97 protein-coding genes, 7 tRNA genes, 3 rRNA genes, 8 pseudogenes and 1 riboswitch (1 of these 116 cut by a window edge) are annotated in these 99,657 nt (G+C 52.4%); of the genes and pseudogenes, 98 read left to right on the forward strand and 17 right to left on the reverse strand.

What is annotated here, in order from left to right:
• The 46 genes and pseudogenes from rpoB to QSJ10_RS00840 all read left to right on the forward strand — a co-directional run.
• Nucleotides 1-3,253, forward strand: the 3' portion of a protein-coding gene (gene rpoB, locus QSJ10_RS00615; RefSeq protein ID WP_053532697.1) for a DNA-directed RNA polymerase subunit beta. 320 nt of this gene lie to the left of the window's left edge; only the last 3,253 of its 3,573 coding nucleotides appear in the window; its start codon lies beyond the left edge, outside the window; it ends in the stop codon at nt 3,251-3,253.
• A 112-nt stretch (nt 3,254-3,365) separates the two neighbouring features.
• The gene (gene rpoC, locus QSJ10_RS00620; RefSeq protein WP_033017247.1) at nt 3,366-6,965 is read left to right on the forward strand and encodes a DNA-directed RNA polymerase subunit beta'; all 3,600 of its coding nucleotides are present in this window, start codon (nt 3,366-3,368) and stop codon (nt 6,963-6,965) included.
• A 137-nt stretch (nt 6,966-7,102) separates the two neighbouring features.
• Nucleotides 7,103-7,351 (forward strand): 50S ribosomal protein L7ae-like protein, encoded by a 249-nt coding sequence (locus tag QSJ10_RS00625; RefSeq protein ID WP_033017245.1) that lies wholly within the window; start codon nt 7,103-7,105, stop codon nt 7,349-7,351.
• A gap of 90 nt (nt 7,352-7,441) precedes the next feature.
• A complete protein-coding gene (rpsL, locus tag QSJ10_RS00630; RefSeq protein WP_033008650.1) occupies nt 7,442-7,864 on the forward strand; it encodes a 30S ribosomal protein S12 in 423 nt (140 codons plus the stop codon).
• Between the two features lie 39 nt (nt 7,865-7,903).
• On the forward strand, nt 7,904-8,374 hold the full coding sequence (gene rpsG / locus QSJ10_RS00635; RefSeq protein ID WP_033008652.1) for a 30S ribosomal protein S7: 471 nt from the start codon (nt 7,904-7,906) through the stop codon (nt 8,372-8,374).
• A 169-nt stretch (nt 8,375-8,543) separates the two neighbouring features.
• On the forward strand, nt 8,544-10,622 hold the full coding sequence (gene fusA / locus QSJ10_RS00640; protein WP_049624208.1) for an elongation factor G: 2,079 nt from the start codon (nt 8,544-8,546) through the stop codon (nt 10,620-10,622).
• Nucleotides 10,623-10,750: 128 nt separating this feature from the next.
• Nucleotides 10,751-11,938, forward strand: a complete 1,188-nt coding sequence (gene tuf, locus QSJ10_RS00645; RefSeq protein ID WP_033017243.1) for an elongation factor Tu — start codon at nt 10,751-10,753, stop codon at nt 11,936-11,938.
• A gap of 349 nt (nt 11,939-12,287) precedes the next feature.
• Nucleotides 12,288-12,596 carry a 30S ribosomal protein S10 gene (gene rpsJ, locus QSJ10_RS00650; RefSeq protein ID WP_008881945.1) on the forward strand — a complete coding sequence of 103 codons (309 nt, stop codon included), beginning with the start codon at nt 12,288-12,290 and terminating at the stop codon, nt 12,594-12,596.
• 20 nt (nt 12,597-12,616) lie between these two features.
• Nucleotides 12,617-13,258: a 50S ribosomal protein L3 gene (gene rplC / locus QSJ10_RS00655; protein ID WP_033008659.1), complete on the forward strand. Its 642-nt coding sequence runs from the start codon at nt 12,617-12,619 to the stop codon at nt 13,256-13,258.
• A 29-nt stretch (nt 13,259-13,287) separates the two neighbouring features.
• The gene (gene rplD, locus QSJ10_RS00660; protein WP_033008661.1) at nt 13,288-13,911 is read left to right on the forward strand and encodes a 50S ribosomal protein L4; all 624 of its coding nucleotides are present in this window, start codon (nt 13,288-13,290) and stop codon (nt 13,909-13,911) included.
• Complete coding sequence (gene rplW / locus QSJ10_RS00665) at nt 13,911-14,198, forward strand: 50S ribosomal protein L23 (protein WP_033008663.1); 288 nt, start codon at nt 13,911-13,913, stop codon at nt 14,196-14,198. The genes rplD and rplW overlap by 1 nt, the downstream gene beginning before the upstream one ends.
• 27 nt (nt 14,199-14,225) lie before the next feature.
• Nucleotides 14,226-15,056, forward strand: coding sequence for a 50S ribosomal protein L2 (gene rplB, locus QSJ10_RS00670; protein ID WP_011229623.1), 831 nt, complete (start codon nt 14,226-14,228; stop codon nt 15,054-15,056).
• A gap of 33 nt (nt 15,057-15,089) precedes the next feature.
• Nucleotides 15,090-15,368, forward strand: a complete 279-nt coding sequence (gene rpsS / locus QSJ10_RS00675; RefSeq protein WP_003247570.1) for a 30S ribosomal protein S19 — start codon at nt 15,090-15,092, stop codon at nt 15,366-15,368.
• Between the two features lie 18 nt (nt 15,369-15,386).
• Nucleotides 15,387-15,728 carry a 50S ribosomal protein L22 gene (gene rplV, locus QSJ10_RS00680; RefSeq protein ID WP_033008668.1) on the forward strand — a complete coding sequence of 114 codons (342 nt, stop codon included), beginning with the start codon at nt 15,387-15,389 and terminating at the stop codon, nt 15,726-15,728.
• 3 nt (nt 15,729-15,731) lie between these two features.
• Nucleotides 15,732-16,388, forward strand: a complete 657-nt coding sequence (gene rpsC / locus QSJ10_RS00685) for a 30S ribosomal protein S3 (protein ID WP_033008670.1) — start codon at nt 15,732-15,734, stop codon at nt 16,386-16,388.
• A gap of 2 nt (nt 16,389-16,390) precedes the next feature.
• A complete protein-coding gene (gene rplP, locus QSJ10_RS00690) occupies nt 16,391-16,816 on the forward strand; it encodes a 50S ribosomal protein L16 (RefSeq protein ID WP_011229627.1) in 426 nt (141 codons plus the stop codon).
• Complete coding sequence (gene rpmC, locus QSJ10_RS00695; RefSeq protein ID WP_011229628.1) at nt 16,816-17,016, forward strand: 50S ribosomal protein L29; 201 nt, start codon at nt 16,816-16,818, stop codon at nt 17,014-17,016. The genes rplP and rpmC overlap by 1 nt, the downstream gene beginning before the upstream one ends.
• Nucleotides 17,017-17,038: 22 nt before the next feature.
• Complete coding sequence (gene rpsQ / locus QSJ10_RS00700; RefSeq protein ID WP_033008672.1) at nt 17,039-17,302, forward strand: 30S ribosomal protein S17; 264 nt, start codon at nt 17,039-17,041, stop codon at nt 17,300-17,302.
• Between the two features lie 48 nt (nt 17,303-17,350).
• The gene (gene rplN / locus QSJ10_RS00705) at nt 17,351-17,719 is read left to right on the forward strand and encodes a 50S ribosomal protein L14 (RefSeq protein ID WP_011229630.1); all 369 of its coding nucleotides are present in this window, start codon (nt 17,351-17,353) and stop codon (nt 17,717-17,719) included.
• Nucleotides 17,720-17,755: 36 nt separating this feature from the next.
• Nucleotides 17,756-18,067, forward strand: a complete 312-nt coding sequence (rplX, locus tag QSJ10_RS00710; RefSeq protein ID WP_011229631.1) for a 50S ribosomal protein L24 — start codon at nt 17,756-17,758, stop codon at nt 18,065-18,067.
• A 27-nt stretch (nt 18,068-18,094) separates the two neighbouring features.
• The gene (gene rplE / locus QSJ10_RS00715; RefSeq protein WP_033008675.1) at nt 18,095-18,634 is read left to right on the forward strand and encodes a 50S ribosomal protein L5; all 540 of its coding nucleotides are present in this window, start codon (nt 18,095-18,097) and stop codon (nt 18,632-18,634) included.
• A 29-nt stretch (nt 18,635-18,663) separates the two neighbouring features.
• A complete protein-coding gene (locus tag QSJ10_RS00720) occupies nt 18,664-18,849 on the forward strand; it encodes a type Z 30S ribosomal protein S14 (protein WP_003247599.1) in 186 nt (61 codons plus the stop codon).
• Between the two features lie 33 nt (nt 18,850-18,882).
• Nucleotides 18,883-19,281 (forward strand): 30S ribosomal protein S8, encoded by a 399-nt coding sequence (rpsH, locus tag QSJ10_RS00725; RefSeq protein WP_033008676.1) that lies wholly within the window; start codon nt 18,883-18,885, stop codon nt 19,279-19,281.
• A 32-nt stretch (nt 19,282-19,313) separates the two neighbouring features.
• On the forward strand, nt 19,314-19,850 hold the full coding sequence (gene rplF / locus QSJ10_RS00730; protein WP_011229634.1) for a 50S ribosomal protein L6: 537 nt from the start codon (nt 19,314-19,316) through the stop codon (nt 19,848-19,850).
• Between the two features lie 33 nt (nt 19,851-19,883).
• Nucleotides 19,884-20,246 carry a 50S ribosomal protein L18 gene (gene rplR, locus QSJ10_RS00735; protein ID WP_033008681.1) on the forward strand — a complete coding sequence of 121 codons (363 nt, stop codon included), beginning with the start codon at nt 19,884-19,886 and terminating at the stop codon, nt 20,244-20,246.
• Between the two features lie 19 nt (nt 20,247-20,265).
• Nucleotides 20,266-20,766 carry a 30S ribosomal protein S5 gene (gene rpsE, locus QSJ10_RS00740; protein WP_033017242.1) on the forward strand — a complete coding sequence of 167 codons (501 nt, stop codon included), beginning with the start codon at nt 20,266-20,268 and terminating at the stop codon, nt 20,764-20,766.
• Between the two features lie 13 nt (nt 20,767-20,779).
• Complete coding sequence (gene rpmD / locus QSJ10_RS00745; RefSeq protein ID WP_033008683.1) at nt 20,780-20,968, forward strand: 50S ribosomal protein L30; 189 nt, start codon at nt 20,780-20,782, stop codon at nt 20,966-20,968.
• A gap of 20 nt (nt 20,969-20,988) precedes the next feature.
• A complete protein-coding gene (rplO, locus tag QSJ10_RS00750; RefSeq protein ID WP_011229638.1) occupies nt 20,989-21,429 on the forward strand; it encodes a 50S ribosomal protein L15 in 441 nt (146 codons plus the stop codon).
• Nucleotides 21,429-22,721 (forward strand): preprotein translocase subunit SecY, encoded by a 1,293-nt coding sequence (gene secY / locus QSJ10_RS00755; RefSeq protein WP_049624207.1) that lies wholly within the window; start codon nt 21,429-21,431, stop codon nt 22,719-22,721. The genes rplO and secY overlap by 1 nt, the downstream gene beginning before the upstream one ends.
• Nucleotides 22,722-22,764: 43 nt before the next feature.
• Nucleotides 22,765-23,418 carry an adenylate kinase gene (locus QSJ10_RS00760; RefSeq protein ID WP_049624206.1) on the forward strand — a complete coding sequence of 218 codons (654 nt, stop codon included), beginning with the start codon at nt 22,765-22,767 and terminating at the stop codon, nt 23,416-23,418.
• A complete protein-coding gene (gene map, locus QSJ10_RS00765; RefSeq protein WP_053532696.1) occupies nt 23,415-24,155 on the forward strand; it encodes a type I methionyl aminopeptidase in 741 nt (246 codons plus the stop codon). Before QSJ10_RS00760 ends, map begins: the two co-directional genes overlap by 4 nt.
• Before the next feature lie 209 nt (nt 24,156-24,364).
• Nucleotides 24,365-24,583: a translation initiation factor IF-1 gene (gene infA, locus QSJ10_RS00770; RefSeq protein WP_011229642.1), complete on the forward strand. Its 219-nt coding sequence runs from the start codon at nt 24,365-24,367 to the stop codon at nt 24,581-24,583.
• 35 nt (nt 24,584-24,618) lie between these two features.
• Nucleotides 24,619-24,732 carry a 50S ribosomal protein L36 gene (gene rpmJ / locus QSJ10_RS00775; RefSeq protein WP_003247619.1) on the forward strand — a complete coding sequence of 38 codons (114 nt, stop codon included), beginning with the start codon at nt 24,619-24,621 and terminating at the stop codon, nt 24,730-24,732.
• 21 nt (nt 24,733-24,753) lie between these two features.
• Nucleotides 24,754-25,119: a 30S ribosomal protein S13 gene (gene rpsM, locus QSJ10_RS00780; protein ID WP_008881920.1), complete on the forward strand. Its 366-nt coding sequence runs from the start codon at nt 24,754-24,756 to the stop codon at nt 25,117-25,119.
• Nucleotides 25,120-25,144: 25 nt separating this feature from the next.
• Nucleotides 25,145-25,534 carry a 30S ribosomal protein S11 gene (gene rpsK, locus QSJ10_RS00785; protein ID WP_011229644.1) on the forward strand — a complete coding sequence of 130 codons (390 nt, stop codon included), beginning with the start codon at nt 25,145-25,147 and terminating at the stop codon, nt 25,532-25,534.
• 150 nt (nt 25,535-25,684) lie between these two features.
• Nucleotides 25,685-26,629: a DNA-directed RNA polymerase subunit alpha gene (locus tag QSJ10_RS00790; RefSeq protein WP_033017238.1), complete on the forward strand. Its 945-nt coding sequence runs from the start codon at nt 25,685-25,687 to the stop codon at nt 26,627-26,629.
• A gap of 115 nt (nt 26,630-26,744) precedes the next feature.
• Nucleotides 26,745-27,107, forward strand: a complete 363-nt coding sequence (rplQ, locus tag QSJ10_RS00795) for a 50S ribosomal protein L17 (protein ID WP_033017237.1) — start codon at nt 26,745-26,747, stop codon at nt 27,105-27,107.
• A 118-nt stretch (nt 27,108-27,225) separates the two neighbouring features.
• On the forward strand, nt 27,226-28,065 hold the full coding sequence (locus QSJ10_RS00800) for an energy-coupling factor ABC transporter ATP-binding protein (RefSeq protein ID WP_033017236.1): 840 nt from the start codon (nt 27,226-27,228) through the stop codon (nt 28,063-28,065).
• Entirely contained in the window at nt 28,041-28,913 is an 873-nt protein-coding gene (locus tag QSJ10_RS00805) for an energy-coupling factor ABC transporter ATP-binding protein (protein ID WP_033008692.1), read from the forward strand. Before QSJ10_RS00800 ends, QSJ10_RS00805 begins: the two co-directional genes overlap by 25 nt.
• Nucleotides 28,906-29,703, forward strand: a complete 798-nt coding sequence (locus QSJ10_RS00810; RefSeq protein ID WP_033017235.1) for an energy-coupling factor transporter transmembrane component T family protein — start codon at nt 28,906-28,908, stop codon at nt 29,701-29,703. The genes QSJ10_RS00805 and QSJ10_RS00810 overlap by 8 nt, the downstream gene beginning before the upstream one ends.
• 12 nt (nt 29,704-29,715) lie before the next feature.
• On the forward strand, nt 29,716-30,480 hold the full coding sequence (truA, locus tag QSJ10_RS00815; protein ID WP_033008695.1) for a tRNA pseudouridine(38-40) synthase TruA: 765 nt from the start codon (nt 29,716-29,718) through the stop codon (nt 30,478-30,480).
• A gap of 227 nt (nt 30,481-30,707) precedes the next feature.
• The gene (rplM, locus tag QSJ10_RS00820; RefSeq protein WP_033017233.1) at nt 30,708-31,145 is read left to right on the forward strand and encodes a 50S ribosomal protein L13; all 438 of its coding nucleotides are present in this window, start codon (nt 30,708-30,710) and stop codon (nt 31,143-31,145) included.
• 22 nt (nt 31,146-31,167) lie between these two features.
• A complete protein-coding gene (gene rpsI, locus QSJ10_RS00825; protein WP_033008697.1) occupies nt 31,168-31,560 on the forward strand; it encodes a 30S ribosomal protein S9 in 393 nt (130 codons plus the stop codon).
• A 116-nt stretch (nt 31,561-31,676) separates the two neighbouring features.
• Complete coding sequence (locus QSJ10_RS00830; protein ID WP_033008700.1) at nt 31,677-32,117, forward strand: YbaK family protein; 441 nt, start codon at nt 31,677-31,679, stop codon at nt 32,115-32,117.
• Nucleotides 32,118-32,183: 66 nt separating this feature from the next.
• Nucleotides 32,184-32,900, forward strand: coding sequence for an N-acetylmuramoyl-L-alanine amidase CwlD (gene cwlD / locus QSJ10_RS00835; RefSeq protein ID WP_033017232.1), 717 nt, complete (start codon nt 32,184-32,186; stop codon nt 32,898-32,900).
• A gap of 250 nt (nt 32,901-33,150) precedes the next feature.
• Nucleotides 33,151-34,177 (forward strand): annotated as a pseudogene (locus QSJ10_RS00840) (Mrp/NBP35 family ATP-binding protein).
• Nucleotides 34,178-34,300: 123 nt separating this feature from the next.
• On the opposite strand, the gene gerD reads toward QSJ10_RS00840, so the two are convergent.
• Nucleotides 34,301-34,888, reverse strand: a complete 588-nt coding sequence (gene gerD, locus QSJ10_RS00845; RefSeq protein ID WP_033017230.1) for a spore germination lipoprotein GerD — start codon at nt 34,886-34,888, stop codon at nt 34,301-34,303.
• Nucleotides 34,889-35,037: 149 nt separating this feature from the next.
• Between gerD and QSJ10_RS00850 the strand changes: the two genes are divergently transcribed.
• The gene (locus QSJ10_RS00850; RefSeq protein WP_033017271.1) at nt 35,038-35,643 is read left to right on the forward strand and encodes a KinB-signaling pathway activation protein; all 606 of its coding nucleotides are present in this window, start codon (nt 35,038-35,040) and stop codon (nt 35,641-35,643) included.
• 138 nt (nt 35,644-35,781) lie between these two features.
• On the opposite strand, the gene pdaB is transcribed toward QSJ10_RS00850, so the two are convergent.
• The gene (gene pdaB, locus QSJ10_RS00855) at nt 35,782-36,537 is read right to left on the reverse strand and encodes a polysaccharide deacetylase family sporulation protein PdaB (RefSeq protein WP_033017270.1); all 756 of its coding nucleotides are present in this window, start codon (nt 36,535-36,537) and stop codon (nt 35,782-35,784) included.
• Between the two features lie 502 nt (nt 36,538-37,039).
• On the opposite strand from pdaB, the gene QSJ10_RS00860 reads away from it, so the two are divergent.
• From QSJ10_RS00860 to QSJ10_RS00950, 19 genes and pseudogenes are all read left to right on the forward strand, one after another.
• Nucleotides 37,040-38,598 (forward strand): 16S ribosomal RNA (locus QSJ10_RS00860).
• Nucleotides 38,599-38,991: 393 nt separating this feature from the next.
• Nucleotides 38,992-41,919, forward strand: a 23S ribosomal RNA gene (locus QSJ10_RS00865).
• Nucleotides 41,920-42,285: 366 nt separating this feature from the next.
• A 5S ribosomal RNA gene (gene rrf / locus QSJ10_RS00870) occupies nt 42,286-42,402 on the forward strand.
• The 16S, 23S and 5S rRNA genes sit together here with 7 tRNA genes alongside, the layout of an rRNA operon.
• Nucleotides 42,403-42,560: 158 nt before the next feature.
• Nucleotides 42,561-42,635 (forward strand) — tRNA-Asn (locus QSJ10_RS00875).
• Between the two features lie 7 nt (nt 42,636-42,642).
• Nucleotides 42,643-42,718, forward strand: a tRNA-Thr gene (locus QSJ10_RS00880).
• Nucleotides 42,719-42,727: 9 nt separating this feature from the next.
• Nucleotides 42,728-42,799, forward strand: a tRNA-Glu gene (locus QSJ10_RS00885).
• A 107-nt stretch (nt 42,800-42,906) separates the two neighbouring features.
• Nucleotides 42,907-42,981: transfer RNA gene (locus QSJ10_RS00890), tRNA-Gln, on the forward strand.
• A gap of 441 nt (nt 42,982-43,422) precedes the next feature.
• Nucleotides 43,423-43,498: transfer RNA gene (locus QSJ10_RS00895), tRNA-Lys, on the forward strand.
• A 4-nt stretch (nt 43,499-43,502) separates the two neighbouring features.
• Nucleotides 43,503-43,574, forward strand: a tRNA-Gly gene (locus QSJ10_RS00900).
• A 5-nt stretch (nt 43,575-43,579) separates the two neighbouring features.
• Nucleotides 43,580-43,652, forward strand: a tRNA-Ala gene (locus QSJ10_RS00905).
• 139 nt (nt 43,653-43,791) lie between these two features.
• Nucleotides 43,792-44,691 carry an arginase gene (gene rocF / locus QSJ10_RS00910; RefSeq protein WP_033016928.1) on the forward strand — a complete coding sequence of 300 codons (900 nt, stop codon included), beginning with the start codon at nt 43,792-43,794 and terminating at the stop codon, nt 44,689-44,691.
• Nucleotides 44,692-44,891: 200 nt separating this feature from the next.
• Nucleotides 44,892-45,455, forward strand: coding sequence for an RNA polymerase sigma factor SigW (gene sigW / locus QSJ10_RS00915; protein ID WP_020279758.1), 564 nt, complete (start codon nt 44,892-44,894; stop codon nt 45,453-45,455).
• A 14-nt stretch (nt 45,456-45,469) separates the two neighbouring features.
• Nucleotides 45,470-46,081 (forward strand): anti-sigma-W factor RsiW, encoded by a 612-nt coding sequence (rsiW, locus tag QSJ10_RS00920; RefSeq protein WP_033016927.1) that lies wholly within the window; start codon nt 45,470-45,472, stop codon nt 46,079-46,081.
• A 72-nt stretch (nt 46,082-46,153) separates the two neighbouring features.
• The gene (gene cdaA / locus QSJ10_RS00925; protein WP_033016924.1) at nt 46,154-46,975 is read left to right on the forward strand and encodes a diadenylate cyclase CdaA; all 822 of its coding nucleotides are present in this window, start codon (nt 46,154-46,156) and stop codon (nt 46,973-46,975) included.
• Nucleotides 46,968-48,206 carry a CdaR family protein gene (locus QSJ10_RS00930; protein WP_033016923.1) on the forward strand — a complete coding sequence of 413 codons (1,239 nt, stop codon included), beginning with the start codon at nt 46,968-46,970 and terminating at the stop codon, nt 48,204-48,206. Before cdaA ends, QSJ10_RS00930 begins: the two co-directional genes overlap by 8 nt.
• A gap of 27 nt (nt 48,207-48,233) precedes the next feature.
• Nucleotides 48,234-49,583 carry a phosphoglucosamine mutase gene (gene glmM / locus QSJ10_RS00935; RefSeq protein WP_033016922.1) on the forward strand — a complete coding sequence of 450 codons (1,350 nt, stop codon included), beginning with the start codon at nt 48,234-48,236 and terminating at the stop codon, nt 49,581-49,583.
• Between the two features lie 537 nt (nt 49,584-50,120).
• On the forward strand, nt 50,121-51,923 hold the full coding sequence (gene glmS, locus QSJ10_RS00940; protein WP_049625214.1) for a glutamine--fructose-6-phosphate transaminase (isomerizing): 1,803 nt from the start codon (nt 50,121-50,123) through the stop codon (nt 51,921-51,923).
• A 300-nt stretch (nt 51,924-52,223) separates the two neighbouring features.
• Nucleotides 52,224-53,097 (forward strand): annotated as a pseudogene (locus QSJ10_RS00945) (IS982 family transposase).
• Nucleotides 53,098-53,183: 86 nt separating this feature from the next.
• Nucleotides 53,184-53,618 (forward strand): hypothetical protein, encoded by a 435-nt coding sequence (locus tag QSJ10_RS00950; protein ID WP_033017437.1) that lies wholly within the window; start codon nt 53,184-53,186, stop codon nt 53,616-53,618.
• Nucleotides 53,619-53,645: 27 nt separating this feature from the next.
• Here the strand turns inward: QSJ10_RS00950 and QSJ10_RS00955 are convergent, their stop codons facing one another.
• A complete protein-coding gene (locus QSJ10_RS00955; protein ID WP_287136245.1) occupies nt 53,646-54,152 on the reverse strand; it encodes an IS630 family transposase in 507 nt (168 codons plus the stop codon).
• Nucleotides 54,153-54,172: 20 nt separating this feature from the next.
• Nucleotides 54,173-54,703: a helix-turn-helix domain-containing protein gene (locus tag QSJ10_RS00960; RefSeq protein WP_289493443.1), complete on the reverse strand. Its 531-nt coding sequence runs from the start codon at nt 54,701-54,703 to the stop codon at nt 54,173-54,175.
• A 301-nt stretch (nt 54,704-55,004) separates the two neighbouring features.
• On the opposite strand from QSJ10_RS00960, the gene QSJ10_RS00965 reads away from it, so the two are divergent.
• Together QSJ10_RS00965 and QSJ10_RS00970 are read left to right on the forward strand one after the other, a co-directional pair.
• A complete protein-coding gene (locus tag QSJ10_RS00965; RefSeq protein WP_033016520.1) occupies nt 55,005-55,562 on the forward strand; it encodes a cupin domain-containing protein in 558 nt (185 codons plus the stop codon).
• 167 nt (nt 55,563-55,729) lie between these two features.
• Entirely contained in the window at nt 55,730-56,539 is an 810-nt protein-coding gene (locus QSJ10_RS00970) for a DUF817 domain-containing protein (protein WP_033016521.1), read from the forward strand.
• A 64-nt stretch (nt 56,540-56,603) separates the two neighbouring features.
• Here QSJ10_RS00970 and QSJ10_RS00975 read toward each other — a convergent pair whose 3' ends face one another.
• From QSJ10_RS00975 to QSJ10_RS00985, 3 genes and pseudogenes are all read right to left on the reverse strand, one after another.
• A complete protein-coding gene (locus tag QSJ10_RS00975; RefSeq protein ID WP_230847162.1) occupies nt 56,604-56,981 on the reverse strand; it encodes a DinB family protein in 378 nt (125 codons plus the stop codon).
• Between the two features lie 5 nt (nt 56,982-56,986).
• Nucleotides 56,987-57,352: pseudogene (locus tag QSJ10_RS00980) on the reverse strand (TatD family hydrolase); the annotation flags it as partial.
• A 49-nt stretch (nt 57,353-57,401) separates the two neighbouring features.
• Nucleotides 57,402-58,775 (reverse strand): sigma-54 interaction domain-containing protein, encoded by a 1,374-nt coding sequence (locus QSJ10_RS00985; RefSeq protein WP_033016499.1) that lies wholly within the window; start codon nt 58,773-58,775, stop codon nt 57,402-57,404.
• A 285-nt stretch (nt 58,776-59,060) separates the two neighbouring features.
• Between QSJ10_RS00985 and QSJ10_RS00990 the strand changes: the two are divergent.
• From QSJ10_RS00990 to QSJ10_RS01005, 4 genes and pseudogenes are all read left to right on the forward strand, one after another.
• Nucleotides 59,061-59,898, forward strand: a pseudogene (locus QSJ10_RS00990) (amino acid permease); the annotation flags it as partial.
• 452 nt (nt 59,899-60,350) lie between these two features.
• Nucleotides 60,351-61,898, forward strand: a complete 1,548-nt coding sequence (gene pruA / locus QSJ10_RS00995) for an L-glutamate gamma-semialdehyde dehydrogenase (protein ID WP_033016502.1) — start codon at nt 60,351-60,353, stop codon at nt 61,896-61,898.
• A gap of 70 nt (nt 61,899-61,968) precedes the next feature.
• Nucleotides 61,969-63,177 carry an ornithine--oxo-acid transaminase gene (locus QSJ10_RS01000; RefSeq protein ID WP_033016504.1) on the forward strand — a complete coding sequence of 403 codons (1,209 nt, stop codon included), beginning with the start codon at nt 61,969-61,971 and terminating at the stop codon, nt 63,175-63,177.
• Nucleotides 63,178-63,328: 151 nt separating this feature from the next.
• On the forward strand, nt 63,329-63,937 hold the full coding sequence (locus QSJ10_RS01005; RefSeq protein ID WP_033016526.1) for a DedA family protein: 609 nt from the start codon (nt 63,329-63,331) through the stop codon (nt 63,935-63,937).
• A gap of 62 nt (nt 63,938-63,999) precedes the next feature.
• Here the strand turns inward: QSJ10_RS01005 and QSJ10_RS01010 are convergent, their stop codons facing one another.
• The 4 genes from QSJ10_RS01010 to QSJ10_RS01025 form a co-directional block, all read right to left on the reverse strand.
• Nucleotides 64,000-64,989 carry a FecCD family ABC transporter permease gene (locus tag QSJ10_RS01010; protein WP_033016505.1) on the reverse strand — a complete coding sequence of 330 codons (990 nt, stop codon included), beginning with the start codon at nt 64,987-64,989 and terminating at the stop codon, nt 64,000-64,002.
• Nucleotides 64,986-65,993, reverse strand: coding sequence for a FecCD family ABC transporter permease (locus QSJ10_RS01015; RefSeq protein ID WP_033016506.1), 1,008 nt, complete (start codon nt 65,991-65,993; stop codon nt 64,986-64,988). The genes QSJ10_RS01010 and QSJ10_RS01015 overlap by 4 nt, the downstream gene beginning before the upstream one ends.
• Nucleotides 65,994-66,060: 67 nt before the next feature.
• Nucleotides 66,061-66,987 (reverse strand): iron-hydroxamate ABC transporter substrate-binding protein, encoded by a 927-nt coding sequence (locus QSJ10_RS01020; RefSeq protein ID WP_033016508.1) that lies wholly within the window; start codon nt 66,985-66,987, stop codon nt 66,061-66,063.
• On the reverse strand, nt 66,984-67,784 hold the full coding sequence (locus QSJ10_RS01025) for an ABC transporter ATP-binding protein (RefSeq protein WP_033016509.1): 801 nt from the start codon (nt 67,782-67,784) through the stop codon (nt 66,984-66,986). The genes QSJ10_RS01020 and QSJ10_RS01025 overlap by 4 nt, the downstream gene beginning before the upstream one ends.
• A 97-nt stretch (nt 67,785-67,881) precedes the next feature.
• On the opposite strand from QSJ10_RS01025, the pseudogene QSJ10_RS01030 reads away from it, so the two are divergent.
• Nucleotides 67,882-68,874 (forward strand): annotated as a pseudogene (locus QSJ10_RS01030) (sigma-54 interaction domain-containing protein); the annotation flags it as partial.
• Nucleotides 68,846-69,256 (forward strand): annotated as a pseudogene (locus QSJ10_RS01035) (acyl-CoA dehydrogenase family protein); the annotation flags it as partial. The pseudogenes QSJ10_RS01030 and QSJ10_RS01035, both read left to right, overlap by 29 nt.
• Here the strand turns inward: QSJ10_RS01035 and QSJ10_RS01040 are convergent.
• Nucleotides 69,172-69,465 (reverse strand): DoxX family protein, encoded by a 294-nt coding sequence (locus QSJ10_RS01040; RefSeq protein WP_230847172.1) that lies wholly within the window; start codon nt 69,463-69,465, stop codon nt 69,172-69,174. The pseudogene QSJ10_RS01035 and the gene QSJ10_RS01040 sit on opposite strands and share 85 nt — an antisense overlap.
• A gap of 138 nt (nt 69,466-69,603) precedes the next feature.
• Between QSJ10_RS01040 and QSJ10_RS01045 the strand changes: the two genes are divergently transcribed.
• Nucleotides 69,604-70,308 (forward strand): DsbA family oxidoreductase, encoded by a 705-nt coding sequence (locus QSJ10_RS01045; RefSeq protein ID WP_015373773.1) that lies wholly within the window; start codon nt 69,604-69,606, stop codon nt 70,306-70,308.
• Nucleotides 70,309-70,393: 85 nt separating this feature from the next.
• On the opposite strand, the gene QSJ10_RS01050 is transcribed toward QSJ10_RS01045, so the two are convergent.
• Nucleotides 70,394-70,858, reverse strand: a complete 465-nt coding sequence (locus QSJ10_RS01050) for a DinB family protein (protein WP_053532851.1) — start codon at nt 70,856-70,858, stop codon at nt 70,394-70,396.
• Between the two features lie 217 nt (nt 70,859-71,075).
• On the opposite strand from QSJ10_RS01050, the pseudogene QSJ10_RS01055 reads away from it, so the two are divergent.
• Nucleotides 71,076-71,624 (forward strand): annotated as a pseudogene (locus QSJ10_RS01055) (N-acetylmuramoyl-L-alanine amidase family protein); the annotation flags it as partial.
• 235 nt (nt 71,625-71,859) lie between these two features.
• Nucleotides 71,860-71,997 carry a hypothetical protein gene (locus QSJ10_RS01060; RefSeq protein ID WP_230581373.1) on the forward strand — a complete coding sequence of 46 codons (138 nt, stop codon included), beginning with the start codon at nt 71,860-71,862 and terminating at the stop codon, nt 71,995-71,997.
• A 208-nt stretch (nt 71,998-72,205) separates the two neighbouring features.
• Here the strand turns inward: QSJ10_RS01060 and ltaS are convergent, their stop codons facing one another.
• Nucleotides 72,206-74,167, reverse strand: coding sequence for a lipoteichoic acid synthase (ltaS, locus tag QSJ10_RS01065; protein WP_033016512.1), 1,962 nt, complete (start codon nt 74,165-74,167; stop codon nt 72,206-72,208).
• Between the two features lie 460 nt (nt 74,168-74,627).
• Here ltaS and QSJ10_RS01070 point away from each other — a divergent pair, with 460 nt between their 5' ends.
• From QSJ10_RS01070 to QSJ10_RS01100, 7 genes and pseudogenes are all read left to right on the forward strand, one after another.
• Nucleotides 74,628-75,965: a TrkH family potassium uptake protein gene (locus tag QSJ10_RS01070; protein ID WP_033016513.1), complete on the forward strand. Its 1,338-nt coding sequence runs from the start codon at nt 74,628-74,630 to the stop codon at nt 75,963-75,965.
• 150 nt (nt 75,966-76,115) lie between these two features.
• Nucleotides 76,116-76,255, forward strand: a riboswitch (cyclic di-AMP (ydaO/yuaA leader).
• A 94-nt stretch (nt 76,256-76,349) separates the two neighbouring features.
• Entirely contained in the window at nt 76,350-78,185 is a 1,836-nt protein-coding gene (locus tag QSJ10_RS01075) for an APC family permease (protein ID WP_033016514.1), read from the forward strand.
• 107 nt (nt 78,186-78,292) lie between these two features.
• Nucleotides 78,293-78,931, forward strand: a complete 639-nt coding sequence (gene ytaF, locus QSJ10_RS01080) for a sporulation membrane protein YtaF (RefSeq protein ID WP_049624469.1) — start codon at nt 78,293-78,295, stop codon at nt 78,929-78,931.
• 64 nt (nt 78,932-78,995) lie between these two features.
• Nucleotides 78,996-79,979, forward strand: coding sequence for a sporulation protein (locus tag QSJ10_RS01085; RefSeq protein WP_049626555.1), 984 nt, complete (start codon nt 78,996-78,998; stop codon nt 79,977-79,979).
• Between the two features lie 151 nt (nt 79,980-80,130).
• Nucleotides 80,131-80,637, forward strand: a complete 507-nt coding sequence (locus QSJ10_RS01090) for a spore coat protein (protein ID WP_080706550.1) — start codon at nt 80,131-80,133, stop codon at nt 80,635-80,637.
• Between the two features lie 133 nt (nt 80,638-80,770).
• Nucleotides 80,771-81,109, forward strand: a pseudogene (locus QSJ10_RS01095) (ROK family protein); the annotation flags it as partial.
• Nucleotides 81,110-81,335: 226 nt separating this feature from the next.
• A complete protein-coding gene (locus QSJ10_RS01100; protein ID WP_033016517.1) occupies nt 81,336-82,157 on the forward strand; it encodes an undecaprenyl-diphosphate phosphatase in 822 nt (273 codons plus the stop codon).
• Between the two features lie 408 nt (nt 82,158-82,565).
• On the opposite strand, the gene murG is transcribed toward QSJ10_RS01100, so the two are convergent.
• Nucleotides 82,566-83,639, reverse strand: a complete 1,074-nt coding sequence (gene murG / locus QSJ10_RS01105) for an undecaprenyldiphospho-muramoylpentapeptide beta-N-acetylglucosaminyltransferase (protein WP_033016518.1) — start codon at nt 83,637-83,639, stop codon at nt 82,566-82,568.
• Between the two features lie 361 nt (nt 83,640-84,000).
• On the opposite strand from murG, the gene QSJ10_RS01110 reads away from it, so the two are divergent.
• From QSJ10_RS01110 to cshA, 7 genes are all read left to right on the forward strand, one after another.
• A complete protein-coding gene (locus QSJ10_RS01110) occupies nt 84,001-84,729 on the forward strand; it encodes a polysaccharide deacetylase family protein (protein WP_049624467.1) in 729 nt (242 codons plus the stop codon).
• A 10-nt stretch (nt 84,730-84,739) separates the two neighbouring features.
• Nucleotides 84,740-85,351: a DedA family protein gene (locus tag QSJ10_RS01115; RefSeq protein WP_049624466.1), complete on the forward strand. Its 612-nt coding sequence runs from the start codon at nt 84,740-84,742 to the stop codon at nt 85,349-85,351.
• The gene (locus QSJ10_RS01120; protein WP_049624465.1) at nt 85,348-86,490 is read left to right on the forward strand and encodes an MGDG synthase family glycosyltransferase; all 1,143 of its coding nucleotides are present in this window, start codon (nt 85,348-85,350) and stop codon (nt 86,488-86,490) included. The genes QSJ10_RS01115 and QSJ10_RS01120 overlap by 4 nt, the downstream gene beginning before the upstream one ends.
• A gap of 158 nt (nt 86,491-86,648) precedes the next feature.
• Complete coding sequence (locus QSJ10_RS01125) at nt 86,649-87,743, forward strand: D-alanine--D-alanine ligase (RefSeq protein WP_033016543.1); 1,095 nt, start codon at nt 86,649-86,651, stop codon at nt 87,741-87,743.
• Nucleotides 87,744-87,758: 15 nt separating this feature from the next.
• Nucleotides 87,759-89,135, forward strand: coding sequence for a UDP-N-acetylmuramoyl-tripeptide--D-alanyl-D-alanine ligase (locus tag QSJ10_RS01130; protein ID WP_053532152.1), 1,377 nt, complete (start codon nt 87,759-87,761; stop codon nt 89,133-89,135).
• Between the two features lie 72 nt (nt 89,136-89,207).
• The gene (locus tag QSJ10_RS01135) at nt 89,208-89,930 is read left to right on the forward strand and encodes an alpha/beta hydrolase (protein ID WP_053532151.1); all 723 of its coding nucleotides are present in this window, start codon (nt 89,208-89,210) and stop codon (nt 89,928-89,930) included.
• Nucleotides 89,931-89,991: 61 nt separating this feature from the next.
• The gene (gene cshA / locus QSJ10_RS01140) at nt 89,992-91,395 is read left to right on the forward strand and encodes a degradosome RNA helicase CshA (protein WP_033016549.1); all 1,404 of its coding nucleotides are present in this window, start codon (nt 89,992-89,994) and stop codon (nt 91,393-91,395) included.
• An 11-nt stretch (nt 91,396-91,406) separates the two neighbouring features.
• Here the strand turns inward: cshA and QSJ10_RS01145 are convergent, their stop codons facing one another.
• Nucleotides 91,407-92,024, reverse strand: coding sequence for a rhomboid family intramembrane serine protease (locus QSJ10_RS01145; RefSeq protein ID WP_053532150.1), 618 nt, complete (start codon nt 92,022-92,024; stop codon nt 91,407-91,409).
• Nucleotides 92,025-92,142: 118 nt separating this feature from the next.
• Here QSJ10_RS01145 and acpS point away from each other — a divergent pair, with 118 nt between their 5' ends.
• The 6 genes from acpS to QSJ10_RS01175 all read left to right on the forward strand — a co-directional run bounded on the left by acpS (nt 92,143) and on the right by QSJ10_RS01175 (nt 98,498).
• Nucleotides 92,143-92,532, forward strand: a complete 390-nt coding sequence (acpS, locus tag QSJ10_RS01150; protein WP_033010299.1) for a holo-ACP synthase — start codon at nt 92,143-92,145, stop codon at nt 92,530-92,532.
• Nucleotides 92,533-92,612: 80 nt separating this feature from the next.
• Entirely contained in the window at nt 92,613-93,632 is a 1,020-nt protein-coding gene (locus QSJ10_RS01155; RefSeq protein ID WP_033016553.1) for a LolA family protein, read from the forward strand.
• Between the two features lie 243 nt (nt 93,633-93,875).
• A complete protein-coding gene (gene alr / locus QSJ10_RS01160) occupies nt 93,876-95,042 on the forward strand; it encodes an alanine racemase (protein WP_053532153.1) in 1,167 nt (388 codons plus the stop codon).
• A gap of 114 nt (nt 95,043-95,156) precedes the next feature.
• A complete protein-coding gene (locus QSJ10_RS01165; protein WP_033010302.1) occupies nt 95,157-95,438 on the forward strand; it encodes a CopG family ribbon-helix-helix protein in 282 nt (93 codons plus the stop codon).
• Between the two features lie 4 nt (nt 95,439-95,442).
• Nucleotides 95,443-95,793 (forward strand): type II toxin-antitoxin system endoribonuclease NdoA, encoded by a 351-nt coding sequence (ndoA, locus tag QSJ10_RS01170; RefSeq protein WP_003253417.1) that lies wholly within the window; start codon nt 95,443-95,445, stop codon nt 95,791-95,793.
• A gap of 542 nt (nt 95,794-96,335) precedes the next feature.
• Nucleotides 96,336-98,498, forward strand: a complete 2,163-nt coding sequence (locus tag QSJ10_RS01175; RefSeq protein ID WP_049624463.1) for a Tex family protein — start codon at nt 96,336-96,338, stop codon at nt 98,496-98,498.
• 57 nt (nt 98,499-98,555) lie between these two features.
• On the opposite strand, the gene cmpA is transcribed toward QSJ10_RS01175, so the two are convergent.
• On the reverse strand, nt 98,556-98,669 hold the full coding sequence (gene cmpA, locus QSJ10_RS01180; protein ID WP_121625977.1) for a cortex morphogenetic protein CmpA: 114 nt from the start codon (nt 98,667-98,669) through the stop codon (nt 98,556-98,558).
• A 93-nt stretch (nt 98,670-98,762) separates the two neighbouring features.
• Between cmpA and QSJ10_RS01185 the strand changes: the two genes are divergently transcribed.
• On the forward strand, nt 98,763-99,224 hold the full coding sequence (locus tag QSJ10_RS01185; RefSeq protein ID WP_033016555.1) for a SprT family protein: 462 nt from the start codon (nt 98,763-98,765) through the stop codon (nt 99,222-99,224).
• Nucleotides 99,225-99,657: the final 433 nt, after the last annotated feature.

A 99,657-nucleotide genomic window follows, 5' to 3' on the forward strand; every position in this document is an offset into this window, starting at 1 on the left:
AGAGCAAGACGTGTTTATGGGCGATTTTCCGCTCATGACGGAAACCGGAACGTTTATTATCAATGGGGCGGAACGCGTCATTGTTTCCCAGCTCGTCCGTTCACCAAGCGTCTATTACAGCGACAAAGTTGATAAAAACGGCAAACGCGGCTACTCGGCGACAGTGATTCCGAACCGCGGCGCATGGCTTGAATATGAAACCGATGCGAAAGACGTCGTTTACGTTCGCATCGACCGCACCCGTAAACTGCCCGTTACGGTGCTTCTCCGTGCGCTTGGGTTCAGCTCCGACCAAGAAATCATCGATCTGCTCGGCGACAACGAATACTTGCGCAATACGCTTGAAAAAGATAATACCGACAGCACGGAAAAAGCGTTGATTGAAATTTACGAGCGTCTTCGTCCGGGAGAGCCGCCGACGCTTGAGAATGCGAAAAATTTGCTGGCGTCGCGCTTTTTTGATCCGAAGCGCTATGACTTGGCGAGCGTAGGCCGTTATAAAATCAATAAAAAACTTCATATTAAAAACCGCTTGTTCAATCAGCGGCTCGCGGAAACGATCATTGATCCCGAAACCAAGGAAGTCATCGCTGAAGCTGGAGCGATGATCGACCGCCGGACGCTGAACCGCCTGCTGCCGTATTTGGAAAAAGGAGTCGGGCTGCGGACGTACCGTCCGGCTGAGGGAGTGGCGGATGGTCCGATTGAGGTGCAGACCGTGAAAATTTATGCACCGAATGATCCGGACAACGAAAAGGTAATCAACATCATCGGCAACGGCTTTATTGCGGAAGATGTCAAACATATTACGCCGGCGGACATCATTGCATCGATCAGCTATTTCTTCAACTTGCTCCACGGCGTCGGCGATACGGATGACATCGACCATTTGGGCAACCGCCGCCTCCGTTCGGTCGGCGAACTGCTGCAAAACCAATTCCGCATCGGCTTGTCGCGCATGGAACGCGTCGTGCGCGAGCGCATGTCGATTCAAGATACGAACACGATCACGCCGCAGCAGCTGATCAACATCCGCCCGGTGATCGCAGCGATTAAAGAGTTTTTCGGCAGCTCGCAGCTGTCGCAGTTTATGGATCAGACGAACCCGCTCGCTGAACTGACGCATAAGCGCCGCCTTTCTGCGCTTGGCCCCGGCGGATTGACGCGCGAGCGCGCCGGGTTTGAAGTGCGCGACGTTCACTATTCGCACTACGGGCGGATGTGTCCGATCGAGACGCCGGAAGGGCCGAACATCGGGCTCATCAACTCGCTGTCCACTTACGCGAAAGTGAACAAGTTTGGTTTTATTGAAACGCCATACCGGCGCGTCGATCCGGAAACAGGTCGGGTAACGGACCAAATCGATTATTTGACAGCCGATGAAGAGGACAATTACGTTGTAGCGCAGGCGAACGTACCGCTTGCGGAGGACGGCACGTTCCTTGAAGAAAACGTCATCGTCCGTTTCCGCGGCGAGAACATCGTCGTCAAGCGCGATCGCGTCGACTATATGGACGTGTCGCCGAAGCAAGTTGTCTCGGCGGCGACGGCGTGCATCCCGTTTTTGGAAAATGACGACTCGAACCGCGCCTTGATGGGGGCGAACATGCAGCGGCAAGCCGTGCCGCTGTTGGAACCCGAAGCGCCGATCGTCGGCACAGGCATGGAGTATGTTTCGGCGAAAGACTCGGGCGCGGCGGTGATTTGCAAGCATCGCGGCATCGTCGAGCGCGTCGAAGCAAAGGAAATTTGGGTGCGTCGGCTGATTGAAGTGGACGGCAAAGAAGTCAAGGGTGATCTAGATAAATATCGGTTGCTGAAATTCGTCCGGTCGAACCAAGGCACGTGCTACAACCAGCGGCCGATCGTGAAAAAAGGCGATATCGTGGAGAAGGGCGAAATTTTGGCCGATGGCCCGTCGATGGATAAAGGCGAATTGGCGCTTGGCCGCAACGTGCTTGTTGCCTTTATGACATGGGACGGCTACAACTACGAAGATGCGATCATCATGAGCGAACGGCTCGTCAAAGAAGACGTGTATACGTCAATCCATATTGAAGAGTATGAAGCCGAATCGCGCGACACGAAGCTCGGTCCGGAAGAAATTACACGCGACATCCCGAACGTCGGTGAAGATGCGTTGAAAAACTTGGATGAGCGCGGCATCGTCCGCATCGGTGCAGAAGTGAAAGACGGCGATTTGCTCGTCGGCAAAGTGACACCGAAAGGAATGACCGAGCTGACGGCTGAGGAGCGGCTGTTGCATGCGATCTTCGGCGAAAAAGCGCGCGAGGTGCGCGATACGTCGCTGCGCGTCCCGCACGGCGGCGGCGGCATTGTCCTTGACGTCAAAGTTTTCAACCGCGAAGACGGCGACGAACTCCCGCCGGGCGTAAACCAGTTGGTGCGCGTCTATATCGTGCAAAAGCGGAAAATTTCCGAAGGCGATAAAATGGCAGGCCGCCACGGAAACAAAGGGGTTATCTCCCGCATTCTTCCGGAAGAAGATATGCCGTTCTTGCCGGATGGCACGCCGATTGACATCATGTTGAACCCGCTCGGCGTTCCGTCGCGGATGAACATCGGGCAAGTGTTTGAGCTGCATCTTGGCATGGCGGCGAAAAAACTTGGCTTGCATATCGCTTCCCCAGTCTTTGACGGAGCGACGGAGGAAGATGTTTGGAACATTCTTGAAGAAGCCGGCATGGCGCGCGATGCCAAAACGGTGCTGTATGACGGGCGGACGGGCGAACCGTTTGACAACCGCGTGTCGGTCGGGATCATGTACATGATCAAGCTTGCCCACATGGTCGACGACAAACTCCACGCTCGCTCGACCGGCCCGTACTCGCTTGTCACCCAGCAGCCGCTCGGCGGTAAGGCGCAGTTCGGCGGCCAGCGCTTTGGCGAGATGGAAGTATGGGCGCTTGAAGCGTACGGTGCGGCGTATACGCTGCAGGAAATTTTGACCGTCAAGTCTGACGATGTGGTTGGCCGCGTCAAAACGTACGAAGCGATCGTCAAAGGGGAAAACATTCCGGAACCGGGCGTGCCGGAGTCGTTTAAAGTGTTGATCAAAGAGCTGCAAAGTCTAGGGATGGACGTCACGATTTTGACGAGCGACGAACAGGAAATCAACATGGAAAACTTTGACGACGATGATGATCATGCGCCGGATGCGATCATGGTCGATGTGAAACCGGCTGAACCGGAAGAAGCCAGCGAAGAAAAAGATGCGGTAACGAAAGAGTAACCGGCAATGGCGAAAAGGCGGGGAGCGTTTCCCCGCCCGCGGCCATTGAGGCGAACGGATGACGAACAAGCCATGGAGCAAAACCGACGGATCAAAGAGGGAGGTATACCCCTTGCTAGATGTCAATAAATTCGAGTACATGAAAATCGGGCTCGCTTCCCCGGAGAAAATTCGTTCTTGGTCGTACGGTGAAGTCAAAAAGCCGGAAACGATCAACTACCGGACGCTAAAGCCGGAAAAAGACGGCTTGTTTTGCGAACGCATTTTCGGCCCGACAAAAGACTGGGAATGCCATTGCGGCAAGTATAAGCGCGTCCGCTACAAAGGGGTTGTCTGCGACCGCTGCGGCGTTGAAGTGACGCGGTCAAAAGTCCGCCGCGAACGGATGGGTCATATTGAGCTCGCTGCTCCGGTTTCCCACATCTGGTATTTCAAAGGCATCCCGAGCCGGATGGGGCTTGTGCTTGATATGTCGCCGCGGGCGCTCGAAGAAGTGATTTATTTTGCCTCTTACGTCGTCACCGATCCCGGCGATACGCCGCTGGAGAAAAAACAACTGCTGTCGGAAAAGGAATACCGCGCCTATCGCGAGAAATACGGCCAGTCGTTCCAAGCGTCGATGGGGGCGGAAGCGATCAAAAAGCTGCTTCAGGACATTGATTTGGATAAAGAAGTGGCGGCGTTGAAAGAAGAACTGAAGACGGCGCAAGGACAGCGGCGCGCCCGTATCATTAAACGGCTTGAAGTGCTTGAGGCGTTCCGCAGCTCCGGAAACGACCCAGCGTGGATGGTGCTAGATGTATTGCCGGTCATTCCGCCGGAATTGCGCCCGATGGTCCAGCTCGATGGGGGCCGGTTTGCGACATCGGACTTAAACGATTTGTACCGCCGCGTCATTAACCGCAACAACCGGCTGAAGCGCCTGCTTGACCTTGGCGCGCCGAATATTATCGTCCAAAACGAGAAACGGATGCTCCAGGAAGCGGTCGACGCCTTGATTGACAACGGCCGCCGCGGCCGTCCGGTGACCGGGCCGGGGAACCGCCCGTTAAAATCGCTTTCCCACATGCTGAAAGGGAAGCAAGGGCGCTTCCGGCAAAACCTGCTCGGCAAACGCGTTGACTACTCCGGCCGTTCCGTCATTGTCGTCGGTCCGAACTTGAAAATGTATCAATGCGGCCTGCCGAAAGAAATGGCGCTCGAGCTGTTTAAGCCGTTCGTCATGAAGGAGCTTGTGGAGCGGGGGTTGGCGCACAACATTAAAAGCGCGAAACGGAAAATTGAGCGCGTCCACCCTGAGGTATGGGATGTGCTTGAAGACGTCATTAAAGAGCATCCGGTGCTGCTCAACCGCGCCCCGACGCTTCACCGTCTCGGCATTCAAGCCTTTGAGCCGACGCTCGTCGAAGGCCGGGCCATCCGCCTTCATCCGCTCGTTTGTACGGCATACAACGCCGACTTCGACGGCGACCAAATGGCGGTGCACGTGCCGCTGTCGGCCGAGGCACAAGCGGAAGCTCGCCTGTTGATGCTGGCGGCGCAAAACATTTTGAACCCGAAAGACGGAAAGCCGGTCGTGACACCTTCCCAAGACATGGTGTTAGGAAACTATTACTTGACGATGGAACGCGAAGGGGCGATCGGCGAAGGCATGGTGTTCAAAGATACGGACGAAGCGCTGCTCGCTTACCATAACGGTTATGTCCATCTCCACTCGCGCATCGCCGTCCATGCCGGCTCGCTGAAAAATGAAACGTTTACCGAGGAGCAAAACAACAAACTGCTCTTAACGACGGTCGGAAAACTGATTTTCAACGAAATTTTGCCCAACTCGTTCCCGTACATTAACGAGCCGACGACGGAAAACATCGAAGGGCGGACGCCGGACAAGTATTTCCTTGACAAAGGGGTCGACGTGCGCGAGGAGATTCGCAAGCGCGAGCCTGTGCCGCCGTTTAAGAAAAAAGTGCTCGGGCAAATTATTGCTGAAGTGTTCAAGCGGTTCAAAATCACCGAGACGTCAAAAATGCTGGACCGCATGAAAGACCTCGGTTTCCAATATTCGACGAAAGCCGGGATTACGATCGGCGTCGCTGACATTGTCGTCTTGCCGGAAAAACAAGAAATTTTGGATGAGGCGCAAGCGAAGGTCGATACCGTCTTAAAGCAGTTCCGCCGCGGGTTGATCACCGACGAAGAGCGGTATGAGCGTGTCATCTCCATCTGGAGCGCGGCGAAAGATAAAATCCAAGACCGCTTGATGAAATCGCTCGATAAGCGCAACCCGATCTTTATGATGAGCGATTCCGGAGCGCGGGGGAACGCGTCGAACTTTACGCAGCTCGCCGGGATGCGCGGCTTAATGGCCAACCCGGCCGGCCGGATCATCGAACTGCCGATCAAATCGTCGTTCCGCGAAGGGCTGACAGTATTGGAGTACTTTATCTCGACGCACGGCGCCCGAAAAGGGTTGGCGGATACGGCGCTCAAAACGGCCGACTCGGGATATTTGACGAGACGTCTCGTCGATGTGGCGCAGGATGTCATCGTCCGCGAAGAGGATTGCGGCACCGACCGCGGCATTTTGGCACGCGCATTGACGGATGGCACCGAGGTCGTCGTCAAGCTGGAAGAACGGCTTGTCGGCCGCTATGCGCACAAAACGGTGCGCCATCCGGAAACCGGTGAAGTGATCGTCCGCAAAGATGAAATGATCACTGAAGACATTGCAAACGAAATTATTAAGGCGGGCATTACGGAAGTGTGGATCCGCTCCGTCTTTGCCTGCAACACGCGCCATGGCGTATGCAAAAAATGCTACGGCCGCAATATGGCGACGGGCATGGATGTGGAAGTTGGCGAGGCGGTCGGCATTATCGCCGCTCAATCGATCGGTGAGCCGGGCACGCAGCTGACGATGCGGACGTTCCATACGGGCGGCGTCGCCGGGGACGACATTACCCAAGGTTTGCCGCGGGTGCAGGAGCTGTTTGAGGCGCGCAATCCGAAAGGGCAAGCGGTCATTTCCGAAATCGACGGCACGGTCATTTCCGTGAACGAAACGCGCGACAACCAATATGAGATCGTTGTTCAAGGCGAGGTCGAAACGCGCACGTACGTTGCTCCATACAACGCGCGGATCAAAGTGGAAGAAGGACAGCGCGTCGAGCGCGGTCAGGAGCTGACAGAAGGCTCGGTCGACCCGAAACAGTTGTTGCGCGTGCGCGACATTACTTCTGTGCAAGAATACTTGCTCCGCGAAGTGCAAAAAGTATACCGGATGCAAGGGGTTGAAATCAGCGATAAGCATATTGAAGTGATGGTGCGGCAAATGCTGCGCAAAGTGCGCGTTGTCGATGCCGGCGATACGGATGTGCTGCCGGGCACGCTTTTGGACGTCCACCAGTTTACCGATGTCAACGCCCAAGCCATCCGCGAAGGAAAGCGACCGGCGACAGCCCGCCCGGTGCTGCTGGGTATTACGAAAGCGTCGCTTGAAACGGATTCGTTCTTGTCCGCGGCTTCGTTCCAAGAAACGACGCGCGTCCTGACCGACGCCGCCATCAAAGGGAAGCGGGATGAGCTGCTCGGCTTGAAAGAAAACGTCATTATCGGCAAACTTGTCCCAGCCGGAACGGGCATGGCCCGCTATCGAAAAGTAAAACCTGCCGTCAAGAAGGAAACGGCTGGCGATACGGTTCCATCGAAGTAAAAAGTAGAGATCGGTCGGTTCAAGGCAACCTTTGACCGGCCGGTCCTTGATGAAAAAAATCCAGTTGACAATGAACAAAGAAAATGGTAGTCTAATAAAGGTGTTCCAACAACCTGGTACTTTGGAGGATATGTTACATGTCTTATGAAAAAGTATTGCAGGCTGGGAAAATCGTCATTGGAACCAAACAAACGATAAGGGCTTTAAAGGAAGGGAAAGTAACGGAAGTGATCGTAGCGGAAGATGCCGATTTGCCGATTATCGAAAAAGTGACCGCTGCTGCCAATGAAGCGAACGTGCCGGTCACGAAAGTCGACTCGATGAAAAAGCTCGGCAAAGCATGCAAAATCCAAGTCGGCGCGGCTGCGGTGGCGATTCTCCGTTGACCAGTTTGCCTTTAAACCTTTGTTTGCATACATGATGAACCACCTGGATATGTGGGCTTAAACGATACATGTGAAAGGAGGAACTTTTTCATGCCTACAATCAACCAATTAGTCCGCAAAGGACGCGAGAAAAAAGTATTTAAATCGAAATCCCCTGCGTTGAACAAAGGGTACAACAGCTTCAAAAAAGAACAAACAAACGTGGCGTCTCCGCAAAAACGTGGCGTCTGCACGCGTGTCGGCACGATGACGCCGAAAAAACCGAACTCGGCGCTTCGGAAATATGCCCGTGTCCGTCTGACGAACGGGATCGAGGTAACGGCTTACATCCCGGGGATCGGCCATAACTTGCAAGAACACAGCGTTGTGCTGATCCGCGGCGGACGTGTTAAAGACTTGCCAGGGGTGCGCTACCATATCATCCGCGGTGCGCTTGATACGGCTGGCGTTGCCAACCGGATGCAAGGTCGTTCGAAATACGGTGCGAAAAAACCAAAAGCAGCGAAAAAGTAATGAAGTGAAGAGAATGTTTTCCTGAAGGGAGGAAAAACTATGCCACGTAGAGGCCCTGTTGCTAAACGTGACGTATTGCCAGACCCAATTTACAATTCAAAACTTGTTACCCGTTTGATCAATAAAATTATGATCGACGGAAAAAAATCAAAAGCGCAAAAAATTCTTTACACTGCCTTTGATATTATTCGTGAACGAACGGGTAAAGATCCAATGGAAGTGTTTGAGCAAGCGCTGAAAAACGTGATGCCGGTGTTGGAAGTGCGCGCTCGCCGCGTCGGCGGAGCGAACTACCAAGTTCCGGTCGAAGTCCGTCCAGATCGCCGCGTCTCCCTCGGATTGCGCTGGCTTGTGCAATACGCCCGCCTTCGCGGAGAGAAAACGATGGAAGAACGCTTGGCGAACGAAATTATGGATGCTGCCAACAACACGGGCGCAGCGGTGAAAAAACGCGAAGATACGCACAAAATGGCCGAAGCGAACAAAGCGTTTGCCCACTACCGCTGGTAAGAATAGCTGCTTGAAAGGAATAGGTGAAAAGGCACAATCGACGGCCTATTCACCTATCTTCCTACATATTTCGGCTTTTTGGCCGCGTGCGCGATCATTTCTTTGCAGAACAAGAGGATGGCGGCGCCATCTATCTATTTTATTTTGAAGGAAGGAGAAAATAACCACTATGGCAAGACAGTTCTCCTTGGAAAATACTCGCAACATCGGGATCATGGCGCACATTGACGCCGGGAAGACGACGACGACCGAACGGATCTTGTTCTATACCGGCCGTGTTCATAAAATCGGGGAAGTGCATGAAGGCGCAGCCACGATGGACTGGATGGAGCAAGAGCAAGAGCGCGGGATCACGATCACGTCGGCGGCGACAACGGCACAATGGAAAGGCCACCGCATCAACATCATCGATACGCCGGGGCACGTCGACTTCACGGTTGAGGTTGAACGTTCGTTGCGCGTATTGGATGGAGCTATCACGGTTTTAGACGCGCAGTCAGGTGTAGAGCCGCAAACGGAAACGGTTTGGCGCCAAGCGACGACGTATGGCGTTCCGCGGATCGTGTTCGTCAACAAAATGGACAAGATTGGTGCGGACTTCTTGTATGCGGTGAAAACGCTCCATGACCGCTTGCAAGCAAACGCTCACCCGGTGCAGCTGCCGATCGGCGCTGAAGACCAGTTCTCTGGCATTATCGACTTGGTTGAAATGTGTGCATACCATTACCACGATGAGCTCGGCAAAAACATTGAGCGCATTGAGATTCCGGAAGAATATCGCGATATGGCAGAAGAGTACCATAACAAGTTGGTTGAGGCGGTCGCTGAGCTGGATGAAGAATTAATGATGAAATATTTGGAAGGCGAAGAGATCACGAAAGAAGAGCTGAAAGCCGCCATCCGCAAGGCGACGATCAGCGTTGAATTCTTCCCGGTCTTCTGCGGCTCGGCTTTTAAAAACAAAGGTGTTCAGCTGCTTCTTGACGGCGTTGTCGACTACTTGCCGTCTCCGGTAGACATTCCGCCCATCCGCGGGGTGATTCCGGATACGGAAGAAGAAGTAACGCGTGAAGCGCGCGACGACGCTCCGTTTGCGGCGCTGGCATTCAAAATTATGACCGACCCGTATGTCGGGAAATTGACGTTCTTCCGCGTATACTCGGGAACGCTCGATTCCGGTTCGTACGTCATGAACTCGACGAAACGCAAACGCGAACGGATCGGCCGCTTGCTGCAAATGCACGCCAACCATCGGGAGGAAATCTCGAAAGTATACGCCGGCGACATTGCGGCAGCAGTAGGTTTAAAAGATACGACAACCGGCGATACTCTATGTGATGAGAAAAACCTCGTCATCCTAGAATCGATGCAGTTCCCAGAGCCGGTTATTTCGGTCGCGATCGAACCGAAATCGAAAGCAGACCAAGACAAAATGGGTCAAGCGCTGCAAAAATTGCAAGAAGAAGACCCGACGTTCCGCGCTCACACCGACCCGGAAACAGGGCAAACGATCATTTCCGGGATGGGCGAGCTGCATCTTGACATCATCGTTGACCGGATGCGCCGTGAGTTCAAAGTTGAGGCGAACGTCGGCGCGCCGCAAGTTGCTTACCGCGAAACGTTCCGCAAATCGGCCCAAGTCGAAGGCAAATTCGTTCGCCAGTCCGGCGGCCGCGGTCAATACGGTCACGTTTGGATCGAATTCTCGCCGAACGAACGCGGCAAAGGCTTCGAATTCGAAAACGCCATTGTCGGCGGTGTCGTTCCGAAAGAGTATGTGCCGGCCGTCCAAGCTGGTTTGGAAGAAGCGATGCAAAATGGCGTCTTAGCTGGCTATCCGATCGTCGACATTAAAGCGAAACTGTTCGACGGATCGTACCACGACGTCGACTCGAGTGAAATGGCGTTCAAAATCGCCGCTTCATTGGCGCTGAAAAACGCCGCGACGAAGTGTGATCCGGTTCTCCTTGAGCCGATCATGAAAGTCGAAGTTGTCATCCCTGAGGAATACCTCGGCGACATTATGGGTGACATCACGTCTCGCCGCGGTCGCGTTGAAGGGATGGAAGCGCGCGGGAATGCCCAAGTCGTGCGCGCGATGGTACCGCTGGCCGAAATGTTCGGTTATGCGACATCGCTCCGTTCGAACACGCAAGGGCGCGGAACATTCTCGATGGTATTTGATCACTACGAAGAAGTTCCGAAAAACATCGCCGATGAAATTATCAAAAAAAATAAAGGCGAATAATTGATTTCTCTTGCTAGTTCCGCTATAAATACTTATGTAAGTAAGACTTGGGAACATTTTGTTCCCAAGCATCCTATACTTACCTAACTATACAAATTCATATTTTACTTTTAAGGAGGATCTTTCTCATGGCTAAAGCGAAATTTGAGCGCACGAAACCGCACGTCAACATTGGCACGATCGGCCACGTTGACCATGGGAAAACGACGCTGACAGCTGCGATCACGACGGTTCTTGCGAAACAAGGGAAAGCCGAAGCAAAAGCGTACGACCAAATCGACGCAGCTCCGGAAGAGCGTGAACGCGGGATCACGATTTCGACGGCCCACGTCGAGTATGAAACAGAGGCTCGTCACTACGCGCACGTTGACTGCCCGGGCCACGCTGACTACGTCAAAAACATGATCACGGGCGCAGCGCAAATGGACGGTGCAATCCTTGTTGTATCGGCAGCTGACGGTCCGATGCCGCAAACGCGCGAACACATTCTTCTCTCCCGCCAAGTCGGCGTTCCGTACATCGTTGTTTTCTTGAACAAATGCGACATGGTGGACGACGAAGAATTGCTTGAACTCGTTGAAATGGAAGTTCGCGACCTTCTCTCTGAATACGACTTCCCGGGCGATGAAGTGCCGGTTATCAAAGGTTCGGCATTAAAAGCGCTCGAAGGCGATCCGAAATGGGAAGAAAAAATCATTGAATTGATGAACGCGGTTGATGAGTACATCCCGACTCCGCAACGTGAAGTTGACAAACCGTTCATGATGCCGATTGAGGACGTTTTCTCGATCACAGGCCGTGGTACGGTTGCGACGGGCCGTGTTGAGCGTGGTACGCTCAAAGTCGGTGACCCGGTTGAAATCATCGGTCTTTCTGACGAGCCGAAAGCCACGACGGTTACGGGTGTTGAAATGTTCCGTAAACTTCTTGACCAAGCAGAAGCTGGAGACAACATCGGTGCGCTTCTCCGCGGTGTATCGCGCGACGAAGTTGAGCGTGGCCAAGTATTGGCAAAACCGGGCTCAATCACGCCGCATACGAAATTTAAAGCACAAGTTTACGTTCTGACGAAAGAGGAAGGCGGACGCCATACTCCGTTCTTCTCGAACTATCGTCCGCAATTCTACTTCCGCACAACGGACGTAACAGGCATCATCACGCTTCCGGAAGGCGTTGAAATGGTTATGCCTGGCGACAACGTTGAGATGACGGTTGAGCTGATCGCGCCGATCGCGATCGAGGAAGGAACGAAATTCTCGATCCGTGAAGGCGGCCGTACAGTTGGCGCTGGTTCCGTATCGGAAATCATCGAGTAATCAAGAAAAAAGGATGTCCAATCGTTGGACATCCTTTTTCTTTATCCTGGCTGCCAGAGAATCCTATTCATCACCGTTCTTTCAATCTTTGACGCGGCTTTGCCAAACTTCACCGTTTGGGTGTCTTGTTGAAAATGAGGCGGCCGCTATGTATAATGAGGAAGTGTGGGAAAAGCGAAGAAATCACTTGCAATCTCGCTTACATACGAGTATAATATCAAATGTTGGTCTTTGACTGCGATGAAGTGGAAGGTTGCTGACACACCCGGCCGCTTTGCCACGGCGGTGTGCAGGAAATTTCCATGGAGAAGTCTATTTTCAAAATAGGCGAAGAAGGAGGGAAACCAAAATGGCAAAAGAAAAAATCCGTATTCGTTTAAAGGCTTATGATCATCGAATTTTAGATCAATCGGCAGAGAAAATCGTCGAAACGGCAAAACGTTCTGGGGCGAAAGTGTCGGGGCCGATCCCGCTGCCGACGGAAAGAACGGTCTATACGATTTTGCGTGCCGTTCACAAGTACAAAGACTCTCGTGAACAATTCGAAATGCGGACACACAAACGTTTAATTGACATTATCAATCCGACTCCGCAAACGGTTGATTCGTTGATGCGGCTGGATTTGCCGTCGGGCGTTGATATTGAAATTAAACTTTAATCGATTAGGAGGTGTGACGAATGACGAAGGGAATCTTAGGCAGAAAAATCGGTATGACGCAAATATTTGCGGAAAATGGCGATTTGATTCCGGTTACTGTCATCCATGCAACGCCAAACGTCGTGTTGCAAAAGAAAACGATCGAAAACGACGGTTATGAAGCGATCCAATTAGGGTTTGAAGATATTAGCGAAAAACGCGCCAACAAACCGCAAATTGGCCATGCTGCCAAAGCAAACACGGCACCTAAGCGCTTCATTCGTGAAATTCGCGGCGCCAACATCAATGAGTATGAAGTTGGCCAAGAAGTAAAAGTGGACATTTTCAGCGAAGGCGACATCGTCGATGTCACAGGCATTTCCAAGGGGAAAGGGTTCCAAGGGGCCATTAAGCGCCATGGCCAGTCGCGCGGGCCAATGGCTCACGGCTCTCGCTATCATCGTCGCCCGGGTTCGATGGGTGCCATCGCGCCAAACCGCGTATTCAAAACGAAAAACTTGCCGGGACGCATGGGCGGCGAGCGTGTGACGATTCAAAACTTGAAAATTGTCAAGGTCGATCCGGAACGTAACTTGTTGCTCATCAAAGGGAACGTACCGGGCCCGAGAAAAGGATTAGTGATCGTAAAAAGCGCCGTTAAAGCGAAAGCGAAGGCGAAATAACATTTGGCCGAGAAAGGAGGAACTACGTAATGCCAAAAGTAGCATTATATAACCAAAACGGGCAGACAGTCGGAGAAATCGAGCTGAACGATGCCGTTTTTGGGATTGAACCGAATAAACACGTATTGTTCGAAGCTGTCATTATGCAGCGCGCCTCGATGCGCCAAGGAACGCACAAAACGAAAAACCGCGCGGAAGTGAGCGGCGGCGGCCGCAAACCGTGGCGTCAAAAAGGGACAGGACGCGCCCGCCAAGGTTCGATTCGCGCTCCGCAATGGCGCGGCGGCGGCACGGTCTTTGGTCCGGTTCCGCGCAGCTACAGCTACAAATTGCCGAAAAAAGTCCGTCGTTTAGCGATCAAATCGGCATTGTCTTCAAAAGTGCTCGAAAACGACATCGTGGTACTGGACCAATTGTCGCTTGAAGCACCGAAGACGAAGGAAATGGTCAAAATTTTAAACAATCTCTCGGTGGATCGGAAAGCACTCATTGTGACCGACGAACTCAATGAGAATGTATATTTGTCGGCGCGCAACATCCCGGGCGTCAAAGTCGTTCCAGCCAACGGCATCAACGTGCTTGACGTGTTAAACCACGATAAGCTCGTCATTACGAAGGCGGCCGTGGAGAAAGTAGAGGAGGTGCTTGCATAATGAAAGACCCTCGCGACATTATTAAGCGCCCCATCATCACGGAAAACACAATGAATTTGATCGGGCAAAAGAAATATACGTTTGAGGTCGACGTCAAAGCGAACAAAACGGAAGTGAAAGACGCGGTCGAGAAAATTTTTGGCGTCAAAGTCGAGAAAGTCAACATCATGAACTATAAAGGGAAATTTAAACGCGTCGGCCGCTACAGCGGCTATACGAACCGCCGCCGCAAAGCGATCGTTACGCTGACGCCAGACAGCAAAGAAATCGAACTGTTTGAAGTGTAAGACTAAAAGCGAAGGAGGGACATTCCGATGGCGATTAAAAAATACAAACCGACATCGAACGGCCGTCGCGGCATGACGGTGCTTGATTTCTCGGAGATCACGACAGACCAGCCGGAAAAATCGCTGCTTGCTCCATTAAAGAAAAAAGCAGGCCGCAACAACCAAGGGAAAATTACCGTTCGCCATCAAGGCGGGGGTCATAAGCGTCAATACCGGATCATCGACTTTAAGCGTGACAAAGATGGAATTCCAGGACGCGTTGCTACGATTGAGTACGATCCGAACCGCTCGGCGAACATCGCGCTCATCAACTATGCAGACGGTGAAAAACGGTACATCATCGCGCCGAAAAACTTAAAAGTCGGCATGGAAATCATGTCGGGTCCGGATGCGGACATTAAAATCGGGAATGCATTGCCGCTTGAAAACATCCCGGTCGGTACGCTTGTCCACAACATCGAATTGAAGCCGGGCCGCGGCGGGCAATTGGTGCGTGCAGCCGGAACGTCGGCGCAAGTGCTCGGGAAAGAAGGCAAATATGTCATCGTTCGCCTCGCTTCGGGCGAAGTGCGCATGATTTTGGGCAAATGCCGCGCTACTGTCGGTGAAGTCGGCAACGAGCAACATGAACTTGTCAACATCGGGAAAGCAGGGCGCGCTCGCTGGTTAGGCATCCGTCCGACTGTTCGAGGTTCGGTTATGAACCCAGTTGATCATCCGCACGGCGGTGGTGAAGGGAAAGCACCGATCGGACGCAAGTCGCCGATGACGCCGTGGGGCAAACCGACGCTCGGATACAAAACGCGCAAAAAGAAAAACAAATCGGATAAATTCATCATTCGCCGCCGTAAGAAATAATGAACGAGCGCAATTCAGAAGGGAGGTTCACTTATGGGTCGCAGCTTGAAAAAAGGTCCGTTTTGCGATGAACATTTGATGAAAAAAATCGAAAAGCTCAATGAAACTGGGCAAAAACAAGTGATCAAAACATGGTCTCGCCGTTCGACGATCTTCCCGCAGTTTGTCGGCCATACGATCGCCGTATATGACGGCCGCAAACATGTACCGGTATACATCACAGAAGACATGGTCGGGCACAAATTGGGTGAATTTGCGCCGACGCGCACGTTCCGCGGCCATGCTGGCGATGACAAGAAAACAAAACGGTAATGAGAGGAGGTTCTGGATATGCAAGCTAAAGCTGTTGCGAGAACCGTTCGCATCGCTCCTCGTAAAGCGCGCTTAGTCATTGACTTGATCCGTGGGAAGGAAGTGGGCGAAGCATTCGCGATTTTGCGCCACACGCCAAAAGCGGCTTCCCCGATCATTGAAAAAGTGTTGAAATCGGCTGTTGCCAACGCTGAACACAACTATGACATGGACGTCAACAACTTGGTCATTTCCCAAGCGTACGTTGATGAAGGTCCAACGTTGAAACGTTTCCGTCCGCGTGCGATGGGCCGGGCAAGCGCCATTAATAAACGCACAAGCCATATTACAATCGTCGTGTCAGAAAAGAAGGAGGGATAATCCGTGGGTCAAAAGGTCAATCCGATCGGTCTGCGCATCGGCATCATTCGTGACTGGGAATCGAGATGGTATGCGGAAAAAGACTATGCAGACCTCGTGCATGAGGACTTAAAAATCCGTGAATACATCAACAAACGTTTGCAGGACGCAGCCGTTTCCCGCGTAGAGATTGAACGCGCCGCCAACCGCGTCAACGTGACGATCCATACGGCGAAACCGGGCATGGTCATCGGGAAAGGCGGTTCGGAAGTGGAAGCGCTCCGCAAAGCGCTCACGCAATTGACCGGCAAACGCGTTCACATCAACATCGTTGAAATCAAAAAACCGGATTTGGATGCGAAACTTGTTGCGGAAAATATTGCCCGCCAGCTTGAAAACCGCGTATCGTTCCGCCGGGCGCAAAAACAAGCGATTCAACGGGCGATGCGCGCCGGGGCGAAAGGGATCAAAACGATGGTGTCCGGCCGCTTAGGCGGTGCAGAGATTGCACGTTCGGAACATTACAGCGAAGGGACGGTTCCACTCCATACGCTGCGCGCTGACATTGACTATGCGACGGCAGAAGCCGATACGACGTACGGAAAAATCGGCGTGAAAGTATGGATTTACCGTGGGGAAGTCCTTCCGACAAAGAAAAAAGCTGAGGAAGGAGGAAAATAATCATGTTAATGCCAAAACGCGTCAAATATCGCCGTGAACATCGCGGACGGATGAAAGGCCGCGCCAAAGGCGGTACGGAAGTTCATTTTGGTGAATTCGGCCTGCAAGCGCTGGAATCGGCTTGGATTACGAACCGGCAAATTGAGGCCGCCCGTCGGGCAATGACCCGCTACATGAGACGGGGCGGAAAAGTATGGATTCGCATTTTCCCTTCGAAGCCATACACAGCGAAACCGCTTGAAGTGCGGATGGGTTCCGGTAAAGGGGCTCCGGAAGGCTGGGTTGCCGTTGTCAAACCAGGCAAAGTGATGTTTGAAGTGGGCGGTGTTTCCGAGGAAGTGGCACGTGAAGCGTTGCGTTTGGCTTCTCACAAACTTCCGATCAAATGCAAATTCGTAAAACGTGAAGAAACTGGTGGTGAGGCGTAATGAAAGCGAAAGAAATCCGTGAGTTAACCACTGCCGAAATCGAACAAAAAATTAAAGCGTTGAAGGAAGAGTTGTTCAACCTTCGCTTCCAGCTGGCGACGGGCCAACTCGAAAACACGGCGCGCATCCGCCAAGTGCGCAAAGACATCGCCCGTATGAAAACGATCATTCGTGAACGTGAGCTCGCTGCCAATAAATAATGTTTGAGAGGAGGTTTGCGGAATGAGCGAACGCAATCAACGAAAAGTGTACGTCGGACGGGTCGTATCAGACAAAATGGACAAAACGATTACCGTTTTGGTTGAAACGTACAAAAAACATCCGTTATACGGCAAGCGCGTGAAATATTCGAAAAAATATAAAGCGCATGACGAACATAACGAAGCGAAAGTGGGCGACATCGTCAAAATCATGGAAACCCGCCCGCTGTCGGCAACGAAACGATTCCGCCTCGTCGAGATCGTTGAAAAAGCAGTTGTTCTGTAATCATTTCATTCCAGTTCGGGGAGATAAGTCCGAAAGGAGGTTTCGTCGATGATTCAACAAGAATCTCGCTTAAAAGTAGCTGATAACTCTGGCGCACGCGAAGTGCTTGTCATTAAAGTGCTCGGAGGCTCGGGCCGCCGCTATGCGAACATCGGCGATGTTGTTGTCGCTACGGTTAAAGATGCGACGCCAGGTGGCGTTGTTAAAAAAGGTCAAGTCGTAAAAGCGGTGGTCGTCCGCACAAAACGCGGGGTGCGCCGTCCGGACGGTTCATATATCCGTTTTGACGAGAACGCCTGCGTCATCATCCGTGATGACAAAAGCCCGCGCGGCACGCGTATTTTTGGGCCGGTTGCCCGCGAACTGCGCGACAAAGATTTCATGAAAATCATTTCGTTAGCCCCGGAAGTTATCTAATGGGACGGAAGCACGTTTCAAGGAGGTGCGAATGCGATGCATGTAAAAAAAGGTGACAAAGTGCAAGTAATCTCCGGTAAAGACAAAGGCAAACAAGGCGTCATCCTGGCGGCGTTTCCGAAGAAAAACCGCGTCATCGTTGAGGGCGTCAACATTGTGAAAAAGCATGCGAAACCGTCGCAAGCGAATCCGCAAGGCGGCATCATCGAAAAAGAGGCGCCGATCCATGTGTCGAAAGTGATGCCGTTAGATCCGAAAACAGGCGAACCGACGCGCATCGGCTACAAAATTGTCGACGGTAAAAAAGTGCGCTACGCGAAAAAATCCGGAGAGATTTTAGATAAATAATCGTGACGCAGGAAAGGAGGTACCTTTATGAACCGCCTAAAAGAGAAGTATGTAAAAGAAGTCGTTCCTGCTCTGATGAGCAAGTTCAACTATAAATCGATCATGCAAGTGCCGAAAATCGAAAAAATCGTCATCAACATGGGTGTCGGCGACGCGGTGCAAAACCCGAAAGCATTAGACAGCGCCGTTGAAGAGCTGACGTTGATCGCCGGCCAGCGTCCGGTTGTGACGCGCGCGAAAAAATCGATTGCGGGCTTCCGTCTCCGCCAAGGGATGCCGATCGGTGCAAAAGTAACGTTGCGCGGTGAACGGATGTATGAATTTCTTGATAAGTTGATCTCGGTCTCGCTCCCGCGCGTGCGCGACTTCCGCGGGGTATCGAAAAAAGCGTTCGATGGCCGCGGCAACTATACGCTCGGCATTAAAGAGCAGCTCATTTTCCCGGAGATTGACTACGATAAAGTGAACAAAGTGCGCGGCATGGATATCGTGATCGTCACAACGGCCAACACGGACGAAGAAGCGCGTGAACTGCTGGCGTTGCTGGGCATGCCATTCCAAAAATAATGATCCCATAAGGAAAGGGAGGCGAAATCGTGGCTAAAAAATCGATGATCGCGAAACAAAAACGGACGCCGAAGTTTAAAGTAAGAGCGTATACCCGCTGCGAGCGCTGCGGCCGCCCGCATTCGGTTTACCGCAAGTTTAAACTTTGCCGTATTTGTTTCCGTGAACTCGCATATAAAGGTCAACTTCCTGGCATCAAAAAAGCCAGCTGGTAATCAACCCATTGATTGGGAAGGAGGTAAAACAAAATGGTGATGACAGATCCAATTGCTGATATGCTGACCCGCATTCGGAATGCGAATATGGTTCGTCACGAAAAACTCGAAGTCCCGGCTTCGAAAATCAAGCGGGAAATCGCCGAAATTTTAAAGCGCGAAGGGTTTATTCGTGATTATGAATATATCGAAGACAACAAACAAGGCATTCTCCGCATCTTCTTGAAGTACGGCCCGAACAATGAACGCGTCATTACAGGGCTGAAACGCATCAGCAAACCCGGTTTGCGCGTATACGTCAAGGCTCATGAAGTGCCGCGCGTCTTAAACGGCTTAGGCATCGCGATTCTTTCGACATCGCAAGGCGTCTTAACGGACAAAGAAGCACGGCAAAAAGGCACGGGCGGCGAAGTAATCGCCTACGTTTGGTAATTTATTTGCTCAAGAATGGAGGTGTGTTTGACATGTCACGTGTCGGCAAAAAACCAATTGAAATTCCTGCCGGTGTCACCGTTACTGTGAACGGCAATACCGTTACGGTCAAAGGGCCGAAGGGGGAATTAACCCGCACGTTCCATCCGGATATGACGATCACCGTTGAGGGCAATGTGATCACCGTTACGCGCCCAAGCGATGAAAAACATCACCGCGCGCTCCACGGCACGACGCGCAGCTTGCTCGCCAACATGGTCGAAGGCGTTTCGAAAGGGTATGAAAAAGCGCTCGAACTCGTTGGTGTCGGGTACCGGGCGTCCAAACAAGGGAAAAAGCTTGTGTTGAGCGTCGGTTACTCCCATCCGGTAGAAATTGAGCCAGAGGAAGGGCTCGAAATCGAAGTGCCGTCCCAAACGAAAATTATCGTCAAAGGGGCAGACAAACAACGCGTCGGCGAATTGGCAGCCAACATTCGTGCTGTACGCCCGCCGGAGCCGTATAAAGGCAAAGGCATTCGCTACGAAGGCGAATTGGTGCGCCTGAAGGAAGGCAAAACTGGTAAATAACGCGGCATAGCGAAGCGAAAGGAGTGACACTCGATGATTACAAAAGTTGACCGAAACGCGGTCCGCAAAAAAAGACACGCGCGCATCCGGAAAAAAATCTTCGGCACGACTGAACGTCCGCGGTTGAGCGTGTTCCGTTCAAACAAACATATTTATGCACAAATTATTGATGATACAAAATCAGCAACGATTGTCAGCGCGTCGACATTGGATAAAGAGTTCGGCTTAGATTCGACGAACAACATTGAGGCGGCGAAAAAAGTCGGCGAACTTGTCGCCAAACGGGCGTTGGAAAAAGGCATCAAACAAGTCGTCTTCGATCGTGGCGGATATTTGTACCATGGCCGGGTGAAAGCACTAGCGGATGCCGCCCGCGAAGCTGGTCTGGAATTCTAATCACAAAGGAGGGACAACGATGCGTCGTATCAATCCAAATAAACTCGAACTCGAAGAGCGTGTAGTCGCGGTCAACCGTGTAGCAAAAGTCGTGAAAGGCGGACGTCGCCTGCGCTTTTCAGCTCTCGTCGTCGTCGGCGATAAAAACGGCCACGTCGGATTTGGCACCGGGAAAGCGCAAGAAGTTCCGGAAGCGATCCGCAAAGCCATTGAAGATGCGAAGAAAAACTTAATTGAAGTGCCGATCGTCGGCACAACGATTCCACATGAAGTCATCGGCCACTTCGGCGCTGGGGAAATCATTTTAAAACCGGCCTCTGAAGGTACCGGGGTTATCGCCGGCGGTCCGGCCCGTGCCGTATTAGAGCTGGCGGGCATCAGCGACATTTTGTCAAAATCAATCGGCTCGAACACGCCAATCAACATGGTGCGCGCCACGTTCGATGGGTTGAAACAATTAAAACGCGCCGAAGACGTAGCAAAATTGCGCGGCAAAACAGTCGAGGAACTGTTAGGATAAGGAGGGAACGATCATGGCAAAAAAACTGGCGATTACCCTCACGCGCAGCGTGATTGGCCGTCCGGAAGATCAGCGCATTACCGTCAGAACGCTCGGCTTGCGGAAAATGCATCAAACGGTCGTCCATAACGACAATCCTGCCATCCGCGGGATGATCAACAAAGTCGCTCATCTGGTCAAAGTGAAAGAAATTGAGGAATAATCGTAAGGAGGTGCTTCGCCATGAAACTTCATGAATTGCAACCAGCGCCGGGTTCCCGGAAGAAAGCGGTTCGTGTCGGCCGCGGGATCGGGTCAGGCAACGGCAAAACGTCCGGACGTGGTCAAAAAGGTCAAAATGCCCGCTCGGGTGGGGGGGTTCGCCTCGGTTTTGAGGGCGGTCAAACACCGTTGTTCCGCCGTTTGCCGAAGCGCGGCTTCACGAACATCAACCGGAAAGAATATGCAGTCGTGAACTTGGAAAAACTGAACCGTTTTGAAGACGGAACGGAAGTAACGCCGGAATTGCTCCTTGAAACGGGCGTTATTAGCAAGTTGAAATCGGGTGTGAAAATTTTAGGCAAAGGCCAAATCGAGAAAAAACTGACGGTCAAAGCACATAAATTCTCAGCATCGGCGAAAGAGGCCATTGAAGCGGCTGGCGGTAAAACTGAGGTGATTTAATGTTTCGGACAATCTCCAACTTTATGCGCGTCAGTGATATTCGAAACAAAATCATTTTCACTCTTCTTATGCTGATCGTGTTCCGCATCGGAACGTTCATCCCGGTTCCGAGCGTGAACACCGATGTGCTCAAGCTGCAAGATGAATTAAATTCGTTCGGCGTCCTGAACATTTTTGGCGGCGGGGCGCTGCAAAATTTTTCAATTTTTGCCATGGGGGTTATGCCCTACATCACCGCGTCGATTATCGTCCAGCTGCTGCAAATGGACGTTGTTCCCAAATTTACGGAGTGGTCGAAGCAAGGCGAGGTTGGCCGGCGTAAATTAGCTCAGTTTACCCGCTATTTCACGGTCGTGCTCGGGTTTATCCAAGCGCTTGGCATGTCGTACGGCTTCAACAATTTAGCCGGCGGGATGCTCATTCGAAATCCGGGCATCGGCACGTATTTGTTGATCGCGGTTGTCTTGACCGCCGGCACCGCATTTTTAATGTGGCTCGGCGAACAGATCACCGCGAAAGGCGTGGGCAATGGCATTTCGATCATTATTTTCGCCGGGATTGTCTCAGGCATTCCGACGGTCTTGAACCAAATTTACGCCCAACAGTTTGAGAATGTCGGGGAAGATGTGTTTTTGCGCATCGTCCGGCTCCTGCTTGTGGCGTTGGCGATCGTTGCCGTCATTGTTGGTGTCATTTACATCCAGCAGGCGTTCCGGAAAATTCCGATTCAATACGCAAAGCGGCTTGAGGGCCGAAGCTCGGTGGGCGGCCACTCGACTCATTTGCCGCTCAAAGTGAACCCAGCGGGAGTCATTCCGGTCATTTTTGCTGTATCGTTTTTGATTGCACCACCGACCATTGCATCGTTTTTTGGCACGAATGATGTAACATTGTGGATTCGCCGAACGTTTGATTATACCCATCCGATTGGCATGACGATTTACGTCGTGCTTATTATCGCGTTTACGTACTTTTATGCGTTCGTCCAAGTCAACCCGGAGCAAATGGCGGAGAATTTGAAGAAGCAAGGCGGCTACATTCCAGGCATCCGTCCTGGAAAGAATACACAAGAGTATGTAACGAGAATTTTGTACCGGCTGACGCTCGTCGGCTCTGTCTTTTTAGCGGTCATTGCCGTGCTGCCGGTGTTCTTCGTGAACGTTGCGAACTTGCCACCTTCTGCGAAAATTGGCGGTACGAGCTTGCTCATTGTCGTCGGCGTGGCGCTGGAGACAATGAAACAGCTTGAGAGCCAGCTGGTGAAACGCCATTACCGTGGATTCATCAAATAAAGAAGGCAAGAGCGGGCGTCCCTTGCCGATAGGGGGAGTTAGGATGAATTTAGTGCTGATGGGGCTGCCGGGTGCCGGCAAAGGCACGCAGGCCGAGAAAATCGTAGCGGCTTACGGTATTCCGCACATTTCAACGGGCGATATGTTTCGGGCGGCGATGAAGGAAGGAACGCCGCTAGGGCTTCAAGCGAAGCAATATATGGACCGCGGCGACCTTGTTCCGGATGAAGTGACGATCGGCATTGTCCGTGAACGGCTGAGCAAAGACGATTGCCAAAACGGTTTTTTGCTCGATGGATTCCCGCGCACGGTCGCTCAAGCGGAGGCGCTGGAAACGATGTTGGCCGACATTGGCCGCAAACTTGACTATGTCATCCATATCGATGTCCGCCAAGACGTTTTAATGGAGCGCTTGACCGGCAGACGGATTTGCCGCAACTGCGGAGCGACGTACCATCTTGTTTTTCATCCGCCGGCGAAACCGGGTGTTTGCGATAAGTGCGGGGGGGAATTGTACCAGCGCGCCGATGATAACGAAGCGACAGTGGCGAACCGGCTCGAAGTGAATATGAAACAAATGAAGCCGCTCGTTGACTTTTACGAACAAAAAGGCTATTTGCGCAACATTAACGGCGAACAGGACATGGAAAAGGTGTTTGCCGATATTCGTGAATTGCTCGGGGGACTTGCTCGATGATCATTTGCAAAACCGCGCACGAAATCAACCTCATGCGCGAGGCTGGAAAAATTGTTTCCGCTACGTTGGAAGAGTTGAAAAACCATATTCGCCCCGGGGTCACGACAAAGGAACTGGATGCCATCGCGGAGGAAGTGATTCGTTCCCATGGCGCCGTTCCATCGTTTAAAGGATACCAAGGGTTCCCGGGAAGCATTTGCGCTTCAGTCAATGAGGAGCTTGTGCACGGCATTCCCGGCGACCGTGTGTTATGCGAGGGCGACATTATTACGATCGATGTGGGCGCCCAGTATGAAGGGTATCACGCCGACTCCGCCTGGACGTATCCCGTTGGGGAGATCGATGCGGAGACAAAGCGGCTGCTCGACGTAACAGAACAATCGTTGTATGTCGGACTCGCCGAGGCGAAGCCAGGCGCTCGTTTGACGAACATTTCTCATGCGATTCAAACGTATGTTGAAGCGCACCATTTTTCCGTCGTTCGCGAGTATGTGGGGCATGGAATTGGTCAACACTTACATGAAGACCCGCAAGTCCCACATTATGGGCCGCCGAATAAAGGGCCGATTTTGCGTCCGGGGATGACGCTATGCATCGAACCGATGGTCAATGCGGGCAGCCGCCATGTCAAAACGTTGGCTGATGACTGGACCGTCGTGACGGCGGACGGAAAACGGTGTGCCCATTTCGAACATACGATTGTGATTACGGAAAATGGCTATGAAATTTTAACGTGAACGGATCGAGGCAGAGCCGCCTCAAGGCGCTCGGGCAGATCGGCGAACCGTTTTCAACGTTTGCAGTTGTCTAAAGCTGTTTCGCCGATTCCGCGATCAAGGCGTCCGCTTACCGACCTTCCCGTTCACCGTGGACAATTGCGCCGCCTTATGTCCGTCCGGTTTTGCGTAACACAATGTTACTCATTCGAAGGAGGGGGAGCCGCTCGATGGCAAAAGACGATGTCATTGAAGTAGAAGGCACCGTCATTGAAACATTGCCAAATGCGATGTTTCGTGTAGAATTAGAAAATGGGCATACGGTATTGGCCCATGTGTCCGGCAAAATCCGCATGCACTTCATCCGCATTTTGCCCGGCGACCGAGTGACGGTGGAATTGTCGCCCTATGATTTGACGCGTGGACGAATCACGTATCGGTATAAATAAAAGATTGCACTCCGTTTAATAAGGAGGTAAACAACATGAAAGTGAGACCATCTGTCAAACCGATTTGCGAAAAATGCAAAGTTATTCGCAGACGCGGAAAAGTCATGGTCATTTGTGAAAACCCAAAACACAAACAACGTCAAGGGTAATTTCCAAGGAGGTGTACTACGATGGCACGTATTGCAGGTGTTGACATTCCGCGCGACAAGCGCGTAGTCATTTCGTTAACATACATTTACGGGATCGGCAAACCAACGGCGCAAAAAATCTTAAAAGAAGCAGGAGTATCGGAAGACACGCGCGTCCGTGACTTAACGGAAGAAGAGCTTGGCCGCATTCGCGAAATCGTTGGCCGCTTAAAAGTGGAAGGGGATTTGCGCCGCGAAGTATCGTTAAACATTAAACGGCTGATGGAAATCGGTTGCTATCGCGGACTCCGCCATCGCCGCGGATTGCCGGTTCGCGGCCAAAACACGAAAAACAATGCCCGCACGCGCAAAGGTCCGCGCCGTACGGTAGCGAATAAGAAAAAATAATCACGCAAAGGAGGTCATTTGACGAATGGCACGCAGAACAAACACTCGCAAACGCCGGGTGAGAAAAAATATTGACACTGGCATCGCTCATATCCGTTCGACTTTCAACAACACGATCGTGACGATTACGGACGTTCATGGCAACGCCATCGCCTGGGCGAGCGCTGGTTCGCTCGGATTCAAAGGCTCGCGTAAATCGACGCCGTTTGCGGCGCAAATGGCAGCCGAAGCGGCAGCGAAAGCGTCGATGGAACACGGCATGAAAACGGTCGAAGTGAACGTCAAAGGTCCGGGGGCTGGCCGTGAGGCAGCGATCCGGGCGTTGCAGGCAGCCGGATTGGAAATTACGGCGATCAAAGACGTCACTCCAATCCCGCACAATGGATGCCGTCCGCCAAAACGTCGCCGCGTGTAACGCCCCTGTATAGAATTTGAACCATTGTCAATAATGGGATATGATAAAGACCATGGCAGGCAAGCGTAAAGAGAGATTCATGGGGGAATGTTGTTAGGCGTGTACCGTTTGGTCGGGGTCTCGACGTTTTGAAGGAGGGTATAATAATCGATGATTGAAATTGAAAAGCCGAAAATTGAAACGGTCGAACTGAGCGAAGATGCCAAATACGGCAAATTCGTCGTCGAACCGCTTGAGCGTGGATATGGTACAACTTTAGGGAACTCCTTACGTCGTATCCTATTGTCTTCACTCCCTGGTGCGGCTGTGACATCGGTGCAAATCGACGGTGTACTGCACGAGTTTTCAACGATTGACGGCGTCGTCGAGGATGTGACAGCCATCATCTTGAATATCAAAAAATTGGCGTTGAAGATTTATTCAGATGAAGAGAAAACGTTGGAAATTGATGTGCAGGGTGAAGGAGTTGTCACGGCTGCCGATATTACTCACGACAGCGATGTAGAAATTTTAAACCCGGACCTTCATATTGCTACGCTGGCGGAAGGTGGTCGCCTGCGCATGCGCATGACCGCCAGACGGGGACGTGGGTATGTCCCGGCCGAGGAGAACAAGCGCGAGGACCAGCCCATCGGCGTGATTCCGATCGACTCCATCTATACGCCGGTCTCCCGTGTTTCCTATCAGGTCGAAAATACACGGGTCGGCCAAGTGACCGACTATGACAAATTGACGATCGACGTTTGGACCGATGGGAGCATCGGGCCGAAAGAAGCCATTTCCCTTGGGGCGAAAATTTTAACCGAGCACTTGAACATTTTTGTCGGCTTGACGGATGAAGCGCAAAATGCTGAAATCATGGTAGAGAAAGAGGACGATCAAAAAGAAAAAGTGCTGGAAATGACGATCGAGGAGCTCGATCTGTCTGTCCGTTCCTACAACTGCTTGAAGCGTGCCGGCATTAACACCGTTCAGGAGCTGACGCAAAAAACGGAAGAGGATATGATGAAAGTGCGCAACCTCGGCCGCAAATCGCTCGAAGAAGTGAAAGCGAAGTTAGCGGAACTGGGGCTTAGCCTCCGTAAAGACGATTAAGCGCCAGCCCCGCCCGGTGGGGCGGACATGCGCGTTGGCCATAGATTTGGCGTTAAGCGCCGATCGACTACGACAGCAATGAGGAACACATCATTTTAAAAGGGAGGGACATTTGATGTCGTACAGAAAACTAGGACGCACGACTTCTCAACGGAAAGCATTGCTTCGCGATTTAGCGACAGATTTAATCATCAATGAACGCATCGAAACGACGGAAGCGCGAGCAAAAGAATTGCGCGCGGTTATCGAAAAAATGATCACGCTCGGTAAACGCGGCGATTTGCATGCCCGTCGTCAAGCAGCGGCATTTATCCGCAAGGAAGTCGCCAACAGTGAAACCGGCCAAGATGCACTGCAAAAGCTGTTCAGTGACATTGCGCCGCGCTACCAAGACCGCCAAGGCGGCTATACGCGCATTATGAAACTTGGTCCTCGCCGCGGAGACGGGGCGCCGATGGTCATTATTGAGCTCGTGTAACGGTTTCATTTCAACAAGGGCGAGACAGTTTCGTTTGAACTGGATCTATGCCCTTTTTTTGTTTACCATCATTTAGCAAGGCACGGCTGGAAACGTGCCAAGGCGAGGAGAAACAATCATGGCCGAACCGATCCTTTCGATCGAAGGAGTGTATTTCCGTTATCCGAACCAATCGGAGTATGCAGTGCAAAACGTGAGCTTCCAGGCCGGACGCGGGGAGTGGCTGGCGATTGTCGGCCATAACGGATCCGGCAAGTCGACCATTGCCCGGCTGTTAATCGGTTTGCTTCGGCCGGAGCGGGGCGTCATTCGCCTGTTTGGGCGCCCTCTCGATGAAACGACTGTCTGGGAGGTGCGCCGGCGCGTCGGCATGGTGTTTCAAAATCCAGATAACCAATTTGTCGGGACAACTGTCGAGGATGATATCGCCTTTGCCCTTGAAAATAATGGTGTTCCGCGCGATGAAATGATTGAGCGCATCCGTGAAGCCATCCGCCTGGTGCATATGGAGGCGTTCCTCGAACACGAGCCGCACCGGCTTTCCGGCGGGCAAAAGCAGCGTGTCGCTATCGCCGGCATTTTGGCGCTTCACCCTGATATGATCATTTTGGATGAAGCGACATCGATGCTCGACCCGCGGGGAAGGGAAGAGGTGCTCGAGACGGTTCGCCGCTTGAACCGGCAACAGCGCATTACAGTATTGTCGATCACGCACGATTTGGAGGAAGCGGCGAAAGCCGACCGCATCATCGTGATGAACAAAGGTGAGGTCATGGCGGAAGGAACGCCGGAGCAAATCTTTCGGCTTGGGGGCAAGCTCGAGCGCATCGGCCTTGATTTGCCGTTTGCCGTGAAAATGGGCAGCCGTTTGCGGGAACAAGGCATTCCGCTTCGTTCCGCACACTTGACGACGGAGGAGTTGGTCGAAGAGCTATGGACATTGTATTCGAAAAAGTAGAACATGTATACAATGCCCGTTCGCCGCTCGCCCGCCGGGCGCTGTATAATGTGAATGTGTCGATTCCCAGCGGGGCATACGTCGCCATCGTTGGCCACACCGGTTCGGGCAAATCGACGCTCCTTCAACACTTAAACGGCTTGCTGCAACCGACAAGCGGCACGATAAAAATCGGCGATGAGATCATCACCGGCGACAAGCGGCCGAAGCAGCTCAAACCGCTGCGCAAAAAGGTTGGGATTGTGTTCCAATTTCCGGAACACCAGTTGTTTGAGGAAACGGTCGAGAAGGATATTTGTTTTGGCCCGCTTAATTTCGGCGTTTCCGAAGAAGAGGCGAAACGGAAAGCGCGAGAGCTTATCAAACTAGTCGGGCTCAGCGAGGATGTGTTGGCCAAATCGCCGTTCGATTTAAGCGGCGGGCAAATGCGGCGCGTCGCCATTGCCGGCGTGCTGGCGCTTGAACCGGAAGTGCTGGTGCTTGATGAACCGACCGCTGGGCTGGACCCACGCGGGCGGAAAGAGATTATGGAGATGTTTTACCGTCTTCATTGCGAAAAACGGTTAACAACGGTGCTCGTGACTCATAGTATGGAAGATGCCGCCCGTTATGCCGACCAAATCATCGTCATGCATGAAGGGACGGTGTGGGGGCAGGGAGCGCCGGAAGAGGTGTTCCGCGATGCCGATCGGCTTGCCGCCATTGGCCTTAGCGTACCGGAGACGGTCAAGTTGAAGCGGGAGCTGGAAGCGCGGTTTGGGGTCGCCATTCCCTCTCCGTGTTTGACGATCGAACAGACGGTGGAGGCCATCCAGCAACTGTTTTCTAGGGTGAGCATTCATGACTAATCATTTCATTATCGGCCAATACGTGCCCGGCCATTCGCTCATTCACCGCTTAGATCCGCGGGCGAAGCTGCTGATCGTATTCGCCTATGTTTTCATCGTTTTTTTGGCGAATAATGCAGTGACGTATGCGGTGCTGTCGTTGTTTACGTTTGCTTTTGCAGCCCTGTCGCGCATCCCGTTTTCTTTCATTTTGCGCGGTTTAAAGCCGATTTTATGGGTCGTGTTGTTTACGTTGTTATTGCATGTATTGATGACGAAAGAAGGGGATGTCCTCTACCGGATTGGCGCGCTGTCCGTTTACGAAGGCGGCATTCGGCAAGGAATTTTTATTTCCATGCGATTTTTGCTCCTTGTGCTCATAACGACGATGCTGACGCTGACGACAACGCCGATTGAAGTGACCGATGGCGTCGAAAGCTTGCTTAGTCCATTGAAAAAATGGCGCGTGCCGGTTCATGAGCTCGCCTTAATGATGGCGATTTCGCTCCGCTTCATTCCAACTTTAATGGAAGAAACAGAAAAAATTATGAAAGCGCAAGCCGCCCGCGGCGTCGACTTTTCCGGCGGCCGGTTCTCTGAGCGGATGAAGGCGATCGTCTCGCTTCTTGTGCCGCTGTTTATCAGTTCGTTCAAGCGGGCGGATGAGCTGGCGACGGCGATGGAAGCGCGCGGCTACCGCGGCGGCGAAGGGCGGACGAAACTCCGCCAGCTTGCTTGGAAGCCGGCAGACACCGTGTTGTTAGCCGCTACGGCCCTGCTGGCGCTGTTGCTCTTTTTATTACGCTCATAGCGGAGGAAGACCATGACGAGACGGATCAAATGCGTGGTAGCGTATGACGGCACCCATTTTTCCGGTTATCAAATTCAGCCGGGAAAACGGACGGTGCAAGGCGAGATTGAGGAAGTGCTCAAACGGATGCATAAAGGGAAAGCCGTGCGTGTAACGGCTTCCGGGAGGACGGATGCCGGGGTTCACGCCTATGGGCAAGTCATCCACTTCGATACGGCGCTTGTGCTTTCTCCTGAACAGTGGAAAAGAGCGTTAAACGCCCAGCTTCCGGACGATATCGCCGTTCGTTCGGCAGAGGAGGCAGACAGCACCTTTCATGCCCGCTTTTCGGCCAAGGCAAAAGAGTACCGCTACAAAGTGTGGACTGCCGCCGACCGCGACGTCTTTCGCCGCCATTACTGCGCTTGGCATCCATACCCGCTGCATATCGGCGCCATGGATGAAGCGCTTCGCCAACTGATCGGGACGCATGACTTTACGAGCTTCTGCTCCGCCAAAACGGAAATGGAGGATCGCATACGCACCATTTACCAGGCAGAGGTGGAAACCGACGGTTCGATGATGGAATTCCGGTTCATCGGCAGCGGCTTTTTGTACAACATGGTGCGCATCATCGTCGGCACAGTGCTTGAAATTGGCCAAGGGAGGCGGTCCCCGGCAGACATTGCAGCATTGCTTGCAGCCAAAGACCGGAGACTCGCTGGCCCGACGGCGCCGGCTGAAGGATTGTATTTATGGCGGGTGTACTATGATGATGAGTTTTTCGCCGTCAGTTGACCGGTGGTGAACACCGTGTTCGAAAGTCGTCTCACGCTTTTAGATGACAAAAAACCGGGGCGCCATAAGTGAAGACAACGAGTCCCCGTGTAACATCTTCTTGACATTGGCGTTCCGGCAAGCTATTATATCATATGGCATGTATTTTCCACGATTAGCCCCGGACAGCAATCGTGTTGAAATAAACAACTTTACTTGTTCATTTTTCTTTTTAGGAGGGAACTACATTGCGTACGACTTATATGGCGAAACCGAATGAAGTAGAGCGTAAATGGTACGTTGTCGACGCAGCCGGCAAAACGTTGGGTCGTCTGGCCAGCGAAGTCGCAGCGCTGTTGCGCGGCAAACATAAACCGACATTCACTCCGCACGTTGACTGCGGGGATCATGTGATCGTCATCAATGCTGACAAAGTGGAACTGACAGGGAAAAAGTTAACGAAAAAATTGTACTATCGCCACAGCTTATATCCAGGCGGTTTGAAAGTGAGAACGGCGCTCGAAATGCGCACGAATTATCCGGAAAAAATGATTGAACGGGCGGTGCGCGGCATGCTTCCAAAAGGCAGCCTTGGCCGTCAAATGTTCAAAAAACTGCATGTTTACCGCGGAAGCGAACACCCGCATCAAGCGCAAAAACCGGAAGTATACGAACTTCGCGGATAATTGACAAGGGAGGGTATTTATTTTGGCACAAGTACAATATTACGGTACAGGTCGTCGCAAAAGCTCGGTTGCTCGCGTCCGCCTCGTCCCGGGCGATGGACGCATCATCGTCAACAAACAAGACATTCGTGAATATATTCCGACAGAAGCGCTTATCGAAATGGTAAAGCAACCGCTTGTACTGACAGAAACGCTCGGCAGCTACGACGTGTTGGTGAACGTTCACGGCGGCGGATTTGCCGGCCAAGCGGGCGCCATTCGCCACGGCATCGCCCGCGCGTTGCTTCAAGTCGATCCGGAATTCCGAACCGTATTGAAGCGCGCTGGCTTGCTGACGCGCGATGCCCGCGTCAAAGAGCGGAAAAAATACGGGCTCAAAGGCGCCCGCCGCGCTCCGCAGTTCTCGAAACGTTAACCGTGTTGTCCAACCCAGCCAGTTTGGCTGGGTTTTTTGCTTATTTCTGCCTTTGGCCCGCGCGCATGTTTGCGTTTGATCGTTAAACACTACATCGTAAAGGAGCGTGAAACACGATGACAGTCATCACTTCATTCGCGGAAAAAAGGCAGGAAAAGCAGCTCCGCTATGAGCGGAAAATGCTGCGGGAGTTGTCGCTGGAGAAATTGCGGGCCAAAGTGTTGGAACATTTTGCCCCTTTCTATCAAATGTACCGGATTTTCCCATCTACTGTTGAGGAAGGCTGCATTGACCTGGCCATTGAAGCGTATTTGCTCGGCGCCCATTACAGCCGGTTCGGCTATTATGGGGAGTCTGTGGACAGCGTGCGCCGACGTTGCGCGCAAGAGGAGAAATATTTAATTGACACACTTTTTGATTTTCTCTGCTTTTGGGGCAACATCGACGACGATCTGCTCGGCCAGTCGCTCTATTACGCCTGCGAGCAATATATCGTCGGCTGGTGGACCGAAGGGTTTGAACGGGGAAAAAAACGGCGCCGCCTAAAACTTCACTGAATAAGTTCTATTCCCGCCCCTTGTCCCATATAAGATAGAGAAGGGAAACGTGCGGGAGGAGAAACGATGAAAGAAAAATGGAAGTGGCTTGTCGCCTTTACCGCGGCTGCCATTGCGGGAATTTTGTTATTTCCGTCTTTATTTTCTGATCTGACCTCAACAAAACCGTGGAATCTCCCATTGTCCGGGCGAATTATCGTCCTAGACCCCGGCCATGGCGGGCCGGATGGCGGGGCGGTCGGCGGCGAGGTGCTGGAAAAAGAAATCGCGCTCAACGTCGCGAAAAAATTGCGGGACTACTTGCAGCAACAAGGAGCGCTCGTTCTGATGACGCGGGAGACAGACCGCGATTTGGCCAGCCCGTCCACGCGCGGCTACAGCCGGCGGAAAACGGAAGATTTGCACGAACGAACATCATTCATTAACCATTCCGATGCGGATTTGTTTATCAGCATTCACCTCAATGCCATTCCATCCCCGCACTGGCGGGGGGCACAGACGTTTTATTACGGCTCGCTCATCGAAAACGAGCGGCTCGCCAAATTCATCCAAGCCGAGTTGCGGCGCAACTTGGAAAACACCCACCGGGTAGCGAAAATGATTGATACCGTTTATTTGCTAAAGCATGCCAAAAAGCCCGGAGCGCTCGTTGAAGTTGGATTTTTATCGAATCCGGACGAGCGGGAGCTGCTCGCCTCTGACCATTACCAGACGAAACTCGCCGCCTCGATTTACAAAGGAGTGCTGCGTTACTTTTCGAACGAACCTACCCCTCGCGAATAGCGAGGTTTTTTATCGTCCCGAAGCGGGAAAGGCCCTGCTTCCAAGCGGGGAAGAACGGCCAAGGCGAGAGAACCGTTCTCCCCCGTCCAAAAGCGCGCCATCGCCATTCATACATCTGAAAAGAACACTCAATGTAACGAATGTCGAAAAGCCGGGACAGGCAGGGGGCCGAAATGGAAGCCATCTGGCGGTTTATGGTATAGTAAATATATAAGGGAACTATTGATTTGAAAAAGGGTTGGTGAATACGATGCTGACGGAAAACGAAGTGCGAGCCGTTCTTGAAAACATGAAAGACCCGTTTTTAAACAAGACCTTTAAGGAAACAAACGCCATTCAAGAAGTTAAAATTAAGGAAGAGAAAAACCATGTCAGCGTAAAGATCGCGCTTGCCAAAACCGGCACGCCTGACCAACTGCGCGTGCAAACGGCGATCGTCCAGCAGCTGAAAGAGGCTGGCGCTGCATCCGTCGGCTTGCGGTTTGCCGAACTGCCGCGCGAAGTGGTTGAGAAATACAGCGACAATCCACAAAAAACGACGTATATCGCCATCGCCAGCGGCAAGGGCGGCGTCGGAAAATCAACGGTTTCCGTCAACTTAGCGGTCGCGCTCGCCCGGCTTGGCAAAAAAGTCGGGTTGATCGACGCCGATATTTATGGGTTTAGCGTTCCAGACATGATGGGAATTACTCAGCGTCCGACAGTGCGGGGCGATAAAATCATCCCCGTCGAGCGGTTTGGGGTGAAAGTCATTTCGATGGCCTTTTTCGTCGAGGGCAACGCTCCGGTCATTTGGCGCGGCCCGATGCTTGGAAAAATGCTGAACAACTTCTTCAAAGAAGTTGAGTGGGGCGACTTGGATTACTTGCTGCTCGACTTGCCTCCAGGCACCGGCGATGTCGCGTTAGACGTGCACACGCTTTTGCCGTCATGCAAAGAAATTATCGTCACCACTCCGCACCCGACCGCCGCGTTTGTCGCTGCCCGCGCTGGGGCAATGGCGCTGCGCACCGAACATGAAATTATCGGCGTGATCGAAAATATGTCGTACTACGAGAGCCGGAAAACAGGAGAGCGGGAGTATGTCTTCGGCAAGGGTGGCGGAGAAAAGCTGGCCAAAGCTGGCCAAAGAGCTGCAAACCGAGCTGTTAGGGCAGCTGCCGCTTCAGCAGCCGGATTGGAACGACGACGACTTCGCTCCGTCCGTTTACGCAGAAGATCATCCGATCGGGAAAATTTATATGGATATCGCCCGCAAAATCGTTGCAAAATATTAATCGGTTTCACAAAAAGCGTCCGATGCCGAGAAACCGCCGATTAGAGTGTTGGCGGTTTTCAGCGCACGGACGCTTTTTGCTTGATTAATCTCCTCCGCCTTGTTGGTTGCCGGTGCTTTCTTCTCACTCTCCCCCTTCCCCTTCGCCTTCTTCTTGTTTTTCTCCGCCTTGCTGAACCTTTTCAGCTGCTTTCATCAACATATCTTGAATTTTCGCCTGATACAGCGGGCTGTTCAACGTTTCCGTGATCACCTTTTGCAAATGCTGGCGGAACTCTTTGCTTTTTAAGACATCGACCATGGCTTTTTCCATTTCTGGATCTTTTAAAATATCGATCATCAGCGCCTGGTAATCGGGATCTTTCATGAGCGCCTTCATCATTTTTTCATGTTCTGCTTGCAGCCCTTTGGCAAAACTTTCAGCGAATTTCGGGTCTTTTAACGCACTTTCCCAGAACTTTTTTCCTTGATCGGATGTCAGCATTTGTTGCAGCGTTTCTTTTACAGCTTTTTGATCTATGACTAGTTGCTGCTTCATCTGATCTTCCGACATAATATCTTGAATCGCCTTTTTCCCCTCGTCGGTTTTTAAAATGTCAACAACCATCTTTTTCGTTTCGTCATAATCCGGGGGAGGGGGGCTGGTTTCTTGAGGGGCACAGGAACCAAGAACGAGAAAACTGAGCAAGAGGAGCGGTAGGCATTTGTTCATGAAAGTGAGCTCCTTTCTGCAAAAATCCCTCACCCTTAATATGAATGTTGGCGAAAAAAATATACATGGGGAAGATCGGAGCTGGCTTTTTCACAAGGGCGCTGGTAAAATGGTAAGCGGGTTATGCTGGAACGATGGAGGATGAAGCTGTGAACAGCCGCAAATGGGTGCGTTTATTTTTGACCACGCTGCTGATCGGCGGAATCGCGACAGCAGCCGTCGGGATAGTTTTGAATTGGAAAGAGTTTGGACATCTCCTTGTACGTTTCGAGGTCATTGAATTTCTTGCCGTATTGCTTTGGCATGTCGGCGTCGGCTTTATTTTCAGCGTCATCAGCCAGGCGGGCTTTTTTGCCTATTTGACCGTCCATCGGTTCGGACTTGGCATGTTCCGTTCCCTCTGGAACGCTGTCCAGCTTGTTTTGATCATATTCGTGCTGTTCGATCTAGTCTATTTCCGCTACATGGTGTTTGCGGATAAAGGCGATTCGATCATCCCGTATGTATTGACCGCCTTGTTTATTTTGGCGGTTGGCTTAGCCGTTGCCTACATAAAAAGCGCGCAGACGAACAAAGGGGCATTCGTCCCGGCGCTGTTCTTTATGGTCGTGGTAACGGTGATTGAATGGTTTCCCGTTTTGCGCATCAATGACCGAGACTGGTTATATTTGATGCTGATTCCGTTATTAGTATGCAATGCATATCAACTTCTTATACTGCATAAATTGACAGGCGGCGCAGGATCGTCCGCGTAAAGCGCCGCCTGTTCTTTTTTGTCGGGCCGCTCATTCTAAAAGGAAACATGATCAGGATATCATCCAACTGCAACGGCCATGCTAAAGTCTTGAGGGAAGGCTGGCGGCTTTTAGGCGAAAACCCGCCTCCCGCCCTTTTTAGTCGATCCCTTTGCTTTCTGCTTCACCGTTGGCCAGCAGCTCAGAGAGGCTGGCGTTTTTATAGCCGTTTTCTTTCATGGCTGCAATAATTTTCGGCAGCGCCTTTGCCGTTTGTTTGGCCGAGTCGGACGCGTGAAGGAGCACAATATCGCCCGGCTCCAAATCGCTTGTAACGTTGGCGACAATTTGCTCTGTGCCGGGATTCAGCCAGTCCTTCGAGTCAACGCTCCAATGCACAACCGTATAGCCGAGAGACTCCGCAAGTTTTAGCACCTTTTTGTTAAAATTCCCTCCCGGGGGGCGCAGCAACTCGACGTTTTTCACACCTAACATGTCGAACACTTTCGCCGCCATCATTAAATCTTGGCGGATTTTAGCGTTCTCGAGTTCTGCATAATTGACAAAATTATACCCCATGCTGCCGATTTCATGCCCTTCCTCTTTGATCCGCTTTACGACGGACGGATGGCGTTCAGCCCATGAGGCTGATAAAAAAAAGGTTGCGTTTTTAATCCCGTGTTGCTTCAATACGTCCAAAATTTTTTCCGCGTTCTCATCCCCCCAGCTAATGTCAAACGTCAATGCCACCTCATCGCGGTCATTGTCCACCTTGTACACGGCCTTAGGCCCAGAGGAAAGCGAAAACACGGGTCGGTTCATTTCATAAGCGTATAGGATGAACGCAGTGAAAAAAGCAGAACAAATAATAATGAGAGCTTTTTTCAATGTCCGCCCATTTAGTGCGTAAAACATGGCTTCCATCCCTCCCTAAACAGTTGTCCTATGTACATCTTATGCGGCGGTCTATGGCGGTTATGAAACATAATTGCCACTCCTTGGCGCCAGAGTAGGCAAAAGCGGGGGTGGGGATAAACATGGATTGGGATCCGCAAACTTCCTAAAAATATTATCTTGCATTTTTGGAGGTAAAGTGGTATATTTTTAAACGTCGCTGTTCGGAAAAGCAGCTTGGCAACAGCGAAGCAAAAAAGTGGTTGACATCAAAAAAGTGTTATGATAATATAAAAGAGCTGTTTACAAAGGACAATTTACAGCGTTCCTTGAAAACTGAACGAAACGAAGCGCGACGAAAAGCGGAGGTTCGCGGGTCGCCGCGACGGGTAAATGTTCTTCGCCTGCAAGGGTGCTTGCACCCGGAAGGTGAAGGTTATTTGACCCCGAGCGGCGGCGGACCGAAGCTGGACAATACGAAAAGCAGAGGTCCGCATGGGCCGAAGCAAAAGCCAATCAACTTTCTTTGGAGAGTTTGATCCTGGCTCAGGACGAACGCTGGCGGCGTGCCTAATACATGCAAGTCGAGCGGACCGGATTGGGGCTTGCCTTGATTCGGTCAGCGGCGGACGGGTGAGTAACACGTGGGCAACCTGCCCGCAAGACCGGGATAACTCCGGGAAACCGGAGCTAATACCGGATAACACCGAAGACCGCATGGTCTTCGGTTGAAAGGCGGCCTTTGGGCTGTCACTTGCGGATGGGCCCGCGGCGCATTAGCTAGTTGGTGAGGTAACGGCTCACCAAGGCGACGATGCGTAGCCGGCCTGAGAGGGTGACCGGCCACACTGGGACTGAGACACGGCCCAGACTCCTACGGGAGGCAGCAGTAGGGAATCTTCCGCAATGGGCGAAAGCCTGACGGAGCGACGCCGCGTGAGCGAAGAAGGCCTTCGGGTCGTAAAGCTCTGTTGTGAGGGACGAAGGAGCGCCGTTCGAAGAGGGCGGCGCGGTGACGGTACCTCACGAGAAAGCCCCGGCTAACTACGTGCCAGCAGCCGCGGTAATACGTAGGGGGCGAGCGTTGTCCGGAATTATTGGGCGTAAAGCGCGCGCAGGCGGTCTCTTAAGTCTGATGTGAAAGCCCACGGCTCAACCGTGGAGGGTCATTGGAAACTGGGGGACTTGAGGGCAGGAGAGGAGAGCGGAATTCCACGTGTAGCGGTGAAATGCGTAGAGATGTGGAGGAACACCAGTGGCGAAGGCGGCTCTCTGGCCTGCACCTGACGCTGAGGCGCGAAAGCGTGGGGAGCAAACAGGATTAGATACCCTGGTAGTCCACGCCGTAAACGATGAGTGCTAAGTGTTAGAGGGGTCACACCCTTTAGTGCTGCAGCTAACGCGATAAGCACTCCGCCTGGGGAGTACGGCCGCAAGGCTGAAACTCAAAGGAATTGACGGGGGCCCGCACAAGCGGTGGAGCATGTGGTTTAATTCGAAGCAACGCGAAGAACCTTACCAGGTCTTGACATCCCCTGACAACCCAAGAGATTGGGCGTTCCCCCTTCGGGGGGACAGGGTGACAGGTGGTGCATGGTTGTCGTCAGCTCGTGTCGTGAGATGTTGGGTTAAGTCCCGCAACGAGCGCAACCCTCGCCTCTAGTTGCCAGCATTCGGTTGGGCACTCTAGAGGGACTGCCGGCGACAAGTCGGAGGAAGGTGGGGATGACGTCAAATCATCATGCCCCTTATGACCTGGGCTACACACGTGCTACAATGGGCGGTACAAAGGGCTGCGAACCCGCGAGGGGGAGCGAATCCCAAAAAGCCGCTCTCAGTTCGGATTGCAGGCTGCAACTCGCCTGCATGAAGCCGGAATCGCTAGTAATCGCGGATCAGCATGCCGCGGTGAATACGTTCCCGGGCCTTGTACACACCGCCCGTCACACCACGAGAGCTTGCAACACCCGAAGTCGGTGAGGTAACCCTTACGGGAGCCAGCCGCCGAAGGTGGGGCAAGTGATTGGGGTGAAGTCGTAACAAGGTAGCCGTACCGGAAGGTGCGGCTGGATCACCTCCTTTCTAAGGACGAAAAGCGGAAGCGCCGCGTTCGGCTCTCGAAGCCAAATGTTCTTCACCCGGAGGGGTGCTGGCACCCCGAAGGGGAAGGTTATTTGGCAGAAGAGAGCCAGGCGCTGGAGCTAGACAAGACGAAAAGTGGAGGCCGCAATGGCCAACTGTCGATACACAGCGCTTCTGTTTCGTTCAGTTTTGAGGGAGCGAGTCATGTTCTCTCAATGACAAAAATCGTTCCTTGAAAACTAGATAACCGGAAAAGCGGAGGCTCGCGGGTCGCCGCGATGGGCAAATGTTCTTCGCCTGCAAGGGTGCTTGCACCCGGAAGGCGAAGGTTATTTGACCCCGAGCGGCGGCGAGCCGACGCTAGACAATAAGGAAGAAGCCGAGAGCGCTGTAGGTTAAGCTAGAAAGGGCGCACGGTGGATGCCTTGGCACTAGGAGCCGATGAAGGACGGGGCAAACGCCGAAACGCTCCGGGGAGCTGTAAGCAAGCGTTGATCCGGAGATGTCCGAATGGGGGAACCCACTGTCCGTAATGGGGCAGTATCCATGCCTGAATCCATAGGGCATGGAGGGCACACCCGGGGAACTGAAACATCTTAGTACCCGGAGGAGAAGAAAGCAAACGCGATTCCCTGAGTAGCGGCGAGCGAAACGGGAACAGCCCAAACCAAGAGGCGTGCCTCTTGGGGTTGTAGGACCGCTCATTGTGGGAGTGAGAAAGGAACGGGGTAGACGAACCGGTCTGGAACGGCCGGCCAGAGAAGGTGACAGCCCTGTAGTCGAAACTTCGTTCCCTCCCGAGCGGATCCTGAGTACGGCGGGACACGGGAAATCCCGTCGGAAGCAGGGAGGACCATCTCCCAAGGCTAAATACTCCCTAGTGACCGATAGTGCACCAGTACCGTGAGGGAAAGGTGAAAAGCACCCCGGAAGGGGAGTGAAAGAGAACCTGAAACCGTGTGCCTACAAGTAGTCAGAGCGCGTTCATGCGTGATGGCGTGCCTTTTGTAGAATGAACCGGCGAGTGACGATGGCGTGCGAGGTTAAGCCGAAGAGGCGGAGCCGCAGCGAAAGCGAGTCTGAATAGGGCGAAAAGTACGTCGTCGTCGACCCGAAACCAGGTGATCTACCCATGTCCAGGGTGAAGGCCGGGTAACACCGGCTGGAGGCCCGAACCCACGCACGTTGAAAAGTGCGGGGATGAGGTGTGGGTAGGGGTGAAATGCCAATCGAACTTGGAGATAGCTGGTTCTCCCCGAAATAGCTTTAGGGCTAGCCTCGGGATGGAGAGTGTTGGAGGTAGAGCACTGATTGGGCTAGGGGCCCTCATCGGGTTACCGAACCCAGTCAAACTCCGAATGCCAACGACTTATGCCCGGGAGTCAGACTACGAGTGATAAGATCCGTGGTCGAGAGGGAAACAGCCCAGATCGCCAGCTAAGGCCCCAAAGTGCACGTTCAGTGGAAAAGGATGTGGAGTTGCAAAGACAACCAGGATGTTGGCTTAGAAGCAGCCACCATTTAAAGAGTGCGTAATAGCTCACTGGTCGAGTGACTCTGCGCCGAAAATGTACCGGGGCTAAACGTGCCGCCGAAGCTGCGGGATGACCGTTGGTCATCGGTAGGGGAGCGTTCTAAGGGCGTTGAAGCCAGACCGGAAGGACTGGTGGAGCGCTTAGAAGTGAGAATGCCGGTATGAGTAGCGAAAACAGAGGTGAGAATCCTCTGCGCCGAAAGCCTAAGGGTTCCTGAGGAAGGTTCGTCCGCTCAGGGTTAGTCGGGACCTAAGCCGAGGCCGAAAGGCGTAGGTGATGGACAACAGGTTGAGATTCCTGTACCACCTCCTTCCCGTTTGAGCGATGGGGGGACGCAGGAGGATAGGGCGAGCAGGCGGCTGGAAGAGCCTGTCCAAGCCGCAAGGCTGATCCGTAGGCAAATCCGCGGATTGTAAGGCCAAGCGGTGATGGCGACGGAGTCATCCGGAAGTCCCCGATTTCACACTGCCAAGAAAAGCCTCTAGCGAGGGAAGAGGTGCCCGTACCGCAAACCGACACAGGTAGGCGAGGAGAGAATCCTAAGGCGCGCGGGAGAACTCTCGTTAAGGAACTCGGCAAAATGACCCCGTAACTTCGGGAGAAGGGGTGCTCGTTTGGGTGAAGAGCCCGAACGAGCCGCAGTGAAAAGGCCCAAGCGACTGTTTATCAAAAACACAGGTCTCTGCGAAGCCGAAAGGCGACGTATAGGGGCTGACACCTGCCCGGTGCTGGAAGGTTAAGGGGAGCGCTTAGCGGAAGCGAAGGTGCGAACCGAAGCCCCAGTAAACGGCGGCCGTAACTATAACGGTCCTAAGGTAGCGAAATTCCTTGTCGGGTAAGTTCCGACCCGCACGAAAGGTGTAACGACTTGGGCGCTGTCTCAACGAGAGACCCGGTGAAATTATACTACCTGTGAAGATGCAGGTTACCCGCGACAGGACGGAAAGACCCCGTGGAGCTTTACTGCAGCCTGATATGGAATTTTGGTATCGCTTGTACAGGATAGGTGGGAGCCTGGGAAGCCGGAGCGCCAGCTTCGGTGGAGGCGGCGGTGGGATACCACCCTGGCGATATTGAAATTCTAACCCGCACCCCTTAGCGGGGTGGGAGACAGTGTCAGGCGGGCAGTTTGACTGGGGCGGTCGCCTCCCAAAAGGTAACGGAGGCGCCCAAAGGTTCCCTCAGAATGGTTGGAAATCATTCGGAGAGTGCAAAGGCACAAGGGAGCTTGACTGCGAGACGGACAGGTCGAGCAGGGACGAAAGTCGGGCTTAGTGATCCGGTGGTTCCGCATGGAAGGGCCATCGCTCAACGGATAAAAGCTACCCCGGGGATAACAGGCTGATCTCCCCCAAGAGTCCACATCGACGGGGAGGTTTGGCACCTCGATGTCGGCTCATCGCATCCTGGGGCTGTAGTCGGTCCCAAGGGTTGGGCTGTTCGCCCATTAAAGCGGTACGCGAGCTGGGTTCAGAACGTCGTGAGACAGTTCGGTCCCTATCCGTCGCGGGCGCAGGAAATTTGAGAGGAGCTGTCCTTAGTACGAGAGGACCGGGATGGACGCACCGCTGGTGTACCAGTTGTCCCGCCAGGGGCACCGCTGGGTAGCTATGTGCGGACGGGATAAGCGCTGAAAGCATCTAAGCGTGAAGCCCCCCTCAAGATGAGATTTCCCACCGCGTCAGGCGGGTAAGATCCCTCGAAGATGACGAGGTCGATAGGTCCGAGGTGGAAGCGTGGCGACACGTGGAGCTGACGGATACTAATCGATCGAGGGCTTAACCTAACAAGAAAAGTGGAGGCCGCCTGCTTATCGGCGAGGCGCGCTGGAGGGCCTGCGAGCGGGCTTAGCCCGCCGCAGCAGGACCGAAGCGTCGCGAGCCGATGGCGGCCGGAACTAGACAGCGAAAAGCGCAGGCGAGCGGTTCGCCGCGACGGGCAAATGTTCTTCACCCGCAGGGGTGCTAGCACCCCGAGGGGGAAGGTTATTTGACCCCGAGCGGCGGCGAGCCGGAGCTAGACAATGAAAAGTGAAAGCGCCCCGGCTTCTTCCTGAAACGGTTATCTAGTTTTGAAGGAATGAACTTCCTGTTGACAAATAAAGCAGGGTGGATATAATAATTATTGTCTAAAGCAAATCGATCATCCATTGCCTAGTGGTGATAGCGGAGGGGAAACACCCGTTCCCATCCCGAACACGGAAGTTAAGCCCTCCAGCGCCGATGGTAGTTGGGGCCAGCGCCCCTGCAAGAGTAGGTCGCTGCTAGGCAATGTTATTCACTTCGCAATAGCTCAGCGACGAGCTTTAGCATCGTTGAATTTACTTTGAGTTGTCCCGACGTATCCGACTCCTTATGAATTGGCTGGCAGAGGAAGAGGCAACAAGCACATTGAGAAGATGCGCATGACATATAGTTTATTCATCATTCCGCAATAGCTCAGCGGTAGAGCAACCGGCTGTTAACCGGTAGGTCGTAGGTTCGAATCCTACTTGCGGAGCCATTTTTATGCTTCCATAGCTCAGTAGGTAGAGCACTTCCATGGTAAGGAAGAGGTCACCGGTTCGAGCCCGGTTGGAAGCTCCATTTCTCACTGGCCCGTTGGTCAAGTGGTTAAGACACCGCCCTTTCACGGCGGTAACACGGGTTCGAATCCCGTACGGGTCACTTTCGTTCAAATCAACCGTCCTTCGAAGGGCGGTTGATTTGAAAATGTATAGCCACATTGCAACAGTGACATAATAATTACCGGATATCGAATCGTTTCACAGCGTTGGGCTATAGCCAAGCGGTAAGGCAACGGACTTTGACTCCGTGATGCGCTGGTTCGAATCCAGCTAGCCCAGCCATTATTTTTTGTACATAAAATTTACATGCTATGGGTCATTCGTTCAGCAACGAGCGTTGCATCTTCGAATTTGCTTCGAGTTGTCCCGACGCATCTGACATCTTCGAATATGCTAGTAGAGGAAGGGACATCGTTGTCTCGGGAGTGTTATTGAACCCATGAGCCATTAGCTCAGTAGGTAGAGCAACGAGCGTTGCATCATCGAGTTGGCTTCGAGTTGCCCCGACGCACTTGACTTCTTCGAATAAGCTTGTAGAGGAAGGGGCAGGTAGAGTGAAATGAAGCTTAGAGTGTTATCCTAACCATGAGCCATTAGCTCAGTAGGTAGAGCAACGAGCGAAGCATCTTCGAATTTGCTTCGAGTTGTCCCGACGCATCGTGCATCTTCGAATATGCTAGCAGAGGAAGGGACATCGTTCACTGTGAGTGTATACTTCACTATGAGCCATTAGCTCAGTAGGTAGAGCATCTGACTTTTAATCAGAGGGTCGGAGGTTCGAGTCCTCCATGGCTCACCATAGCGCGGAAGTAGTTCAGTGGTAGAACATCACCTTGCCAAGGTGGGGGTCGCGGGTTCGAGTCCCGTCTTCCGCTTGGGCGGGGCCTTAGCTCAGCTGGGAGAGCGCCTGCTTTGCACGCAGGAGGTCATCGGTTCGATCCCGATAGGCTCCATCAAGAGCAGACTGCTTGTGGTTGTCAAGCAGTCTGCTTTTTTTGTTATATCGGTATAAATATTCAAAATTTTGTCAAGTTGAGTCATCCCCTTTCTTTCCTCTACAATAAAGACGTAACGAAAGGAGTGGGAGACAGCATGAAGCCAATTTCAATTATCGGGGTTCCGATGGATTTAGGGCAGACACGCCGCGGCGTTGATATGGGGCCGAGCGCAATGCGTTATGCAGGCATCATCGAACGTCTGGAACGTCTTCATTACGATATTGAAGATTTGGGAGATATTCCAATTGGGAAAGCAGATCGGTTGCACGAGCAAGGAGATTCATGGTTGCGCAATTTGAAAGCGGTTGCGGAGGCGAATGAGAAACTCGCGGCGGCGGTTGACCAAGTCGTTCAGCGGGGGCGCTTCCCACTTGTGCTGGGCGGCGACCATAGCATCGCCATTGGCACGCTTGCCGGGGTGGCGAAACATTATGAGCGGCTTGGAGTGATCTGGTATGACGCGCACGGCGACGTCAACACCGAGGAAACGTCGCCGTCTGGAAACATTCATGGCATGCCGCTGGCGGCGAGCCTCGGGTTTGGCCATCCGGCGCTGACGCAAATCGGCGGATACAGCCCCAAAATCAAGCCGGAACATGCCGTGTTGATCGGCGTCCGTTCCCTTGATGAAGGGGAGAAGAAGTTTATTCGCGAAAAAGGAATCAAAATTTACACGATGCATGAGGTTGATCGGCTCGGAATGACAAGGGTGATGGAAGAAACGATCACCTATTTAAAAGAACGAACGGATGGCGTTCATTTGTCGCTTGACTTGGATGGCCTTGACCCAAGCGACGCACCGGGAGTCGGAACGCCTGTCATTGGAGGATTGACATACCGCGAAAGCCATTTGGCGATGGAGATGCTGGCCGAAGCACAAATCATCACTTCAGCGGAATTTGTCGAAGTGAACCCGATCTTGGATGAGCGGAACAAAACAGCATCAGTGGCTGTAGCGCTGATGGGGTCGTTGTTTGGTGAAAAACTCATTTAATGCATGTGAGCAAAGAGGGTTGGTTGCGGGATTCACGGATATGATGATGATTTGTTCCCGCTGTTTGTGAAAGAGGGGCTTCCATTTGTTTGGTGTCTCCTCTTTTTCAGTTGTATGATACAATAAATATGTTGCATGAAACTTTTCTTGATCGAGCGCCGTAATATACAGTAAGCCGTGAGGCGGGGGTATTGTATTTTATGGATCTATTTATTAAAAAGAGAATTAAGGCGATCCAAAAAGGGGATCAAAACGCATACGCGGATCTTGTCGATTTGTATAAGGACAAGATTTACCGCCTTTGCTATCGAATGTTGGGCAATCGGCATGAGGCGGAAGATGCGGCGCAGGAGGCGTTCATCCGCGCCTACATCCATATTGATACGTACAATCCTGAAATGAAGTTTTCCACTTGGCTGTACCGGATCGCGACGAACTTGACGATCGATAAATTGCGGAAACGGAAGCCGGACGTGTATTTAGATGAAGAGGTCGGAGGCACGGACGGGTTGACGATGCAGGCTCAGCTTCCTTCCCGCGAAACATCCCCGGAGGAGGCAGTGGAAAGCCTGGAGCTGCAAGAGACGGTGCAGCGAGCGATTGAGCAGTTGCCGGAAAAATACCGGAGCGTGATCGTGTTGAAATATATGGAAGATTTGTCGTTGCAAGAAATCAGCGAGATTTTAGGGTTGCCGGTCGGCACGGTGAAAACGCGGCTGCATCGCGGCCGCGAAGCGTTGCGCAGGCAATTGGGTCATTTATAAGAGGGTGGGAGACTATGGAATGTCCGAAAGAAATCGTGTTGCTCATGCACAGCTATTTTGATGGAGATCTCCAGCCAGAAGGAGAGCAGCAGCTGAAAGAACATTTGCGTTCGTGCGCTGCTTGTGCTGCCCATTTTCACGAGCTGAAAAAGACGGTTGCTTTCCTCCAATATGCCGCCCACGTTGCGGCGCCGCCGTCGTTTGCAGCCAAGGTTATGGAGGCGATGCCGAAAGAGAGAAAGACCGCGCGGCTGCGCCGCTTCCTGCATCGCCACCCGCTGCTTACGGCTGCCTCGTTGTTTTTAGCGCTCACTTTCGGCAGCTTAGCTTCTTCATGGGGGGAAAGAAGCGCGTTTTCCGTCTCAGCTGATGAACATGTCATCATCCGCGATCATACTGTCATCGTGCCGAAAGGAGAAACGGTCAAAGGGGATATTGTCGTCCGCAATGGCTTGATTCGGATTGAAGGAACGGTTGATGGGGACGTGACTGTGATCCATGGAAAGAAATATATGGCGTCCGCCGGGCAAGTGACAGGGGAAGTGGAGGAAATTAATCAAGTGTTTGAATGGATTTGGTATAATATTAAAGAAAGGTTCAATCGTGCGCTCCAATCGATTGAATGATGGCAGCCATCGTTCGATGGCTTTTTCCGTGGCCATCAACAGATTGGAATTAGAGATAAAGGAAGTGTGAAGATGTCCTTCGGAGAGCTCCCCATCGTGTCATATTTGTTAAAAGTGGTTGATATCCTTGTCGTTTGGTATGTGATTTACAAGTTGATCATGATGATTCGCGGGACGAAGGCCATTCAGCTGTTAAAAGGCATTTTTTTAATTATTTTGGTTCGTTTCGTGAGCAATTACCTCGGATTGACGACGTTGCAATGGCTGATGGATCAGGCGATCATTTGGGGATTTCTCGCGATCATCATCATTTTCCAACCAGAATTGCGGCGCGCCCTGGAGCAGCTCGGCCGCGGACGGCTGTTCACCCGCAATACGGTCAATGAAGATGAAGAGCGGATGCGAATGGTGGAAGCCATTGTCAAAGCGACCGAGTATATGGCGAAGCGACGCATCGGCGCGCTGATTTCCATTGAGCGGGAAACCGGAATGAACGATTATATCGAAACCGGCATTATGTTAAACGCTCATGTGTCGTCGGAACTGCTCATTAATATTTTCATTCCGAACACGCCGCTTCATGACGGGGCGGTCATTATTCAAAAAAACCAAATCGCTGCGGCGGCCTGTTATTTACCATTATCGGAAAGTCCGTTTATTTCGAAAGAGCTCGGAACACGCCATCGGGCGGCGCTCGGCATCAGCGAAGTGACTGACAGCGTCACCGTCGTCGTGTCGGAAGAGACGGGAGCAGTATCGTTGACGAAAAACGGCGAGCTGCACCGCGATTTAACGATCGATGAGTTTCGGGAGCTGTTGACCGGCGAACTTGCTCCAGCGACGAAGGCGCCCGCTTCTTCCCGTTGGCAATGGAGGGGGAAGAAACATGGATAAGTTGATGGACCATCCTTGGTTTATTCGCGTTGTCTCCTTATTGCTGGCGATTATGCTGTATATGTCAGCCAATGTCGGGGCGAAAACCGGTGAAACGCGCAACACGTTTGGCCAGGAAGATACGGAAACGTTGATCGATATTCCGGTGGTCGCTTACTATGATGAAGACAACTTGGTTGTATCTGGCGTCCCGAAATACGTGAACGTTACGCTCCAAGGGCCGGCCAGCATTGTCAAGCCGACGGCTCTGCAGCGAAATTTCGAGGTGTATGTCGATTTAACGGAATTGCCGTTAGGGACATACACGGTGCCGATCAAATACAGGGACATCTCTGACAAGTTGAAAGTGACGATTCAGCCTTCCTCGGCCAAAGTGACGATTCGTGAAAAAGTGTCGAAACGGTTTCCTGTCGGTGTTGAATTTTTCAATCGAAACAAAATGCCGGATGGCTATTCCGTTGGAGAACCGACTGTGAAACCAGATGCCGTGACGATTACCGGGGCGAAGGAACTAATCGACGAGATTGCGTTTGTCAAAGCCATCGTCGACTTAGATGGGGCGACGGAAACGTTGACGAGAGAAGCGCGCGTTTGGGTGTACGATCGACGGGGAAATGAGTTAGATATTGAGCCAGAGCCATCGTCGGTGGAAGTAACCGTGCCGGTGAAAAGCCCGAGCAAGACGGTGCCGGTTCAAGTGCGAACAACTGGGGAGTTGCCGGATGGTGTGCATCTTGTCAGCATCACGCCGGAGCCGGATCGAGTGACGATTTATGGACCGAAAGAAGTGTTGAACCATATTGACAAGCTGGAAGGATTGACCGTTGATTTGGACGATATTACGGATGATGCGACGGTAGAACTTGACGCTCCGCTCCCTGATGGCGCAAAAAGCATCAACCCAGACAAAATCAAGGTCCATATTGATGTGGAAAAAGACGTCACGCAAACGTGGAAAGACGTGCCGATCGCTGTCGTCGGCTTGCCGGATTCATACAAAGCTGAATTTGTCAAACCGCTTGAAGGCAAAATTACGGTCCACCTTGTCGGTCCGCCCGATGTCGTCCGCGGGTTGACAAAAGACGATATTCGTTTGTATGTCGATGTCGGTGGACTTGACACCGGCGAACATCAAGTTCCCATTCAATGGAACCACCCTAAACAAGTCCAATGGCAACCGTCGGCGGAAACGGCGATGGTCCATATTCGCGACAAAGCAACTGCACAATAAACTGCATAGTAAGGAGAGAGTGAACGAATGGGCAAATATTTTGGCACTGATGGTGTACGAGGAGTCGCAAATCGTGAATTGACGCCAGAGTTGGCGTTTCAAATCGGCCGCTGCGGCGGATACGTGCTGACCAAAAGCGCTGAGCGCCCGAAAGTACTGATCGGGCGCGACACCCGCATTTCCGGCCATATGTTGGAAGGCGCCCTTGTCGCCGGGCTTTTGTCGATCGGGGCGGAAGTGATGCGCCTTGGCGTCATTTCCACGCCAGGCGTCGCCTATTTGACGAAGGCGCTTGGAGCGCAGGCCGGCATTATGATTTCCGCCTCCCACAACCCGGTGCAAGATAACGGCATTAAATTTTTCGGTCCGGACGGGTTCAAGCTGTCGGATGAGCAGGAAGCGGAAATTGAGGCGCTGATCGACAGCGCGGAGGATATGCTGCCGCGGCCGATCGGGGCTGGGCTTGGGCAAGTAAACGACTATTTCGAAGGCGGGCAAAAGTACTTGCAGTATTTAAAACAAACGATTGATGAAGAAGATTTTTCCGGGATGAAAATCGCCCTCGACTGCGCGCACGGGGCGACGTCATCGCTTGCGACGTACTTATTTGCCGATTTGGATGCGGATGTCGTGACAATGGGGGCTTCGCCCAATGGGCTCAACATTAACGAAGGGGTCGGGTCCACCCATCCGGAAGCGCTCGCCGCATTTGTCAAAGAAAAAGGAGCGGATGTCGGGCTCGCCTTTGACGGCGACGGCGACCGTCTCATTGCCGTCGATGAGAACGGCAACATCGTCGATGGCGACCAAATTATGTACATTTGCGCCAAATATTTAAAAGAAACCGGCCGCCTCAAGCACCAAACCGTCGTCTCAACCGTCATGAGCAACCTTGGGTTTTACAAGGCGCTTGAGGCGCAGGGAATCAAAAGTGTACAAACGGCCGTTGGCGACCGCTATGTCGTCGAGGAAATGAAGAAGAACGGCTATAATCTCGGCGGCGAGCAGTCCGGACACATCATTTTCCTTGACTACAACACGACGGGGGACGGAATGTTGACGGCGCTCCAGCTTGTCAACATCATGAAAATCAAAGGCAAGCCGCTTTCCGAATTGGCGGGGGAAATGAAAAAATACCCGCAGCTGCTTGTGAACGTCCGGGTAAAAGATAAAGAAAAAGCGATGGAAAATGAGCAAGTGAAAAAAGTGATCCAGGAAGTGGAGGCAGAGATGAACGGCAACGGCCGCGTTCTTGTCCGCCCATCGGGGACTGAGCCTCTTGTGCGCATTATGGCGGAGGCCCCGACCGAAGAAGCGTGCCGCGCCTACGTGGAGCGGATCGCGGATGTCGTTCGCCGTGAAATGGGAGTGGAATAACCGACCGCTTGGACAACCACCCTATGCATAGACGGAACGTTCGCTTCCGTTTATGCATAGGTTATTTTATATAAAGGGATGGATAGATGATAGTTGACGCCGCTGGGAATGTCCTGTAATATTAACGTTGTTGCTTTTTTCTTGAAAGGAGGCGATGGCAGGGCGGAACAAGGAGATCAGGAACAGCAGTTGTTCCAGCGGATGGAACGTTTCAAAAAGAAAAACCGGTTGGTTGTTGCAATCGTTTTGACGACAAAAGCGCCTGGACTAAGCGTTGGACGGAAGAACGCTTAGTTGACGAGGAGGAGGTTTATCGAGGTTTTCGGCGGATGCCTCCCGGCTGGAGCGATGACAGCCGCAAGTCCTCTCTTAAAACAAAGGGGTGACCCTTTGCACAAAGGGGAGGATGTCATCGCGCGAAACGAAGAAGGGAGTCTGCCGCCCGTGGATCGGCGAGGCCCCGTTGTTCTTTGACAACTGAACATGGAAGGATCTCATTAGCGGCAGCCTCCAAGATGAAAAGGAGGAACATTTGCCATGTGCGGCATTGTTGGCTATATCGGTAATCAAGATGTGAAGGAAATTTTATTGCGCGGATTGGAAAAACTCGAGTATCGCGGCTACGATTCGGCGGGGATCGCTGTGTTGAACGAAAGCGGCGTGCATGTGTTTAAGGAAAAAGGACGGATTGCTGATTTGCGCCGCATCGTCGACCCGAACGTCAACGCGACGGTCGGCATTGGCCATACACGCTGGGCGACACACGGGGCGCCAAGCCGAGTGAACGCCCACCCGCATCAAAGCGCTTCAGGCCGTTTTACGCTTGTGCATAACGGTGTCATTGAAAACTATGAAATGGTCAAGCGCGATTATTTAGCCGATGTTACGTTTCAAAGCGACACGGACACGGAAGTCATCGTCCAGCTCGTGGAAAAATTCGTCCGTGACGGGCTGACAACGGAAGAGGCGTTCCGAAAAACGCTCTCGCTGCTAAAAGGATCGTACGCCATCGCCATGATCGATGCGCAAGACGAAAACACCATCTATGCGGCGAAAAACAAAAGCCCGCTTCTCGTCGGCTTGGGCGATGGGTTTAACGTCGTGGCGAGCGACGCGATGGCGATGCTTCAAGTGACGAATCAATTCGTCGAACTGATGGATGGGGAGCTCGTTATCGTCACGAGCGAGAACGTCACGATTCAAACGCTCAACGGCGAGACAGTCGAACGGAAGTCGTTTACGGCCGAGCTCGATGCAAGCGACATTGAAAAAGGAACGTATCCGCATTACATGTTGAAAGAAATTGACGAGCAGCCGTTCGTCATCCGCCGCATCATTCAAAAATACCAAGACGAAAACGGCGGATTGACGATTGACCAAGCGATCATCAACGAAGTGCTGAACGCTGACCGCCTGTACATTGTCGCGTGCGGAACGAGCTACCATGCAGGTCTCGTCGGCAAGCAGTTGATCGAATCGTGGGCGAAAATTCCGGTGGAAGTGCATATCGCCAGCGAATTTTCGTACAACATGCCGCTGTTGTCGGAAAAGCCGCTCTTCATCTTTATCTCGCAAAGCGGCGAAACGGCCGACAGCCGCGCCGTGCTCGTGCAAACGAACAAACTCGGCTATAAAGCGATTACGATCACGAACGTCCCAGGTTCGACGCTGTCGCGGGAAGCCGATTATACGCTCCTGTTGCACGCCGGCCCGGAAATCGCCGTTGCCTCGACAAAAGCCTATACGGCGCAAATTGCTGTGCTTGCGATTTTGGCCGCCGCGGCGGCAAAAGCGAAAGGCTTTGAGCTGGACTTTGACTTGACGAAAGAGCTTGCCATCGTCGCCAATGTGATGGAAATGCTGTGCGATGCGAAAGAGGAAATGGAGAAAATCGCGAGCGACTACTTGACCCTGACGCGCAACTGCTTCTTCATCGGCCGCGCCGTTGACTACTATGTCTGCCTAGAAGGCGCGCTGAAACTGAAGGAGATCTCTTACATCCAAGCGGAAGGGTTCGCCGGCGGCGAGCTGAAACACGGCACGATCGCCTTGATTGAGGACGGCACGCCGGTGATTGCGCTTGCCACTCAGGAGCACGTGAATTTAAGCATTCGCGGCAACGTAAAAGAAGTCGTCGCCCGCGGCGCGAACCCGTGCGTCATCTCGATGCGCGGCCTGGAAGGCGACGGCGACCGCTTCATCATCCCGGCTGTCCATCCGGATCTTACGCCGCTTGTGTCCGTCGTGCCGTTGCAGCTGATCGCCTACTATGCCGCCTTGCACCGCGGCTGCGACGTCGACAAACCGCGCAACTTGGCGAAGAGCGTGACGGTGGAGTGAGCGGTTCGTTGGTCGGAAAGATGTTTGTTGAGTTACAAAAAAGTTGTTTAATTTACAAAAAAGTTGTTTAATTTACAAAAAAGTCGTTTAAATTACAAAAAAGTTGTTTAAAAAACACACGGCATCGATTACAATTAATGTAATCGAACGTGTGTTTTTTTAATTTTTTTATCAAAGGGGATTATATTATGGAGTTGAACCCGTGGTGCTAGATAAACTTGAGCAAGCATAAAAATAGCCCTTGCTGGCGGATCTCCTGTAGAATGAAAGTGCGACCTGCCATTCGAAAGGAGAATCCCCATGCAAGAGCACTTTCATTTTACTACAGATCGAGCCAAGATTCAAAAGCAATATGCCGCCATTTTCGTTTTTGTTTCTGCTCAACTTTCATGCATTCAGGTGCATCTTCATCGTCGAAATCGCCATTTGGTCAAGCAAGAGGACGCTGTCATCATCGCCATTCATCTTTTAGGAAAGCTGCTCGGTTTTACTTCACGGGCATGGCATCGTTTTGTCACGGGAAATTTGTTCACAAACGGCTCGTTTCTCGAACGTTCCCGGTATAACCGCCGCTGCCGGGCGCTTGGCTTCGCTATCAAATGGATCGCCGTCGTGAGCAAAACGCGGCCAACATCATGCCTATGCCGTCGTGGACAGCTTGCCGCTCCCATTGTGCCATACGGCAAGAATGCATCGCGTCAAACGGTTTCAAGAGATCGCCGACATCGGGTATTGCGCTTCCAAAAAGCAATGGTACTACGGGTTGAAGCTGCACCTTCAAGTGACCGATCAAGGGCTGCCAATGGGGTATGTGGTGACGGAAGCATCTTGCCACGATCGAATCGCAGCCGAAAGCGTGATGACCCAAATTCCCCGCCCGTATAACTTTGGGGACAAAGGATTCATTAGCCGTGACTTGCAAAAAAGGCTGTACGAAGAATACCAAATGGCGCTTTGGACTCCGTCTCGAAAAAACCAGAAACATTGCTGGTCCGAAGCATAGGAGAAATGGATCCAACAAAAACACAAAGTGATCGAGACGGTGTTCTCGGTTCTGGTTGACCACTATCGCATCACGGGGATCCGAGCCAATTCGATTATCGGATTTGAAGTGGCGCTAGACGGTATATTGTTAGCTTATTCCCTGGTTACACTTGGGCTAGTTGAGCGCTAAAGCTCAACTAGCACCACGGGTATGATAAATTATTGTTTGGATCTCAACAACATTGTTTTATCAAAGAATTGATGGGGGGGAGAAATGTGGGGATTATTAAAAAACATAGGTTAGGACTACTTATTCTCATATTATTTTTGTTAGTGTTTTCTTTGTCTGTATTGTATAGGTTTCAAAGAGATTTTTCGATTGATAATGATCAAATTCAAGTTGGATATGAGACAAATAACGAGACACAAACAATCATTAATCCTCAGGATCATATCAAATGGGGAAAAATTGTGGTAATCTCTGTGCATTATGCAAACATGGTTGAGAAATCTTCCAATGTACCATCAAAGCTGATTTTGGTATCTCGCAAGACTAATAAAACTGTATTTCAGGATGTGAGAGAGGAATATGTTGGTTTTTCGGGATTTGAAATCAAATTAGATACTTCCTCCCTTGATAGAGGTAAGTATATAATTAAGCTTTTTAGAAACAATAAACTTGTAACCACTAAATCAATCGAAGTTATATAGATGCACCTTGAAAAGTTAACTTCTGGATTACACTGCACACCCTAGGCGTTGTAGCACTTCCTTCGGGCGTTCATGGATGTAGTCCACAAACCGGGCAATGGCTTGGGCGATATCGTTTTGATCTTTGTGAAACACATTGGCAATGACAGTGTCTTTCAGCCATTTCCACAAGCGTTCGATCGGGTTCAGTTGCGGAGAATACGGAGGAAGGTAAATGAAGTGAAAACTCCGTCCTTCTTCCCGCAAAAACTCTCTCGCCATTTTGGCATGATGAATTCGGGCGTTATCCAGCACCAAGACGATGAGACGATCCGGGTAACGCTCTTTGAGAACCCGCAGGAAATCCAAAAATGTTGTCGCATTGGCCGCTCCTGCTTGATAAAGAACTGTTTCGCCATCATGGACGTTAACGGCGCCAAACAGCGATACGTGAGCATGATGGCCGAACGTCGGCACTTGCTTTTGACGGCCAACCTCTGACCATGTCGTACGCAACACATGATACGATCGGATATGCGTTTCATCGATGTACAACAGGACGAAATCTGGATCGATTAAGTTTTTTTTATTAGATCCATTTGTTTTTTGAAGTGTTTTTGCCGATCCGGATCTCCTTTCGCCAACGTGTAAGTCGGCCGGGTCCACGAAAGCCCTTTTCGATGCAAGAGTTTTCGCAAGGTTTCGCGGGACATGGAGATGCCATAATGGTGGTGTACATAGGATTGAAGGATCTTCGTATTCCACGCCGAAGCGATGTCCCAGCCCAGCTCCGCGGGTGTCGTGGTCAACACAAGGTGTTTGATCTCTTCCTGCTGTTCTTCGGTGAGAAACGGTTCTCGCCCAGGGGCAAAATCCCGATGAAGCAGGAGTTCCAGGCCCCCTTCGTTAAACAGCGACACATAATGGGAAACGGTTTGGCGGCACACGTTGACCATGGAGGCCACGTCTTTGCCCAAATAGCCTTCCATGACCAGGCGGACGGCCATCACACGTTGGCGGAGATGAGCGTTTTTGATCTTCCGTTCCTGCTTGCGGAGTTTCCGGGGCGTCCATCCATGGTTGTCGGTGATGTTGAGACGTTTCATGCAGAATTCCGCTCCTTTCCCATGCTTTTCCTTAGGAGCAGTATAACCAGAGTGGGCACCGCTTATGCGAAGGTTAACTTTTCAATGAGCATGTATATAGTTTTGTAGGGAATTGTTGAATGCAACATAATATCTATAAGGATCTAACCTGTTCGGGTTTCATGGCGGCGAATGGCCACCGCTTTTTGAGGGTTTCTTTTCCTCGCGATGTTTCCGTTTGCCCGTGTGCTCTTGTCACGCCAGACTGAGCCATTGCATAAGATAGTAGCAGATTCCAAGTGTGAGGAGAGTGAACAGGCAATTGAATCCGAATTACGTCCATCCGTATATTAGCACTCAGTGGCCCTACCCGATGTCCAGTTACTTCCCCCCTCATTATGGCTGGTGGAGCTGGTCACCGTATGCTTGCGGTATGCTACAACATGCAAGGAACGACAGGTTTCCTCCCATCAAATTGAGAGATTACGGCGGAAAACCGTTCGTTGTCAATATTGAGAGAGCCGCCGAGCAAAATCAAAATTTCCGAACTGCATTATGGACAGGAAAACATTTGCAAGTGACGTTGATGAGCATTGAGGTAGGAGGAGATATCGGACTGGAAGTTCATCCGAATGTGGACCAGTTTATTCGTATTGAACAAGGACAGGGTCTTGTGCAGATGGGGGAACGAAAAGACCGTCTGGATTTTGAAAGAATAGTGTCCGAAGATGACGCGATCATGATTCCAGCTGGGACGTGGCATAATGTGACCAATATAGGGCATGTTCCCTTGAAGCTATATTCCATTTATGCTCCGCCCGAGCATCCGTTTGGCACGGTTCACAGGACGAAAGCCGAGGCCATGGCCGATTATCGGTGACTGATTTGGCAGTTTCGTTGGAAACCAGAGTTATGTCAGGTTTTCAATTGATTATAGGAAAAAGTAGCCGCAGAGCCCTTCGTCAGGGGTGTTCTGCGGTTTTTGCTTTCAAACGAGGGGTGCCGCCTGCAACATTTAGGGGTTCGTTTGGCAGAACGTCGCGGCTCATCAAAGCGTTTGTGCAGCTTGTTCGCTTCGGTTGGGCGCAGGCGCAATCTTGCGTGTTTCCGGTTGTCATTTTTGCCTCATTGGCGCTGACGAAGATCGCGCCGCTTCCGCTATTGCCGCGGTATGATTGGCTGCTTGTTATTTGCCTGCTCATGCAATGGTGGATGGTGCGGTCAGGGATGGAAACGCGGGATGAACTCAAAGTGATCACCTTGTTCCACGTCATTGGACTTGCGCTCGAGCTGTTTAAAGTGCGCATGGGTTCGTGGTCGTATCCGGAGGAAGAGGGGTATACGAAAATCTTTGGCGTGCCCTTGTACAGCGGCTTTATGTATGCGAGCGTCGCCAGCTATCTTTGCCAGGCGTGGCGAAGGCTGAAGGTGGAGTTGGTGCAATGGCCGCCGTTTTGGATGGTCGTTCCTCTCGCTTCGGCGATTTACTTGAATTTTTTCACCCACCATTATTGGGTGGACGTTCGTTGGTGGCTCTCAAGCCTCGTCATGCTTGTCTTTTGGCGGTCATGGGTGACGTATGAGGTCGGGGGAATCCGCTACCGGATGCCGCTTGTTTTGTCCTTTTTGCTGATCGGGTTTTTCATCTGGATCGCGGAAAACATCGCCACCTTTTTTGGCGCTTGGCAATATCCAAACCAGGCGAAGGCGTGGAGCCTTGTTCATCTTGGGAAGGTGAGTTCGTGGTGTTTGCTCGTTATTGTCAGTTTTCTCATCGTGGCGACGTTAAAGCAAGTGAAAACAATGGCTGTGACAGAGGCAGTGGAGCGTTCACATGAAGATGGAAAATCGTTGTAAGCCGAGCAGGGCGGGGATTTGGCCGGTCGTTGCTCGGCTTTTTTCTTGATGAGCCGCCCGCTCCTCACGGAAGCTGTGCCTTGATTTCTTCAATTTGCGCGAGGTGGCGCTGTTCATGGTAGCCGACAAATTCCACCCATTGCTTCAAATTCAGTGGCCCAAAAATGGGATGCGGGAACGATTTGGCTTCCAAGTCAGCCGGATTGGCTTGCTCTGTGATTTGGCGCAACCGTTGCCGCGATTGATGCAATTTTTCTTCCAGTTCGTGTCGAGTGAAAAAGCGGTTGTCCGGGCGGGCGAAATCAGGCGCCTCCACTTTTTTGGAACGGTCAACGGTCAAGTGGATCGGTTTTTCCTCAACCGGCTGACTCTCGCCATGCTTTAATGTATGGGCGATCATGGCTGCGATCGATGTTTCGATTAAGTACGGGTGTTCGAGCACTTGGGCGATGGTCCAGCGGCGATGGCCGCGATTTCGGTTAATCGTTCTTGATACGCGGGCAGCTTGGCGCATGCTTCCGCTGAATAGTATGGCAGCCCGACTTCGCCGATGGCGGCGAGCAGCGGCCGCTCTTGCTTGACAAGTTCTGTCCATTCGTTCCAATCGGCTTCGCTTGGCAGCGGTTGCTCGGGATGAAAACCGATGGCGGCGTAGACGAAGGAAGGGAATCGCTGTTTCAACTCGAGCGTTCGGTGGCTTGAGCGCAAATCGGTGGATACGGCGACGACGCCGATGATGCCCGCTTCTTGCCAACGGTTGATTTGTTCCTCGATGTCCGTGTACTGGTCGAGATGAATATGAGCGTCGATCATCCACAGCGACCTCCCCTGTCCTTTTGGCCGTACGATCGCCAACTGCAGCTTATCCCCATTCCTTATCAATCTGGTACTTGCGGATGCGGTATTGCAAGTTTTGTCGGCTCAAACCAAGCGCTTTGGCCGTTTTGGTGATGTTGAAGCCGTGATGCTGCAGCGCCTTGCGGATGTAGTAAATTTCGACTTCTTCCATGTATTTGTCAAGCGGCAACATATCTTCCGTATCGAACAAAAAGTCCGTTTTCGCTTCGTCGGGCGCCAGCTTGGCTCGAAAAGGGGCAGGCAGATGGGCGAGGGTGATGGTTTGTTCTTGTTCCATCGTCGCCATCGTTTCCAACATGACGGCCTCAAGCTCGCGCACGTTGCCGGGCCAGCTGTAAGCAAGAAACGCCTCTTGCACGTCATCGCCGAGTCCTTCGACATGTAGGCCATAGCGCTCGTTGCCTTGACGGATGAAATGGATAGCGAGCGGCAAAATGTCCTCTTTCCGTTCGCGCAACGGCGGCAGGACGATGCAGTGGACGGCAATTTGGTAGTAAAGCGATTTGATCAATTCTCCGTTTTGGACCGCGTCAATCGGGTCGCCGCTTGTCGAGGCGATGAGGCGAACGTCCGCACGAACCGGTTCTTGGCCATGGGCGCGGACAAATTGTTTTTCTTGCAGGAAACGGGCAAGTTTTTGTTGAAGCGGCAGGCTTAACGAGTCGATATCGTCAAGCAGCACAGTGCCGCCGTCCGCTTGTTCAAACAAACCGGGCTGGATCTCGCCGTCTTCTTCGCTGCCAAACAGCATCGTTTCCATCCAATCGTCCGGAAGCGACAAACACGTTTGCGCAAAAAACGGCTTCGCTCGCCGTTCGCTTTCATAGTGAATGCAGGAAGCGAGCAAGTCTTTTCCTGTCCCTTTCTCCCCAATGAGCAGCACGGACGCTTCGGAGCGGGCGGCATGACGAGCAAGGCGGATGGCCTTTTGCATGGCTTCGCTTTGGCCGATGATGTCCGCAAACGTGCGGCCGGCTTCCTTGCGTTGGTGGTGTTCTTGGATCAGTTTGCGGAACTTCGTGATGTCTTTGGCGATTTCCACGGCGCCGATGATGCGCCCGTCTTTTTGCAGCGGGTGTGTTTGATTGACCGTTGTCACGGCTTGCCCTTTGTTATTGAAATAGGTTTGCTGCTTGTTCAGAATGCTTTCACCGGTGCGCAGCGCTTCAAGCAATGTGCTCGGCTGCTCCGGGTTGAAGCGGAAGACGTCCAAAATGTTTTTATCGAGCACGTCCTCGATGTTCATACCCTCGATGTCCCGCATTTTCCGGTTGTAAATGACGGTTTTCCCATGTTGATCGACGGCATGGACGCCAAGGTCGATCATTTCGAGAATTTGCTCATACATTGATAAAAGCGTTTCCATATCCCGGTTCACGATCAGCACCTCTCTTTTTTGTATTATAGCATAAGGTGGACGGGAGACAGGAAGGGAAAGAAAGATGTGAAAAATTTTTTTGCTAAATATATTGAAAATAGACAAAAATAGTTCCATAATAAAGTTATAGTTTATTATAAATTGACAAATAGATTTGCAGTAAGGGAGGTTCTGTTCCCTTTCTCGGAATGTAAGCGGTTGCGAAATCGATCATAGAGAGGGGAGAGTTTTCGGGTGCAACCCGTGCAAGAACTGAAACGAGAGCTAAAAAGCAGGCATTGATTTATGATCGCGCTAGGTGGGGTGATCGGCACCGGTTTGTTTTTAGGATCGGGTTATACGATTCATGAGGCGGGGCCAGGCGGGGCCGTCGTTGCGTATACAGCCCGATCCGTTTTTCCCGAATTTTACTGATCATGGCGGATTGTTTCCAAACGGGTTTTGGGCCATCTTTACGACGATGATCCTCGTGAACTTTTCGTTCCAGGGGACGGAATTGGTCGGCGTGGCGGCAGGGGAAAGCCGCGAGCCGGAAAAAACGGTGCCGGTTGCGTTGCGCAACACCGTATGGCGCATTTTGATCTTCTTTATTTTGGCCATTTTTGTGCTGGCTGGTTAGTTTCCGTGGGAGAAAGCCGGCGTTGTGGAAAGCCCGTTTGTTGAGGTGTTTGACAACATTGGCATTCCGTATGCAGCCGATATCATGAATTTTGTCATCATTACCGCGGTGCTGTCGGTGGCCAACTCAGGGTTATACGCGACGTCGCGCGTCCTCTGGTCGATGTCGCGCCAAGGCATGGTCAGTCCGTTTTTCAGCAAGCTATCGAAACGCGGTGTGCCGATCAACGCACTTATTGCCAGCATTGCCATCGGCTGCTTGTCGCTTTTGTGCAGCATTTACGCTGAAGATACAGTGTACGTTTGGCTGACGGCGATCGCGGGATTTGGCGCCGTCACGGTGTGGGCTTCCATCGCGCTGTCCAGCTATTTTGGACGAAAAGCGTTTTTGCGTGAAGGCGGCGATGTGCGCGATCTGAAATACCGGACGCCGTTGTATCCGTTCGTGCCGCTCGCGGCGTTTGTGTTGAATATGGCGACGATCATCGGGCTGGCGTTTATTCCATATAGATGCAACGAAGAAGTTTAACATATCCTTGACGGAAAAGCGGTTTGTCCATTTTCGACTGTCGAAGGCAAGCCATAGGCTTGCCCCGTCACGCCAAGGCGTGACGGAAGACCGAACAACCACCTGCTTCACAGACCCATATATGGGTCTGTGAAGCGGCGTTGTTCGGTCGCCTGACAGTCGATAAAAGCTGCAAATGGTAAATCTTCAAATTGCATCTATACAGATCAACGGATCGCTCTTTACTGCGGCATTCCGTTTTTGCTCGCTTGCTACGTGTACTACCACCTTGTGGCGAAAAAACGGGTTCAGCCCCTAGCCGCAGAAAAAGGGGAGCTCAAGGCGCCAAGTAAAAATCATTGAAAAAAGCCATAATCATTTGCATAATATAACTATGAAACCGTTTTATAACGAAAAATTTTTTTGCCTTTAAAAAGGAGGATGACGAAATGGTGCAGCCGTACAGACACGAACCGCTCACAGATTTTACCGTGGAAGCAAACCGCGAGGCGTTTTTAGCAGCGCTCAAAAAAGTGGAATCGGAGCTTGGGCGCGATTATCCGCTTGTGATCGGCGGCGAGCGGGTGATGACGGAAGACAAAATCACGTCGATCAATCCAGCGAACAAAGCGGAAGTCATCGGCCGGGTGGCGAAAGCGACCAAAGAGCTGGCGGAGCGGGCGATGAAAACCGCTGATGAGGCGTTTCGCACTTGGAGCCGGACGAGCCCGGAAGCGCGGGCCGATATTTTGTTCCGGGCGGCGGCGATCGTGCGCCGGCGCAAGCACGAGTTTTCCGCTTGGCTGGTGAAAGAAGCGGGCAAACCGTGGCGTGAAGCGGACGCCGATACCGCGGAAGCGATCGACTTTATGGAATATTACGGACGGCAAATGCTGAAGCTGAAAGACGGCATTCCGGTTGAGAGCCGTCCGGGGGAAACGAACCGGTTTTTCTACATTCCGCTTGGCGTCGGGGTTGTCATTTCGCCGTGGAACTTCCCGTTTGCCATTATGGCCGGAACGACGGTCGCTTCGCTTGTCACGGGCAATACGGTGCTGTTGAAACCGGCAAGCGCAACGCCGGTCGTGGCGTATAAATTTGTGGAAGTGTTGGAAGAAGCGGGGCTTCCGGCTGGTGTGTTGAACTATATTCCGGGCAGCGGAGCCGAAGTCGGGGATTATCTCGTCGACCATCCGCGCACACGATTTATCAGCTTCACCGGATCGCGGGATGTCGGCATCCGCATTTATGAGCGGGCGGCGAAAGTGCACCCAGGGCAAATTTGGCTGAAACGCGTCATCGCGGAAATGGGCGGCAAAGACGGCATCATTGTCGATAAAGAAGCGGACCTCGAACTGGCGGCGCAATCGATCGTGGCGTCGGCGTTTGGCTACTCTGGGCAAAAATGTTCGGCGTGCTCGCGCGCCATTATCGTCGAAGATGTGTATGACCAAGTGTTGAATCGCGTTGTCGAGCTGACGAAGCAGCTCAACGTCGGCGATCCGGCGGAGCAAGCGACGTTTATGGGACCTGTCATCGACCAAGGGGCGTACAACAAAATTATGGAGTATATCGAAATCGGCAAGCAGGAAGGCCGTCTCATGACCGGCGGGGAAGGAGACGACTCGAAAGGGTTCTTCATCCAGCCGACCGTGTTTGCGGATGTCGACCCGAACGCGCGCATCATGCAGGAGGAAATTTTCGGACCGGTCGTGGCGTTTGCGAAAGCGCGCGACTTTGACCATGCGCTTGAGATTGCGAACAACACCGAATACGGTCTGACAGGAGCCGTCATCTCGCGCAATCGGGCGAATCTTGAAAAAGCGCGGCACGAGTTCCATGTCGGCAACTTGTACTTCAACCGCGGCTGCACAGGGGCGATCGTCGGGTATCATCCGTTTGGCGGCTTCAACATGTCAGGCACTGACTCGAAAGCGGGCGGCCCGGACTATTTGATCCTCCATATGCAAGCGAAAACCGTATCGGAAATGTTTTAAACCAAAAAAGGGCGGCGGCGTCCGCCCTTTTATAGCGAAGAAACGCAGATAAGGAAAGGAGCGGTTGATGATGGCTACGAAGTCCGAACAGCTCATTGAACAGACGGAGCGATACGGAGCACGAAATTATCATCCATTGCCGATTGTCATTTCGGAAGCGGAAGGGGTATGGGTGAAAGACCCGGAAGGCAACCGCTATATGGACATGTTAAGCGCCTATTCGGCCGTCAACCAAGGACATCGTCATCCGAAAATTGTGGAGGCGTTGAAGCGGCAAGCTGACCGCGTCACGCTCACATCGCGCGCCTTCCATAACGACCAGCTCGGCCCATGGTACGAAAAAGTGTGCCGGCTGACGAAAAAAGAGATGGTGCTGCCGATGAACACCGGCGCCGAGGCGGTAGAAACGGCGCTCAAGGCGGCGCGCCGCTGGGCGTATGACGTGAAAGGCGTCCCTGACAATCAGGCGGAAATCATCGTTTGTGAAGGCAATTTCCATGGCCGGACGCTCGCCGCGGTGTCGTTGTCGTCCGAACCGGCTTATAAACGCGGTTTTGGTCCGCTTTTGCCCGGGGTGAAAATCATCCCGTACGGGGATATCGAAGCGCTCAAGGCAGCGATGACACCGAATACGGCGGCGTTTCTTGTCGAACCAATCCAAGGGGAAGCCGGCATCCGCATCCCGCCGCAAGGCTTTTTAAAAGCGGCCTATGACGTGTGCAAAGAACACAACGTGTTGTTCATCGCCGATGAAATCCAAACCGGGCTAGGACGGACGGGGAAGTTGTTTGCTTGCGACTGGGAAAATGTTGTGCCTGATATGTATATTTTAGGGAAAGCATTGGGCGGCGGGGTGTTCCCGATTTCGTGCGTCGTCGCCAACCGCGACATTTTGTCGGTGTTTGAACCGGGCTCGCACGGGTCGACGTTCGGCGGCAATCCGCTCGCTTGCGCGGTGTCGATCGCGGCGCTTGAGGTGATCGAAGAAGAGCGGCTGGCGGAGCGGTCGCTTGAGCTTGGCGAATATTTTTTGGCAAAGTTAAAGCAAATCGAAAACAAGGACATTAAAGAAATCCGCGGCCGCGGCTTGTTTATCGGCGTCGAGCTGCATGGACCGGCGCGTCCGTATTGCGAAACGCTGAAAGAACAAGGGCTGCTTTGCAAGGAGACGCATGAGACGGTCATCCGTTTTGCGCCGCCGCTCATTATTACGAAAGAAGAGCTCGACTGGGCGATTGAGCGGATTGTAAAGGTGCTGTCCCAACCGGCTGCGGTTTAAAAAAGTGGAAAAAAGGTGTCCCGAAAGTACAGCGGGGCGCCTTTTTGTTTTGCGGGGAATGGCGGTTTTCTGTTAAGATAGGGAAAGGATTGCATTGACGCTGCATAAACATCCTACATAAGCGAAGGACGAGTGAATGGAGGAAGAACGCGTGCAGGCTTGGATCACTGATTTTATGGAGCAATTCGGATATATCGGTATTTTTTTGATGATCGCGCTTGAAAATATTTTCCCGCCGATTCCGTCGGAAGTCATTTTGCCGTTTGGCGGGTTCATGACGACGTACACGTCTTTGACGGTGCCAGGCGTCATTGTGGCAGCGACAGCGGGATCGATCGTTGGGGCGATCGTGCTGTATGGGATCGGCCGGCTGTTGTCCGTTGAGCGGCTTGAGCGGATCGTTGACCGCTGGGGCGGATGGCTGCGGGTGAAGCCGGAAGACATTGCCAAGGCGAACCGGACGTTTCATCGCTACGGGGTGTGGGCCGTTTTTTTCGGACGCATGATTCCGCTTGTACGCAGCTTGATTTCCATTCCAGCGGGCATGGCGAAGATGAATATCGGGCTGTTTGTCTGGCTGTCGGTATTGGGGACGCTCATTTGGAATACGATTTTAATCTCCGTCGGCGCGGCGCTCGGCCAGTCGTGGGGAAAAGTATCCGATGTGATTGGCGCGTACGCTGATGTTGTCTATATCATCATCGCGATTGTCATTGTGGTTGCGGTTGTCCGCTTTTGGAAAAGACGCCGGGTTTTATGAACCGGCGTCTTTGTTTGGCGGGTGTCATCGCTCGAACCCGTTCTCATAACGGGCAGCGGATGTCAACGCTTTAACAACAAGTAAATGAAATACGGCGCGCCGATCAAGGAGACGATGACGCCGGCGGGAAGCGGCTCGGCGAGAACGTTGCGCCCGATCGTGTCAGCTGCAAGCAGCAGCCAGCCGCCAATGAGCATGGAGGCCGGAATGACCCGCTCATGGCGTGGGCCAACGATCGACTTGGCGATATGCGGCGCCATTAAGCCGATAAAGGAGATGCTCCCGGTTACAGAGACGGCGGCGGCCGCGACGGCAATAGCTGTTGTCATAAGCACGAGCCGCTCGCGGCGGACGTGGACGCCGACCCCGATCGAAACAGGGTCGCCTAAGTGCAAAATATTGAGATGCTTCGCCCGATATAGCGCCACCAGTGTGCCCGCAGCCAACCACGGCAGCACGGCCCAAATAAACGGCCAATCATCGCCCCAAATGTTGCCGGAAAGCCAGCGGGCGATAAAATCGACTTTTGTCCGGTCGGCGGCGGAAATGAGGACGATCATCAGCCCAGATAGCGCCATCGACATGCCGACGCCGGTTAAGATAAACGGCACCGGCTGCAGCCCGGTTGTTTTCTTGTAGGAGATGGCATAGATGGCAACTGCTGTCAGAATCGCCCCGGTGAAGGCAACGAGCGGCAAGGCGTAAAGAAATGTTCCGGCCTCAATCGGAAAAAACAAAAAGAACAAGGCGACGCCCGCGCCTGCGCCGGCGTTGATCCCAAGCACGCCCGGGTCGGCGAGGTCATTGCGCGTGAGGCCTTGCAATACGGCCCCGGATAAGGCGAGCGCCATGCCGGCCAACAAGGTGATGAAAAGGCGCGGCAGGCGAAGGGAAAACAAAATGAATTCCTCTTCCATCGAACCGTAGCCCAATAGTGTCGGGACGATGCGGTTATATGAGAGCGGCGCATCGCCGGTGCTTAAGGCGACGGCCGCTGTTGCGGCAATGAGCAACGCAAGCACGGCAAAGAGCGAAAAACTTTTTTTTCTCATGAAAAGCCCCTCCCTTGTTTCCGCACGACGAAGAGGAAAAACGGCAAGCCGATGACGGCGATGATGGCGGCCACCGGCGTTTCAAACGGGGCATTGACCGTGCGCGCCGCCGTGTCGGCCAGCACCATGGCGCTGGCGCCGACAGTCGCTGACAGCGGGATGACAAACCGGTAGTCGGCGCCGGCTATTGCCCTCACGAGGTGAGGAACCATTAAGCCGATAAAGGTGATATTGCCGGCGATGGCGACCGACGCTCCTGTTAATAAAAACACAGCGAAAAACAGCCATGTTTTGACGGTCGTTGTTTTTTGCCCAACGCCAACCGCGACGTCTTCACTCAAACTAAGGATCGTCAGCTGCCGTGAATACCATGCGGCAATAGCGAGCCCGGTCGTGATGAGCGGGATGACGACCGACAATTGTTTCCATGAAGCTCCGGCCACCCCGCCTGACGTCCACATCGAGACGTCTTTGGAAATGTGGAAATACAGTCCGATTCCTTCGGCGATGGCGAATAAAAGCGTCGAAACCGCCGAGCCGGCCAAGACGATGCGAAGCGGTGAAAACCCTCCTTTGCGGGCGGCGCCGATGCCAAAGACGGCCCCTGCCCCGGCGGCCGCACCAAGCAAACAGGCGACCGTGATCAAAAGATAATGGGCGGAAGGGAAAAAGGCCATTGTCATGGCCAACGCTGCGTTTGCGCCGGCGGTGAGGCCAAGGAGACCGGGGTCGGCAAGCGGATTGCGCGTCACCCCCTGCATGATCGCTCCGGCGACGGCAAGGCCGGCGCCGACAAAGGCGGCCGCTGTTTCGCGCGGCAGACGGAGCTCGCGAATGAGATCAAGCTGTTTGCTTTGTTGATCGGAAAACAACGCCCGCCATACGTCGCTCCATGTCGTATCGGCGACGCCGACTCGCATCGAGCCAAACCAAACGGCGACAAGCAGGCCAAGCGACAGAAAAAACATATAACGAAACGGCCAACGCCGGCGGTCTGCGTCCATTGGTGACTCCCCCTTTGACACAAAGAAGGACGGGACATTCACTGCCCATGAACGCCCCGTCTCGTCGTTATTGGCCTAAAAAATGTTTTTTAAAGAAATCGAGTTGGTAGTCTAACGTAATCGGGTCGTTGAAATAAAATGCCTTCGCATCGGCGACAAACATATGGCCGTTTTTGACAGCAGGGATGTTTTTGAACGTGTTCGTTTCCATAAACGATGTGTCGCCGTCGTGGTTTTTGCTTAAGATGAGATAATCGCCGACAAACTGCGGGAGCGCCTCAAGGGAAACGGCATAGTAGCCCGGTTTGAGCGCCTGTTCTTCTACAGCTTTTGGCATTTTCAGCTTCATTTCTTGATACAAAATCTCAGTGCCGCGCGCCCAGTTGTTGCCGAACACATACAGCTGCTTATCAAAGTTTTCGACTACAGTGACGGTCGCGTTTTCGCCAATTTTGGCCCGGATTTCTTCCCCGGCTTGTTGCGCCCGTTGTTTGAAATCGTCGATCCACGCTTTCGCTTCTTTTTCTTTATTCAACAGTTTCCCGATTTCCAAAAACTGTGTCAAATAATCGACTTTGCCGTATGTAAAGGTGACGGTCGGCGCGATTTTGCTTAATTTGTGGACGTTTTTCGTATTGGATAATCCGATGATTAAGTCCGGTTTTAACGCCATAATTTTTTCAATGTCTTCATCGGTCACGACTTCGGCATCTTTCAGTTTTTCTTGAAAAAGCGGGCTCATTTTCGACCACGAATCCACGCCAACAACGGGGACGTCCAAGGCCAGCACATGTCCGGCAAACGTCGATAAGACGACGACGCGCTTCGGATTAGCCGGCACTTCCACCGGTCCGTTTTCCGATTGGTATGTAATCGTTTCTGTCTTTTTTTCTTTTGGTGAAGCGCTGTTGTTCTTTTGATCGTCCGCCGCGTTGCCGCATGCGCTTAGCACAAGCGCGAACATCAGCAACAATGCAAGCCATGTTTTCCTCATGATGAATAAACCTCCCTGAGCAATTGATAAGTGAAGCAAATTGGTTTGTTCGTCCGCGGGTCGCGGCCGATGTCGGCGTCGATGCCGAACACGTCGCGGAGCACTTCGCGGCAGATAACGTCTTCGCTCCGCCCGGACTTGATGATGGCTCCTGCTTTCATAGCGATGATATAGTCGGCAAAGCGGGCCGCCTGGTTGATGTCATGAAGCACCATGACGATCGTCCGCCCTTCTTCTTGGTTCAGCCGCTCAAGCAGCTCGAGCACCTCAAGCTGATGGGCGATGTCCAAATACGTCGTCGGTTCATCCAAAAAGATGATGTCGGTCTCTTGAGCGAGCGCCATGGCGATCCAGACGCGCTGCCGCTGCCCGCCCGAGAGCGCATCGACCGGCCGGTGCTTTAAGTCGGCCGTTTTGGTGACGTCAAGCGCCCAGTCAATCGCTTCATAATCCCGCTTTGTCAGCCGTCCGAATCCTTTTTGATACGGAAAGCGGCCGTACGAGACGAGCTCAGCGACCGTTAATCCGCTTGTCGCTTCCGGCGTCTGCGGCAAAATGGCCATTTTTTTCGCCAGCTCTTTCGTCGGTTGCTGGGAAATGGCTTGACCGTCTAAAATGACCGCGCCCGATTGTGGGGAAATGATGCGCGTCAACGTCTTGAGCAGCGTCGACTTGCCGCACCCGTTCGGCCCGATAATGGCAGTGATTTGCCGATCGGGAATGCGGACGGACAATCGTTCAAAAATCGTCCGGTCGTCATAGCGGACGGTGAGCTCCTCGGCATACAAGCGAACCATGCGGCCACCTCCTTTTGGACTAAGAAAATGAAAATCACTATCATTAACAATCTTTATTATAACGAAATTCTTAAAAAAGACAATGAATTTTCTCATCGAAAAAACAAGTTTTATTTACCGGGCGCCGGCGATGGCGCATGTGATCGCCATTGCCCGCCAGGCGGCGGCCGTGGATGTCACCGTGCTTTTGACCGGAGAGTCGGGCGTCGGAAAGGAAGAGTTAGCGAACTTCATCTGGAAGCAGAGCGCGCGCAGCGGCCGTCCGTTTGTGAAGGTAAACTGCGGGGCGATTCCGGAGACGATGATGGAGTCCGAGCTGTTCGGCTATGAGCCCGGGGCGTTCACCGGTGCGGCGAAAAAAGGAAAAAAGGGTTACTTTGAACAGGCGGATGGCGGGACGATTTTTCTCGATGAAATTAGCGAAATCCCGCTCCACCTGCAAGTAAAACTCCTTCGTGTGCTTCAGTCGATGGAAATTATGCGCTTGGGGGCTGAGGCGCCCAAACGGATCGATGTCCGCATCATCGCCGCAACGAACAAACCGCTTGAAGAGCTGGTCGCCGCCGGGCGGTTCAGAGCTGATTTGTTTTACCGGCTGAACGTCATGCCGATCGCCATTCCGCCGTTGCGCGACCGGAAGGAAGACATCCCGCTGTTGGTCGACCATTATCGAAAGCGGTTTGCTAAAAAGTATCAAAAACAGCTCGTGTTCACCGACAGGGCGCTTGCGATGATGATGGACTACCATTGGCCTGGCAACGTCCGCGAGCTCGTCAACGCCATTGAGCGCATGTTTGTAACGTCTGCCGCGCCCGTCGTCGACGAAGATCACGTGGCGAAATGGCTTCATCTTGAGCCGCCGACGGCTGCCGATCCGGTGTCAGTCAGCGAGGTCGTTCCGCTCAAACAAGCGGTGGCGGACGTCGAGCGCCAGCTCATCATCAAAGCGCTTCATCATGCGCGCACGTATCGGCGGGCGGCGAAGCTGTTGGGTGTCGATGCGTCGACCCTTGTGCGCAAGGCGCAAAAATATGGAATCGAATCACGGGGAGGGGAAGAAGATGGATTTTACGTTGCCAGCCGAGATTGAATTTTTAAAAGAAAACGTCCGTAAATTTGTGAAAGAAGTCGTGGAACCGGTGGCCATGGACATTGAAGAAAACGACCACATTCCAGAAGATATTATTGAAAAATCGAAAGCCATGGGGCTGTTCGGCTTAAGCATCCTGGAAGAATACGGCGGCCTTGGCTTGTCGATGGTCGGCAAATGCGCCATTTATGAAGAACTCGGGAAAACGCATAACGGCTATACGACATTAATCGGCGCTCATACCGGCATCGGTACGGTCGGCATCGTCGAGCTCGGCACCGAGGAACAAAAGCGGCGCTACTTGCCAAAAATGGCGACAGGCGAATGGATCGGCGCCTTTGCCTTAACCGAGCCGAGCGCCGGCTCGAACGCCGCCGCAATCGGCCGTGTGCCAAGGCCAAGCATCATCGCCCAGCCGCCGGCAAGCTCCACCATCGTCACGATGTAGGCGAGCCAGCCGGGAAGCCCCATCGCCGCAAACGAATCGGCCGCCGCCTCAAGCCCCCGCTGCCATTTCACCCAGCCATGGGCGAAAAAGATGAACCCGGTGACAATCCGCAACAGAAAGGCGCCGAATTCCTGGGAATGCATGAGATTCTCCCTCCTTGTCCCAACAGCATGGTAGTACAATGTATGCGGGTGGGTCCGCCCCCATGCCTTTCGTTCGCCATTTGACTAGCGATGGGTTACAATGGAGGGGAAGCGCGTCAAAAGTAGAGGAGGATGGCCATGAAAATTGAAGTATGGTCCGATTTTGTCTGCCCGTTTTGCTATATCGGCAAACGCCGATTGGAACAGGCGCTTGAGCCATTTCCGCACCGGGAAGACGTTGAAATCGTATTCCGCAGCTTTGAACTCGATCCAAACGCACCAAACGAGACCCCATTGACGATTCATGAAATCATCGCCAACAAATACGGCATTTCGCTCGAGGAAGCGAAGCGGGCGAACGCCGATATCGGCCGGCAGGCGGAGGCGGTCGGTTTGACGTTCCGCTTTGACACGATGAAGCCGACGAATACGTTTGACGCCCACCGGTTGGCTCAATATGCGAATGAAAAAGGAAAGCTTCAAGATGTCGTCGAGCGGTTGTTTTACGCCTATTTTACGGAGTCGAAGCGAATCAGCGACCGCAATGTGCTGCTTGCGATCGCCGAAGCAGCCGGGCTTGACCGGACGGAAGCGGAAGAAGTGTTGGCCAGCGGCCGCTACACACAAGAGGTGCGCCGCGATGAGGAAGAAGCGGCGGCGTTGGGCGTCCGCGGCGTGCCGTTTTTCGTTCTGAACCGGAAGTATGCGATTTCCGGCGCCCAGCCGGTTGAGGTGTTCCGGCGGGCGCTGGAGAAGGTATGGGAGGAAGAACAATCGCGGCCGCTGCAGCCGCTGTCGACTGATCAAGGCGGGACGTGCACCGACGAAGGGTGCTCTATTTAAGAAAATAAATCAAAAGGAAAAGCCGGTTAGGGATGCCTAGCCGGCTTTTTTGCGAAGCCCCATAATGAAACAATGGGAGAGAAGATTAACCGCGTTTCACAAACAGCGGCAAGTCCGTATGCCCCATGCCGCGGACGTAGACGAACAGCTGGCCTTTATGATGAATTTCGTGATCCATTGCCATTTGCAACAACTGTTTGGTTGGAATTTGAATGCCGAAAATCGATGTTAAATCGAGCGTTCGGTCGAAGTCGTCATCGCGCATCGATTCGATGAGCTGCTTCGTTTTTTCCGTATACGAATCCACCAGCTTGGCCAAATTCGTCTCCGATTCCTCGATTTTTTGCCGGAACAGCGATGGATCGCCGTGTTTCGCCGTGTTGGCGAAATTGTAGAAGCTGAACAGCATATGTGTCGCCAGCTGCTTTGCTGTCATCGAGGTCGGCGTCGGTTTGTAATCATAATGCGCCTCGTCGATTTTGTGGATCAATTCCATCGTGACATGGCGGTGGGAAAGGAAATATTGCACCCATTGTTGTGCGCGGGACATGCGTATTCCTCCTTTGGAATTCATTTCCTCGTCCTATTATACCACAAATAGAGGAAATGTTGGCGGCTAGTGTTTCTCCTTGTTTTGGTCCTTTGCCTGTCACCTTTTCCTTTCAAATGCTTATTCTATTAATAAAATAAGGAAAAATGTGGAGTGGATGTCCCTATATTGTCTTCGTGAAAAACGCCGGACATGTAAGGAAGGGGAGAAAACGACGATGCCGAAAATTTTTATTGACCCCGGTCATGGGGGAAGAGATACCGGAGCGATCGGCAACGGGTTGTTGGAGAAAGACATTACGTTGTTTATCGCTCTTGAAATCAACCGTCTGCTGCAAAATGAGTATGAAGGAGTGTTGGTGCAGCTGAGTCGGACAAAAGATGAAACGGTGCCGCTTGAGGAGCGGACCGATCGGGCCAATCAATGGGGGGCGGATTTATACGTGTCGATTCATGTGAATGCCGGTGGCGGCACGGGGTATGAAGATTATATTTATAATCGGCTTGATGACGATTCGGTAACAGCCCGCATCCGCGATGCCATTCATGAAGAAGTCGTCAAGGCTACAGGATTTCGCGACCGTGGGAAAAAGAAAGCAAACTTCCATGTGCTGCGCGAAACAGTGATGCCGGCGGTGCTCACGGAGAATGGATTTATTGATCGAAAAGAGGATGCAGAAAAATTGAATGACACCCAGTTTTTGCGAACAGTCGCCCGTGGGCATGTGAATGGAATGGCACGGGCATTGGATCTGACAAAAAATCAAACCTCTTTTTAACTTCCCTCCGAAAGAAGTCTCCTACTTCTAAACGTGAAGGTGCGCCAGCACCAGTGAAAGTGGGAGATGAATTTCGGTTGGCGTTAGCCAACGAATAGGATAGAATATGGCTAGAACGGACACCTTCGGAACGAAGGGAAGCGTAAAGGGTTCTTGTGTGTAGCTTACCGTTCAGCGAACACACACAAGTCGCTTGAAGCCCCCACCTCTAAGCGAAGCGTAGGTGGTGGGTAGTTCACCGCGTGTGACAGTGGATGGAACGCAAGTCGAGGCATTTGCGGAGAAGGAAAATGTGCTGTGTCAAGTGGAGCGTTATTTAGGAAGAGCGAAGCGGATTGTGCTTGAACAAGTCGAGGAATGACGGGAATGCTTGCCTAGTTTCAGCTGGGCGAGCGTTTTTTTGTCCGTTTGTCCTAGAAGGGTAGTGATGGAGTGAAAAAAACACGAAAAACACGGTGTTCTCAAGTTGAGAAGCCTTTTAAAACCAGGCCTTCTCTCGCGCCCCAAAACACTGATTAAGCGAAAGTCACCGTTTTTCACCGGCCTTCTAGAAAAAAAGAGGGAAGCGCTTATTGTGCGCTTCCCTCTTCATTTTCGCGTTTGTTGTAATCGTATTTCGACGGATCGACCGGTTCGAAGCCTTTTGGGGTATAGAACCGGAGCAAATCGCCGTAAACAACCTTATCCGACAGGTCGAGCTTCGTGCGGACGATTTGTTCGAGACGTTGAATCTCCGGCGTTTCTTCAAGCGGCTCGCCCGTTTTCGTATCATAGTACTTGCCGTTGACCGCTGTCACGGTTGGCGTTACGAAGTCACCGTTGCGGAACGGGATGATTTCTTGATGGTCCGGCGACAACAAGTCCGTTCCGAAGTGGACGTAATTTTTCGTGTCGATGCCAAGCAAATGCAACAAAGTCGGCAACAAGTCGATTTGGCCGCCGAATTCATGAATGACGCCGCCTTTTATGCCTGGGACATGGATGAACAGCGGCACTCGTTGTAACTGGGCGTGTTCATACGGCGTGATTTCCTTGCCTAAAATTTGCGACATGGCCTTGTTGTGATTTTCCGAAATGCCATAATGGTCGCCGTACAAAATAATGACCGAGCGGTCGTACAGACCGGATTTTTTCAAGTAATCAAAGAACTCTTTGATGGCCTCATCCAAGTAGCGGGCCGTTTGGAAGTAACGGTCGACCGTTCCGTCTCCCGTCGTTGCCGGCGGGATTGTGGCATCTTCCTCGCTGATCGGGTACGGGAAGTGGTTCGACAGTGTAATAAATTTCACATAGAACGGCTCTTTCAACGTTTCCAACAGCGGGATCGACTCCCGGAAGAACGGTTTGTCTTTCAACCCGTAGTTCAAGACGTCCTCGTCGTTCATATCATAGTAGCTGGCGTCAAAGAAATGATCGAACCCGAACGATTTGTAAATTTCATCGCGGTTCCAGAACGATTTGTAGTTGCCGTGGAAAACCGCGCTTGTGTAACCGTATTGGCGCAAAATGGCAGGAGCCGCATGGTACGTATTTTGCCCTTTCGTCGTGAAGACGGCCCCTTGCGGCAGGCCATAGAGCGAGTTTTCGAGCATAAACTCTGCGTCCGATGTTTTCCCTTGACCCGTTTGATGGAAGAAGTTATCGAAATAGAATGTGTTCGGATCGCGGGTGAGCGAGTTTAAAAACGGCGTCACTTCCTGGCCATTCAGTTTGTAGTTGATTAAAAAGTTTTGGAATGACTCCAAGTGAATATAGATGACGTTCATTCCTTTGGCGACGCCGAAATACTTCGGATTCGGCTCGGCATATGTCGCCTGCACATGGTTCAATACGGTTGTGATGTCGCTTTTGTTCGCGAACGCCCGTTGTGTCGACGATTTCATGCTTTGGATCGTGTCATAGATCAAGTAGTTGTATACCCCTAAATATTTGACGATATAGTTGCGGTCAAACGTTCTAGTCAACAGCTGCGGGCGGTCGGCTTCCGCGAGCGCCAAGTTGACGCTGAACATTAAAATGGCCGAAGCAAAAATAACGCCTTTTTTGACGCGACCGGCCCGCACCGGCGGAAGCGGGAACCGTTTCGAGAACACGATCACTGCCAAAATGATCGTGTCCAAGAAATAAAGCGGGTCATACCATCTGAGCAATTCCAAAATGCTGCCGCCGAGATCGCCAAAGTTTTTCGTTTGCGTCAACGTCGGCAATGTAATAAAATCGCTGAAAAAGCGATAATAGACGATATTGGCGTATAAAATGAACGACAAAATGAGATTAATAGTAACGAGCCGCCTATATACCCGTGTTTCTCTGCCCAATAGGGCTAAGCCAAAGAAAAACACCGCCGAGCTGATCGGATTGATCAACAGCAAAAACTCCTGCATGGAGTTGCTGATGCCAAGGTTAAATTCCGCTAGATAGGCGACATACGTCTTCAGCCAAAACAAGAGCACCGCCAAAATAAAAAAACCAATATATTGGTTAGGGAGAGAACGGCATTTTGTCAACAATTTCTTTCCAATCGTTTTCACGTTCTCTTCTCCTCCTTTGTCTCGTATTCTCGAAAGATCCATTTCTATTTCTATTCTTCTATGAACAGCTTCCGCGCATAGCAGCCAGCATTTTGTCCTGACATCATTTTACATCGGAACGTCTCCATGTCAAGTAGCATAATACGTCTTTTGCCAAAAGTCAATGGAATGTTTTTTAAGGATTGACGGGCGCCTCCCTCCTTGCCACCTCGTTTCCCTGTATGGCGATGGACTGCCACTCATATATGACGAATGGAAATCGAAAAGGTTTCAACTGCCCTTCTGAAAACGTCCCGATGCGCGTGGCCATGCCCTTTACCCATTTTATTAGACAACGAGGACATTATGATAAAAATTATTGGCTGTACCGGAATCGGCTTGTTTTTGGTATATTTTTTCTATGCATTATCCACAAACTATAAGGAAGAACTGGATGAAGGGAAAGAGGTAAGCCATGCCAATGAATCCGAAAGGCAAATTTTTTGATCCGCCGAAAATTCTCGTGTCCGGATTTGCGCTCATTATTTTGATTGGAGCGCTGCTGTTGATGCTTCCTGTTGCGACCGTGGATGGAAAGGGGTTGCCGTTTTTAGACGCGCTGTTTACAGCGACTTCCGCGACGTGCGTAACTGGACTTGTTGTCGTCGACACCGGGACGACGTTTACCCTGTTTGGCCAGCTTGTCATTTTGGCGCTCATTCAAGTCGGTGGGCTCGGATTTATGACGTTTGCGACGCTGTTTGCCTTTTTGTTTGGCAAACGCATTTCGTTGAAAGAACGGCTCATCCTCCAAGAGGCGCTCAATAATTTGACGATCGAGGGCATCGTTCGGCTCGTCAAACGCATTTTCCTTTTTACTGTTGTGATTGAAGGGATCGGCGGGGTGTTGCTCTCAATCCGCTTTGCCTTTGACATGCCGCTCGGCCGGGCGATTTACTTTGGCTTTTTCCATGCGATTTCGAATTTTAACAACGCCGGGTTTGATTTAATGGGTGAGTTCCGCAGCTTGACCGGCTATGTGGACGATCCGGTCGTCAGCCTTGTTGTGCCGATTTTGATTATTTTAGGTGGAATCGGCTTTATTGTCATGAATGAAGTGTACGAGTATAGGCAGATGCGCCGCCTTTCCCTTCATACGAAGGTCGTCGCCATTACGACGGCATGGCTGCTAGTAGCCAGCATGGCGCTGATATTGCTGCTGGAGTGGAACAATCCGAAGACGATGGGGCCGCTGTCGCTCTCAGGCAAGTTTCTGTCCGCGTTTTACCAGGCGGTCACTCCGAGAACGGCGGGCTCGAATACGCTTAACATCCCGGATTTGACGCAGCCGACGCTGTTTTTGATCGTGTTTCTCATGTTTGTCGGCGCTTCCCCGGGTTCGACGGGCGGCGGAATCAAAACAACGACCTTTACGACGTTGCTCGGCGCGGTTTGGTCGCAAATTCGCGGGAAGGAAGACGTCATTTTGTTCCGAAAACGAATTGTCTATGATACGGTATACAAGTCGCTGACCGTGACCATGAGCGGGCTGTTTATCGTCATGTTTGTAACGATGGTGTTGACGATCACCGAAAGCGGAAAAGACTTTCTCATGATTTTATTCGAAGCGACGTCGGCGTTTGGGACCGTCGGACTGTCGATGGGACTGACTCCAGAGTTGTCTCCGCTTGGAAAGACGGTCATTATCTTGACGATGTTTGCCGGCCGCGTCGGTCCGCTGACGATCGCGTACGCGGTCACGCTGCGCCGTCAGCCTGATCCGTTCCGCTATCCGAAAGGGAAAATTATGATTGGATAGAGGCAAGACAGGAAAAAGAAAGAAAGTGTAAAGATAAGGACGGTTTATGCGAAAAAGCGGCTCAAAGGCAGAGAAAATTGTTGTTTTTTCCGCTTTTTCACTGTTTACGGAGAAAAGGAGGAGGAGTAATATATGGAAGCAGAAACAACTGAATATTTAGCGCTGAATCCGTCATGGAGCGGGGGACCCACTTGTTGCAACGCTCGTTGCTAGGGGTGAATCCGAAAGGACGGGCATCTCTCCAAGCCCGAACCCGACAGCTAACCTCGCAAGCGCTTTGGGGAGGGACGAGTATGGTTTTGAACCAAACGTAGCCGTTGAGCGCGTCCTCAGCGGTTTTTTCTTTTTGAATCAACTCGAATATGCTTTGGGAGGAACGGAAGCATGGCTTCGTTAAAACGTTTGTTGATTGGGAAACCGATGGAGACAAAACGGCTCAAACATGAAAAATTGCCGAAATGGAAAGCGTTGGCCGTTTTTTCTTCCGATGCCCTGTCATCGGTGGCCTACGCGACGGAAGAAATTTTGCTTGTGCTTGCTTTATTAGGGACAAGCGTCTTTTTCTATTCGCTGCCGATCGCGGTGGCGATTTTAGTATTGCTTTTGTTAGTGACCTTGTCGTATCGGCAAATCATTTACGCGTTTCCGTCCGGCGGCGGGGCGTATGTCGTCGCCCGCGACCATTTGGGGACGAAAATTAGTTTAGTGGCCGGGGCGGCGCTGATGATCGATTATATTTTAACTGTCGCCGTCAGCATCAGCTCCGGCGTCGCCGCGCTGACATCGGCGTTTCCGGGGCTGCTGCCGTGGAAAGTGGAGCTCGCTGTCGCTCTTGTCTTGCTTTTAATGGTGCTCAATTTACGCGGCATTACCGAATCCGCAACGGTTTTCGCCTACCCGACGTATGTGTTCATTGGCTTCGTTCTTGTGATGATCGCTGTCGGCGGGTGGCAGTTGTGGCAGGAAGGATGGCATGGGTTTACGATGCATGAGCATGCTTCCACAGCTCACATGTTTGCGTCCGGTTACAGTTTGTTTATTTTGCTGCGCGCCTTTTCATCGGGATGTTCGGCGATGACTGGGGTCGAAGCAATCAGCAACGGCGTGCCGGCGTTCCGGCCAGACAGTTCAAAAAACGCCGCCATTACGATGGGATGGATGTCCACATTGCTTGGCGTGATGTTTTTAGGCATCACCGTGTTGGCGGCGGGATTCGGCGTTACTCCGACCGAGCATCAAACGGTCATTTCGCAAATCGGACGCCATGTGTTTGGGAATGGTCTTTTGTTTTACTTGTTTCAGCTGGCGACGATGGTCATTTTAGTGCTCGCGGCGAATACGAGTTTTGCCGGGTTTCCGCAGTTGACGTCGATTATGGCGAAGGACGGTTTTTTGCCGAGAAGCTTGGCGGCCCGGGGCGATCGCCTTGTGTTTTCCAATAGCATTATATTGTTGAGCGTGCTGGCGATCGCATTGATCATCGCGTTTCATGCCAAAACCCATTCGCTCATCCCGCTTTATGCGGTTGGCGTCTTTCTTTCCTTTACGATCGGTCAGAGTGGGTTGATTAAAAAATTATGGAATCGGGAAGAAGGACGGAAATTCGGCGTGCTGCTCACCGTCGAAACGGGAGCGGTGGTCACCGGGATCGTCACGCTCGTCACGATGATCGCTAAATTTACGCAAGGGGCCTGGAGCGTCATCGTGGCGATTCCGCTGTTCGTCTGGATGTTCATCCGAATTCACGAGCATTACAAAAAAATTGGCGAGCAATTGCGGCTTGACGAACGGGAGTGGCAACAGCGCGAGAAACTGTTGAAACCAAAAGTCATTATTCCCATTTCCGGCGTCAGCAAAGTGGTCGCCCAATCCGTTCAGTACGCTCGCAGCATTTCCGACGACATTACGGCACTGTCGATTATTTTCGACGAAAAAGACGAACAAAAGCTGCGGCAAAAGTGGGAGAAGTTTTATCCGGACATTCCGTTGGAAGTCATCTATTCACCGTACCGAACCATTTTGTCGCCATTATTAGAATACATCACGAAAGCGGAAAAAGAAGCAGACCGCGCGCCGGTGACAGTGCTCTTGCCGCAATTTATTGTGAAAAAATGGTGGCATACATTTTTGCATAACCAAACCGCCATCATCTTGCGCTTTTTCTTGATCATGAAAAAAGATGTGGTCATTGCGACGCTGCCGTATCATTTGCGGGAATAATGTCGAGAAAAGGGGAAACATTTCCCCGGAAATCGATGCGTGTCGAATGGCAAGAAAGTCCCCTCTCTGTACGGAATTGCATATCGTACGGCAGGGGGGGGATTCCTATGTGGTTATGGGTGTCCATGATTTTGCTCGCTTTCAGCGTGAGCATGGACAGTTTGAGCGTAGGCATGACGTATGGAATGAGAGGTGTCCGTTTCTCCTTTGTTTCGTTGGTGCTGATCGCATTCATGTCCGGGGCGGTGGTGTTTGCGTCCATGAACATCGGCCGCCTGTTGGCGCTTTTTTTGCCGTTGCAAGTCGAGCGAGGGCTTGCTTCGGTCATTCTCATGGCGCTTGGCGGTTGGGCGATTTATAACGTCTATAAACCAAAGGGAGACGGGAGCGAGTTTTCGATGGAGCCTGATGAAGCAGGGGGGGCTAACCGTTTCAGCGGCACTGTTCAAGTATTGAAACGCCCCGAACTTGGCGATCTTGATCGTTCAGGCACGATCAGTCAAAAAGAAGCGTTATTAATCGGCATTGCTCTTTCGATGGATTCCTTTGGCGCCGGGATCAGTTCGTCGCTTTTGCATTTTCCGCCGCTTTCGTTTGCCTTGCTGGTTGGTATGTTCAATCTTGTGTTCATCAGACTCGGCTTATCGTTGGGGTATATGGTGTCAAAAACAAGAATCATGAAAAGGGCGACCATGCTGCCTGGGGTTGTATTGATCGTCTTGGGGTTGATCAAATTATTTCGGTGACACCATGTTGGCGGCTTGTTCGTAATTCAAGTGTGAATAAGATGAAAAAAAGGAGAGAGGTCCGATGTGGAAAAAGTTTTTATCGAGACTCGGCATCAGCGCTGCCAAAGTGGATCTCGTGCTGCATCGCTCGCATGTACGCCTTGGTGAAACGTTGGAAGGGGAATTTTTGCTGGAAGGTGGTTCAGTCGCCCAACACATTCGGAACTTAGATGTCGTATTGCAATTAGAAGTGCAAGCGGAAGGGAAGGCATATCGCAAAACCGCGGCGGTGATCCCGGTCGCGTCTTCGTTTACGATTCAGCCTAGCGAGCGGAAAGTGCTCCCGTTTTCGTACACACTGCCGCACCATTTGCCGATCAGCCGCCCCACGGTTCGTTATACGTTCGTCACCCGGCTCGATATTGCCGCTGGGGTGGATGCATATGACCAAGACGCCATTCACATTTTGCCGCCGACCGCCTTGGATCAAGTGTTTTCCGCATTGGCTGCCTTAGGATTCCGGGAGAAACCGGCATCTGGGAGCATTACACCGTACGGACAAGAATTTTCATTCTTCCCAACGGGTGAGTTTCAAGGGATCGTCCAGGAGGTTGAGTTTTTTGCCCTTGTCGAGGGAGAAGGGGTGCGTTTGTATATGGAGATCGACGTCCGCCACGGCTTTGGCGGGGAACGCGAAATGAAACGGGAACTGTTGATTACTCACGAACAGCTTCGCGATTCGGCGGCGGCAGCCCGTCTGCTTCGAGAAGCCATCGAAGAGGCGGTGCAGGCGGCTGGGGCGTTCGGCCAGCTGAGTGGGCATCCGTTGGCAACGCCACATTCGCCAATCTATAGCCATCCCGTAGGCCATTATTCACCCGTCCATCATTCGCACCATGGCGGACATGGATGGGCCGGAGCCATTGGCGGATTCGCGGCTGGCATGTTGGCGGGAATGGTAGCGGAGGAGTTGCTCGACGATGCAGTTGATGATGTGGCTGACGGTCTGGATGTCGATGACTGGTTTGACGGCGGCGATGGATTTGATGGCGGGGATTGGCTGTAAACAGGATGGAGGAAGGCGTTTCGCCTGAGGCGAGACGCCTTTTTTGCCGATACGGAAGGCCCGTACAATGGTGACCGTTTCCTTTTTATAGGCATATAACAGTAAATGGAAATGAACTGATAAAAAACGAGGGGGAAGCGTGATGAACCATATGCATGGGCAAATGCACGGCCATCGCCATTTGGCATGGCATGAAACGTTGGAGCTGCATGAATTGATCGCTTTTCAGGCCAACGCGTTAATGAAAATGAAAAAGGCTGTCGGCAAGATCGACTGTCCTGAGTTGAAAGGGCTTTATACGGAAACGATTCAAGGATTGGAAACGAACTTGCGCGAGCTGCTTGCCTTCATTCCGGCGGCACCGATGATGGAAGAAAGCCGCGACCATGATGATGGCGACCGGGCCTTGCACGCTGGCGATTTGCTTGGCTTTTCAAAAACGGCAGTGCGTAATTATGCTGCTGCCATTACCGAGGCGGCGACGCCGGTGTTGCGCAAAACGTTTGTCAAACATCTGCTCAAAGCCATTGACACGCACGAAAAAGCGTTCAACTATATGTATGAACGTGGTTACTATCCGGCGTACGACCTCGCCCAGCTTCTTTATCATGATGTCCGTAATGCGCAAAAGGCGTTGTCAATGGGATATGAACGATGATGGAAACGAGCCGCTCCCGCCAACGGAGCGGCTTCTTTCATTGCGGCAGGGAGGTGCAGACGATTGGATCACGAATACATAAAGCATAAAATAAAGCAAGGAAATAGTGAAAAGAATGAAGGAGGCGCCATCGATGCGTTGCTATATCGTTTTCGACATTGGCGGCACGTATGTGAAACATGCCGTCATGAACGAGCGCGGTGATTTTTTGGAAAAGGGGCGCTACCGTTCGGAGCGTCATGACTTTCAACGGTTTCGCGACGACTTGCTTCGCGTCGTCCGCCACGCGCAGGCGAGTTACGAACTTTCTGGCATCGCGATCAGTTCGGCAGGCAGCGTCGACAGCGACATCGGTGTCATTGGCGGAAGCAGCGCCTTGCCGTGCATTCACGGCCCTAACTTTAAAGACGTATTCGGCGGGGCGACGGGTCTGCCGGTGGAGCTGGAAAATGATGCGAACTGTGCGGCGCTTTGTACCACTACCTAGAACGGCGTGGGGAGATGGGGGCAGGCCCATTTCCGCCCGCTGACTGATGACTGACGCTCTTCCCGGCATCACACCCATCCAAAAACGTGCGGGTAGTAGAAACGAATGATTTGTAGTACAATAGAGCAGGCACGGCCGAAGCAGGGTGTTATTTCGCCCGCCCGGCCCATATGTATAAAAAGGACGACCCCGCGCAGAAAGGATGGAACGAATGAACTGGATCGAGCTGTTGAAGGCGGTTATTTTAGGGATGGTCGAGGGGCTGACCGAGTTTGCCCCTGTGTCTTCGACCGGGCATATGATCATTGTGGACGATCTTTGGTTGAAATCGACCGAGTTTTTAGGCAAGTACGCGGCGAATACGTTTAAAGTCGTTATCCAGCTCGGCTCGATTTTGGCCGCTGTTGTGGTGTTTAAAGACCGATTTCTCGATTTGCTTGGTTTCCGCGGCCGCCATCCGGGCGGACATCCGCGGCTGACGCTTCTTCACGTCATCGTCGGCCTGCTTCCAGCCGGGGTGCTCGGCGTCTTGTTTGAAGACTACATCGACGAACATTTGTTTTCTACGAAAACGGTGCTCATCGGCCTTGTGCTCGGCGCGCTGCTCATGATCGCCGCCGACAAATTCGCGAAAAGAGCTGCGCGGGCGCAGACGGTCGACGAAATTACGTACAAACAGGCGTTTCTCGTCGGATTGGTGCAATGCTTATCGTTATGGCCCGGTTTTTCCCGCTCCGGTTCGACGATTGCCGGCGGGGTGCTCGTCGGCATGAGCCATCGCGCCGCCGCCGATTTCACGTTCATTATGGCTGTTCCGATCATGGCTGGGGCGAGCGGGCTGTCGCTGTTGAAAAACTGGCAATACGTCACGGCTGCCGACATCCCGTTTTTCATCGCCGGTTTTTTGAGCGCCTTCGTCTTTGCCTTGCTGGCGATCCGTTTCCTCTTGCAGCTCATCAACCGCATCCGCCTCGTGCCGTTTGCGGTATATCGGATCGTGCTAGCCGTTGTTATTTCTTTGTTATACTTTTAGTCGCGCCGCTTGGCGGAGGTGTTCCGCCGGGCGGTTGTTTGTTATCTTCTACTTTTACTCTGTTGGCTGGCATGCATTCCGCTTAGGGGAACAAAAGATGATGGATTGTAGAAGACCAAGGATTTAAGGGGAAATGTTGTGCTTCAACAAGGTTTTTCAAATAGAAAAGTCTTGAAACATCATCATTTGCTTTTGGGCGAGCTCCCTAAACCGCATGAATTCGTTGTTTTTCGCCAGTCCGTCTTCTAAAAAATGTTAAGAAAAGTAAAAAAATAGTTGTTGCTTATCTATACTATGGATTATAATACGGATAAGCCGTTTAGTCGAGTTGCTTATTTCCATGCCTATGCAAAATAAGGCGATGCCGAAAAAACGGCCGTGGTTAGCCGCGTCAGGCATCGCCTGCTTTCACCGGCGGGCGGTGTCTTGAATGATGGAAAGCAATGTTTGCAGCGGATCGCTTCCGCCGGCTTTCTCCATGTTTTTCCGGTAGCGCTCTTTGTTTTCATATAGGCGGCGAATGGCGGCATAGAACGATTCGTTTGTCAAGTCTTCTTCCATCAGCACTTCCGCATAGCCCGCGTTTTTAAACGAGCGGGCGTTGAGAATTTGGTCGCCGCGGCTTGCCGCTTTCGAGAGCGGGATGAGCAGCATCGGCTTGCGCAAGGCGAGCAGTTCGAAAATGGCGTTTGCGCCCGCGCGAGAGACGACGATGTCGGCCAAAGCCAACAAGTGTGGCAGCTCTTCGTTGACGTATTCGAACTGTTTGTATCCTTTTTGGTCTGCGAGGCTTGGGTCGATGTTTCCTTTGCCGCAAATGTGGATGATGTCAAATTCGGCAAGCAGCGTTGATAAGTTGGCGCGCAAGGCGTCGTTGATTCTTTTCGAGCCTAAGCTGCCGCCCATCGCCAGCAGCACCGGTTTTTTGCCGTCGAACTGGCACATCCTCCGCCCTTGGGCAACGCTGCCGTGCTTCAGTTCCTCGCGGACGACGGCGCCGATGTAGACCGCTTTATCGGCGCTGACGTGTTGCTTCGTTTCCGGAAAGGTGAGGCAAATTTTCGTCGCAAAGGGCATGGCGATTTTGTTTGCAAGACCAGGCGTCAAGTCGGATTCATGAATCACCGACGGTACACCGTTCAGCCAGGCGCCAAGAATGACGGGAACGGAGACGAATCCGCCTTTGGAGAACACGACGTCCGGCCTTTCTTTTTGGATAAGGCGGTACGCCTGCCAAACGCCTTTTAGCACGTTGAACGGATCTTTAAAGTTTTTCCAGTCAAAATAGCGTCGCAGTTTTCCGGTCGAAACCGAATAGTACGGTACGCCGTCGATGCGGCCGATGATCTCCCGTTCAATTCCCTCGTGAGAGCCGATGTAGATGATGTCCCAGCCTTGTGCTTTTAGTTTCGGAATCAAGGCGACGTTGACCATCACATGGCCAGCCGTGCCGCCGCCGGTTAAGACGATTTTCTTTCGCAATGCAGATCACCTGTCTTTTTGCAAGATGAATAACGTACAATGCGGCCGTCCCGTTCCGGCCGTCCGGCGGAACGGATATGCCGATGAATTGCTCTTTGCGGCTAGAGTTTCATACCGATTATGTATTATAGCAGATGCAATGTCATTTATGGAGGAAACCGATCGGCTGGACGTTTCGTATAGAAAAAGGGAACGCTTGGGCGTCACATGAAAATTTCATTGTTTTCCTTTTGATTTTTCATCGAAATTATATATTATTATTAAATTTAGTAGTCTGTATTATATATTATTTATTATAAATTTAGTAGTCTGTTCGCACGTTGTGATTTTTTAAAGGAAAAAATATTGCGAGGTGAGGACGATGTTGGCATGGCTTTTCGGTTGTCTGATCGCTGGAATCATCGTTTACGGGGTTGTGCCGACGATCGTCATTCGCAAAAAGCGGGTACTGTTGTTTCGGGAAGGAACAGCGCCCGATTGCCTTGCTTTGACGTTTGATGACGGTCCTGACCCGTATTATACGCCAAAACTGTTGGATTTATTAAAGAAACACGGTGTCAAGGCGACGTTTTTCGTCGTCGGCCGCAAAGCGGAACGTTATCCGGACATTGTGCGGCGCATGGTGGAGGAAGGCCATGAAGTCGGCATTCACAACTATCGCCATATAAGCAACTGGCTTGTGCCGCCGTTTTGGCTCGATTGGGGGGTGCGCCGCGCCGCTGCGGCGATTGAGCGGGCGACGGGCCAACGACCGATTTATTACCGCCCTCCGTGGGGGCATTTTAACGCATGGGCACCGATCGTACAAAAACGGTATACGACCGTGTTATGGACGCATATTGTTGGCGACTGGAACGCCAAACTGGGGGAAATGGAGTTGTTCCGCCGGTTAAAAGGAGCGTTGCGCGGCGGAGCTGTGATTGTTCTTCATGACAACGGCGATGCGTTGGGGGCCGACCGGCATGCGCCGGAGCAAATGTTGTCAGCGCTTGAGCTGCTGCTGAAAGATGAAGCAGCGAGAAAGATGCGCTGGGTGACGATTACAGAAATGAGAAACGCGCAAACTAACAAACGAATCTCGTCGATGTGATGGGGGAGCCATGGAAACAGGTGTATGGTTGCCGTACGTTCAGTCGTACGGATATGTGACGCTGTTTTTGTTTTTATTTTGCGGCATTGTCGGCATCCCAGCGCCGGAGGAAAGTTTGCTTTTTTTCGTCGGTTTGATCGTCGCCAAGGAGCAGCTGCTGCTTTGGCCGTCGCTCGCGTCATGCTGGGGAGGAGCGATGACCGGCATGGTGGCGGCGTATGGCGCCGGACGATGGTGGGGGGCGCCGTTTATGAAAAAGTACGGCAAATACGTGGGAATTACGGACGAGCGGTGGGGGAGGGCTCAGCTTTGGTTCCGCCGTTATGGGAAATGGGGCATTTTGTTCAGCTGTTATGCGCCAGGCGTCCGGCAAATCTTCCCGTATATGGCGGGGGTAAGCCGGTTTCCGTTTCGGCCGTTTTTGCTGCTTGCAGCGCTTGGAACGGCTGGATGGGTCGCCCCGATGATGTTCGTTGGGCTGCTGCTCGGCCGGCATGTCCATATTCCCCTCGTTTCTTTCCCGCTTGTCGGATTGGCGTTGTTTTTGCTGTTTTTGCTTGCGGCGTGGATCGGACAGCGGAGGCGCAAAAATCTTTCGAAAGCTAAAGGGTGCGATCGATGATGAAAGTGTTGTTCTTGCCGTTGTTTCAAATGAACACGGGACACCATAAAGTCGCGGATACGTTGATCGATTTTTTGCGGCGCCAGTTTCCGGCGGTCGAAAGCAAAAAAATCGATTTTTTGAGCTATTGCAATGAACTGATGGAAAAAATGGTGTCAGAAGCGTATTTGCGCTGGATTCGTTCACATCCCGCTTCCTATCATCGCGTGTACAAAACGTTTATGTATCAAGAGCCGCCGCGGTTCGAGTTTGTTTCATTTGAGCCATGGCTGCCATATTTCGAAAGCAAAATGAAAAAAATGCTCGAGCAGGAACGGCCGGATTTGATCGTTTGCACCCACTCGTTTCCGTCTCGCATTTTGCAGCAGCTTAAGCGGAAACAGGCGTTGTTTGTTCCTGTGGTGAACGTCTATACCGATTTTTTCATGAACAGCGTCTGGGGGAAACGGTTTATCGATTATCACTTCGTCCCCCATCCAGAGGCGAAATGGGAACTGGTCACAAAATACGGGATTGACGAAGGGCGCATCGTGGTCACAGGCATTCCGGTTCATGATGCGTTTCGGATCACGACGGAAACGCGGCGAAAGAGGTGGCCGGCCCATATACTTGTCGCCGGCGGAAGCCAAGGGCTTGGCAATATGATGGCCTTTTTGCGGGCGGCCCAGGCATCGACGCTGTTTCGCTATTCCGTGCTATGCGGCGCCAACCGCCAGTTATACGACGAAATTTCCAGCTGGAATCTCCCGCACATCCGTCCGCTCCCGTACATTGCCGACCCGGAAGAAATGAACCGGCTGTATGATGAGGTGGACGCGGTGGTGACAAAGCCGGGTGGAGTGACGGTGAGCGAGCTGCTTCATAAACGCATTCCGATGTTTACGATCGATTGTCTGCCGGGTCAGGAGCGCATCAATTTGCAATATTTGCAGCGGAACGGCTTGATTTACCATTTAGCTGAACCAGACCGCGGCGAGCGGGCCATGTTGCGCCTGCTCAATGATGATGTTGAGAAAAACCGGTTTTTCCGCCGTGTGTCCGACTATTTCGCCGGGGTGGAGAAAACGGGGCAGGAAGCGCTCGCCGAAATGGTGGCGGCGATGCCGAGGCGTCGCGCCCAGCGTGTGCTTCACCCGTAGCGTGGGCCATCTAACGGACGTTAGATGGCATTTTTTTGTGCCGGGTGGATGCCCCAAGAGTAGCGAAACAAGCTGCACCGTACATATAAAATATCAGACCGTTGGGCGCGAAACGTGTTACAATAGGAACGATGGCCAAGGAAAGAGGAGGAACGAAGATGAAAACGAGAGTCGGAGTGTTGTATGGCGGGAAGTCGCCGGAGCATCAAGTATCGTTGTCAACGGCGATGGCAGTGATGAACGCCATCGATCCCCATAAGTTTGATGTGATTCCGATTTACATTACTCCACAAGGGCAGTGGATTAAAGGAAAGCGATTGACCGGACCGGTCAAAGAAGTGAAACAGCTGCAGTTCACGTCGACAGCGACGGCCATGATCCCGGTATCTTTAAACCAGGTGCCGGCGTCGGAATCGTCGTCTGCGGACAGCGAGGAAACGATTGACGTCATCTTCCCGCTTTTGCATGGGCCGAACGGCGAAGACGGAACTGTGCAAGGACTGCTCGAAATGTTAAACCTCCCGTACGTAGGCAACGGTGTGCTTGCCTCGGCCGTCGGCATGGATAAAGTGATTATGAAAAACTTGTTTGCCCAAGCCGGGCTGCGCCAGGCGAAATATGTGGCGGTGACCAAATATGACTGGCAAAAAAGCGGGGAAGCCGTTTACGACCGGATCGAACAAGAGCTTGGCTACCCGTGCTTTGTCAAACCGGCCAATGCCGGTTCGAGCGTCGGCATTTCGAAATGCAAACAGCGCGGCGATTTGCACAAGGCGTTTGCCGAAGCGTTTAAGTATGACCGGAAAATCATCATTGAAGAAGCGATCGTCGGCCGGGAGATCGAGATCGGCGTCATCGGCAATGATGAACCGATTTGTTCGGTCGTCGGAGAAATTGTGCCAAAAAAGGAATTTTACGACTATGATGCAAAATATGAAGACGGACAAACGGAACTGATTATTCCCGCTAAGGTGACGCCAGAGCAGTATGAAACGATTAAGGAAATGGCCATTGCCGCGTTTAAAGCACTTGACTTGTCCGGGCTCGTGCGTGCCGACTTTTTCCTCGCTGAAGATGGCACTGTGTATATTAACGAAATCAATACGATGCCGGGATTTACCCCGTACAGCATGTTTCCGCTTCTTTGGCAGCACAGCGGCGTGCCGTATCCGGAACTGATCGAGCGCCTCATTGCGCTGGCGTTGGAACGGCATCAAGAAAAGCAGACGATCACGTACACATTTGAAAAATAAAGAGGGTGAAAGCGGATGATGAAACGGACGTTGCGGCAAATTGCGGAGATGTCAGGCGGTCGGTGCGTGAAGTCGGAATGGGAGACGATTGCCGTCAGCGGCGTATCGACAGACACGAGAGCGATCCAAGCCGGCAACTTGTACGTTCCGCTTATTGGCGCGAAGTTTAACGGCCATGCCTTTGTGAACGAGGCGGTGCAAAAAGGAGCGGCAGCAGTGCTGTGGGCGGAAGCGGAAGGGACGCCGCCAGAAGGCGTTCCGGCGATTATCGTTGACGATACCCTTTCGGCGCTGCAGCGGCTTGCCGCCCGTTACCGCCAACAGCTTGGGCTGAAAGTGGTTGGCGTGACCGGCAGCAACGGCAAAACGACGACAAAAGATATGATTGCTGCGTTGTTGGCGGCCAACTACCGCGTGCAAAAAACAGAAGGCAACCTTAACAATCATATCGGCGTGCCGTTGACGCTGCTTTCGCTCGAGGAAGACACAGAGATTGCCGTTGTCGAAATGGGGATGAGCGGATTCGGCGAAATCGAGCGGCTCACGTTGATTGCCAAACCGGATGCAGCCGTCATTACCAACATCGGGGAATCACATTTGCAAGAGCTTGGTTCACGGGAAGGCATCGCCAAAGCCAAATTGGAAATTTTGGAAGGGGTGCACCGCGATGGCTTGTTCGTCTACCATGGCGACGAACCGCTGTTGGCCGAGCGGGTCCCGCATTTATCTCTTCCCCGCCACGTCGTGACATTTGGAGCGGGAGCGGAAAATGACTACTACCCGACCGATGTGCGCATTGAAGCGGGGGGGACGTCATTTGCCATTAACGTGCTTCCGGGTCGGACGCTCTTTATGCCGGTGTTGGGAAAACATCACGTATACAACGCGCTCGCAGCCATCGCGGTAGCCCGCTTTTTTGGCGTCGGTTGGGACAGCATTGATGCGGCCTTGTCCCGTCTGCGAGTGACGCGCATGCGCACTGAAGTGATCAAAACAAAGCATGGCTTCACGGTGATTAACGATGCTTACAATGCCAGCCCGACTTCAACGCGTGCGGCGTTGACGCTGCTTGGGGAACTGGACGGGTATCGGAACAAAATTGCCGTCTTGGGCGATATGTTGGAGCTTGGCGAAAAAGAAGCCGAGTTTCATGAAGAGATCGGGGCGATGCTGCGGCCGGAGATGGCGGATTACGTGTTCACTTATGGACCGCTGGCGCGCCATATTGCGGAAGCCGCTGCACCGTTTTTTGCCGAAGGTCGAGTTCGGGCGTTTGACGATAAGGCGGCGTTGGCTGAAGCGGTGCATTCGGTCGCTTCGCCGGACGATATTGTCTTGTTGAAGGCATCGCGCGGCATGAGATTGGAAGAACTGCTCCGCTATTGGGTGTAAAATCAGGCCAACCGCGAAAAACTAAAAGCGGCGTCATGGGCGCCGCTTTTCATTCCAGCGGGGGTGGGGATCATGATCGGCTGCTTATGCATTCATGGCTTTACCGGCAGCCCGGAGGAAGTGGCGCCGTTGGCCGACTATTTGCGGGAACGGACCGATTGGGTCATCGAAACGCCGACATTGCCGGGCCACGGAAGCGAGCTGCAGCTGAAGGGAATTACATACGACCAATGGATCGCGGCAGCGGAACAAGCGTTTCTAGCGCTCCATCGCCGCTGCCGTACGGTGTATGTCATAGGGTTTTCGATGGGCGGAGTGATCGCCGTTTACCTGGCGGAAAAATACCCGGTCGCCAAACTCGTGCTGCTAAGCGCTGCGTTTTACTATGTCAACCCGCGCCAATTATGGCGCGACATCCGCGAGATGTTTGCCAATGGATGGAAAGGAGCGCGGGAGCACCCACTGTTTCTCCGCTATCGAAACAAAATGATGGCGACGCCGTTTTCAGCTGTCAGGGAGTTTCGCAAACTCGTCCGCGATGTGCGTCCCCGACTTCCGCGCGTCGCGGCACCCGCGCTCATTGTGCAAGGAGAAAAAGATGGGCTCGTGCCGCTAAAAAGCGCCTATTATTTATATGAGCAGATTGGATCGGCGGAAAAAAAGCTGTTGCTTTTGCCCAATTCGTTCCATCATGTTTGTCATAGTATCGATCGGCACGTTCTGTTTGCTGAGGTGGAAACATTTTTGCGCGCTGCCCATGCCCATCATTGCAAATCACCGCATAACATGGTATGATAACTGTCAAACCTTTCTCACGAATCAGGGACGATTTTGAATTTAAGGAGTTTGGATAACATTGACGACATTCCAAGAACTAGGATTAAGTCAAGAAGTGATGAAAGCTGTCGAGCGGATGGGATTTGAAGAAACGACCCCGATTCAGGCAAAAACGATCCCGCTCAGCCTGCAAAACAAAGATGTCATTGGCCAAGCGCAAACCGGAACTGGGAAAACGGCGGCGTTTGGTATTCCGATTGTGGAAAAAGTGGACGTAAAAAACGGCGCCGTTCAAGCGCTCGTTGTCGCGCCGACGCGGGAGCTCGCCATTCAAGTGTCGGAAGAGCTGTATAAAATCGGCGCGGTGAAGCGGGTGCGCGTCCTGCCGATTTATGGAGGACAAGATATTGAACGGCAAATTCGCGCCTTGAAAAAACATCCGCACGTCATCGTCGGCACGCCGGGCCGCATTCTTGACCATATCAACCGCGGCACGCTGCGTCTTGAGCACGTGCATACCGTCGTGCTCGATGAGGCGGACGAGATGCTCAACATGGGGTTTATCGAGGACATTGAAGCGATTTTAAGCCATGTGCCGACCGGTCGGCAGACGCTCCTGTTTTCCGCAACGATGCCGGACCCGATCCGCCGCATCGCCGAGAGGTTCATGAATGAACCGGAGCTCGTGAAGGTCAAGGCGAAAGAGATGACCGTGCCGAACATTCAACAGTACTACTTAGAAGTGCACGAGAAAAAGAAATTTGACATTTTGACGCGGCTTCTCGATATTCAGGCGCCGGAGCTTGCGATCGTGTTCGGCCGCACGAAGCGGCGCGTTGATGAGCTTGCCGAGGCGCTCAACTTGCGCGGTTATGCGGCGGAAGGCATCCACGGCGATTTAAGCCAGGCGAAGCGCCTGTCGGTGTTGCGCAAGTTTAAAGAAGGATCGATCGAAATTTTAGTCGCAACCGACGTTGCCGCGCGTGGATTGGATATTTCCGGCGTGACGCACGTATATAACTTCGACATCCCGCAGGATCCGGAAAGCTACGTCCATCGGATCGGGCGGACAGGTCGCGCCGGGAAAATGGGTGTGGCGATGACGTTTGTCACGCCAAGGGAGATCGGCCAACTTCGCCATATTGAGCGGACGACGAAGGGGAAAGTGGAGCGGATGAAGCCGCCAACGCTCGATGAGGCGCTGGAAGGCCAACAGCGCATTGCCATTGAGAAGCTTCTCAATGTGGCGGAAACGGAAAACTTGTCGTTTTACAAGCGGGCCGCCGAGGAGCTGCTGGAAGAGCATGATTCGGTGACGCTTGTCGCCGCCTGCTTGAAAATGTTGACGCGCGAGCCGGATACTACGCCGGTAAAACTGACCGAAGAGCCGCCATTAGCGGTCAAGCGGGAGAAAAAACGGGGCGGCCGCCCGGACGGCTCCGCGCGCGGACGGACGAAAAAACGGCGGATTACGGCGCATTAAGCGCCGTTTTTTCATGGCCGGGCGACATGAAACGGCGGCGGCTCGGGGCGGACGGTCAAAAACGGAGCGAGCAGCCCGCCGGTGACAAAGCCGAACAGATGGGCGATGAGGTTGCCTTCCGGCTCCATCAAGCCGAGCAACAGGTTGATGGCCATAGCGGCCAACAGCAACTGGGCGTGCCGGGGGGCGATGAGGTCGCGGCGAAAAAGGGCGAGATAGCTGTACATGCCAAATAAGGAGAAAATGGCGCCCGACGCCCCAACATGGCTGTACATCGGCGGAAGAAGCAAGGCGGTGGCAAGGTTGGCGCCGACGCCTCCCCCGATATAAAGAAGCAAAAACTTCCTTTTCCCAAGCGCTTGCTCGAGCCACGAGCCGAACAACCATAAGGAGAGGCTGTTTGCGGCTAAATGGTCGAAATCGAGGTGCAATAAAAGCGGGCTGACAAGCCGCCAATACTCCCCATGGCGGATGGCGCCGTTCGTTCCGACGATGCTCTGCCAGACTGGCTCAAGCGCCGGAAGAGGAAGCGTGAACAACCCCCATAAGCCAACATGGACGAGCAACAGGATGAATACGGCGGGGCAAAGGCGAGGCAGCGGTCGACCGTCCCCGGTACGGTGAAACATGAACGAGCCTCCTTTCTTGGCAGGAAACCAAACATATGTATTGCTATAAGCCATCTTATGCGCGACGGCCGGAAAAAATTTGTCCGCGGCCGGCAAACCGATAGCAGGGGGGAACGCGATGATCATTGGCATCGGCATTGACATTGTGGAATTGGAGCGCATTCGGTCCATCCTTGCCCGCAGCCGCAAACTCCCGGAGCGGATTTTAACGCCGCGGGAGAAGGCGCAGTTTGATGAGTTGCCGCCTGCCCGGCAGGTGGAATTTCTCGCCGGACGGTTTGCGGCGAAGGAAGCGTACGCCAAAGCGCTCGGGACAGGAATTGGACGGCATTTGTCATTTCAGGATATTGAAATCGCCACAGATGCCTACGGGAAACCGCGCATTGCTGCTGACTGCGACCGCGAAGTCGTTCATCTTTCCATTTCCCATAGCCGCGATTATGCGGTTGCCCAAGTCGTCATCGAGCGGTTGGAACCATTCAAGCCGTTCGATCTTTGTCATAGCTAGTCTGCATATTCCCGGGTGTTGTCTCATATATTTGTAGTGCATGGACAGAAACCGATATATGAGGCAAAGGGGTTGAAGCGATGGGCAGAAAGGTGCTTATGGCATTGGTCGGCATCATCTTTCTATTTGTGTTAGCTGGCTGCGGGTCCAAATCGCAGGAGGAAGTGTTCAAGGCGCTGAATGAAAAGATGGATGAGATGACAGGTTACCAAGCGGAAACGAAAATGACGTTCCACACCGGCGCCGAGCCGCAAGTATACCATGTGGAAGTGTGGCATAAGCAGCCGTCGTACTACCGCGTCAGCTTGAAAAACGCCGACAAAGGGCAAAGCCAAGTGATTTTGCGCAATGATGAGGGGGTATTCGTCTTTACACCCGCCCTCAACAAAAGCTTCAAGTTTGTCAGCGATTGGCCGAAAAACAGCAGCCAAGCGTATTTGTACGAATCGCTCGTCAAAGACATTTTGAGCGATCCAAAGGCAAAGTTTAAGGAAACGAAAAATTATTACGTGTTCGAGACAAAAACGAACTACCCGAACAGTGAGGTCGTCCCAACACAGGAGATTACACTGCGCAAAAAAGATTTGGCGCCGGTCTCGGTCAAAGTGATGGATACCGACCGGAAAGCATTGTTGACGGTCGAATTCTCCAATGTTGAATTTAACAAAAAGTTTGATGACGATGCGTTCGACACGTCCAAAAACATGACCGGGGCGCGTCTTGAGGTGCCAACGATGGCCGCAGGAAAAGAACAAGTGATGGAAGTCATGTACCCTGATTTGAGCCGGCTGCCTGAAGGAGTGAAAATGCTCGAGGAAAAAGAGGTCAAAAGTGAGAGTGGCAAACGAGTGATTATGACGTTTGGCGGCAAAAAATCATTTACGCTCGTTCAAGAAAAAGCGGAAGTGCTTCCGGCAACGAGCATGCCCGTCTTGGTGAACGGCGATCCCGTCGATTTAGGCTTCACCGTCGGCGCTCTCACCGATCGAACGCTGACATGGTCGTACAACGGGGTGGAGTTTACGCTCGCCTCGGACGATTTGACTCCACAAGAAATGATAATGGTGGCCAGCACAGTGCAGGAAAAAGCGGCAAAATAACGATGCCATCCGAAAAAAAGGCGTGTCTCCCCGCTTCCGAAAGCAGGGGAGCCGTCTTTTTTCTATTGCCCGATTGGAGTTGCGGCACCGGTGCAGCCAACCGCAGCGCCCGTCCAACGTTTTTCACTGTCTTTGTACGCTTTCCCCTATTCCTTCTTCCGCAATGGCATGGTAAACTAAAAAAGGACAAAAATGATTTCGAGCGCTTTCAAGTTTGCGCAACAGGAAAGGCAGCGAGAAACCATGAACGACTTTCATCGCGATACGTGGGCGGAAGTGGATTTGGACGCCATTTACGACAATGTGGAGAATTTGCGCCGTTTGCTGCCGGACGACACGCACATTATGGCGGTCGTGAAGGCGAACGCCTATGGACATGGGGATGTGCAGGTGGCAAGGACAGCGCTCGAAGCGGGGGCCTCCCGCCTGGCGGTTGCCTTTTTGGATGAGGCGCTCGCTTTAAGGGAAAAAGGAATCGAAGCGCCGATTCTAGTTCTCGGGGCTTCCCGTCCAGCTGATGCGGCGCTGGCCGCCCAGCAGCGCATTGCCCTGACCGTGTTCCGCTCCGACTGGTTGGAAGAAGCGTCCGCCCTTTACAGCGGCCCTTTTCCTATTCATTTCCATTTGAAAATGGACACCGGCATGGGACGGCTTGGAGTGAAAGACGAGGAAGAGACGAAACGAATCGTAGCGCTGATTGAGCGCCATCCGCATTTTGTGCTTGAAGGGGTGTACACGCATTTTGCGACTGCGGATGAGGTGAACACCGATTATTTTTCCTATCAGTATACCCGTTTTTTGCACATGCTCGAATGGCTGCCGTCGCGCCCGCCGCTCGTCCATTGCGCCAACAGCGCAGCGTCGCTCCGTTTCCCTGACCGGACGTTCAATATGGTCCGCTTCGGCATTGCCATGTATGGGCTTGCCCCGTCGCCCGGCATCAAGCCGCTGCTGCCGTATCCATTAAAAGAAGCATTTTCGCTCCATAGCCGCCTCGTACACGTCAAAAAACTGCAACCAGGCGAAAAGGTGAGCTATGGTGCGACGTACACTGCGCAGACGGAGGAGTGGATCGGGACGATTCCGATCGGCTATGCGGACGGCTGGCTCCGCCGCCTGCAGCACTTTCATGTCCTTGTTGACGGACAAAAGGCGCCGATTGTCGGCCGCATTTGCATGGACCAGTGCATGATCCGCCTGCCTGGTCCGCTGCCGGTCGGCACGAAGGTGACACTGATTGGTCGCCAAGGGGACGAGGTAATTTCCATTGATGATGTCGCTCGCCATTTGGAAACGATCAACTACGAAGTGCCTTGCACGATCAGTTATCGAGTGCCCCGTATTTTTTTCCGCCATAAGCGTATAATGGAAGTGAGAAACGCCATTGGCCGCGGGGAAAGCAGTGCATAATCTGCTTCAAAAGACAAAGGATAGAAAATGGAGAAATGACTTTGCAGCGCCGTTGTTTAATGGTATCATGAAGTGGAAGCAATGAATGGCTGCAGTTCGTGGAGGTGTATATTTGTGTCGGAATCTGGCGCAACGACGGAAATCATCGTTCGTTTGCCGCAGTCGCTGCTGACGGAGCTCGACGTCCTCGTCAAACAGGAGAACGGCAATCGCAATGAACTTATTTACCAGGCGACGAAAATGTATATCCGGGAGCGGAAAAAGCGGCAAATTCGCGAAGCGATGAGACGTGGCTACATGGAAATGGCGAAAATCAATTTATCTATTGCTTCTGAAGCGTTTCATGCTGAATACGAGGCCGATCACACCGTTGAACGCTTAGTTAGCGGGGGGTAATGCTTTGATTGTCAAACGTGGCGACGTGTATTTTGCGGACCTTTCCCCGGTTGTTGGCTCAGAGCAGGGCGGCGTCCGCCCCGTGTTGGTGATCCAAAACGATATCGGCAATCGCTTCAGTCCAACGGTTATTGTAGCGGCGATCACGGCGCAAATCCAAAAGGCAAAGCTGCCGACGCATGTCGAGATCGATGCGAAGCGCTATGGGTTTGAGCGGGACTCGGTCATTTTGCTTGAACAAATCCGTACGATTGATAAGCAGCGGCTGACTGACAAAATCACCCATCTGGATGATGAGATGATGGACAAAGTCGATGAAGCGCTGCAAATCAGCTTAGGGCTGATCGACTTTTGAAGCAAGCGCAAGGAAATCTTTCCGCTTCAGCGTGAGGGACGCCAAAACAGCAAGTGTTGCTGTGGGAAGATCAATCGATGCGCGTGGAAGCAGCATGGGTGCGCAACGTCTCATGGCAGCGATGTCGGCTCACCGGCCAAACGGGCAGATCGGCTCATGGAACGGTCTGTCCCCTCTATTGGCATTTATGTGTATTCTTTCACAAAGAGGCTACGAATAAGTAGCTCTTTTTTTGTCATCCCCGGTCCGGAACTCTCTCCCTGCCCAAGCTCGGTGCAACCGGCGGGGAATGATGGCTTCCTCTTGCTTCGAATGGACAAAAGATCAGCGGGTGCGTCCGGATTGCGGTGCGGTTGCGGCTGGGACATCGTGCTAACGGGAATATGTTGCGTGAAGAAACGTCGTTTGCCGTCTTCGGAAGGCGGCCGAAGTGTGGAATACGCAGAGACGGTCTAGCGGGCAGCTGTTTGCAAACATTGCTCATTTTCAGGAGCGAGTGTAGATGGGAGAACGTGCAAGGCTGTGCATAAGGAGGGAACGTGTTGGCGATTGAACAGCGTTTGATTCAAACGATCGCTGATGAACAACGGCTGGCAGCCAAACAAGTTGAAAACGTCATCAGCCTGCATCAGGAAGGAAATACGATTCCATTTATCGCCCGCTACCGGAAAGAGATGACGGGTGCGCTCGATGAAGTGCAAATTCGTGCGGTGCTTGAGCGCTGGGAGTATTTGCAGCATTTAGAGCAGCGGAAAGAAGAAGTCATTCGGCTGATCGATGAGCAAGGGAAATTGACCGAAGAGCTGAAAAACGCGATTATCAGCGCCACGAAACTGCAGCAAGTCGAAGATTTGTACCGCCCGTACCGGCAAAAGCGGCGCACGAAGGCGACGATTGCGAAAGAAAAAGGGCTTGAGCCGCTTGCCGATTGGCTTCTTTCCTGCCCTGCCGCCCCAACTCCGGAAGAGCAGGCCCGGGCGTTCATTGATACAGAAAAAGGGGTCGCAACGGCAGACGAGGCGCTGCAAGGGGCGAAGGACATCATCGCCGAGCGGGTGGCCGACGATGCCGCTCTTCGTCAATGGGCGCGGGAACAGACGTGGCGGAAAGGGATGATCGTGTCGACCGCGAAGGCGTCGGAGAAGGACGAAAAAAACGTATACGAGATGTATTACGACTACGAAGAACCTGTGGCGAAAATCGTCCCCCATCGTGTCTTGGCGCTGAACCGCGGCGAAAAAGAGGAGGTGCTGCGCGTCTCGGTCCAAGCCCCTGCCGAAGAAATCATCCGCTATTTGCAGCGGCAAACGATCGTCAACGAGGCGTCCCCGGCCGCCCGGCTCGTGGCTGAAGCGGTGGAAGACGGATACAAACGGCTGATGGAGCCCGCCATTGAGCGCGACATCCGCAACGAGTTGACGGAGAAAGCGGAAGAGCGGGCGATCCATATTTTTGCCGAGAATTTACGCAAACTGCTTCTTCAGCCGCCATTGAAAGGAAAAACGGTGCTCGGTATCGACCCAGCCTACCGAACGGGATGCAAGCTTGCCGTTGTTGATGAAACAGGGAAGCTGCTTCATATCGATGTCATTTACCCACACCCGCCGCAAGAGAAAAAGGATGAAGCGAGGACAAAGATTCTTCGTTTACTTGACGACTATCATGTGGATATGATCGCTATCGGCAACGGAACAGCCTCTCGGGAAACTGAACAGTTTGTCGCCGACACGCTGAAGCATGTGCAACGCGATATCTTTTATTTGATTGTCAATGAAGCAGGAGCGAGCGTCTACTCGGCTTCCGACCTTGCACGCGCCGAGTTTCCCGACTTGCAAGTTGAAGAGCGGAGCGCCGTCTCAATCGCCCGCCGCGTCCAAGACCCGCTCGCCGAACTGGTGAAGATTGACCCGAAATCGGTTGGCGTCGGCCAATACCAGCACGATGTGTCGCAAAAAAAGCTGGCGGAGTCGCTCCGTTTCGTCGTGGAGACGGTCGTCAATCAAGTCGGCGTCAACGTCAACACGGCGTCCGTTTCGCTGCTCCAATACGTCTCGGGACTGACGAAAACCGTCTCCGAAAACATTGTCAAACGCCGCGAAGAGCAAGGGAAATTCCGCAGCCGCGAGGAGCTGAAAACGATCCCGCGTCTTGGGGCGAAAACGTATGAGCAATGCATCGGGTTTTTGCGCATTGTCGACGGCGACGAGCCGCTTGACCGCACGCCGATTCACCCCGAGCGGTACGCGGAAGTGAAGCAGTTGTTGCAAAAGTTAGGATTTACAACCGCCGCCATCGGCAGCAATGAGCTTCGCCAAGCGCTGCAAGCCATCGATGTGAAAGCAGCGGCATCCGAATTCGGCATCGGGGAACTGACGCTCCGCGACATCATTGACGCGTTGTGCCGCCCAGAGCGCGACCCGCGCGACGAGCTGCCCAAGCCGATATTGCGAAAAGACGTTTTGAAAATGGAAGACTTAAAGCCAGGCATGGAGCTCGAAGGAACGGTGCGCAACGTCGTCGACTTCGGCGCCTTTGTCGACATCGGCGTCAAACAGGACGGGCTCGTGCACATTTCCAAGCTAAGCAAACAATACGTCCGCCATCCGCTTGATGTCGTCTCCGTCGGCGACGTCGTCAAAGTGTGGGTGGAAAGGGTTGATGCAGCGAAAGGAAGAATTTCATTATCGATGCTTCCGCCGGAATAAGCTGGAGAGGCTGTCCCGTACTGCCCAATGAACAGCAGGGACAGCCTCAAACATATGTTACGGACAGTGCTTCCTTTGATAAAAAAACCAGCATTGGTTTAACAGCTTAATTTGATCAAGATTTTTCTCATAATAGGCTCGTCTCATCTGATTTTTTAGCCACGTAGGCAAAACAGTCACCTCCCTAACATACGGAAAGGTAGTATATAATGTATGTAGCTGCGCATTGTCCTGTGCTGAAAACATAAAAGGGGGGCGCCTGTCATGGATCAAAAACGCTTGCAAGCGCTCGTTGAACAAATTTCCATAAGCACATTTGGCAAGCCGTTCCGCCATACCGCTTTCTTCAACCCTCGTTTGCGCACCACCGGCGGGCGCTACATGTTGCAGACGCATAACATTGAGCTCAATCAAAAACATTACGAGCAGTTCGGCGAGGAAGAATTGATCGCCATTATCAAACATGAGCTTTGCCATTACCACTTGCACCTTGAGGGAAAAGGCTACCGCCATCGCGACCGCGACTTCCGCGAACTGCTGCAAAAAGTGGGGGCGCCTCGCTATTGTCGTCCAATCGGCCAAAAAACAGACAGGTCGAAAACGATCTATACATACATTTGCACATCTTGCGGCCTGACGTACACTCGAAAAAAGCGCATGAACACCGCCCGCTACGTCTGCGGGAACTGCCGCGGGCGGCTTAAACTAGCGAACCAACGCCGTTGAACGCTTCCTTGCTTATGCCGAACCCTATTAGGAACATCCGCCGTGTCTTTCCCGAAGGAAACGAAACTTTTTATGGAGCTCTTGTATCACGGCACGGATATGCGAACGTCCTCTTCGAAAAGAGAGCAGTATCACATTTTGCAAAAAAAAGTGGTTGACAATTAAATTGGCCATATGCTAAATTATAAAAGCCGTCGCCAAACGGCGATGAAACAAACAGCAAAAAACATGTTGACAAAGAGTCGACAGCTCAATATAATAGATAATGTCGATTGTGAAAGTGTAGGAAATCTGAGCCGTTCCACAATAGTTCAACGATGAGCATTAGCATCGTCGAATTCACTACGAGTTGTCTCGACGCATCTTGCCTCCTTGAATTATCTGGAAGGGGAAGAGGTAACGAGCACATCGTAAAGTATAGCATAATTCCTTC

The organism is Geobacillus stearothermophilus ATCC 12980 (assembly GCF_030369615.1).
Classification (GTDB): domain Bacteria; phylum Bacillota; class Bacilli; order Bacillales; family Anoxybacillaceae; genus Geobacillus; species Geobacillus stearothermophilus.

What these genes read in the sequence shown, in the direction of transcription:
- QSJ10_RS01070 (WP_033016513.1), top strand. Translation starts at nt 74,628, where the DNA reads ATGAATCCGAAAGGCAAATTTTTTGATCCGCCGAAAATTCTCGTGTCC.
- rplE (WP_033008675.1), top strand. Translation starts at nt 18,095, where the DNA reads ATGAACCGCCTAAAAGAGAAGTATGTAAAAGAAGTCGTTCCTGCTCTG.
- rplP (WP_011229627.1), top strand. Translation starts at nt 16,391, where the DNA reads ATGTTAATGCCAAAACGCGTCAAATATCGCCGTGAACATCGCGGACGG.
- rpsM (WP_008881920.1), top strand. Translation starts at nt 24,754, where the DNA reads ATGGCACGTATTGCAGGTGTTGACATTCCGCGCGACAAGCGCGTAGTC.
- fusA (WP_049624208.1), top strand. Translation starts at nt 8,544, where the DNA reads ATGGCAAGACAGTTCTCCTTGGAAAATACTCGCAACATCGGGATCATG.
- truA (WP_033008695.1), top strand. Translation starts at nt 29,716, where the DNA reads ATGACGAGACGGATCAAATGCGTGGTAGCGTATGACGGCACCCATTTT.
- rpsJ (WP_008881945.1), top strand. Translation starts at nt 12,288, where the DNA reads ATGGCAAAAGAAAAAATCCGTATTCGTTTAAAGGCTTATGATCATCGA.
- QSJ10_RS01090 (WP_080706550.1), top strand. Translation starts at nt 80,131, where the DNA reads ATGCATGGGCAAATGCACGGCCATCGCCATTTGGCATGGCATGAAACG.
- cwlD (WP_033017232.1), top strand. Translation starts at nt 32,184, where the DNA reads ATGAAAGAAAAATGGAAGTGGCTTGTCGCCTTTACCGCGGCTGCCATT.
- gerD (WP_033017230.1), bottom strand. Translation starts at nt 34,888, where the DNA reads ATGAACAAATGCCTACCGCTCCTCTTGCTCAGTTTTCTCGTTCTTGGT.
- ytaF (WP_049624469.1), top strand. Translation starts at nt 78,293, where the DNA reads ATGTGGTTATGGGTGTCCATGATTTTGCTCGCTTTCAGCGTGAGCATG.
- rpsS (WP_003247570.1), top strand. Translation starts at nt 15,090, where the DNA reads ATGGGTCGCAGCTTGAAAAAAGGTCCGTTTTGCGATGAACATTTGATG.
- QSJ10_RS01050 (WP_053532851.1), bottom strand. Translation starts at nt 70,858, where the DNA reads ATGTCCCGCGCACAACAATGGGTGCAATATTTCCTTTCCCACCGCCAT.
- QSJ10_RS01130 (WP_053532152.1), top strand. Translation starts at nt 87,759, where the DNA reads ATGATGAAACGGACGTTGCGGCAAATTGCGGAGATGTCAGGCGGTCGG.
- rplV (WP_033008668.1), top strand. Translation starts at nt 15,387, where the DNA reads ATGCAAGCTAAAGCTGTTGCGAGAACCGTTCGCATCGCTCCTCGTAAA.
- rplW (WP_033008663.1), top strand. Translation starts at nt 13,911, where the DNA reads ATGAAAGACCCTCGCGACATTATTAAGCGCCCCATCATCACGGAAAAC.
- QSJ10_RS01145 (WP_053532150.1), bottom strand. Translation starts at nt 92,024, where the DNA reads ATGTTTCACCGTACCGGGGACGGTCGACCGCTGCCTCGCCTTTGCCCC.
- rpsG (WP_033008652.1), top strand. Translation starts at nt 7,904, where the DNA reads ATGCCACGTAGAGGCCCTGTTGCTAAACGTGACGTATTGCCAGACCCA.
- map (WP_053532696.1), top strand. Translation starts at nt 23,415, where the DNA reads ATGATCATTTGCAAAACCGCGCACGAAATCAACCTCATGCGCGAGGCT.
- QSJ10_RS01020 (WP_033016508.1), bottom strand. Translation starts at nt 66,987, where the DNA reads ATGAGGAAAACATGGCTTGCATTGTTGCTGATGTTCGCGCTTGTGCTA.
- rocF (WP_033016928.1), top strand. Translation starts at nt 43,792, where the DNA reads ATGAAGCCAATTTCAATTATCGGGGTTCCGATGGATTTAGGGCAGACA.
- tuf (WP_033017243.1), top strand. Translation starts at nt 10,751, where the DNA reads ATGGCTAAAGCGAAATTTGAGCGCACGAAACCGCACGTCAACATTGGC.
- QSJ10_RS00930 (WP_033016923.1), top strand. Translation starts at nt 46,968, where the DNA reads ATGGATAAGTTGATGGACCATCCTTGGTTTATTCGCGTTGTCTCCTTA.
- rpmD (WP_033008683.1), top strand. Translation starts at nt 20,780, where the DNA reads ATGGCAAAAAAACTGGCGATTACCCTCACGCGCAGCGTGATTGGCCGT.
- QSJ10_RS01010 (WP_033016505.1), bottom strand. Translation starts at nt 64,989, where the DNA reads ATGAGAAAAAAAAGTTTTTCGCTCTTTGCCGTGCTTGCGTTGCTCATT.
- QSJ10_RS01110 (WP_049624467.1), top strand. Translation starts at nt 84,001, where the DNA reads ATGTTGGCATGGCTTTTCGGTTGTCTGATCGCTGGAATCATCGTTTAC.
- QSJ10_RS01185 (WP_033016555.1), top strand. Translation starts at nt 98,763, where the DNA reads ATGGATCAAAAACGCTTGCAAGCGCTCGTTGAACAAATTTCCATAAGC.
- QSJ10_RS01025 (WP_033016509.1), bottom strand. Translation starts at nt 67,784, where the DNA reads ATGGTTCGCTTGTATGCCGAGGAGCTCACCGTCCGCTATGACGACCGG.
- rplX (WP_011229631.1), top strand. Translation starts at nt 17,756, where the DNA reads ATGCATGTAAAAAAAGGTGACAAAGTGCAAGTAATCTCCGGTAAAGAC.
- QSJ10_RS01085 (WP_049626555.1), top strand. Translation starts at nt 78,996, where the DNA reads ATGTGGAAAAAGTTTTTATCGAGACTCGGCATCAGCGCTGCCAAAGTG.
- secY (WP_049624207.1), top strand. Translation starts at nt 21,429, where the DNA reads ATGTTTCGGACAATCTCCAACTTTATGCGCGTCAGTGATATTCGAAAC.
- rpsQ (WP_033008672.1), top strand. Translation starts at nt 17,039, where the DNA reads ATGAGCGAACGCAATCAACGAAAAGTGTACGTCGGACGGGTCGTATCA.
- QSJ10_RS00760 (WP_049624206.1), top strand. Translation starts at nt 22,765, where the DNA reads ATGAATTTAGTGCTGATGGGGCTGCCGGGTGCCGGCAAAGGCACGCAG.
- acpS (WP_033010299.1), top strand. Translation starts at nt 92,143, where the DNA reads ATGATCATTGGCATCGGCATTGACATTGTGGAATTGGAGCGCATTCGG.
- QSJ10_RS01120 (WP_049624465.1), top strand. Translation starts at nt 85,348, where the DNA reads ATGATGAAAGTGTTGTTCTTGCCGTTGTTTCAAATGAACACGGGACAC.
- rpsH (WP_033008676.1), top strand. Translation starts at nt 18,883, where the DNA reads ATGGTGATGACAGATCCAATTGCTGATATGCTGACCCGCATTCGGAAT.
- sigW (WP_020279758.1), top strand. Translation starts at nt 44,892, where the DNA reads ATGGATCTATTTATTAAAAAGAGAATTAAGGCGATCCAAAAAGGGGAT.
- QSJ10_RS01000 (WP_033016504.1), top strand. Translation starts at nt 61,969, where the DNA reads ATGGCTACGAAGTCCGAACAGCTCATTGAACAGACGGAGCGATACGGA.
- rplQ (WP_033017237.1), top strand. Translation starts at nt 26,745, where the DNA reads ATGTCGTACAGAAAACTAGGACGCACGACTTCTCAACGGAAAGCATTG.
- rpsE (WP_033017242.1), top strand. Translation starts at nt 20,266, where the DNA reads ATGCGTCGTATCAATCCAAATAAACTCGAACTCGAAGAGCGTGTAGTC.
- glmM (WP_033016922.1), top strand. Translation starts at nt 48,234, where the DNA reads ATGGGCAAATATTTTGGCACTGATGGTGTACGAGGAGTCGCAAATCGT.
- rplD (WP_033008661.1), top strand. Translation starts at nt 13,288, where the DNA reads ATGCCAAAAGTAGCATTATATAACCAAAACGGGCAGACAGTCGGAGAA.
- rpsL (WP_033008650.1), top strand. Translation starts at nt 7,442, where the DNA reads ATGCCTACAATCAACCAATTAGTCCGCAAAGGACGCGAGAAAAAAGTA.
- alr (WP_053532153.1), top strand. Translation starts at nt 93,876, where the DNA reads ATGAACGACTTTCATCGCGATACGTGGGCGGAAGTGGATTTGGACGCC.
- QSJ10_RS01125 (WP_033016543.1), top strand. Translation starts at nt 86,649, where the DNA reads ATGAAAACGAGAGTCGGAGTGTTGTATGGCGGGAAGTCGCCGGAGCAT.
- pruA (WP_033016502.1), top strand. Translation starts at nt 60,351, where the DNA reads ATGGTGCAGCCGTACAGACACGAACCGCTCACAGATTTTACCGTGGAA.
- QSJ10_RS01045 (WP_015373773.1), top strand. Translation starts at nt 69,604, where the DNA reads ATGAAAATTGAAGTATGGTCCGATTTTGTCTGCCCGTTTTGCTATATC.
- QSJ10_RS01015 (WP_033016506.1), bottom strand. Translation starts at nt 65,993, where the DNA reads ATGGACGCAGACCGCCGGCGTTGGCCGTTTCGTTATATGTTTTTTCTG.
- QSJ10_RS00805 (WP_033008692.1), top strand. Translation starts at nt 28,041, where the DNA reads ATGGACATTGTATTCGAAAAAGTAGAACATGTATACAATGCCCGTTCG.
- rpmC (WP_011229628.1), top strand. Translation starts at nt 16,816, where the DNA reads ATGAAAGCGAAAGAAATCCGTGAGTTAACCACTGCCGAAATCGAACAA.
- rplB (WP_011229623.1), top strand. Translation starts at nt 14,226, where the DNA reads ATGGCGATTAAAAAATACAAACCGACATCGAACGGCCGTCGCGGCATG.
- pdaB (WP_033017270.1), bottom strand. Translation starts at nt 36,537, where the DNA reads ATGTTTTACGCACTAAATGGGCGGACATTGAAAAAAGCTCTCATTATT.
- QSJ10_RS00790 (WP_033017238.1), top strand. Translation starts at nt 25,685, where the DNA reads ATGATTGAAATTGAAAAGCCGAAAATTGAAACGGTCGAACTGAGCGAA.
- QSJ10_RS00960 (WP_289493443.1), bottom strand. Translation starts at nt 54,703, where the DNA reads ATGAAACGTCTCAACATCACCGACAACCATGGATGGACGCCCCGGAAA.
- rpsK (WP_011229644.1), top strand. Translation starts at nt 25,145, where the DNA reads ATGGCACGCAGAACAAACACTCGCAAACGCCGGGTGAGAAAAAATATT.
- glmS (WP_049625214.1), top strand. Translation starts at nt 50,121, where the DNA reads ATGTGCGGCATTGTTGGCTATATCGGTAATCAAGATGTGAAGGAAATT.
- rpmJ (WP_003247619.1), top strand. Translation starts at nt 24,619, where the DNA reads ATGAAAGTGAGACCATCTGTCAAACCGATTTGCGAAAAATGCAAAGTT.
- rplN (WP_011229630.1), top strand. Translation starts at nt 17,351, where the DNA reads ATGATTCAACAAGAATCTCGCTTAAAAGTAGCTGATAACTCTGGCGCA.
- cdaA (WP_033016924.1), top strand. Translation starts at nt 46,154, where the DNA reads ATGTCCTTCGGAGAGCTCCCCATCGTGTCATATTTGTTAAAAGTGGTT.
- infA (WP_011229642.1), top strand. Translation starts at nt 24,365, where the DNA reads ATGGCAAAAGACGATGTCATTGAAGTAGAAGGCACCGTCATTGAAACA.
- rplO (WP_011229638.1), top strand. Translation starts at nt 20,989, where the DNA reads ATGAAACTTCATGAATTGCAACCAGCGCCGGGTTCCCGGAAGAAAGCG.
- QSJ10_RS01135 (WP_053532151.1), top strand. Translation starts at nt 89,208, where the DNA reads ATGATCGGCTGCTTATGCATTCATGGCTTTACCGGCAGCCCGGAGGAA.
- rplR (WP_033008681.1), top strand. Translation starts at nt 19,884, where the DNA reads ATGATTACAAAAGTTGACCGAAACGCGGTCCGCAAAAAAAGACACGCG.
- QSJ10_RS01115 (WP_049624466.1), top strand. Translation starts at nt 84,740, where the DNA reads ATGGAAACAGGTGTATGGTTGCCGTACGTTCAGTCGTACGGATATGTG.
- QSJ10_RS01075 (WP_033016514.1), top strand. Translation starts at nt 76,350, where the DNA reads ATGGCTTCGTTAAAACGTTTGTTGATTGGGAAACCGATGGAGACAAAA.
- QSJ10_RS00830 (WP_033008700.1), top strand. Translation starts at nt 31,677, where the DNA reads ATGACAGTCATCACTTCATTCGCGGAAAAAAGGCAGGAAAAGCAGCTC.
- QSJ10_RS00625 (WP_033017245.1), top strand. Translation starts at nt 7,103, where the DNA reads ATGTCTTATGAAAAAGTATTGCAGGCTGGGAAAATCGTCATTGGAACC.
- QSJ10_RS01100 (WP_033016517.1), top strand. Translation starts at nt 81,336, where the DNA reads ATGAACTGGATCGAGCTGTTGAAGGCGGTTATTTTAGGGATGGTCGAG.
- QSJ10_RS00810 (WP_033017235.1), top strand. Translation starts at nt 28,906, where the DNA reads ATGACTAATCATTTCATTATCGGCCAATACGTGCCCGGCCATTCGCTC.
- rsiW (WP_033016927.1), top strand. Translation starts at nt 45,470, where the DNA reads ATGGAATGTCCGAAAGAAATCGTGTTGCTCATGCACAGCTATTTTGAT.
- QSJ10_RS01040 (WP_230847172.1), bottom strand. Translation starts at nt 69,465, where the DNA reads ATGCATTCCCAGGAATTCGGCGCCTTTCTGTTGCGGATTGTCACCGGG.
- QSJ10_RS01155 (WP_033016553.1), top strand. Translation starts at nt 92,613, where the DNA reads ATGGGCAGAAAGGTGCTTATGGCATTGGTCGGCATCATCTTTCTATTT.
- QSJ10_RS00800 (WP_033017236.1), top strand. Translation starts at nt 27,226, where the DNA reads ATGGCCGAACCGATCCTTTCGATCGAAGGAGTGTATTTCCGTTATCCG.
- rplC (WP_033008659.1), top strand. Translation starts at nt 12,617, where the DNA reads ATGACGAAGGGAATCTTAGGCAGAAAAATCGGTATGACGCAAATATTT.
- rplF (WP_011229634.1), top strand. Translation starts at nt 19,314, where the DNA reads ATGTCACGTGTCGGCAAAAAACCAATTGAAATTCCTGCCGGTGTCACC.